Annotated in this window: 97 protein-coding genes and 1 pseudogene (1 of these 98 cut by a window edge); 50 read left to right on the top strand and 48 right to left on the bottom strand. The window is 67.6% G+C overall.

Annotation, left to right across the window (positions count from 1 at the left end; translation table 11 throughout):
* The first annotated feature begins 76 nt into the window (after positions 1-76).
* Positions 77-583, top strand: coding sequence for an N-acetyltransferase family protein (locus ACV229_RS07365; protein WP_448082458.1), 507 nt, complete (start codon positions 77-79; stop codon positions 581-583).
* On the opposite strand, the gene ACV229_RS07360 is transcribed toward ACV229_RS07365, so the two are convergent.
* Complete coding sequence (locus tag ACV229_RS07360; RefSeq protein ID WP_448082457.1) at positions 584-2,584, bottom strand: glycoside hydrolase family 28 protein; 2,001 nt, start codon at positions 2,582-2,584, stop codon at positions 584-586.
* A gap of 420 nt (positions 2,585-3,004) precedes the next feature.
* Between ACV229_RS07360 and ACV229_RS07355 the strand changes: the two genes are divergently transcribed.
* Complete coding sequence (locus tag ACV229_RS07355) at positions 3,005-4,363, top strand: aspartate aminotransferase family protein (protein ID WP_448082456.1); 1,359 nt, start codon at positions 3,005-3,007, stop codon at positions 4,361-4,363.
* A gap of 150 nt (positions 4,364-4,513) precedes the next feature.
* Here ACV229_RS07355 and ACV229_RS07350 read toward each other — a convergent pair whose 3' ends face one another.
* The 4 genes from ACV229_RS07350 to ACV229_RS07335 are packed head-to-tail and all read right to left on the bottom strand — an operon-like array spanning position 4,514 to position 9,239.
* Positions 4,514-5,710, bottom strand: a complete 1,197-nt coding sequence (locus ACV229_RS07350) for a serine hydrolase domain-containing protein (protein ID WP_448082455.1) — start codon at positions 5,708-5,710, stop codon at positions 4,514-4,516.
* 46 nt (positions 5,711-5,756) lie between these two features.
* Positions 5,757-7,163 (bottom strand): dihydropyrimidinase, encoded by a 1,407-nt coding sequence (gene hydA / locus ACV229_RS07345; RefSeq protein WP_448082454.1) that lies wholly within the window; start codon positions 7,161-7,163, stop codon positions 5,757-5,759.
* Positions 7,164-7,173: 10 nt separating this feature from the next.
* On the bottom strand, positions 7,174-7,902 hold the full coding sequence (locus ACV229_RS07340) for a maleate cis-trans isomerase family protein (protein ID WP_448082453.1): 729 nt from the start codon (positions 7,900-7,902) through the stop codon (positions 7,174-7,176).
* A gap of 38 nt (positions 7,903-7,940) precedes the next feature.
* A complete protein-coding gene (locus ACV229_RS07335; protein ID WP_448082452.1) occupies positions 7,941-9,239 on the bottom strand; it encodes an MFS transporter in 1,299 nt (432 codons plus the stop codon).
* Between the two features lie 218 nt (positions 9,240-9,457).
* Between ACV229_RS07335 and ACV229_RS07330 the strand changes: the two genes are divergently transcribed.
* Positions 9,458-10,129, top strand: coding sequence for a GntR family transcriptional regulator (locus ACV229_RS07330; protein ID WP_448082451.1), 672 nt, complete (start codon positions 9,458-9,460; stop codon positions 10,127-10,129).
* Positions 10,130-10,261: 132 nt separating this feature from the next.
* On the opposite strand, the gene ACV229_RS07325 is transcribed toward ACV229_RS07330, so the two are convergent.
* Both ACV229_RS07325 and ACV229_RS07320 read right to left on the bottom strand, forming a co-directional pair.
* Positions 10,262-11,425 carry a M20 aminoacylase family protein gene (locus ACV229_RS07325; protein WP_448082450.1) on the bottom strand — a complete coding sequence of 388 codons (1,164 nt, stop codon included), beginning with the start codon at positions 11,423-11,425 and terminating at the stop codon, positions 10,262-10,264.
* 30 nt (positions 11,426-11,455) lie between these two features.
* On the bottom strand, positions 11,456-12,694 hold the full coding sequence (locus ACV229_RS07320; protein ID WP_448082449.1) for a diaminopropionate ammonia-lyase: 1,239 nt from the start codon (positions 12,692-12,694) through the stop codon (positions 11,456-11,458).
* 182 nt (positions 12,695-12,876) lie between these two features.
* On the opposite strand from ACV229_RS07320, the gene ACV229_RS07315 reads away from it, so the two are divergent.
* Entirely contained in the window at positions 12,877-13,353 is a 477-nt protein-coding gene (locus ACV229_RS07315) for an Lrp/AsnC family transcriptional regulator (RefSeq protein ID WP_448082448.1), read from the top strand.
* Positions 13,354-13,414: 61 nt separating this feature from the next.
* Here the strand turns inward: ACV229_RS07315 and ACV229_RS07310 are convergent, their stop codons facing one another.
* The 4 genes from ACV229_RS07310 to ACV229_RS07295 all read right to left on the bottom strand — a co-directional run bounded on the left by ACV229_RS07310 (position 13,415) and on the right by ACV229_RS07295 (position 18,344).
* The gene (locus tag ACV229_RS07310; RefSeq protein WP_448082691.1) at positions 13,415-15,136 is read right to left on the bottom strand and encodes a tannase/feruloyl esterase family alpha/beta hydrolase; all 1,722 of its coding nucleotides are present in this window, start codon (positions 15,134-15,136) and stop codon (positions 13,415-13,417) included.
* A 23-nt stretch (positions 15,137-15,159) separates the two neighbouring features.
* Positions 15,160-16,305: a porin gene (locus ACV229_RS07305; protein ID WP_448082447.1), complete on the bottom strand. Its 1,146-nt coding sequence runs from the start codon at positions 16,303-16,305 to the stop codon at positions 15,160-15,162.
* A gap of 64 nt (positions 16,306-16,369) precedes the next feature.
* Positions 16,370-17,575 (bottom strand): 3-(3-hydroxy-phenyl)propionate transporter MhpT, encoded by a 1,206-nt coding sequence (gene mhpT, locus ACV229_RS07300; protein ID WP_448082446.1) that lies wholly within the window; start codon positions 17,573-17,575, stop codon positions 16,370-16,372.
* Between the two features lie 274 nt (positions 17,576-17,849).
* Positions 17,850-18,344: a MarR family winged helix-turn-helix transcriptional regulator gene (locus ACV229_RS07295; protein ID WP_448082445.1), complete on the bottom strand. Its 495-nt coding sequence runs from the start codon at positions 18,342-18,344 to the stop codon at positions 17,850-17,852.
* Positions 18,345-18,576: 232 nt separating this feature from the next.
* On the opposite strand from ACV229_RS07295, the gene ACV229_RS07290 reads away from it, so the two are divergent.
* The 3 genes from ACV229_RS07290 (at position 18,577) to ACV229_RS07280 (ending at position 21,596) form a co-directional block, all read left to right on the top strand.
* Positions 18,577-19,347 carry a GntR family transcriptional regulator gene (locus ACV229_RS07290; protein ID WP_448082444.1) on the top strand — a complete coding sequence of 257 codons (771 nt, stop codon included), beginning with the start codon at positions 18,577-18,579 and terminating at the stop codon, positions 19,345-19,347.
* Between the two features lie 97 nt (positions 19,348-19,444).
* A complete protein-coding gene (locus ACV229_RS07285; RefSeq protein ID WP_448082443.1) occupies positions 19,445-20,488 on the top strand; it encodes an aromatic ring-hydroxylating dioxygenase subunit alpha in 1,044 nt (347 codons plus the stop codon).
* A gap of 55 nt (positions 20,489-20,543) precedes the next feature.
* Positions 20,544-21,596 carry a PDR/VanB family oxidoreductase gene (locus tag ACV229_RS07280; protein WP_448082442.1) on the top strand — a complete coding sequence of 351 codons (1,053 nt, stop codon included), beginning with the start codon at positions 20,544-20,546 and terminating at the stop codon, positions 21,594-21,596.
* Positions 21,597-21,763: 167 nt separating this feature from the next.
* On the opposite strand, the gene ACV229_RS07275 is transcribed toward ACV229_RS07280, so the two are convergent.
* From ACV229_RS07275 to ACV229_RS07260, 4 genes are all read right to left on the bottom strand, one after another.
* Positions 21,764-23,557, bottom strand: coding sequence for an acyl-CoA dehydrogenase family protein (locus tag ACV229_RS07275; protein ID WP_448082441.1), 1,794 nt, complete (start codon positions 23,555-23,557; stop codon positions 21,764-21,766).
* 9 nt (positions 23,558-23,566) lie between these two features.
* Entirely contained in the window at positions 23,567-25,480 is a 1,914-nt protein-coding gene (locus tag ACV229_RS07270) for a feruloyl-CoA synthase (RefSeq protein ID WP_448082440.1), read from the bottom strand.
* A 121-nt stretch (positions 25,481-25,601) separates the two neighbouring features.
* On the bottom strand, positions 25,602-27,053 hold the full coding sequence (locus tag ACV229_RS07265; protein ID WP_448082690.1) for an aldehyde dehydrogenase: 1,452 nt from the start codon (positions 27,051-27,053) through the stop codon (positions 25,602-25,604).
* A 54-nt stretch (positions 27,054-27,107) separates the two neighbouring features.
* Positions 27,108-27,935 (bottom strand): p-hydroxycinnamoyl CoA hydratase/lyase, encoded by an 828-nt coding sequence (locus ACV229_RS07260; RefSeq protein WP_448082439.1) that lies wholly within the window; start codon positions 27,933-27,935, stop codon positions 27,108-27,110.
* A 170-nt stretch (positions 27,936-28,105) separates the two neighbouring features.
* Here ACV229_RS07260 and ACV229_RS07255 point away from each other — a divergent pair, with 170 nt between their 5' ends.
* A complete protein-coding gene (locus ACV229_RS07255; protein ID WP_448082438.1) occupies positions 28,106-29,131 on the top strand; it encodes an amidohydrolase family protein in 1,026 nt (341 codons plus the stop codon).
* 58 nt (positions 29,132-29,189) lie between these two features.
* On the opposite strand, the gene gcvA is transcribed toward ACV229_RS07255, so the two are convergent.
* Positions 29,190-30,080, bottom strand: a complete 891-nt coding sequence (gene gcvA / locus ACV229_RS07250) for a transcriptional regulator GcvA (protein WP_448082437.1) — start codon at positions 30,078-30,080, stop codon at positions 29,190-29,192.
* Positions 30,081-30,309: 229 nt separating this feature from the next.
* Between gcvA and ACV229_RS07245 the strand changes: the two genes are divergently transcribed.
* The 7 genes from ACV229_RS07245 to ACV229_RS07215 all read left to right on the top strand — a co-directional run bounded on the left by ACV229_RS07245 (position 30,310) and on the right by ACV229_RS07215 (position 39,103).
* Positions 30,310-31,155 carry a transketolase gene (locus ACV229_RS07245; protein ID WP_448082436.1) on the top strand — a complete coding sequence of 282 codons (846 nt, stop codon included), beginning with the start codon at positions 30,310-30,312 and terminating at the stop codon, positions 31,153-31,155.
* Positions 31,152-32,153 (top strand): transketolase family protein, encoded by a 1,002-nt coding sequence (locus ACV229_RS07240; protein ID WP_448082435.1) that lies wholly within the window; start codon positions 31,152-31,154, stop codon positions 32,151-32,153. Before ACV229_RS07245 ends, ACV229_RS07240 begins: the two co-directional genes overlap by 4 nt.
* A gap of 57 nt (positions 32,154-32,210) precedes the next feature.
* A complete protein-coding gene (locus ACV229_RS07235; RefSeq protein ID WP_448082434.1) occupies positions 32,211-32,975 on the top strand; it encodes an SDR family NAD(P)-dependent oxidoreductase in 765 nt (254 codons plus the stop codon).
* 139 nt (positions 32,976-33,114) lie between these two features.
* Positions 33,115-34,158, top strand: a complete 1,044-nt coding sequence (locus tag ACV229_RS07230) for a TRAP transporter substrate-binding protein (protein ID WP_448082433.1) — start codon at positions 33,115-33,117, stop codon at positions 34,156-34,158.
* A 4-nt stretch (positions 34,159-34,162) separates the two neighbouring features.
* A complete protein-coding gene (locus ACV229_RS07225) occupies positions 34,163-36,022 on the top strand; it encodes a TRAP transporter large permease (protein ID WP_448082432.1) in 1,860 nt (619 codons plus the stop codon).
* Between the two features lie 112 nt (positions 36,023-36,134).
* On the top strand, positions 36,135-38,114 hold the full coding sequence (tkt, locus tag ACV229_RS07220; protein ID WP_448082431.1) for a transketolase: 1,980 nt from the start codon (positions 36,135-36,137) through the stop codon (positions 38,112-38,114).
* A 29-nt stretch (positions 38,115-38,143) separates the two neighbouring features.
* Positions 38,144-39,103: a D-2-hydroxyacid dehydrogenase gene (locus ACV229_RS07215; RefSeq protein ID WP_448082430.1), complete on the top strand. Its 960-nt coding sequence runs from the start codon at positions 38,144-38,146 to the stop codon at positions 39,101-39,103.
* A 141-nt stretch (positions 39,104-39,244) separates the two neighbouring features.
* On the opposite strand, the gene ACV229_RS07210 is transcribed toward ACV229_RS07215, so the two are convergent.
* From ACV229_RS07210 to ACV229_RS07180, 7 genes are all read right to left on the bottom strand, one after another.
* A complete protein-coding gene (locus ACV229_RS07210) occupies positions 39,245-40,171 on the bottom strand; it encodes an SMP-30/gluconolactonase/LRE family protein (protein ID WP_448082429.1) in 927 nt (308 codons plus the stop codon).
* Positions 40,172-40,236: 65 nt separating this feature from the next.
* Positions 40,237-41,256, bottom strand: a complete 1,020-nt coding sequence (araH, locus tag ACV229_RS07205) for an L-arabinose ABC transporter permease AraH (protein WP_448082428.1) — start codon at positions 41,254-41,256, stop codon at positions 40,237-40,239.
* 167 nt (positions 41,257-41,423) lie between these two features.
* Positions 41,424-42,995, bottom strand: coding sequence for an L-arabinose ABC transporter ATP-binding protein AraG (gene araG, locus ACV229_RS07200; RefSeq protein ID WP_448082427.1), 1,572 nt, complete (start codon positions 42,993-42,995; stop codon positions 41,424-41,426).
* 21 nt (positions 42,996-43,016) lie between these two features.
* Entirely contained in the window at positions 43,017-44,021 is a 1,005-nt protein-coding gene (locus ACV229_RS07195; RefSeq protein WP_448082426.1) for an arabinose ABC transporter substrate-binding protein, read from the bottom strand.
* 94 nt (positions 44,022-44,115) lie between these two features.
* Positions 44,116-45,057, bottom strand: coding sequence for a Gfo/Idh/MocA family protein (locus tag ACV229_RS07190; protein WP_448082425.1), 942 nt, complete (start codon positions 45,055-45,057; stop codon positions 44,116-44,118).
* A gap of 100 nt (positions 45,058-45,157) precedes the next feature.
* The gene (locus ACV229_RS07185) at positions 45,158-46,087 is read right to left on the bottom strand and encodes a dihydrodipicolinate synthase family protein (RefSeq protein ID WP_448082424.1); all 930 of its coding nucleotides are present in this window, start codon (positions 46,085-46,087) and stop codon (positions 45,158-45,160) included.
* A 49-nt stretch (positions 46,088-46,136) separates the two neighbouring features.
* Positions 46,137-47,888 (bottom strand): IlvD/Edd family dehydratase, encoded by a 1,752-nt coding sequence (locus ACV229_RS07180; protein ID WP_448082423.1) that lies wholly within the window; start codon positions 47,886-47,888, stop codon positions 46,137-46,139.
* A gap of 116 nt (positions 47,889-48,004) precedes the next feature.
* On the opposite strand from ACV229_RS07180, the gene ACV229_RS07175 reads away from it, so the two are divergent.
* Positions 48,005-48,955 (top strand): LysR substrate-binding domain-containing protein, encoded by a 951-nt coding sequence (locus ACV229_RS07175; protein ID WP_448082422.1) that lies wholly within the window; start codon positions 48,005-48,007, stop codon positions 48,953-48,955.
* Positions 48,956-49,139: 184 nt separating this feature from the next.
* Here the strand turns inward: ACV229_RS07175 and ACV229_RS07170 are convergent, their stop codons facing one another.
* Entirely contained in the window at positions 49,140-50,171 is a 1,032-nt protein-coding gene (locus ACV229_RS07170) for a LacI family DNA-binding transcriptional regulator (protein ID WP_448082421.1), read from the bottom strand.
* A 219-nt stretch (positions 50,172-50,390) separates the two neighbouring features.
* On the opposite strand from ACV229_RS07170, the gene ACV229_RS07165 reads away from it, so the two are divergent.
* From ACV229_RS07165 to ACV229_RS07145, 5 genes are all read left to right on the top strand, one after another.
* Complete coding sequence (locus ACV229_RS07165; protein ID WP_448082420.1) at positions 50,391-51,545, top strand: ABC transporter ATP-binding protein; 1,155 nt, start codon at positions 50,391-50,393, stop codon at positions 51,543-51,545.
* 9 nt (positions 51,546-51,554) lie between these two features.
* Positions 51,555-53,555, top strand: a complete 2,001-nt coding sequence (locus ACV229_RS07160) for a beta-galactosidase (protein WP_448082419.1) — start codon at positions 51,555-51,557, stop codon at positions 53,553-53,555.
* A gap of 312 nt (positions 53,556-53,867) precedes the next feature.
* Complete coding sequence (locus tag ACV229_RS07155; RefSeq protein WP_448082418.1) at positions 53,868-55,127, top strand: ABC transporter substrate-binding protein; 1,260 nt, start codon at positions 53,868-53,870, stop codon at positions 55,125-55,127.
* Positions 55,128-55,478: 351 nt separating this feature from the next.
* Positions 55,479-56,360: a carbohydrate ABC transporter permease gene (locus ACV229_RS07150; protein ID WP_448082689.1), complete on the top strand. Its 882-nt coding sequence runs from the start codon at positions 55,479-55,481 to the stop codon at positions 56,358-56,360.
* A 13-nt stretch (positions 56,361-56,373) separates the two neighbouring features.
* Entirely contained in the window at positions 56,374-57,225 is an 852-nt protein-coding gene (locus tag ACV229_RS07145) for a carbohydrate ABC transporter permease (RefSeq protein ID WP_448082417.1), read from the top strand.
* A gap of 94 nt (positions 57,226-57,319) precedes the next feature.
* On the opposite strand, the gene ACV229_RS07140 is transcribed toward ACV229_RS07145, so the two are convergent.
* Positions 57,320-58,888, bottom strand: coding sequence for a nitronate monooxygenase (locus ACV229_RS07140; RefSeq protein ID WP_448082416.1), 1,569 nt, complete (start codon positions 58,886-58,888; stop codon positions 57,320-57,322).
* A 453-nt stretch (positions 58,889-59,341) separates the two neighbouring features.
* Here ACV229_RS07140 and ACV229_RS07135 point away from each other — a divergent pair, with 453 nt between their 5' ends.
* The 5 genes from ACV229_RS07135 to arsH all read left to right on the top strand — a co-directional run bounded on the left by ACV229_RS07135 (position 59,342) and on the right by arsH (position 62,314).
* Positions 59,342-59,683 (top strand): ArsR/SmtB family transcription factor, encoded by a 342-nt coding sequence (locus ACV229_RS07135; protein WP_448082415.1) that lies wholly within the window; start codon positions 59,342-59,344, stop codon positions 59,681-59,683.
* A gap of 124 nt (positions 59,684-59,807) precedes the next feature.
* A complete protein-coding gene (locus ACV229_RS07130) occupies positions 59,808-60,302 on the top strand; it encodes an arsenate reductase ArsC (protein WP_448082414.1) in 495 nt (164 codons plus the stop codon).
* Between the two features lie 63 nt (positions 60,303-60,365).
* Positions 60,366-61,436 (top strand): ACR3 family arsenite efflux transporter, encoded by a 1,071-nt coding sequence (arsB, locus tag ACV229_RS07125; protein ID WP_448082413.1) that lies wholly within the window; start codon positions 60,366-60,368, stop codon positions 61,434-61,436.
* A 19-nt stretch (positions 61,437-61,455) separates the two neighbouring features.
* Complete coding sequence (locus tag ACV229_RS07120) at positions 61,456-61,599, top strand: hypothetical protein (protein WP_448082412.1); 144 nt, start codon at positions 61,456-61,458, stop codon at positions 61,597-61,599.
* On the top strand, positions 61,592-62,314 hold the full coding sequence (arsH, locus tag ACV229_RS07115; protein ID WP_448082411.1) for an arsenical resistance protein ArsH: 723 nt from the start codon (positions 61,592-61,594) through the stop codon (positions 62,312-62,314). Before ACV229_RS07120 ends, arsH begins: the two co-directional genes overlap by 8 nt.
* Before the next feature lie 159 nt (positions 62,315-62,473).
* On the opposite strand, the gene glcC is transcribed toward arsH, so the two are convergent.
* Complete coding sequence (gene glcC / locus ACV229_RS07110; RefSeq protein WP_448082410.1) at positions 62,474-63,244, bottom strand: transcriptional regulator GlcC; 771 nt, start codon at positions 63,242-63,244, stop codon at positions 62,474-62,476.
* Between the two features lie 217 nt (positions 63,245-63,461).
* Here glcC and glcD point away from each other — a divergent pair, with 217 nt between their 5' ends.
* From glcD to ACV229_RS07070, 8 genes are all read left to right on the top strand, one after another.
* Entirely contained in the window at positions 63,462-64,961 is a 1,500-nt protein-coding gene (gene glcD, locus ACV229_RS07105) for a glycolate oxidase subunit GlcD (protein ID WP_448082409.1), read from the top strand.
* The gene (gene glcE, locus ACV229_RS07100; RefSeq protein ID WP_448082408.1) at positions 64,961-66,049 is read left to right on the top strand and encodes a glycolate oxidase subunit GlcE; all 1,089 of its coding nucleotides are present in this window, start codon (positions 64,961-64,963) and stop codon (positions 66,047-66,049) included. Before glcD ends, glcE begins: the two co-directional genes overlap by 1 nt.
* A gap of 24 nt (positions 66,050-66,073) precedes the next feature.
* Complete coding sequence (glcF, locus tag ACV229_RS07095; protein WP_448082407.1) at positions 66,074-67,303, top strand: glycolate oxidase subunit GlcF; 1,230 nt, start codon at positions 66,074-66,076, stop codon at positions 67,301-67,303.
* A 25-nt stretch (positions 67,304-67,328) separates the two neighbouring features.
* The gene (locus ACV229_RS07090) at positions 67,329-67,733 is read left to right on the top strand and encodes a GlcG/HbpS family heme-binding protein (RefSeq protein ID WP_448082406.1); all 405 of its coding nucleotides are present in this window, start codon (positions 67,329-67,331) and stop codon (positions 67,731-67,733) included.
* Positions 67,734-67,770: 37 nt separating this feature from the next.
* On the top strand, positions 67,771-69,957 hold the full coding sequence (locus tag ACV229_RS07085) for a malate synthase G (protein WP_448082405.1): 2,187 nt from the start codon (positions 67,771-67,773) through the stop codon (positions 69,955-69,957).
* A gap of 668 nt (positions 69,958-70,625) precedes the next feature.
* Positions 70,626-72,182, top strand: coding sequence for a sensor domain-containing diguanylate cyclase (locus ACV229_RS07080; RefSeq protein WP_448082404.1), 1,557 nt, complete (start codon positions 70,626-70,628; stop codon positions 72,180-72,182).
* A gap of 147 nt (positions 72,183-72,329) precedes the next feature.
* Entirely contained in the window at positions 72,330-73,712 is a 1,383-nt protein-coding gene (locus tag ACV229_RS07075; RefSeq protein WP_448082403.1) for a cache domain-containing protein, read from the top strand.
* 40 nt (positions 73,713-73,752) lie between these two features.
* Entirely contained in the window at positions 73,753-74,400 is a 648-nt protein-coding gene (locus ACV229_RS07070; protein ID WP_448082402.1) for a response regulator, read from the top strand.
* A 155-nt stretch (positions 74,401-74,555) separates the two neighbouring features.
* On the opposite strand, the gene ACV229_RS07065 is transcribed toward ACV229_RS07070, so the two are convergent.
* On the bottom strand, positions 74,556-75,152 hold the full coding sequence (locus ACV229_RS07065; protein WP_448082401.1) for an MlaC/ttg2D family ABC transporter substrate-binding protein: 597 nt from the start codon (positions 75,150-75,152) through the stop codon (positions 74,556-74,558).
* A 341-nt stretch (positions 75,153-75,493) separates the two neighbouring features.
* Between ACV229_RS07065 and hpnN the strand changes: the two genes are divergently transcribed.
* Positions 75,494-78,127: a hopanoid transporter HpnN gene (gene hpnN, locus ACV229_RS07060; protein WP_448082400.1), complete on the top strand. Its 2,634-nt coding sequence runs from the start codon at positions 75,494-75,496 to the stop codon at positions 78,125-78,127.
* Positions 78,120-79,070: an MlaA family lipoprotein gene (locus ACV229_RS07055; protein WP_448082399.1), complete on the top strand. Its 951-nt coding sequence runs from the start codon at positions 78,120-78,122 to the stop codon at positions 79,068-79,070. Before hpnN ends, ACV229_RS07055 begins: the two co-directional genes overlap by 8 nt.
* Positions 79,071-79,300: 230 nt before the next feature.
* Here the strand turns inward: ACV229_RS07055 and ACV229_RS07050 are convergent.
* Positions 79,301-79,546: pseudogene (locus ACV229_RS07050) on the bottom strand (cupin domain-containing protein); the annotation flags it as partial.
* Positions 79,547-79,590: 44 nt separating this feature from the next.
* Here ACV229_RS07050 and ACV229_RS07045 point away from each other — a divergent pair.
* On the top strand, positions 79,591-80,988 hold the full coding sequence (locus ACV229_RS07045) for a molybdopterin-dependent oxidoreductase (RefSeq protein WP_448082398.1): 1,398 nt from the start codon (positions 79,591-79,593) through the stop codon (positions 80,986-80,988).
* 144 nt (positions 80,989-81,132) lie between these two features.
* Here the strand turns inward: ACV229_RS07045 and ACV229_RS07040 are convergent, their stop codons facing one another.
* From ACV229_RS07040 to ACV229_RS07020, 5 genes are all read right to left on the bottom strand, one after another.
* Positions 81,133-81,840, bottom strand: coding sequence for a phosphorylase (locus ACV229_RS07040; protein WP_448082397.1), 708 nt, complete (start codon positions 81,838-81,840; stop codon positions 81,133-81,135).
* 3 nt (positions 81,841-81,843) lie between these two features.
* Positions 81,844-83,817: a squalene--hopene cyclase gene (shc, locus tag ACV229_RS07035; protein WP_448082396.1), complete on the bottom strand. Its 1,974-nt coding sequence runs from the start codon at positions 83,815-83,817 to the stop codon at positions 81,844-81,846.
* A gap of 11 nt (positions 83,818-83,828) precedes the next feature.
* A complete protein-coding gene (gene hpnE / locus ACV229_RS07030) occupies positions 83,829-85,082 on the bottom strand; it encodes a hydroxysqualene dehydroxylase HpnE (protein ID WP_448082395.1) in 1,254 nt (417 codons plus the stop codon).
* 4 nt (positions 85,083-85,086) lie between these two features.
* Entirely contained in the window at positions 85,087-85,935 is an 849-nt protein-coding gene (hpnD, locus tag ACV229_RS07025; protein WP_448082394.1) for a presqualene diphosphate synthase HpnD, read from the bottom strand.
* Between the two features lie 296 nt (positions 85,936-86,231).
* Positions 86,232-86,564 carry a hypothetical protein gene (locus ACV229_RS07020; RefSeq protein WP_448082393.1) on the bottom strand — a complete coding sequence of 111 codons (333 nt, stop codon included), beginning with the start codon at positions 86,562-86,564 and terminating at the stop codon, positions 86,232-86,234.
* A 221-nt stretch (positions 86,565-86,785) separates the two neighbouring features.
* Here ACV229_RS07020 and ACV229_RS07015 point away from each other — a divergent pair, with 221 nt between their 5' ends.
* On the top strand, positions 86,786-87,682 hold the full coding sequence (locus tag ACV229_RS07015) for an alpha/beta fold hydrolase (protein WP_448082392.1): 897 nt from the start codon (positions 86,786-86,788) through the stop codon (positions 87,680-87,682).
* A gap of 84 nt (positions 87,683-87,766) precedes the next feature.
* On the opposite strand, the gene ACV229_RS07010 is transcribed toward ACV229_RS07015, so the two are convergent.
* Genes ACV229_RS07010 through ACV229_RS07000 form a run of 3 tightly spaced genes read right to left on the bottom strand, consistent with a single transcriptional unit; the run spans position 87,767 to position 89,755 of the window.
* Entirely contained in the window at positions 87,767-88,729 is a 963-nt protein-coding gene (locus tag ACV229_RS07010) for a GGDEF domain-containing protein (RefSeq protein ID WP_448082391.1), read from the bottom strand.
* The gene (locus tag ACV229_RS07005) at positions 88,726-89,394 is read right to left on the bottom strand and encodes a chemotaxis protein CheC (RefSeq protein ID WP_448082390.1); all 669 of its coding nucleotides are present in this window, start codon (positions 89,392-89,394) and stop codon (positions 88,726-88,728) included. The genes ACV229_RS07010 and ACV229_RS07005 overlap by 4 nt, the downstream gene beginning before the upstream one ends.
* Positions 89,387-89,755, bottom strand: coding sequence for a response regulator (locus ACV229_RS07000; RefSeq protein WP_205791111.1), 369 nt, complete (start codon positions 89,753-89,755; stop codon positions 89,387-89,389). The genes ACV229_RS07005 and ACV229_RS07000 overlap by 8 nt, the downstream gene beginning before the upstream one ends.
* Before the next feature lie 480 nt (positions 89,756-90,235).
* Here ACV229_RS07000 and ACV229_RS06995 point away from each other — a divergent pair, with 480 nt between their 5' ends.
* Positions 90,236-92,488, top strand: coding sequence for a response regulator (locus ACV229_RS06995; protein WP_448082389.1), 2,253 nt, complete (start codon positions 90,236-90,238; stop codon positions 92,486-92,488).
* 60 nt (positions 92,489-92,548) lie between these two features.
* On the opposite strand, the gene ACV229_RS06990 is transcribed toward ACV229_RS06995, so the two are convergent.
* Complete coding sequence (locus ACV229_RS06990; protein ID WP_448082388.1) at positions 92,549-93,103, bottom strand: NADPH-dependent FMN reductase; 555 nt, start codon at positions 93,101-93,103, stop codon at positions 92,549-92,551.
* Between the two features lie 368 nt (positions 93,104-93,471).
* Between ACV229_RS06990 and ACV229_RS06985 the strand changes: the two genes are divergently transcribed.
* Both ACV229_RS06985 and ACV229_RS06980 read left to right on the top strand, forming a co-directional pair.
* Positions 93,472-94,068 (top strand): RNA polymerase factor sigma-70, encoded by a 597-nt coding sequence (locus ACV229_RS06985; RefSeq protein ID WP_448082387.1) that lies wholly within the window; start codon positions 93,472-93,474, stop codon positions 94,066-94,068.
* Entirely contained in the window at positions 94,049-94,252 is a 204-nt protein-coding gene (locus ACV229_RS06980; RefSeq protein ID WP_448082386.1) for a zf-HC2 domain-containing protein, read from the top strand. Before ACV229_RS06985 ends, ACV229_RS06980 begins: the two co-directional genes overlap by 20 nt.
* Before the next feature lie 325 nt (positions 94,253-94,577).
* On the opposite strand, the gene arsC is transcribed toward ACV229_RS06980, so the two are convergent.
* Positions 94,578-94,934 (bottom strand): arsenate reductase (glutaredoxin), encoded by a 357-nt coding sequence (gene arsC / locus ACV229_RS06975; RefSeq protein ID WP_448082688.1) that lies wholly within the window; start codon positions 94,932-94,934, stop codon positions 94,578-94,580.
* 101 nt (positions 94,935-95,035) lie between these two features.
* On the opposite strand from arsC, the gene ACV229_RS06970 reads away from it, so the two are divergent.
* The 3 genes from ACV229_RS06970 to ACV229_RS06960 all read left to right on the top strand — a co-directional run bounded on the left by ACV229_RS06970 (position 95,036) and on the right by ACV229_RS06960 (position 97,897).
* On the top strand, positions 95,036-95,374 hold the full coding sequence (locus ACV229_RS06970) for a hypothetical protein (protein WP_448082385.1): 339 nt from the start codon (positions 95,036-95,038) through the stop codon (positions 95,372-95,374).
* Positions 95,375-96,143: 769 nt separating this feature from the next.
* Positions 96,144-96,806, top strand: coding sequence for a ParA family partition ATPase (gene parA, locus ACV229_RS06965; RefSeq protein ID WP_448082384.1), 663 nt, complete (start codon positions 96,144-96,146; stop codon positions 96,804-96,806).
* A 23-nt stretch (positions 96,807-96,829) separates the two neighbouring features.
* Positions 96,830-97,897 (top strand): ParB/RepB/Spo0J family partition protein, encoded by a 1,068-nt coding sequence (locus ACV229_RS06960; protein ID WP_448082383.1) that lies wholly within the window; start codon positions 96,830-96,832, stop codon positions 97,895-97,897.
* Between the two features lie 58 nt (positions 97,898-97,955).
* On the opposite strand, the gene ACV229_RS06955 is transcribed toward ACV229_RS06960, so the two are convergent.
* Positions 97,956-99,320 carry a RepB family plasmid replication initiator protein gene (locus ACV229_RS06955; protein WP_448082382.1) on the bottom strand — a complete coding sequence of 455 codons (1,365 nt, stop codon included), beginning with the start codon at positions 99,318-99,320 and terminating at the stop codon, positions 97,956-97,958.
* 1,859 nt (positions 99,321-101,179) lie between these two features.
* Between ACV229_RS06955 and ACV229_RS06950 the strand changes: the two genes are divergently transcribed.
* A complete protein-coding gene (locus ACV229_RS06950) occupies positions 101,180-102,370 on the top strand; it encodes a DNA-binding protein (RefSeq protein WP_448082687.1) in 1,191 nt (396 codons plus the stop codon).
* A 126-nt stretch (positions 102,371-102,496) separates the two neighbouring features.
* On the opposite strand, the gene ACV229_RS06945 is transcribed toward ACV229_RS06950, so the two are convergent.
* The 3 genes from ACV229_RS06945 to ACV229_RS06935 all read right to left on the bottom strand — a co-directional run bounded on the left by ACV229_RS06945 (position 102,497) and on the right by ACV229_RS06935 (position 104,877).
* Positions 102,497-103,525: a tyrosine-type recombinase/integrase gene (locus tag ACV229_RS06945; protein ID WP_448082381.1), complete on the bottom strand. Its 1,029-nt coding sequence runs from the start codon at positions 103,523-103,525 to the stop codon at positions 102,497-102,499.
* 267 nt (positions 103,526-103,792) lie between these two features.
* A complete protein-coding gene (locus ACV229_RS06940) occupies positions 103,793-104,170 on the bottom strand; it encodes a DUF2471 family protein (RefSeq protein ID WP_448082380.1) in 378 nt (125 codons plus the stop codon).
* A gap of 95 nt (positions 104,171-104,265) precedes the next feature.
* The gene (locus tag ACV229_RS06935) at positions 104,266-104,877 is read right to left on the bottom strand and encodes a helix-turn-helix domain-containing protein (protein WP_448082379.1); all 612 of its coding nucleotides are present in this window, start codon (positions 104,875-104,877) and stop codon (positions 104,266-104,268) included.
* A 160-nt stretch (positions 104,878-105,037) separates the two neighbouring features.
* Here ACV229_RS06935 and ACV229_RS06930 point away from each other — a divergent pair, with 160 nt between their 5' ends.
* Together ACV229_RS06930 and tdh are read left to right on the top strand one after the other, a co-directional pair.
* The gene (locus ACV229_RS06930; RefSeq protein WP_448082378.1) at positions 105,038-106,237 is read left to right on the top strand and encodes a glycine C-acetyltransferase; all 1,200 of its coding nucleotides are present in this window, start codon (positions 105,038-105,040) and stop codon (positions 106,235-106,237) included.
* A gap of 13 nt (positions 106,238-106,250) precedes the next feature.
* Entirely contained in the window at positions 106,251-107,279 is a 1,029-nt protein-coding gene (gene tdh, locus ACV229_RS06925) for an L-threonine 3-dehydrogenase (protein WP_448079712.1), read from the top strand.
* A 370-nt stretch (positions 107,280-107,649) separates the two neighbouring features.
* Here tdh and ACV229_RS06920 read toward each other — a convergent pair whose 3' ends face one another.
* Both ACV229_RS06920 and ACV229_RS06915 read right to left on the bottom strand, forming a co-directional pair.
* On the bottom strand, positions 107,650-108,066 hold the full coding sequence (locus ACV229_RS06920; RefSeq protein WP_448082377.1) for a hypothetical protein: 417 nt from the start codon (positions 108,064-108,066) through the stop codon (positions 107,650-107,652).
* A complete protein-coding gene (locus ACV229_RS06915; protein WP_448082376.1) occupies positions 108,063-108,698 on the bottom strand; it encodes a GNAT family N-acetyltransferase in 636 nt (211 codons plus the stop codon). Before ACV229_RS06915 ends, ACV229_RS06920 begins: the two co-directional genes overlap by 4 nt.
* A 224-nt stretch (positions 108,699-108,922) precedes the next feature.
* Here ACV229_RS06915 and ACV229_RS06910 point away from each other — a divergent pair, with 224 nt between their 5' ends.
* Positions 108,923-109,537, top strand: a complete 615-nt coding sequence (locus ACV229_RS06910; protein WP_448082375.1) for a TetR/AcrR family transcriptional regulator — start codon at positions 108,923-108,925, stop codon at positions 109,535-109,537.
* Positions 109,538-109,584: 47 nt separating this feature from the next.
* Positions 109,585-110,064: a nuclear transport factor 2 family protein gene (locus ACV229_RS06905; RefSeq protein ID WP_448082374.1), complete on the top strand. Its 480-nt coding sequence runs from the start codon at positions 109,585-109,587 to the stop codon at positions 110,062-110,064.
* 910 nt (positions 110,065-110,974) lie between these two features.
* Here ACV229_RS06905 and ACV229_RS06900 read toward each other — a convergent pair.
* Positions 110,975-112,060, bottom strand: a complete 1,086-nt coding sequence (locus ACV229_RS06900; RefSeq protein ID WP_448082373.1) for a tartrate dehydrogenase — start codon at positions 112,058-112,060, stop codon at positions 110,975-110,977.
* Between the two features lie 124 nt (positions 112,061-112,184).
* Between ACV229_RS06900 and ACV229_RS06895 the strand changes: the two genes are divergently transcribed.
* A complete protein-coding gene (locus ACV229_RS06895) occupies positions 112,185-113,108 on the top strand; it encodes a LysR substrate-binding domain-containing protein (protein WP_448082372.1) in 924 nt (307 codons plus the stop codon).
* A 64-nt stretch (positions 113,109-113,172) separates the two neighbouring features.
* Here ACV229_RS06895 and ACV229_RS06890 read toward each other — a convergent pair whose 3' ends face one another.
* The 3 genes in view from ACV229_RS06890 to ACV229_RS06880 are tightly spaced (at most 60 nt apart) and all read right to left on the bottom strand, a layout consistent with a single transcriptional unit that may run on beyond the window.
* Entirely contained in the window at positions 113,173-113,637 is a 465-nt protein-coding gene (locus ACV229_RS06890) for a signal peptide protein (protein ID WP_448082371.1), read from the bottom strand.
* Between the two features lie 60 nt (positions 113,638-113,697).
* On the bottom strand, positions 113,698-114,915 hold the full coding sequence (locus ACV229_RS06885) for a DUF3734 domain-containing protein (RefSeq protein WP_448082370.1): 1,218 nt from the start codon (positions 114,913-114,915) through the stop codon (positions 113,698-113,700).
* On the bottom strand, positions 114,912-115,343 hold the 3' portion of the coding sequence (locus ACV229_RS06880) for a 3-hydroxybutyrate dehydrogenase (RefSeq protein WP_448082369.1). 354 nt of this gene lie beyond the right edge of the window; the window shows 432 of its 786 coding nt (coding positions 355-786); its start codon lies beyond the right edge, outside the window; its stop codon occupies positions 114,912-114,914. Before ACV229_RS06880 ends, ACV229_RS06885 begins: the two co-directional genes overlap by 4 nt.

Below are 115,343 nucleotides of genomic sequence, written 5' to 3'. Positions count from 1 at the left end.
TTAGCATCGACATGCCGTACCGCGCAGCACGCGCGGCACATTCCGACATCCCGCCAAACCAACGACAAGACACCCGATGATCACGATCCGCCTCCTCGACGCCGCCGACGCGGCGCTGTACCAGCCCCTGCGCCTGCTTGCGGTCGACACGTCGCCGACCTCGTTCCTGCCGACACGCGACGAAGAAGCCAGCCTGCCGATCGAAGAATGGGCCGCACGCCTGCGCCCCACGCACGCACAGGCCGTGTTCGGCGCCTTCGACGGCGACACGCTCGTCGGCATCACCGGCGTGCGTCGCGATGCGCGGACGAAGATCGCGCATAAGGCGACGATCTGGGGTGTGTTCGTCGACCCTGCGTATCGCGGGCGCGGCATCGCGCAGTCGTTGCTCGACAGCGCGACCGCACATGCGGCAGACGTGTGGCAATGCCGCCAGCTGATGCTGTGCGTGAACGAGGTCAACGGCACGGCGGAACGGCTGTATGCGTCGCAAGGGTTCGTCCGGTTCGGGACGGAGCCGCGCTCGTTGTTCGTCGATGGGCGGTTCTACGATGAACACTACATGGTCAAGACGCTGGCGTGATCACCGCCGATCCGCGATCGTCGTGTTGATCGCCTGCCCGGCGACCACGACGTTCGACAACGTCATCCCGCTCACGTTGAACGCATAGATCGGCCCCGGCGACGTCACTGTCGGCGTACCTGACGCCACTGGCGTGCCGAAGTCGCAGTGGCTGATCGTCACGCCCGAGATCGGCTGGACCGCCGGCGTCGGCGGCGTGCCGTTGTAGTCGAACGCGACCGGCCCCTGCGCGACGATCGCCTGGAAGCACGACGCGGTCACGCCGTTCAGCGTCACGTTGCTCGCCTTCAGGTCAGAGATCGTCACGTTCTGCACGACGGGCGGGCGCGTGCGCACCGCGTCGTTCGCCGGCTGATAGTCGCAGTCGAACGTGACGATGCCGCCTTGCGCGGCGGACGGATTGCCGGCCGACGCCGTCACGACGCCGAGCGGCACGCTCGCGTTGATCGGGCTGCCCGCGAGCAGCGCGCTGCCGTAGCCGCCGCCCTTCAGGTTCACGCCGTTCGGCAGCGTCACGCCCTTCACGTGGAAGTCCTTCACGTAGCCGCCGCGGTTCATGTTCGTCTTCACGCGGATCGCGATGTTGAGCGGGTTGGTCTGCCAGTTCGCATTCAGCATCTGCAAGTTCGTCGCGTAGATCTGCTCGACGCCGCCGCCCATCTCGCTGCCGAGCGTGATGCCGCCATGCCCGCTGTTCATCGTGCAGTTGCGGATCAGGTGACGCCTGGCCGGGCCGTACTCGGTGTCGCGGTCCTTGCCCGACTTGATCGCGATGCAGTCGTCGCCGGTGTTGAACGTGCAGTCCTCGCACAGCACGTCGACGCATGCGTCCGGATCGAAGCCGTCGTTGTTCGGGCCGATGCTGTTCGTCGTCACGCCGCGGATCACGACGTTGCGGCACGCGGTCGGATGGTGCTGCCAGAACGGCGTGTTCTGCGTCTGGTAGTTTTCCATCAGCACGTTCGTGCAGCCGATGAATTCGACCATGCACGGCCGCAGGTAGTGGCCGAGACCAAAGATGCGCCTGTCGACCGGCACGCCGGCCTCGGACAGCGCGGGCAGGTAGTTCTGGTCCTGCTGCCAAGGCGTGACGGGTGACGTCAGCAGCGCGTAGAGCGCGTCGGAGATCGCCGGTGCGACGATCCGCAAGTCGACGTTGTTCGGGTTCGGAAATGCCTGGCTCGGCACCGACGCGCTCGCGCCATACGCGCCCGACGATCCCTTGTAGGTCCACCAGCAGACGCTGCTGTCGCCGCTGCCGGAGAACGGCGTCATCGCCTGGCCGTTCAGCACCGACGTCGGGCCCTCGCCGGTCAGCGCGATGTTCACCGCGTTGCGCGCATAGACGGGCGCGCCGTAGTTCAGGCAATCGTTCGCCTGCCAGCGGCTGTAGTACAGGCGGCCGTTCGCGCCGCAGTCGACGGGGCCGTCCTTCGCGTAGTCGGCCGGATTCGGGCTGAAGTAGATCGTGCAGTTCGCGCTCAGGTGGAAGTTCACGTTGCTCTGCAGCACGATCGGCCCCGCGCAATACCAGGTGCCCGCCGGCACGACCACGCGCCCGCCGCCTTCGCGGCGGCACGCGTCGATCGCCGCGAGAAACGCCGGGCGCGAATCGAACGCGCCGGGCGCGGGTGTCAGCGCCGAGCCGGGGCTCACCGGCGATTTCGCGGTGTTCGTGTACGGCGAGGTTTGCGGGACCGTCGCGCAGGCACGCGCGCCGTAGTTCGTCACGCTGAAGTCGCGTCCGCGGAACGCGAGCAGCGACACGTGCGCGAGCGACGCGGCGATGCGCGCCGCCGCGCCATGCTCGCCCCAGATCAGATCGACCGCCGACGCATTCGACATGTTGCCTCCGGCAAAGGCCCGGGTGGCCGCGAGCGGTCCGCCGAGCATGGCGCCGCCGACGAGTGCGCCGGTCCAGCCGATGAATGCGCGGCGCGAAACGCGCTTCGAAGACGGAAAGCGAGCAGACGAAGACGAACGACGGCTGGTTGCGGCCACGGGCACTCCTCCAGTGTATTGGGCGATCGATACGCCGGGTGGCGGATCTTTATTCATATGTCGTCGTACTACATCGTGCAGTCTAGACGCTGTTGACGCCGATCATGAATTTGTCGTTTACCCTGTTTTTTCTGGATTTTCCTGGAACATGTGAGTGCACACTCACACAGTGGCCGTCATTCTTAACATCAGTTGTCGGATGTTTATGCGCAAAAACTTTGACGACAACACAAACCAGGTGCGATTTATCCAAAAGATGGGGACCGACGGCCCCATCGGCAGGAAATCCCGCCGCGATCCGACAATGCGCTGCCGCGATTCGCACCGGCTGACACCACCCGATTCGGTAATTCCTCCCCTGTTCACGCGCAGTCGCTTCGCGCTATCGTTTCCGTCACCTTCACAGCCCAGGAGTCCCATTTGTCTTCCCGCCACGGAGTCGACCTCATCCGCGCCCGCGCGCTGTTCGACCGCGAGCGCCACGCGTTCACCGAAGCGATGCCGAAATCCCGCGCACTGTCCGCGGAAGCGGCCGAGCATCTGCTCTTCGGCGTCCCGTTGCACTGGATGCAGGACTGGTCGACTCCGTTCTCGCTGTACGTGAAGGAAGCGCGCGGCGCGACCTTCACCGACGTCGATGGCCATCGCTACGTCGATTTCTGTCTCGGCGACACAGGCGCGATGTTCGGCCATGCGCCCGAACCCGTCGCCCGCGCGCTCATGGAACAGGCGACACGCGGCTACACGACGATGCTGCCGAGCGAGGATGCGACGTGGGTGTCGCGCGAACTCGCGCGCCGCTTCAAGCTCCCCTACTGGCAATTCGCGCTGAGCGCGAGCGACGCGAACCGCTTCGTGCTGCGCTGGGCGCGCGCCGCCACCGGCCGCAACACGATCGTCGTGTTCAACGGCTGCTATCACGGCACCGTCGACGACGTGTTCGTCGATCTCGTCGACGGTCGCCCCGTGCAGCGCGACAGCCTGCTCGGGCAGGCGTATGACCTGCTCGCGAACACGCGCGTCGTCGAATTCAACGATCTCGCGGCACTCGAAGCGGCGCTGAAGGACGGCGACGTCGCGTGCGTGCTGGCGGAACCCGCGATGACGAACATCGGGATGGTGCTGCCCGATCCGGATTTCTGGCACGAAGCGCGCGCGCTGACGCGCCGCTACGGCACGCTGCTCGTGATCGACGAGACCCACACGATCAGCAGCGGCCCGGGTGGCTATGCGGTCGCGCATGGGCTCGAGCCCGACGTGCTGGTGGTCGGCAAGCCGATCGCCGGCGGCGTGCCGTGCGCGGTCTACGGTTTCAGTGCGGAGTTCGCGGAACGCGCGAAGCAGGCAAAGCTGAACGCGCCGCCCGGACACTCGGGCATCGGCACGACGCTCACCGCGAACATGCTCGCGATGCATGCGATGCGCGCGACGCTCGCCGACGTGATGACCGACGCCGCGTATGCGCACATGTTCGCGCTGGCCGCGCGGCTCGCGTCAGGCCTCGAACAGGCGATCGCGAAACACGGGTTGCCGTGGTGCGTGACGCGCATCGGCGCGCGCACCGAGTTCCAGTTCGCGCCGACGCCACCGCGCAACGGCACGATCGCCGGCCAGCAGCTCGACAGCGAGCTGGAGCATATCGTGCACCTGTACCTGCTGAACCGCGGCGTGCTGATCACGCCGTTCCACAACATGATGCTCGTGTGCCCGGACACGACCGACGCCGACGTCGACCGGCTGGTCGCGCAGTTCGATGCGTGTCTCGGGGAGCTGGCCTGATGTTGATGCAGTAAGGGCCCAACGAGAGCGTCGGGCGGATCGAACGCCGCCGACGCAACGACGAAGCAACGACGAAGCAACGACGAAGCGGCGCCGGGCGAACACGAAAGCCCGCGCCGCTTTGTCACGGCTTTGTCGCCGCCTCGCCGCTCATTTCGGAACGTCCGTCGGGTCGACCTGCGTGCCCGGAACGCCTTCGGTCCGCGCGCTCAACGCCAGTTCGCGCTGCAAGTCCGCGCGTCGTTCGCCGGATGGTTGAACTCGCGCGGCGTTATCGAGCGCCGGAACGATGTAGCCGTTCACCATCCGCCGGAACAGCTTCACGTTCTCCGCGTCGCGCAGGCCGCCGTCGACGGGCAACACGCTCGTCATCACGATCACCGTATTCCGCTTCGGCAGCACCGTGATGAACTGCCCCTTGAAGCCCATCGCGTCGTACTCCGGCTCGTCCTGCACGATGTTGTTCACCCACCAGTAGTACCCGAAGTACGGCGACACGCCAGGCGTCGTCATCTGCTCGATCCACCGTTGAGGCACGACCTGGCGCCCCTGCCAGCGGCCGTGGTCCAGCACGAGCATGCCGATCTTCGCCATGTCGATCGCGCGCAGCCGCAGGCCCCAGCCGGCCGAGACAAGCCCCGCACGGTCCGCGCGCTCCCACGCCGCGCGCTTCATGTCCAGCGGTTCGAACAGATGCGTCTGCGCATACCGCTCGACAGGCTCGCCCGCGGCAGCGCTCAGCATCGCCGACGCGAGGATCGGGTTGACGTCCGTGTACTCGAACACGGTGCCTGGCGCGTCCTTCGGGGTGGCCGACGCGGCCAGCTTCAGGCGGTCCGGCGCCGTGTAATAGATCGGATCGTCCTTCGGCCGGAAGTCGTAATGCAACCCGCTCGACATCGACAGCACGTGCTTCAGCTCGATCCCGCGCTTGTCCGCGAGCTCGGCGCGAAGATCCGGACGCCACGCGGCGAGCGTGGCCGCGACCGGATCGTCGAGATGCGCGGCGCCACGATCGACCAGGATGCCCGCGACGAGCGACGTCACGGCCTTCGTCACCGAGTACAGTTCGTAGGTCGCGTCGCGCGACGCATTCGCGCCGTAACGCTCGAAGATCAGCTTGCCGTCCTTCACGACGAGCAGGCTGTACACGTCGAGCTTCTGCTCGCGGATCCATTCCGACATCCGCACGAGCGGCGCTGAATCGACGCCGGCCGATTCGGGCACGACCGTCGGCAGGTCTTGCGACGCGGCGCCTGCCGCGTGCGCCGCGCCGGCAGAACCGGCGGAACCCGCGACAACGGCAGCCGCCGCCGCGATCCGCCACACAACGTGAGAAACGCTCATCCTTGCTCCTGATGGTCCGGGTGACGCCCCGGCGCGGCGACGCGCATCAATCCAGGCACGGCTTGCCCGCCGGCAGGAATTGCCCGCGCCCCGGTTCGGTCGCGAGCAGCCGCCCGTCCTCGACGAGCAGCTCGCCGCGCGACAGGCAATGCCGCGGCCACCCCGTCACCTCGATCCCCTCATAAGGCGTGTAGTCGACCGCGTGATGCAGCGACGCATTCGCGATCCGCACGCGCTTGTCCGGATCCCAGACGACGATGTCCGCATCGGCGCCGACCGCGATCGTCCCCTTTCGCGGATACAGGCCATACAGCTTCGCGGGCCGCAGCGACGTCAGTTCGACGAACTGATGCAGCGACAGCCGCCCTTCGCGCACGCCGTTGAACAGTAGCGGCAGGCGTGTTTCGAGCCCCGGGATCCCGTTCGGGATGTGATCGAACGTTGCCCGGTGCCCGCCCGGATGCTTGCCGCACGGATCGTCGTAATTGAACGGCGCGTGATCGGACGAGAACACCGAGAACACGCGCTGCTTCAGCGCCTTCCACACGGCCTGCTGGTTCGCCGGATCGCGCGGCGGCGGGCTGCATACGCACTTCGCGCCTTCGTAGTCGCCGTGGCCGAGATCCGCGGCGGTCAGGTACAGGTACTGCGGGCACGTCTCCGCGAGGATCGGCAGCCCGCGCGACTGCCCCCAGCGAATCTGCTCGATCGCCTCCGCGCCCGACACGTGCACGATCAGGATCGGCACGTCGACGAGTTCCGCGAACGCGATCGCGCGATGCGTCGCTTCGCGCTCGACCACCGCCGGCCGCGCGTGCGCATGGAAATGCGGCGCGACGTGGCCGTCCCCGAGCAGCCGCTCGGTCAGCCAGCCGATGCAGTCCGAATTCTCTGCATGCACCATCACGAGCGCGCCGTGCGCGCGCGCGACGCTCAGCACGTCGAGCATCTGGCGATCGTTCAGCTTCAGGTCGTCGTAGGTCATGTAGACCTTGAACGACGTGTAGCCATTCGCGATCAGCCGCGGCAGCTCTTCGGCAAGCACGTGCGGCGTCGGATCGGCGACGATCAGGTGGAACCCGTAGTCGACCACCGCGCGCCCTTCGGCGCGCCGGTGGTAGTCGTCGACGGCCGCCTGCAGCGACTGCCCCTTCGCCTGCGCGGCGAACGGGATCACGGTCGTCGTGCCGCCGCAGATCGCCGAGCGCGTGCCGGACAGGAAGTCGTCGGCCATCCGCAGCCCGTCGGGCATCGGCTGGTCGAGGTGGCAGTGCGCGTCGACGCCGCCCGGCATCACGAGCATCCCGGTCGCGTCGAGCTCGCGCGGCGCGCGCGGCAGCCCATGCCCGAGCACGGCCACGCGCCCCGCGCGGATGCCGATGTCGCACGAGAACCGGTCCGCCGCCGTCACCACGTCCGCGTGACGGATCACGAAATCGAGGTCGTTCGACATGGCGCACGCCTCAGGCCACTTCGCTGAAGAGACGCCCCCAGCCCTTCACCTGCCGCGTGTCGTAGTCGGCAAGCTGCAGCGACTTCCACACGACGGTCGAGATCGTGTCGTAGATCGGAATGCCCGTTTGCTCCTCGAGCGCCGGCACGAGATGCGCGGCGTTCAGGTTCGTGCAGAAGATCGAGATCGCGCGCGGGCCGGCCTTCGCGACTTCGCGCACCATCCCGCCAATCTGGTCGCCCGTGACTTCGGAGAACGAGAAATTGACCTTCAGGTTCAGGTGGCGCTCGGCGATGCAGTTCAGGCCCGAGCGGCGATAGTTGTCGACGATCTTCGTCTGCACGTCGTCGAGATACGGCGTGACGAGGCCGAACTCGTGCGCGCCCGTCTTCTTCAGGATCTCGTTCAGCGCGAGCACCGACGTCGTCGCCGGGATGCCCGTCGCCTCGGTGATCCGGCGGCACAGCCGCTCGTCGGCCTCGAAGCCGAGCCAGCCGGACGACGTGCCGTTCCACGCGATCACGTCGACCTTCGCGTCGGCGAGCAGCTTCGCGGCCTCGATGATCTTGTCGTCGTCGAACTGGCCGAGCGCCTGGTCGGACAGCGAGATCTCGGTGACCGGGAAGCGCGCGAAATGCGCGGACACGCCCGGCAGGCCGGCGACCATCGCGCTCGTCAGCGGTTCGAGCGACGTGTTGGAGGACGGGGTCAGCATGCCGAGAAGGGTGCGCTTTTTCATGGGTAGTCTCACTTACGGTAAAGGGGGGCGTTCAGACGTCAGACGGGAAGCTTGTTTTCGTAGTCGATCGCGCTCGAGCACAGCAGCAGGCCGACGCCGGCGGCCGCGAAGAACATCAGCGCGAGGAAATAGGAGCCGGTGAACTGCACGATCGCGCCGACGATGATCGGCACCGTGATGCCGCCGATGTTGCCGCCGAGGTTCATGAAGCCGCCGAGGAAGCCAATCTTGTCGCGGGTGCCGAGCGACGACGGGATGCACCAGTACAGGCCGCACCAGCGCAGGAAGAACAGCGTCGACGACAGCAGCGCGACGACGACGGCCGCATCCTTCACGTACGCGACCGAGAAGATCGACACGGTGGCGATCACCGCGGCAATGCCGAACAGCGTGCGCATCACGACGTTCGGGCGGCCGCCCGCGGCCTTCCACTTGTCGGCGATCCAGCCGCCGAGCAGTTCGCCGACGAAGCCGCTGAAGAAAATGATGAAGCTAGAGCCGCCCATCGCCTTGATGTCGAAGCCGTGCACCTTGTGCAGGTAGTTCGGCATCCATGTGAGCAGGCCGTAGAACACGCTGTTGAAGCACATCCAGCCGAAGAACATGCACCACACCGAGCGGTACTTGAAGAAATCGCTCGAGCGGCCGGATGCGCCCGGCGGCTCGGCCGCGAGATCGCGTGCATGCGATGCCTCGATGTATTCGGCTTCCTGGTCGTTGACGCCCGGATGCTCGCGCGGCGTGTTGCGGATGTAGGACCACGCGAGCACGCCCGCCAGCACGGTGCCGATGCCGGCCACCGCGAACGCGAGCCGCCACGAGCCGAGCAGCGCGATCAGGCCGGCGATCAGCACCGCGCCCAGCGCGGCGCCGAGCGGCGCGCCGCCGTCGAGCAGCGTCGCGCCGCGGCCGCGTTCGGTCTGCGTCATCCAGATTGCGTTGAGCTTGCCGCCGGCCGGATAGATCGGCGCTTCCGACGCGCCGAGGCCGAGCCGCGTGAGCAACAGGCCGGGCGCGCTCGTGCACAGCGCGGCGAGCGCCTGGAAGAAGCCCCAGAACACGGTCGCCGTCGCGATCACGATGCGCGGCTTGAAGCGGTCGGCCAGCATCCCGCCGGGGATCTGCATCACCGCATAGGTCCAGAAGAACGAACTGAGGATCAGACCCTCCATCGCCGGACCGATGTCGAATTCTTTCGAAATGAACGGCATCGCAACCGACAACGACGCGCGATCGACATAGTTGATCGCGATGAGGCTCAGCATGACGACGAATATCTTCCAGCGGACGGCGGATTTGCCGACCGCCTGGGCGGCAACACCGGAGGTTGAAGACATGGACGGACTCCACTGATGAACGAGGATGGTCAGGACGTCGCGCAACGTTGAGCCAAGTATAGGATTAGAAATTTATAATTACACATGGTGTAAACGCTTGGTTTTATTGAATTTGTATTTTCAAGCCTGCCGTGCAGGGTAAGCCCCAGTATCGTGATAAGCTTGCACCCATCATGAGCCAGCCTCCCCGGAACCCCCTCCTCCTGCGCACTCGCGGCATGGCCGCGGAGATCGCCGCGCGCCTGCGCGTGATGATCGACGAGGGCGAGCTGCCGCCCGGCGCGCGGATCGACGAAAAGGAATTGAGCCTCGCGTTCGACGTGTCGAAGACGCCGCTGCGCGAAGCGCTGAAGGTGCTCGTCGCCGAAGGCGCGGTCACGCACCGCCAGTACATCGGCTATCGCGTTGCGCCGATCGATCTCGACGATCTCGCCGCGACCTTCGAGCTGCTGCACGGCCTCGAGGCGATGGCGGGCGAACTGCTGCAGCAGCGGATCGGCGCGGCGGCGGTCGCGGCGCTGCAGGCGAAGCATCGGCGGATGATCGAATGCCACGAGGCCGGCAAGCGCGTCGAGTATTTCCGGCTGAACCAGCAGATTCATCAGATGATCGTCGATGCCGCCGGCAATCCGGTGCTGTCGGGCATCTATGCGTCGCTGATGTCGAAGGTCCATCGCGCACGCGGCGCGGCGAATACGGACACGCTGCGCTGGGCCGAATCACTCGGCGAGCACGACGCGATCATGCAGGCGCTCGCCGATCCCGCGCATGCGGAGCTGCCGCAGATCCTGCGCGCCCATTCGGAAAACACCGCGCGTGAAGTGCTCGCGATTCTCGAGCGCGCACGCGGGACGAGTGCGCCGGACGAGCGGCAGTCGGCCGAGGTGTGACGCGGATCCGCCGAGCGTTCTGCATTCGGCGCGATCGATGCATTTGACCGGACGTCCAAGCGGCTTCACGCGTCAACGTCGCGCCCGGTGCGACAGGATCGACGCTCTCGCGTACCCTGACGAAGCCCGATGTCAGGCACCCGCCAGCGCAAGCCGCGCAACTTCGGCGAAATACCGCGCGCCAGTCGACAGGATGTCGTCGTTGAAGTCGTAGGTCGCGTTGTGCAGCGGCACGCCGCCCTGGTTCGCCGCTTTCCCGTTGCCGATGAAGATGAAGTTGCCCGGCACCGCCTGCAGAAACGCGCCGAAGTCTTCCGAGATCATCATCGGCTGCACGTTCGCGTCCACGGCGTCGGCCCCGGCGATATTCGTCGCCGCCCGCACCGCGGTGTCAACCCACTCCGGCGAATTCACTGTCGGCGCGAATTCGTGCGTGTACTCGAACGTGCACGCCGCGCCGTGCGTCCGGCAGATCCCTTCGCTCACTTCGCGCATCCGCGTTTCGAGCAGCGCCTGCACGTCGCGCGAATAGCTGCGCGTATCGCCGTTGATCGTCACGGTCGACGGAATCACGTTGCGCAGCCCGTCCGTGATGAACTCGGTGCATGAAATGACCGCCTGCAGACCCGGATCGAGATTGCGCGACACGATCGTCTGCAGCGCGAGCACGACTTGCGACCCGATGACGATCGGATCGACGCCCATGTGCGGCCGCGCCGCATGCGTGCCTCGCCCATTGATCCGGATCACGAAATTGTCCTCGCTCGCCATGATGCCGCCCGCGCGCGTCGCGAACGTGCCCGCGCGCAGCCCCGGCATGTTGTGCGCGCCGAAGATCGCATCGACGGGGAAGCGCTCGAACAACCCGTCGGCCATCATCGCCTTCGCGCCGCGGCCGTGCTCCTCCGCCGGCTGGAAGAGGAAACGCACCGTGCCGTCGAAATCCTTGCGCTCGGCGAGCAGCCGCGCGGCGCCGAGGATCATCGACATGTGCCCGTCGTGGCCGCACGCGTGCATCTTGCCGGGCGTCAGCGACACATGCGCGCGGCCCGGCGCGCGTTCGGCGATGTTCAGCGCGTCCATGTCGGCGCGCAGCCCGATCGCACACGTGCCGCTGCCGGCCGTCAGGTTCGCGACGAGCCCCGTCCCGCCGATCCCGCGATGCACGTCGAGCCCGAGCGTCGTCAGGATGTGCGCGACATAGTCGGACGTCTTCACTTCCTCGAAACCCGTTTCCGGATGCTGGTGCAGATGGTGGCGCCAGGTCTTCAGCTGTTGCTGCAGCGTGCTTTCCATGTCGAATCTCCTTGTCGATCGTGGTCAGGGTCACGCAACCGGCTGCGCGGCGCGGCTCAGCCAATCGGTCCGGCGCGCCGCCACCGCGTCGGCCGGCTCGCCGACGCACGCCGCGTAGACGGACGGCGCAGTCGCGCCTTCCGTGTTGATCACGAGCACCCGCGACGCGGCGTCGAGTCCGGCCATGCGCGCGAGGTCGCGGTCGCGCATCAGCACCGTCAGCCCCGCGAGGCCGGCCGCGCCCGATTCGCCCGCCACCAGCGGCACGTCGGCGTCGCTGCCCGCGGCCAGCCGGCGCATCGCCTGCACCGCGTCGTCGTCATCGATCAGCATGAAATGATCGATGCACGGCTCGAGAAAATCCCACGCGAGCGGCGACGCTTCCCCGCACGCGAGCCCGGCCATCACCGAGTCGACGGAACCGGTCGCCTTCGTCGCTCGCCCGGCGAGCGCGCTCTGGTACAGGCAGTCGGCCTGCCGCGGCTCGACGACGACGAAATGCGGCCGCCGTGCGCCGTGCCGCTCCCACAAGTAGCTCGCGACGCCAGCCGCGAGCCCGCCGACGCCGCCCTGCAGGAACACGTGCGTGAACGCGGGCGTATCGGCCGTGTCCTCCGCCTGGTCGACGAGTTCGGCCGCGATCACGCCGTAGCCCTGCATCACGTCGCGCGGGATCGCCTCGTAGCCGTCGTACGACGTATCGGACACGACATGCCAGCCGTTCGCGGACGCAAGCTGCGCGGCGCACACCACCGATTCGTCGTAATTGCCGGCGATCCGCACGATCTGCGCGCCGTGCGCGGCGATCGCCTGCTCGCGTTCGGCATCGACGTTCGCGTGCAGCACGATCACGCAGCGGCAGCCGATCGCACGCGCCGCCGCGGCCAGCGCCTTGCCGTGATTGCCGTCGGTCGCGCTGATCACGGTCAGTTCCGCGAGCATCGACGCGTAGCGGCCTTCGATCAGCCCCTTCGGATCAATGTCCCGCGTGCCCGACAGCCGCATCACGAGACGCATCAGCGCGACCGGCGCGCCCAGCGCCTTGAAGCTGCCGAGCGGCGAGCGCAACGATTCGTCCTTGACCGCGAGTCGCGCGATGCCGAGTTGCGCGGCGGCCGCGGGCAGGTCCCACAGCGGCGTCGGCGCGGCATTGAGGAGATGCCAGTGCGACAGCCACGCGCCGCTCTCGCGGGCGGCGTCGATGTTCAGGGTGCGCTGCAGCGCGTCGGGGTAACGGGTGCGTGTCGACCGGGGATTGGCGATCAGCATGGCGAGCTTGCTCCGGGAGGAGGACCGCGTCGGCGGTCCGTCGGGTGAGTCGGATCGGGAAAGCGCCGGTTGCGCTCGCCGTCGATGAGAAAAATAATATTGCGCAGGCCGGTCAATGAAATCCCCAAATTGACCCGATCGGTGCAAAAATTTCTCATTCTGGCGAGGCTTCACGCGACATCATGACGACCCCACTCGATGCGTTCGATCGCAAGCTGCTGATGGAAGTCCAGCGGGACGCGCAGACGCCCCAGAACGAACTGGGCGTGCGCGTGAACCTGTCGACCGCCGCGGTGAACCGGCGCCTGCGGCGTCTCGCGGAAGACGGCGTGATCGACCGCTACACGGCGGTCGTCGCGCCGGAGAAGGCGGGCTACCCGCTGACGATCGTCGCGAACGTCGAGGTGGAGAGCGAGCAGATCGACCAGCTCGATGCGATGAAGCGGATCTTCGAACAGTGTCCGCAGGTCCAGCAGTGCTATTACGTGACGGGGGAATGGGATTTCGTGCTGATCCTGACGGTGCGGGACATGGATCAGTACAACGCGCTCACGCGGCAGCTGTTCTTCGCGAACAACAACGTGAAGCGGTTCAAGACGCTGGTGAGCATGAGCCGGGTGAAGGTCGGGCTGGGGGTACCGGTCGACGAAGCCGCATGAACGCGGATACGACGCAACGCGGCCGGCGCGATGCCCCGCGCCGGCCGGTCATGTCGCCCCATCAACTACAACTGAAACTCGCCGCCGAATTCACATCCCCCGAGCCGTTGTAGCGCGCGACCTTGGGATACGGACACAACGGCCGCGTGCGCCCCGCGCCCCACGACGCCGGCACTTCCGCATTCGGCACCGCGTTCGTCGCATCGCGCGCGGTGGCCACGACCGCGTCAGGCGCACGCCCCTGCTCGACCCACGCGACGAGCGGCGTCAGCATGTCGAACTGGTCGGCGGCCGGCCCGCCCGAGCAGTGGTTCATGCCCGGCACCGGATAGAAGCGCGCGAAATCCGACGCATCGCCGCCGTTCGCCTGCGCGAGCCCCGCATACCAGTCGCGCGTGTCGTTGAACGAGAACACGGGGTCGCCTGTGCCGTGATAGACGAGCAGCTTCGCGCCGCGCCCCTTCAGCGCCGACAGGTTCGTTTCGTCGGGCGGCGTCATGAACGACCACGCGGACTCCGTATACACGCCGCTCGTCGCGAAGATCGCCGGCGCGTCGTTGTCCATGTCGAAGCCGAGCGCGAAGCCGGACAGGTTCGCGAGCGTCGCCGCAGTCTTCGGCGGGCTCATGAACGTGAACGCCATCGCGGCCGGATCGAGCGTGATCGAGTTCGACTGCTTCCACGCGGCCCAGCCGCTGCCCGCGATGCCCGGATCGTACGGAAAGCTCGCGTACAGCGCCGTGCCCGCGCTGTTGCGCGCGCCCGCGAACACGTTCTCGAGCGCGGTCTTCTGCGCGCTCGTCAGGCACGAACCGGTGCGCGTGCCGTTCGCGCAGGTCGGGATGTCGGTGTCGATGCTGAAATGCGCCTGGCACGCGGCGACGTCCTGCACCATCCCGTCCGCCGCGCCGTCGAGCGCGTCGCATTTCTCGAGAATCTTCGCGCCGACGAACCGGCGCTCCGCATCCGTGAAGCCGCTGCGAATGTCGGGCAGCCCGTTCGTGCCGGTCGCCGACGCGATCTTCGCGAATTGCTGCGCACTGTACATCTCGCCGATCGCCGCCTTCGGCAAGTGAAAGCCCGGATCGCCCGCGATGATGCCGTCGTAGTCGGCCGCGTTGCGCGCCGCCGTCACCATCGCGTGGCGGCCGCCGTTCGAGCAGCCGTCAAAATAACTGCGGTCCGGCCCCTTCCCGTACGCGAGCCGGATCACCTGCTTGGCCATCGGCGTCAGCGTATCGACGGCCGCGTAGCCGTAATCGCGCCGCGCCTGCGGATCGACGCCGAACAGCGGATTCTGCGCGGCACTGTGTCCGGAATCGGAACTGATCACCGCGAAGCCCATGTTCAGCGCGTTCGTCAGCGGCCCGCCGCCGCCGATCTCGCCGGTTGCCGTCACGACGTTGCCGTCGAGCCCGCCGTTCGCCTGGTAGAAGAAGCGGCCGTTCCACGCTTTCGGCAGGCGCATCTCGAAGCCGATCGCATAGGTCTTGCCGTCGACGGGGCTCACGCGCGGGTTCATGTTTCCGCCGATCACGCAGTGCTCGGCGATCGGCTTGCCGGCCACCGTCAGCGCGCCGGCGGCCGCGGTCGTCACCGACGTGAACGATGTGTTCGGATACGTCAGTTGCGCGGCGAGCGCGGCGCAGGTCTGCGTCATCGTCGCCGGCGTCGCGGCGGACAGGTGCGGCGACGCGGTCGAGATCGAGTCGTCGCCGCCGCAGCCGGCGAGGATCGCGGCGGACAGCGGCGCAATGCAGAGGAATGCAGATTTGTTCACGATGTCTCCGGTGGTCGGTACGTGGGTCAGAACAGGTGCTTGACGCCGACCATCGCGCCGAGCTGCCCCATGCCGGCGCCGGGCGTCGTGCCGGCGCCGCCGCCGCTGACCGCATAGCGCGCATGCTCGCTGTTCCACAAATACGAGGTTTGCGCGTACACCGACGTGCGCTTCGTCAGCAGGTAGGTCGTGCGCAGCGTCGCCATCGTCGCGCGCGTGTCGTGCGCGCTGTTGACGATCCGGTAGCCTTCGCCGTCGACGATGAAAGACGGCGTGAACGTGTACGACGCGCCGACGAAGAACAGATTCGAGCGCGCGCCCGGCGCGGCGGGCGAATCGGTCGTCACGCGCCGCCCGATCCAGCCCGCGCCGATGCGCGCGCCGGCCGCCTGCGCATACGCGCTGACGTGCACGCGCGCATCCTTGTCCGCGCTGCTCGTGAATGCGATCGGCTCGACGCCGTCGAAGAAGTTCGCCGCTGCGCCAGTGCCGCCGCGCTGCTCCTCGTAGGACGTCGCCGCGCCGAAATACGCGCTGTCGTACTTGAGCATCACCGACCAGTCGCGGCACTGGATCGCCTGGCCCGGCACCTGCCCCGCGCACGTGCCCTGCCCCGGCGAGTTGCCGGTGCCGGCGCCGTCGCGGCCGAACGAATAGCCGGCGCCGAACGTGAAGCCCCGGTAGGTGCCGATGTAGGTCACCGCGTTGTCCGCGCGGCCGTTCGGCACGTATGCGTCGAGCGAGCCGAGGCCGTAGATGTCGGGGCCGATGATGTCCGCGCCCTGCAGCGCGAGGTAGGTCATCATGTACTGGCGGCCGAACGCGAGCGTGCCGAAGCCGCTCTTCAGCCCGACGAACGCCTGCCGGCCGAACAGCCGGCCGCCCTGGCCGAGGTCGCCGCCGCGCAGGTTGAAGCCGCTCTCGAGCGTGAAGACCGCCTGGTAGCCGCCGCCGAGATCCTCGGCGCCGCGCAGCCCCCAGCGCGACGGCATCTCGCCCGTCACGCCGGGCATCCGCACGACGTGGTCGCCGGCCGCATTCGCATGCGACACGAATTCGACGCCGGTATCGACGATTCCGTACAGCGTCACGCTCGACTGCGCATGCGCGCTCGATGCCGCGAACGCAATTGCGCACGCGCCGGCCGCCGCCAGGGCTTTGATGTTCTTCATGATGGGTGTCTCCAGACCTGTGTTGATGTCGCGCTCTGCCGGCGCTCGGGGTTGAAAGGGGAATTCAGTCGTCCGCGTGCGGGCGCCGGATCAGCAGCAGCGCCGCCACGGCCGCGACGAGCGTGACCGGGATGCTCGCGCCGATCACGACCGATGCGCTGCGGCCCATCGCGAGCAGCGCAGCGGCCGCGAGCGGCCCGACGACGGAGCCGAGCCGGCCGACGGCGACCGCCGAGCCGACGCCCGTGCCGCGCATCGCGGTCGGGTAATAGATCGCGGCGAGCGCATACAGCACCGACTGGCCGCCGACGACGAACATGCCGGCCGCGAACGCGGCCGCGGACAGCCACACGAGACCCGGCGCGATGGCGAGCGCGCCGAGCGACAGCACGATCCCCGCATACATGCCGCCGACGACGCGCGACGGTCGCATGCGGTCCATCGACATCCCGATGCCGAGCGCGCCGAGACCGCCGCCGATGTTGAAGAAGATCTGCACGATCCCCGCCTGAGCGCGTGCGAGGCCCTTTGCGGCCATCAGCGACGGCAGCCAGTTCAGCAGGAAATACAGCACGATCAGCGTGCAGAAGTAGCTGAGCCACAGCGCGAGCGTCGTGCCCGCGCGCGCATCGCCGAACAGCGTGTGCGCGACGCCCGGGCGCGCGGCGCCCGACGCACTGACGTCGAGGAACGCGCGCGATTCCGGCAACAGCCCGGCCAGCAGCGGCACGAGCAGCAGCGGCCCGGCGCCGCCGACATAGAAGATGTGCCGCCATTCGGTGTCGCCCGCGAGCAGCACGCCGATCAGCGACGCGATCACGCCGCCGAACGGAATGCCGCAGTACATCGCGGCGACCGCGCTGCTGCGCGAGCGCGGCTCGACCGCCTCCGACGACAGCGCGATCAGGTTCGGCAGCGCGCCGCCGAGGCCGATGCCGGTGAGCGCGCGCACGACGACCAGCATCGCGAAGCTCGATACCTGTGCAGTGGCGATCGACAGCAGGCCGAACAGGCAGACCGACGCGATCAGCACGCGCTTGCGGCCGATCCGGTCGGCGAGCCGCCCGCCGAGCAGCGCGCCCGGCAGCAGGCCGAACGTGCCTGCGCTGAACGCAATGCCCATCTGCGATACGGTCAGCCCGAATTCATGGGCCATGCGCGGCGCGGCAACGCCGACCGACTGCAGGTCGAGCCCCTCGAGCAGCGCGATCGCGAAACACAAGCCGAGCGTCGTTGCGACGGCCGGCCTCTCGGCAACATAGGTGTCCATTTCGTCTCCTAACCTGCGCGGCATGCCGACACGCATGCGCGCTGTACTTTTCATGATCGGATCACGCATCGGCTTTGTCAGGTAACCTGATTCAAAGTCCGAAATAAAATCCGCTCGGCACGTCAGCCGCGCGGATCGTCATTCCATCGAAGGACGGGACGATTTAATAACAGGTAACCTGATATTTCAAGTGCGGCGAGCGCCGGTGTTAACCCGCAATGGACACGGGAACCGGCGCAATCGGGTCAGGCAGTGACGGAGGGAAAGGCGCGGGTCAGTCGCGCAGGTTGCGCACGAACAGCTCCAGCGTGCGCTGGACCTGCGCGACGTCGTCGGCCGTCAGGCCGTCGCCGAGCATCCGGCGTTCGAGCGGCCGCAGCACGTGTTCGCATTCGCGCAGGATCGCCGAGCCTTCGTCGGTGAGCCGCAGCAGGATCACGCGGCCGTGATTCGGATCGGCTTCGCGCGTGACGAAGCCGCGGCCCGCCATCGCGACCATCACCTCGTTCGCCGACTGCGGCGTGATGAACGACCGCACCGCGAGCTGCGCATTGGACAGCGCGCCGCGTGCCTCGAGCACCGACAGCGCCGTGTACTGCGCGAGCGTCACGCCGAGCGGCGCGAGCGCATCGCTCATCTGGCGGCGCAGCAGCCGGTCGAGATTGCCGATCAGGTAGGTCAGCCGCTGCTGAGGGCGCGTGCGCGGCTGTTCTTCGGTGGCGCGAGCCGCGCGTTTCGCGCCGGCCGGCTTGACGGGTGTCGAACTCATGAAGGTGTCGGAATGAAGGTCGCGGGCCATCTTACCTCACGCGCGACAGGCTTCGTGACTGCCGGGAAACTGTATACAGCATGGCCCTACCGAGTCCGGCATTGTGCTCGTTTACCCGGCAATTCCTGCAATTCCCCTTGATCGCCGCGCATCCATGTATACAATTTGACTCAGGCAACCTGATACAAACGATCGCGCCGCGCACGCGGTACGACACCTCACCCGACACCTCATGACCCATATCGACGCACCGTCACCCGACACGCACGCCGCCGCGTCTCCGTCGCAGACCGTCCGCGCGCTGCTCGGCCTGCGCGAACTCATCGTCGGCGGCGAGCTGGGCCCCGGCGAGCGGATCTCCGAGCTGTGGGTCGTCGAGCGGCTCGGCGTATCCCGCACGCCGGTTCGCGCGGCGCTGATCCGGCTCCAGGAAGAAGGGCTGATCGAACCGATCCCGACCGGCGGCTTCGCGGTGCGCGCATTTTCCGCGCGCGAGATCGGCGACGCGATCGAACTGCGCGGCACGCTCGAAGGGCTCGCCGCGCGGCTCGCGGCCGAGCGCGGCGTACCGTCGCCGACGCTGCGCGACCTGCATGCCTGCGCCGATGAAATCGACGCGCTGCTCGCGGGCCCGCTGACCGACGACACGTTCTCGCGCTACGTCGATGCGAACGCGCGCTTCCACCGGCTGCTCGCGGGCGCGGCAGGCAGCGACGTCGTCGCGCGGCAGATCGACAAGGTCGCGACGCTGCCGTTCGCGTCCGCCAGCGCGTTCGTGGTCGTGCAGTCGCTCGATCCGCGCGCGCACGAAACGCTCGTCGTCGCCCAGGCGCAGCATCGTGCGGTGCTCGACGCAATCGAGCGCCGCCAGGGCGCGCGTGCGGAAGCGCTGATGCGCGAGCACGCGCAGATCGCCCACGGCAACCTGAAGCGCGTGCTCGACAACCAGCGCGCGATCACGAAGCTCGCCGGCGGCAACCTGATCCGCCGCGACGCCGGCTGACCCGGCGCGCGGCCTGTTCATACGCGGCGCCCGGCACATGCGGCGCCGCCCTTCCGACCCACACACATGGCGTGCGAGCACGCCCTGGAGGAGACGCATGTTCCTGAAAAACGCGTGGTATGTCGCATGCACACCCGACGAATTCGCGGGCAAGCCGCTCGGCCGGCAGATCTGCGGCGAGCGCATGGTGTTCTTTCGCGATGCAGACGGCCAGGTCGCCGCGCTCGAGGATTTCTGCCCGCATCGCGGCGCGCCGCTGTCGCTCGGCACCGTCCGCGACGGCCGGCTCGTCTGCGGGTATCACGGGCTGACGATGGGCGCGAACGGCAAATGCGCGAGCATGCCGTGCCAGCGCGTCGGCGGCATTCCGGCGATCCGCACCTATCCGGCCGTCGAGCGGCACGGCTTCGTGTGGGTATGGCCCGGCGATCCTGAGCGGGCCGACCCGGCGGCGATCCACCGGCTCGACTGGGCCGACGATCCGGGCTGGGCCTACGGCGGCGGCCTGTATCACATCGGCTGCGACTACCGGCTGATGATCGACAACCTGATGGACCTCACGCACGAGACCTACGTGCATGCGTCGAGCATCGGCCAGCCGGAGATCGAGGAGGCGCCGCCCGCGACGAAGGTGAACGGCGACACGGTCACGACCAGCCGCTTCATGGAAGGCATCGTGCCGCCGCCGTTCTGGGCGGCCGCGCTGCGCGGCAACGGCCTCGCCGACGACGTGCGCTGCGACCGCTGGCAGATCTGCCACTTCACGCCGCCGAGCCACGTGATGATCGAGGTCGGCGTCGCGCATGCGGGCAAAGGCGGCTACCACGCGGATCCGCGCGACAAGGTGTCGAGCATCGTCGTCGATTTCATCACGCCGGAGACGGAGACGTCGATCTGGTACTTCTGGGGGATGGCGCGCAGCTTCGCGGTCGACGATGCCGCGCTGACGGAAACCATCCGCACCGGGCAAGGCAGGATCTTCGCCGAGGATCTCGACATGCTCGAAGCGCAGCAGCGCAACCTGCTGACCTGGCCGGACCGGCCGCTCCTCAAGCTCAACATCGACGCGGGCGGCGTGCAGTCGCGGCACGTGCTCGACCGGCTGATCGACCAGGAGCGCGCCGCCGCGCTGTCGTGCTGACCGCGTGCCGCGCCGTCGCGCTGCGGCGGTGCGGTGCGCTCACTCCATCGTCCCCATGAAAGTCACACTTACCTGCAAGCTTCCCGCCGCGACCGACATCTGCGAGTTCGAACTGGTGTCGGCCGACGGCGCCGCGCTGCCGCCGTTCACGGCCGGCGCGCACATCGACGTCCATGTCGGCGGTTTCGTGCGCCAGTACTCGCTGTGCAACAGTCCGTCCGAAGCGGACGTCTACCGGATCGGCGTGCTGCGCGAGCCCGCGTCGCGCGGCGGCTCGCGCGCGATGCACGCGTGCGAGCCCGGCGCAACGCTCGACGTCAGCGCGCCGCGCAATCATTTCCCGCTCGACCCGCGTGCCGCGCACAGCGTGCTGCTGGCCGGCGGCATCGGCATCACGCCGTTGCTCAGCATGACCGCTCATCTGGTCGAGACCGGCCAGTCGTTCGAGCTGCATTACTGCGCGCGCGAGCGGGCGCGCGCCGCCTTTCTCGACCGGCTCGCCACGCCGGCGCTCGGGGCCCGCACGCGGCTCTGGTTCGACGACGATCCGGCCGGCCGGCGCATCGATTTCGCGCAGGTGCTCGCGAACCCGGACCCACGCACGCACCTGTACGTGTGTGGTCCCGGCGGATTCATCGACGCCGCGCTCGCGGCGGCCGCGCAGGCCGGATGGAGCGCGGCGAACGTGCATCGCGAGTATTTCGGTGCGACCGGCGTAGGTGCGGCCGGCGTAGGTGCGGCCGGCGTAGGTGCGACCGGCGTAGGTGCGACCGGCGTAGGCGCGGCCGGCAAAGGTGCTGCCGGCGTAGGTGCGGCAGACCCTGCGTCCAAAGACGGCGACCGCGCGTTCCAGGTGTCGCTCGCGCAGTCGGGACGCGTGGTCGACGTGCCGGCCGGCACGTCGATCGTCGAAGCGCTGCGCAGCAGCGGAATCGACGTGCCCGTGTCGTGCGAACAGGGCGTGTGCGGCACCTGCCTCACGCGGGTGCTGTCCGGCACGCCCGATCATCGCGACGTGTACTTGACCGACGACGAGCGCGCGGCCAACGACCAGATCCTGCCGTGCTGTTCGCGCGCGGTCACGCCGGTGCTGGTGCTCGATATCTGAACGAGAAGCTGCGCGCAGCGTCGCCGCATGAGGCTGGGCGACGCGCGACCGGTCTTCCGACCGTCTCGCGGACACGCAGCTCACTTGTTCCTGATTGGCTCCGGCTCAACGGATTCCGTACAGCCCGGCAGTCGTACAGAAACGGCCCTGGCGGATTGGTCGCGCCGCTAGCACGCAACAGCGTGATGCGATCCGGCCGGCAACGGGGCCCGGCACCCGGCTTCGACAAGCGCGAGCCGATGCGCGAACGCCGCGAGCGGATAGTCGAAGAAATATGCGCCGAGCTCACGCTTGTCCGCATGGAACGGATCGTCGTGCGGCGCGTCGGCGGCGATCCGCAGCGTGCGCGCCCACGAGAACGCGAGCAGCAGCCACCCGAGCAGCGCGAGATAGTCGTCCGCGACGCGATACGGCAACCCGGAATCGTCGGCGCTCGCACGCATCAGGTCCGACGTCACGCGTTCGACGTCCGCGCACAGCGCGCTCACGCGTGCGCCCGCCTGCTTCACCGTTTCGCCGGCACCGCCATCGCAACGCACCGCCTCCGCACGCACGAGATCGAGCAGCGCGCGCAGGCCCTCGCCCCGATCCGCGAGCAGCTTGCGCGTCAGCAGGTCGATCGCCTGGATCTCGTTCGTGCCTTCGTACAGCATCGACACGCGGCTGTCGCGCACCGTCTGCTCGATCCCGTAGTCGTGGATATAGCCGTAGCCGCCGAACACCTGCAGCGCGTTCGACGCGGCCGCAAAGCCGTTCTCGGTGAAGAACGCCTTCGCGACCGGCGTCAGCAGCGACACGAGCCGCGACGCCGCCTGCCGCTCGGCAGCATCCGGATCGTGCGCGGCGACGTCGAGCCAGTACCCGATCCAGAAGCCGATCGCGCGCTCGCCTTCGACGATCGCCTGCGTATCGAGCAGGTTGCGGCGCACCGCCGGATGCAGCGCGATCGGCGCCGCCGCGCCCGGCGCGTGCGCGCCGCCGGTGACGCGACCCTGAACGCGTTCGCGCGCATACGCCGATGCGGCCTGCCACGCGCTTTCCGCGTGCCCGACGCCCTGCATCGCGACCTGCAGCCGCGCCGCGTTCATCATCACGAACACCGACGCGAGCCCGCGATGCGGCTCGCCGACGAGCCAGCCGGCCGCATCCTCGAAGCGCATCGCGCAGGTCGGGCTCGCCTTCAGCCCCATCTTCTTCTCGATACCGTCGCACCACACGCCGTTGCGCACGCGCCCGGCCGGCGCGTCGCACCACTTCGGCACGACGAACAGCGACAGGCCCTTCGTGCCGGGTGGCGCGTCCGGCAGCCGCGCGAGCACGAGATGCACGATGTTGTCGGTGAGGTCGTGCTCGCCGCCCGTGATGAACAGCTTGCTGCCGCTGATCCGGTAGCCGTCGCCGGCCGGATCGGGCACCGCCTGCGTGCGCAGCAGGCCGAGGTCGCTGCCGGCCTGCGGCTCGGTCACGCACATCGTCGTCAGCCATTCGCCGCTCGCGATCTTCGGCAGCACGTCGCGCGCGAGCCGCTCGGCGCCATGCGCGCGCAGGCACGCGACCGCGCCGTGCGTGAGGCCCGGCGACATCAGCCACGCGTGGTTGGCCGCCGCAAGCATCTCCTGCAGCGCGACGTCGAGCAGATGCGGCAGGCCCTGCCCGCCGCAGTCCGGATCGAGCGCGAGCGTCGGCCAGCCGGCGTCGACGTAGTCGCGATACGCATCGCGGAATCCGTCGGGCATCGTCACGCCGCCGTCGTCGAACCGGCAGCCCTGCAGATCGCCGCTCGCATTCAGCGGCGCGAGCCGCCCGACGACGAAGCGCGCGGCTTCGTCAAGCACCTGCTGCGCGGTCGGCGCGTCGAGGTCCGCCCATTCGGGCACACGGCGCCACAACGCCGGCGCGTCGAGCCATTCGTCGATCACGAAACGCATGTCGCGCAGCGGCGCGCGATAGGAGGCACTCATCGTGCCCCCTCAAACGCGACGCGCCGCGTTGGCGAAGATCATGCCGGATTCGGCCACACCCGCCGCATCCGCCGCGTACATCGCATCGACCAGCGCCGCGCGCTGCGCGAGCACCGCGCGCTGGTTGATCGAGCCCTTCTCGGTGATCTCGCCGAGATCGAGCGACGGCGGCTCGTCGAGCACGCGCAGCCGCGTGATGAAGGTCGCGCTGCCGGTCGCATCGCGGTTCAGGCGCGCGAGCAGGTCCGCGAAGAACGCGCGCACGGCCGGCGCGCGCAGCACGGCTCGCGCATCGGCGTCAGGTCCCGCGCCGGCAAGGCGCCGGCAATCGTCGACACGCGGGAAGATCATCGCGCCGACGTCGTCGCGGTTCATCCCCGTGACGACCGCGTCCTGCACGTACGGCGCGCCGTTCGAGATGATCCGCGCGCGCATCGGCCCGACGCTCACGAACGTGCCCGACGACAGCTTGAAATCCTCGGCGATCCGGCCGTCGAACATCAGGCCGACGTCCGGGCGCTGCGGATCGGCGAAGCGCACCGCGTCGCCGCTGCGGTAGTAGCCTTCGTCGTCGAACACGTCGCGCGCGTCCGCGCCGCTCGCGCGCCAGTAGCCGGCCATCACGTTTGGCCCGCGAAAGCGCGCCTCGAGCTTGCCGTCGACCGGCACGAGCTTCGCCTCGCAGCCGGGCGCGGGCAAGCCGATATAGCCGGCGCCCGACATCGGCCCGGTCGTGAACAGGCACGACGGCGCGGCCTCGGTCATCCCGAGGCCCGCCATGATGCGGATGCGTTCGCCGCAGTGCGCGAGCGTCACGCGCTCGAGCCGGTCCCATGCGGCCTGCGACAGCCCCGCGCCCGCGAAGAAATACATCCTCACGCGCGAGAAGAAGGTCGCGCGCAGGCCGGCGTCGGTTTCGAGCGCGGCCGTCAGCTCTTCCCAGCCCTTCGGCACGTTGAAGTACAGCGTCGGCGCGATCTCGCGCAGGTTGCGCAGCGTCTCGTCGAACTTGCCGGGCACCGGCTTGCCGTCGTCGATGTACAGCGTGCCGCCGTTGTAGAGCGCGATGCCGACGTTGTGGCTGCCGCCGAACGTGTGATTCCACGGCAGCCAGTCGACCAGCACCGGCGGCTCGAGGCCGAACTGCGGGAACGTCTCGAGCAGCATCTGCTGGTTGCTGCACAGCATCCGGTGCGTGGTCGGCACCGCCTTCGGCAGGCGTGTCGAACCGGACGTGAACAGGAACTTCGCGATCGTCTCGCCGGTGATCGCGTCGTGGGCCGCATCGACACTGTGCGGCGCCGTGTCGAGCAGCGACGCGAAGCGCGTGACGCCGCGCATCCCGTCCGGCGCGGACACGACCACGCGTTCGACATCGGGCGGCACGGTCGCGTCGAGCGCGGCCTGGAACGCATGGCCGTCGGCCGCGAACACGAGGCCCGGCGTCAGCAGCGACAGCGCATGGCGCAGCTTGCCGAAGTCGCTCGACACGAGCGAATACGCGGGCGACAGCGGCGCATAAGGAATGCCGGCCCACATCGCGCCGAACGCGACCTGCAGGTGTTCGAGATCGTTGCCGGACAGGATCGCGACCGGCCGCTCGGCCGACAGCCCGCGATCGAGCAGTGCCTGGCCGATCGCACGCGCCCGTTCGAGCATCTGCGCATAGGTGATGCCGACCCACGCGCCATCGGCGCCGCGCCGCGCGACCAGCCAGCGGTCCGGGTGTGCGCGCGCGCCGCTCGCGAGGCGGTCGGTCAGCCGGCGCGGATAGTCGCCGAGCGGTGCCGCGGAACGCAGGTACCAGCAGCCGTCGCGCTGCACGATGTGCGGCGGCGTCGCGCCGATCGCGACGCTCCGGTAGCCCGCGGGCGCCGGAGGCTCGGTGGCGACGCCGCGAGGTTGGGTCGGATCCGCATCCAAGGTCTGTCTCCATTCAGTTCCGCCGGACGCACTCGCTCGCGCCCGGCGGGCACTTCGTCATGTGTTGTCGTTATCGTGGCCGAGTTGCCGCGTTGCCGCGTTGTCGCGACCCTGCGCCCGCTCAGATCGGGTAGTGGCGCGGCCCGGTCTGCACCGTGATCCAGCGCAGGTCGGTGAACTCGGCGATCGACGCCTTGCTGCCGAAGCGGCCGTAGCCGCTCGCCTTCACGCCGCCGAACGGCATCTGCGCCTCGTCGTGCACGGTCGGGCCGTTGATGTGGCAGATGCCCGATTCGACGCGTTTCGCGAGGTTCATCGCGCGCGCGATGTCGCGGCTGAACACGGCCGCCGACAACCCGTATTCGCTGTCGTTCGCGGCCGCGAGCGCGTCGTCGTCGCCGTCGACGCGCTGCACGGTCACGACCGGCCCGAACGATTCGTCCGCATAGAGCTTCATCGCGCGCGTGACGCCGTCGACGATCGTCGGCTGCATCACCGCGCCGTCCACCTCGCAGCCGAGCGGCAGCGCAGCGCCATGCGCGCGCGCATCGGCGACGAGCGCCGCGATGCGCTGCGCGGCCGCCGCGCTTTCGAGCGTGCCGAGCACCACGCCGGGCGCAGCCGGGTTGCCGGCCTTCAGCGTGCGCGCCTTCGCGACGAGTTTGTCGACGAACGCGTCCGCGACCTTGCGGTCGACGATCACGCGCTCGGTCGACATGCAGATCTGCCCCTGGTTGAAGAATGCGCCGAATGCGACCGCGTCGACGGCCGCATCGAGATCCGCGTCGTCGAGCACGAGCACCGGCGCCTTGCCGCCGAGTTCGAGCAGCGCAGGCTTCAGGTGCCGCGCCGACAGCTCGGCGACGATCCGGCCGACGCGCGTCGAGCCCGTGAAGTTCACGCGCCGCACCGCGGGGTTCGCGATCAGCCGCTCGACGATCGCGGGCGCGTCCTGCGGCGCATGCGTGATCACGTTGACGACGCCATCGCCAAGCCCGGCTTCGTGCAGCACGCTGCCGATCAGCCGATGCACGCCCGGGCAGCCTTCGGATGCCTTCAGCACGACCGTGTTGCCGCACGCGAGCGGCATTGCAAGCGCGCGGGTCGCGAGGATCACCGGCGCATTCCACGGCGCAATGCCGAGCACGACGCCGCACGGCTGGCGCACGGCCATCGCGAGACTGCCCGGCACGTCGGACGGAATCACCGCGCCGTCGATCTGGGTCGTCATCGCGGCCGCCTCGCGCAGCATGTTCGCGGCGAGCATCACGTTGAAGCCGTACCAGTTCGCCATCGCGCCGGTTTCCGCGCGGCCGGTCTCGATGAATTCGCCGGCGCGTGCATCCATCCGGTCGGCGGCCGCCAGCAGACGCCGGCGGCGCTCGGTCGGCGCGAGCGCCGCCCACGCCGGAAACGCGCGTCCGGCCGCCGCGACCGCGGCATCGGCGTCGGCCGTCGTCGCCGCTGCGGCGCGCGACGCCACCTGCCCCGTCGCCGGATCGATCCGGTCGAACGTCCTGCCGTCCGACGCGCCGCGCGACACGCCGTCGATCAACAAACTCACTTCGCGCACTTCGTGCATTTCGCTGTCTCTCCGCTCAGGTCCGGTTGCGTGCGGTGCGCCGTGTCAGCGCTTGTACGCCTGCAGGCCCGGCTTGATGCTCTTGTCGTCGAGGAACTGCTTGAGCCCCTGCTCGCGGCCGCCTTCGGGATCGCGATGGTTCGCCTGGTCGAGCTTCGCGTACAGGTAGTCCTCGTTCTGCTCCCATGTCAACTCGCGGCAGCGCTTGAAGCCGTGCTTAGCATTGCGGATCACGACCGGGTTCTTGTCGAGCAGCTTCGCGGCGAGCGCGCGCACTTCGTCGCGCAGCTGTGCACGCGGCACGCTCTTGTTGACGAGCCCCATCTGCGCGGCCTGCTGCCCCGTGAACGTGTCGCCGGTCATGATGTAGTACAGCGCCTGGCGGTGGCCGACCGTGTCCGCCATCGCCTTGCTGACGAGATTGCCGGGCGGGATGCCCCAGTTGATCTCCGACAGGCCGAACACGGCTTCGTCGGCCGCGATCGCGAGATCGCACGCGACGAGCGGCGAGAACCCGCCGCCGAAGCACCAGCCGTTGACCATCGCGATCGTCGGCTTCGCATACATGCGCAGCAACTGCCACTGCCAGCGGCTCGCGTCGCGGCGGATCTTCTCCTGCAGGATCTCCGGGCCCGCGTCGATCTCGCGGAAGTATTCCTTCAGGTCCATGCCGGCCGTCCACGCGTCGCCTTCGCCGGTCAGCACGAGCACCTGTGCTTCCGGATCGAGCTCGATCGCTTCCAGCACGTCGATCATCTCCGAATTCAGCGTCGGGCTCATCGCGTTGCGCTTCTCCGGACGGTTCAGCGTGACCCATGCGATCCCGCCCTCGACCGCGACCTTCACGGTGTTCCAGCGACCTTCGTAACTCATCTTCGTTCTCCAATGACAGTGCCGCCCCTCGCGACTCGCTGCCAATTTACTATCAGGTAACCTGATATGTAAAGTAGAATGGAAGCGGCTCGGGAGAAACCCCTAATCGGGTGCGAACGTGCTGCATCGCGCCCCGTCGCGGCGATGAATCACGACATGAGGAGACACGCTTGGATATCCGGAACCTGATTGCGATCGACACGCACGTGCACGCCGAAGTGTCGTGCTGCCAGCCGCCCGACCTGTTCGCCAAGGCATTCGACGACGCGGCCGACAAGTACTTCGGCACGGTGCTGAAGCAGGGCCGCCGGCCGACGATTCCCGAAACGATCGCGTACTACCGCGAGCGCCGGATCGGCTTCGTGATGTTCACTGTGGACTGCGAGGCGAACATCGGCCGGCGCCGCATTCCGAACGAGGAGATCGCGGATTTCGCGCGCGAGAACGGCGACATCATGATCGCGTTCGCGAGCATCGATCCGCACAAGGGCCGCTTCGGCGCGCGCGAGGCGCGCCGGCTGATCGAGGAACACGGCGTGAGGGGCTTCAAGTTCCACCCGACGATGCAGGGGTGCTTTCCGAACGACCGGCTCGCTTATCCGATCTACGAGGTCATCGCCGAGCATGGACTGCCGGCCGTGTTCCACAGCGGCCATTCCGGCATGGGGTCGGGCATGCGCGGCGGCGGCGGGCTGCGTCTCAAGTATTCCGAACCGATTCATCTCGATGACGTTGCCGCGGATTTTCCCGACATGAAGATCGTGATCGCGCATCCGTCGTGGCCATGGCAGGAGCAGGAGCAGGCGCTGTCGATCGCGTTGCACAAGCCGAACGTCTATATCGATCTGTCCGGATGGTCGCCGAAGTATTTCTCGCCGGAGCTCGTCAAGTATGCGAACACGCTGCTCCGGCACAAGGTGCTGTTCGCGTCGGATTTTCCGCTGATCCGTCCGGACCGGTGGCTCGACGATTTCCAGCACGCCGGGTTCCGGCCTGACGTGCATCCGCTGATCCTCAAGGACAACGCGGTCGCATTGCTCGGGCTGTCGGCGGCGCAGATCCGCCACGCGCCGGCGTGCGCGGGGCGCCGGCCTCGCGTTGGGGACGCGTTGGGGACGCGTTGGGAGCGCGTTGGGGACGCGTTGGGAGCGCGTTGGGCGCGTTGGGCGCGTTGGGCGCGTTGGGCGCCCTGGTAGCCCTGGGAGCGCGTCGAGGGCGCATCGGAGCACGTCGCGGGCCGCGTCAGTACCCGCCTCACGCACCAAGTTCCGCAAACAGCCAGTCCTGAAAACTCTTCAGCTTCGGCAATTCGGCGCGCGCTTTCAGCAAGTTCAGCGTGTAGCCGTTGATCCGCAGCCCGTCCATCCCGAGCGGCGCGACGAGCCGCCCCGTCTCCAGCTCGCGCTGCACGAGCAGCAGGCTTTCGAGGCAGACGCCCATGCCGTCCGCCGCCGCGCTGATCGCCATGAACGACCGGTCGAAGCGCGGGCCGCGCGTGATGTCGAGCCTCACCTTGCGATGCTGGCGCATCCAGTCGCGCCAGCCGACGAGACAGCCCTCGCTGTGGATCAGCGCGTGATGCTGCAGATCCGCCGTCGTGCGGATCGGATGCTCGCCTTCCATCAACGCGGGCGAGCACAGCGGCACGATCGTCTCGGCCGGCAGCTCGAGCACCATCGTGCCCGCCGGCTGCAGCTTGCGCGCGCCGTAGCGGATGTCGATATCGACCGCTTCGGTCGTCAGGTCGCAAAAGTCGGCCGACGCGTTCAGCCGCACGTCGATATCCGGGTTCAGCGCGCTGAAGCGCGCGAGCCGCGACATCAGCCATTGCGTCGCGAAGCTCGGGGTCGAATGCACGGTCAGGATGTCGCTTTTCGTCGTGCGGCCGATGTTGCGCGTCGCCGTGTCGATGCGCGTGAACGCCGCCGCGATTTCCTCCGCGTATTGACGCCCCGCGTCGGTCAGGATCACCGCGCGATGCACGCGATGGAACAGCCGCACGTCCAGTTGCTCCTCGAGCAGCTTGATCTGATGGCTGATCGCGGACGGCGTCACGAACAGTTCTTCTGCTGCAAGCGCGAACGACGACAGCCGCGCGGCCGCCTCGAACGCCTGTATGGACTTGAGCGTGACCCGATTGTGCATTGCAAGATCCGGATGAATTCAATTCAACTGTCGGCCCATTTAATTCGTTTGAGCGCGCGAATTCAAGCCGATACGCTGTTTCGTACCTGCCGCACACCTGAAACAAGGGTTTATCCCGATGCGCGGCAGATGACGGCCGACGCGACCGATGCAACCGATGCGACGGCCGGCCAGACCGACCCCATGACGGCCGCGCCGTTCGACGGTGCGCCGCAGCAAGGAGACTCGCTTGAATACGCGCGAAGCCGGGCAAGCCGCCCATCTCGCAGAACGCGCCTACCGCATCCGCCGCAACGCGTTGCGGATGGGCGAGGTGCAGGGGCAGGGCTACATCGGCCAGGCCCTCGATATCGCCGACGTGCTCGCCGTCGCCTACTTCCACGCCATGCGCTACCGGCCCGACGATCCCGAATGGGAAGGACGCGACCGCTTCCTGCTGTCGAACGGCCACTATGCGATCGCGCTGTACGCGGCGCTGTTCGAAGCCGGCGTGCTGCCGCCCGAGGAGCTCGAGACCTACGGCAGCGACGACAGCCGCCTGCCGATGTCCGGGATGGCGAGCTACACGCCCGGCATGGAAATGTCCGGCGGCTCGCTCGGCCAGGGCCTGACCATCGCGGTCGGCCGCTGCCTCGGCCTGAAGCGCAAGGGCTCGGACGCGTTCGTCTACACGCTGTTCTCCGACGGCGAGCTCGACGAGGGCGCGGTGTGGGAGGCGATGCTGTCCGCGAGCCACTGGAAGCTCGACAACCTGATCGCGATCGTCGACGTGAACAACCAGCAGGCCGACGGCCCGTCGACGCAGGTGATGGCGTTCGAGCCGCTCGTCGAGAAGCTCGAAGCGTTCGGCTGGTTCACGCAGCGCATCGACGGCAACGACATCGACGCGGTCGCCGCCGCGTTCGACGCCGCGCGCAGCCATCCGGGCGCGCAGCCGCGGATCATCGTCTGCGACACGAAGATGGGCTGCGGCGTCCCGTTCCTCGAAGCCCGCGAGAAAAACCACTTCATCCGCGTCGACGCGCACGAATGGCAGCTCGCCCTCGACGCGCTGGATGCAGGGAGACAGGCATGAGCACCACGACCGCATCCAAACCGCGCCTGAAGACCTCGGCGATGATCGCGTCGATCGCCGCCGACGGGCAGGCGACCCGCGCAGCACCGTTCGGCCACGCGCTCGTCGAACTCGCGCGCGAGCGCGCCGACGTCGTCGGCATGACGGCCGACCTCGGCAAGTACACGGACCTGCACATCTTCGCGAAGGCGTTCCCCGAGCGCTATTACCAGATGGGCATGGCCGAGCAGCTGCTGATGGGCGCGGCGGCCGGCATCGCGCACGAAGGCGCGCAGCCGTTCGTGACGACCTACGCGGTGTTCGCGACCCGGCGTGCATATGACTTCATGCACCAGGCGATCGCCGAGGACAACCTCGACGTGAAGATCGTCGCCGCGTTGCCCGGCCTCACGACCGGCTACGGGCCGAGCCATCAGGCCACCGAGGATCTCGCGCTGATGCGCGCGATGCCGAACATGACGGTGATCGATCCGTGCGACGCGCTCGACATCGAGCAGATGGTGCCCGCGATCGCCGCGCACCGCGGCCCCGTCTACGCCCGCCTGTTGCGCGGCAACGTGCCGGTCGTGCTCGACGAATACGACTACCGCTTCGAGCTCGGCAAGGCGAAGCTGCTGCGCGACGGCGCGGACGTGCTGATCATCTCGTCCGGCATCCTGACGATGCGCGCGCTCGACACGGCGAAGGCGCTCGCCGCCGACCGCATCGACGTCGGCGTGCTGCACGTGCCGACCATCAAGCCGCTCGACACCGCGACGATCCTGCGCGAAGCGAAGCGCAGCGGACGCCTCGTCGTCGTCGCGCAGAACCACACGGTGATCGGCGGGCTCGGCGAGGCGGTCGCCACCGCGCTGCTCACGGCCGGCGTCACGCCGCAGTTCCGGCAGATCGCACTGCCCGACGCGTTCCTCGACGCCGGCGCGCTGCCGACGCTGCACGACCGCTACGGCATTTCCACGCAGGCGATGTCCGACACGATCAAGGGCTGGCTCGGCTGAGCGCCGGAAGCCCACACACACAATCCATACGATCTACCCTTATCAGGAGAACCCATCATGTCCGAATCGCGTCTTCTCGACGGCAAGGTCGCCGTCATTTCCGGTGCCGCATCCCCGCGCGGGATCGGCATGGCCACCGCGCGCATGTTCGCGAAGCACGGCGCGCGCGTCGCGATCCTCGACCTCGACGCGGCCGCCGCGCGCGACGCAGCCGCGTCGATCGGGCCGGAGCATCGCGGCTATGCGTGCGACGTCACGGACCAGCACGCGTGCAAGCAGGCGGCCGAGCAGATCGTCGCCGATTTCGGCCAGATCGACGTGCTGATCAACAACGCGGGCATCACGCAGCCGGCGCAGCTGCTCGACATCGACCCGCAAAGCTGGGACCGGATCCTCGACGTGAACCTGCGCGGCGTGCTGTACCTGTCGCAGGCGGTCGTGCCGCAGATGAAGAAGCAGCGCTCGGGCGCGATCGCGTGCATGTCGTCGGTGTCCGCGCAGCGCGGCGGCGGCATCCTCGGCGGGCCGCACTACTCGGCTGCGAAAGCCGGCGTGCTGGGCCTCGCGAAGGCGATGGCGCGCGAGTTCGGCCCGGCCGGCATCCGCGTGAACTGCGTGACGCCGGGCCTGATCCAGACCGACATCAACGCCGGCAAGATCCCCGACGACAAGCGCGGCGACATCCTCGCGGGCATTCCGCTCGGCCGTCTCGGCGTGCCGGACGATGTCGCGGGCGCGTTCCTGTTCCTGTCGTCCGACATTTCGTCGTACCTGACGGGCGCGGTGATCGACGTCAACGGCGGGATGCTGATCCACGGCTGACGAGCCGAGCCGCGGCCCCGCGCCGACAGCGCGGGGGCCGCCGCAAGCGCGCCGACATGGCGCGCCGCCCGGCAAACACGCCGCAGAGCGCGTTGCCTCGGACGACACGATAACGACTACCACATTGGAGGAAGACATCATGACGATCGATTCGAAAGCAGCCAAAGGCATCGACCGGCGCACGTTCCTGAAGGCGGGCGCAGCGGCGGCCGCGGCGGTGCCGCTCTGGGGCGTGTCGACGCGTCGCGCGTTCGCGGCCGACTTCAACTACAAGCTCGCGACCGGCCAGGACCCGACGCACCCGGTCAACGTGCGCGCGCAGGAAGCGCTGAACCGCATTCGCGAAGCAACCGGCGGGCGGCTCGACATCAAGCTGTTTCCGCAGAACCAGCTCGGCTCCGACACCGACCTGCTGTCGCAGGTGCGAAGCGGCGGGGTCGAGTTCTTCAACCAGGCGTCGTCGATCCTCGCGACGCTGACGCCCGCTGCCGGCATCGTCAACACCGGTTTCGCGTTCCAGAACTATGACGCGGTGTGGCGCGCGATGGACGGCGATCTCGGCGCGTTCGTGCGCGCGCAGATCGAGAAGTCGGGCATCGTGTCCGTGTCGCGCCCGTGGGACAACGGCTTCCGCCAGATCAGCTCGTCGACGCGCGTGATCCGCAAGCCGGAAGACCTGAAAGGCTTCAAGATCCGCGTGCCGCAGGCGCCGATGCTGACGTCGATGTTCAAGGCATTCGACGCCGGCCCCGCGCCGATCAATTTCAACGAGCTGTATTCCGCGCTGCAGACCGGCGTCGTCGAAGGCCAGGAGAACCCGCTGCCGATCATCGCGACCGCGAAGCTGTACGAGGTGCAGAAGTCGATCAGCCTGACGTCGCACGTGTGGGACGCGTACTGGATTCTCGGCAACCGCCGCGCCTGGGAGCGCCTGCCCGCCGACATGCGCGCGATCGTCACCCGCGAGTTCGAGCGCGCGGCGCTGTTGCAGCGTGCGGACATCGCGCGCCTGAACACGTCCCTGCGCGCCGACCTGACGGCCAAGGGCATCACGGTCGTCGACGTCGATCACGACGCGTTCCGCAACGCGCTGCGCAAGACGAGCTTCTACAGCGACTGGAAGGCCAGGTACGGCGCCGAAGCATGGGCGCTGCTCGAAAAGAACGTAGGCAAGCTGGTGTAAAGCGATGACGACGATCCTGCTCCCGCACCCGGCGCCGCGCCGCATCGCCGGTGCCCTCGACACGCTGCTCGGCCACCTGGTCGAGATCCCCGCCGCGATCCTCGTCGTTGCCGAGATCGTCGTGCTGCTCGCCGGCGTCACGAGCCGCTACCTGCTGCACGCGCCGCTCGTCTGGTCCGACGAGCTCGCGTCGATGCTGTTCCTGTGGCTCGCGATGCTCGGCGCGGTCGTCGCGCTGCGGCGCGGCGAGCACATGCGGATGACCGCGCTCGTCGGCAAGGCGTCGCCGGGCGTGCGCGCGTTCCTCGATGTCGTCGCGATCGCCGCGCCGCTCGCGTTCCTCGTGCTGGTGATCGGGCCGGCCGTCGATTTCGCGCAGGACGAGGCGTTCATCACGTCGCCCGCGCTCGAGATCCCGAACAGCTGGCGCGCGGCCGCGCTGCCGGTCGGCACGACGCTGATGGCGCTCGTCGCGTGCCTGCGGCTGATCCGCAGCGCGAACTGGCACCTGACGCTCGGCGCGATCGCGGCGGTCGCGGCGATCGCCGGCGGCTTCGTCGTCGCCGCGCCGGTGCTGCAGGACCTCGGCAACGTGAACCTGCTGATCTTCTTCGTCGGCCTGGTCGCGGTCGCGGTGCTGTCCGGCGTGCCGATCGCGTTCTCGTTCGGGCTCGCGACGTTCGGCTATCTCGCGCTCACGACCAGCACGCCGCTCGTCGTGGTCGTCGGCCGCATGGACGAAGGGATGTCGCACCTGATCCTGCTGTCGGTGCCGCTGTTCGTGTTCCTCGGCCAGCTGATCGAGATGACCGGCATGGCCGCGGCGATGATCGCGTTCCTCGCGAGCCTGCTCGGCCACGTGCGCGGCGGCCTGTCGTACGTGCTGGTCGGCGCGATGTACCTCGTGTCGGGCATCTCCGGCTCGAAGGCGGCCGACATGGCGGCGGTGGCGCCCGTGCTGTTCCCCGAGATGAAGGCGCGCGGCGCAAAGCCCGGCGACCTCGTCGCGCTGCTCGCGGCAACCGGCGCGCAGACCGAGACGATTCCGCCGAGCCTCGTGCTGATCACGCTCGGCTCGGTCACCGGCGTGTCGATCTCCGCGCTGTTCACGGGCGGCATGCTGCCGGGCATCGTGCTCGCGATCACGCTGTGCGCGGTCGTCTGGTGGCGCTACCGCGGCGACGACCTGTCGAACGTGAAGCGCGCGAGCCGCGCCGAGGTGCTGCGCAAGCTGCTCGTCGCGATTCCCGCGCTCGCGCTGCCGTTCGTGATCCGCGCGGCCGTCGTCGAAGGTGTCGCGACCGCGACCGAAGTGTCGACGATCGGCATCGCGTACTCGGTCGTCGCGGGCCTGCTGATCTACCGGCGCTTCGAATGGCGGCGGCTCAAGCCGATGCTGATCGACACCGCCGCGCTGTCCGGCGCGATCCTGCTGATCATCGGCGCGGCCACCGGCATGGCGTGGGCGCTCACGCAGTCCGGCTTCTCGGGCCAGCTCGCGAGCGCGATGGCCGGCCTGCCTGGCGGCGCCGCGATGTTCATGGCCGCGTCGATCGTCGCGTTCGTCGTGCTCGGCAGCGTGCTCGAAGGCATTCCGGCGATCGTGCTGTTCGGCCCGCTGATGTTCCCGATCGCGCGGCAGATGGGCATCCACGACGTCCACTATGCGATGGTCGTGATCCTGTCGATGGGCGTCGGCCTGTTCGCGCCGCCGTTCGGCGTCGGCTACTACTCGGCCTGCGCGGTCAGCCGCATCAATCCCGACGAAGGGATGAAGCCGATCGTCGGCTACATCGCCGCGCTGATCGTCGGCCTGATCGTGGTCGCCGCGGTGCCGTGGATCTCGATCGGCCTGCTGCATTGATCCCGCGTCCTCGCGCTTCCGACGATCCGCGCGAGGACATCCGCTTCCCTTTCCCCGCAACGCATATCGTGCGCGCCGTCCGCGACCGGACGGCGCCGAGGAGTCCTGCATCATGTCCGTTCCCGCCACCCCGCCGCTCGCCGATGCGATCCGCTTTCTCGCGATCGACGCGATCGTGCGCGCCGGCGAAGGCCACCAGGGCGTGCCGCTCGGCATGGCCGAAATCGCGACCGCGCTGTTCACGCGCCACCTGAAGTTCAATCCGGCCGATCCCGCGTGGCCCGACCGCGACCGCTTCGTGCTGTCGAACGGCCATGGCTCGATGCTGCTGTATGCACTGCTGCACCTGACCGGCTACCAGCGCATCGATCTCGACGCGATCAGGTCGTTCCGCGAGTTCGGCTCGCACTGCGCGGGCCACCCGGAATACGATCCCGCGGCCGGCATCGAGATCACCACGGGGCCGCTCGGCCAGGGGATCGCGAACGCGTTCGGGATGGCGGTAGCCGAGGCGTACCTGAACGCGCGCTTCGGCGACGGCATCGTCGATCACTACACGTACGCGTTCGTCGGCGACGGCTGCCTGCAGGAAGGCGTCGGGCAGGAGATGATTTCGCTCGCCGGCCATCTGCGACTCGGCAAGCTGATCCTGTGCTGGGACGACAACCGCATCACCGACGACGGCAGCACCGCGCTGTCGATTTCCGAGGACGTCGCCGAGCGGTTTCGCGTCGCCGGCTGGCACGTCGTCGACGTCGACGGTCACGACATCGACGCGGTGTCGGCGGCGCTCACGCTCGCGCGCCGCGACCCGCGGCCGTCGATGATCGCGTGCCGCACCGACATTGCGCGCGGGATTGCGCGCCTGCAGGGCCAGCGCGGCGGGCATAGCGGACGGCTCTACGACGCCGACGCCGACGCCGCACGCCGCGACCGCGGCTGGCCGCATGCGCCGTTCGAGATTCCGGACGACGTGCTGTCCGCATGGCGTGCAGCCGGACGGCGCAGCGAAGGCGAGTATCTCGCATGGCGCGCGCGGGTCGCCGCGCTGCCGGCCGCCGAGCGCGCCGAATTCGAGCGCGTGATCGCAGGCGATCTGCCCGACGGCTGGCAGGACGTGCTCGAGCGCTACCGCCGCGACGCGATCGATTCCGGCGAAGCGCAGGCCGGCATCATGATTTCCGCGGAGCTCAACGACCTGCTCGCGCCGGTGCTGCCGGAACGCATGGTCGGCTGCGCCGACCTCGAAGCGCCGACGAGCCACAAGCGCAGCCTGCACGCGTTCACCGCCGCGGACCGCGCGGGCGCGTACGTGCATTGCGGGATCCGCGAGCACCTGATGGGCGCGATGGCGAACGGGATGGCCGCGCACGGCGGCGTGATTCCGCTCAGCGTCACGTATCTCGCGTTCTCGGACTACGAACGGCCGGCGATGCGGATGGCCGCACTGATGGGGCTGCCCGTCAAGTTCGTGTTCAGCCACGATTCGATCGGCGTCGGCCGCAACGGCCCCACGCACCAGCCGGTCGAGATCCTCGCGTCGCTGCGCGCGATGCCGAACATGCGCGTGTTCCGCCCTGCCGATGCGGTCGAGGCCGCCGAATGCTGGGCGCTCGCGTACCGGCATCGCAGCGGGCCGAGCACGCTCGTGTTCGCGCGCCAGACACTGCCGCTCGTGCGCCAGGCGGCCGGCCCCGGCAATGCGTGCGAGCGCGGCGCGTACGTGCTCGCCGAAGCGGAGGTGGGCGCGCGGCGCGTCACGCTGATCGCGACCGGCTCCGAAGTCGCGCTCGCGCTGGCCGCGCGAGCGCGGCTGCAACAGGACGGCATCGGCGCCGCCGTCGTGTCGATGCCGTGCTGCGAGCTGTTCGACGAACAGGACGCCGCGTACCGGCAAAGCGTGCTCGGCACGGGCACGGTGCGCGTCGCGGTGGAAGCCGCCGTGCGCTTCGGCTGGGACCGCTACCTCGGCGACACCGGCGAATTCGTCGGCATGGCCGGCTTCGGCGCATCGGGGCCGGCCGACACGCTGTACGCGCACTTCGGCATCACGCCCGAGCACATCGTCGCCGCTGCGAAGCGGCATCTGTGAACCGCCACGTCATTCATCCAGTCACTGCCATGCATACGATCGTTTTCCTCGACCGCGCGACGCTCGCGCCGCAGATCACCCTGCCGTCGCCGGCATTCGCGCATCGTCTCGTCGAATACCCGGGCACGCGCGCCGAACAGGTGGTCGAACGCCTCGCCGGCGCGACCATCGCCATCACCAACAAGGTCGCGATCACCGCCGACATGCTCGCCGAATTGCCCGACCTGAAACTGATCGCCGTCGCGGCGACCGGCACCGACTGCGTCGACAAGGCCGCGTGCGCGCAGCGCGGCATCGCGGTCGCGAACATCCGCGGCTACGCAATCGACACCGTGCCGGAGCACACGTTCGCGCTGATCCTCGCGCTGCGGCGCAACCTCGTCGCGTATCGCGACGACGTGCTGCGCGGCGTCTGGCAGCAATCGGGACAGTTCTGCTTCTTCGATCATCCGATCCGCGACCTGTCGGGCGCGACGCTCGGCATCGTCGGCGAAGGCGTGCTCGGGCAGCGCGTCGCCGAACTCGCGAAGGCGTTCGGGATGCGGCCGCTGTTCGCCGCGCACAAGAGTGGCGGCACGGCCGGCATGCTCTACACGCCGTGGGAAACCGTGCTCGAAACCAGCGACATCATCACGCTGCATTGCCCGCTCACGCGCGACACGCGCAATCTGATCGCCGCGCCGGAATTCCGTGCGATGAAGCGCAAGCCGCTGATCATCAACACCGCGCGCGGCGGGCTCGTCAACGAGCACGATCTGGTCGAGGCGCTCGACGAAGGGCTGATCAGCGGCGCCGGGTTCGACGTCGCGTCGGCGGAGCCGCCGGCCGCCGACGATCCGATGATGCGCATCGCCGGCCGCCCGAACGTGATCCTGACGCCGCATGTCGCGTGGGCGTCGGACGACGCGCAGCAGGCGCTCGCGGATCAGTTGATCGGGAACATCGAGCGGTTCGTCGCCGGATCGCCGAGGAATCTGGTGCAGGGTTGAAGAAGGCGGCGCGCGGTGCGACGCGTGCCGGCCATCGCGCACGCTGCGCGGGTCCGTTCGCTGGAACGCAAGCGGCACGCGCCCGTGCCGCTTGCTTGGATCCGGAGGCCGCGAAGACGCGATGCCGCATCCGTAGTGCCGTCAACCGCGAGCCGCTCGCCTGAACGAAAAGCGCGCCGTCGGCAATCCCGCGTATCGCGTCTGCGCGACGAACACGCCGCCAGCGTGCGCGTCGTGCGCGAGCGCCGCGTCGTCCAGTCCGACGCGCGCACTCGTCACGTACAGGCGTCCTGCGTCGTCAAGCGCTACGCAACTCGGCTGCGCGGTCGGCACCGCGATCCGATCGGTCTCGACGCCGTCCGGCCCGTAGCGGACGACCCGACCCGCGCCCCATTGCGCATTCCACAGGCCGCCGTCGCGGTCGACCGTCGAGCCATCCGGTTCACCGTCCTTGTCCGTGAGCCGTGCGAACAGCCGCACGTTCGCCACGCCGCCATCCTTGCCATAGTCGCAGACGAGGATCTCGCGCGACGGCGAATCGCAGAAAACCATCCGCGATCCATCCGGCGAGAACGCGATGCTGTTCGCGATCGCAGCCGGCGGCAACGCGAGCCGTTCGAGCGTGAGGTCCGGGTTCAGGCGGTAGAAACCTCCGATCGCACGCGGCGCCGCGCCGCCGCCTTCGTCCTTCATCCCGAACACGAACGCGCCGTGCGGATCGCAGCGGCCGTCGTTGAACCGCGTCGGCAGGTCGGGCTCGACGTCGACGATCCGCGTGAAAGTCTCCGTGCGGAGGTCGAAAAACGCGAGATGCGTCGCGAGACCGACCAGCAGCACATCCGGCTCGTGGGTCAGCGCGAAGCACGCGAGGCGCTCAGGCATCGGCCAGCTCGCCGCGCCCGTGCCGTCCGCGCGCCATCGCCACAGCCGCGCGCCCTCGATGTCAGTCCAGTACAGCGCGCGCGTCGCATCGCACCACGTCGCGCCCTCGCCGAGCGTATTGCGGCAGTCCACGAGCAGCGTCGCCGATGTACCCGCCCCCGATGCCACCTGATTCTCCTGTTGCATGCTGTCTCCGGAATCCCTGTCTGCATTCGTGCGCAGCGGTGCGTCGCGGGTCCCCGGCTCGACCGTCAGACCCGCATCGCGCGGCGCTGATTGCGACGATACTGGTCGAACAGCACGGCAAGCAACAGAATCCCGCCGCGTATCAGATATTGGTAAAACGTCGGCACGTTCATCAGGCTCATTGCGTCCTGCACCGCGCCCATGATCAGCACGCCGACGAGCACGCCGGAGATCGTCGCGACGCCGCCCGTCAGCGACACGCCGCCGAGCACGCAAGCGGAAATTACGCCGAGTTCGAGGCCGACCGACGTCTTCGGGTCGCCGAGGCTCATCCGCGATGCGAGCATCACGCCCGCGAAGCCGGTCACGAGCCCCTGCAGCACGAACACGGTGATCTTGATGCGCATGACCGGCAGCCCCGCGAGCAGCGCCGCTTCGCCGTTGCCGCCGACGGCCAGCACGTTCTTGCCGAACACCGTCTTGCGCAGCAGGAAGCCGAACACGACGAAGCCGACGATGTTGCTCCAGATCGGGTACGAGATGCCGAGGAACGAACCCGAGCCGAGCTCGAAGAAGCGTTCCTCGGAGATCATCACCGCGTCGCCGTTCGACGTGATGAACGCGAGCCCGCGCACGACTTCCATCATCGCGAGCGTGACGATCAGCGAGTTGATCCGCCAGCGCGCGATCAGCACGCCGTTGACGAGCCCGACCGCGCCGCCCGCGAGCACGCCGGCCGCCGTGCCGAGCACGATGCTGTGCGTCGCGGTGATCAGCGTCGATGCGACGACGCCGGAAAACGCGACGATCGACGCGACCGACAGGTCGACCTCGCCGAGCGCGAGCACGAACATCATCGTCACCGCGATCGAGCCGATCAGCGTGACCGACAGCAGCAGGCCCTGGATGTTGCGCGGCGTGAGGAAATCCGGCACGGTCAGCGACAGCGCCGCGAACAGCACGACGAACACCATCACGATGCCGGAGCGGTTGATCAGGCTCCACACGCCGCCGCGCGCGCGTGCCGCCGGCGCGGGCGTGTCGGGGGAAGGGGAAGTGCCTTGAGGTTGCATGGCTTGGCTCATGTCGTTACGTCGTTTCCGTTCCGGTTTGGCTTCGGTCCTTCTGCGGTCCTTCTGCGGTCCTGCTTCGATTGCGCTGCGGCGTGCATTCGGCAGCCCTTCGGCTCCACGCCAGCGCCGCGTCGTACCTGCATCGGCTTCGCGCAGCCGCGCCGCCGCGATTCGCACCGCTACCGCGGCAGCGCGAGCCTGATCAGCGCATCGGGGCTCGCCTGCGCCTTCGTCATGCCGCCCGCGATCCGCCCTTCCTTCATCACGATGATCCGGTCCGACACGCCGATCACCTCGGCGAGATCGCTCGACACGAGGATCACCGTGCGGCCTGCTTCCGCGAGTTCGTAGAACAGGTTGTAGATTTCCGCGCGCGCGCCGACGTCGATGCCGCGCGTCGGCTCGTCCATCAGGAACACGTCGATGCGTTCGGCCAGCCAGCGCGCGAGGATCACCTTCTGCTGGTTGCCGCCTGACAGCGCGCCGATCGGCGTGTCGCCGTCGCGGGTCTTGATCGCGAGCCGCTCGATATAGCGCTGCGCGAGCGCGCGTTCGCGCCGCGGTGCGAGCAGCATGCGCGCGGGGCTGAAATGCCGGCGCGCGCTGAGGTTCAGGTTGTCGGCGACCGACGCGATCGCGACGATGCCTTCCTGCTTGCGGTCTTCCGGGCACAGCGCGATGCCGGCGCGCACCGCGTCGCGCGGGCTCGCGAACGCGACGCGCCGCCCGTTCAGCTCGACGTGGCCCGCGCTCGGGCGCGCCGCGCCGTACAGCAGCTTCATCAGCTCCGAACGCCCCGCGCCGACGAGCCCGAAGAACCCGACGATCTCGCCGCGGCACGCGCTGAACGACACCGGCTCGGACAGCCCGGGCCCGGCCAGCCCTTTCGCCTCGATCAGCACGTCGCCGGCCGCGCGCGGCCGGTAGCCGTACACGTCCGCGATCGGGCGGCCGACCATGCAGCCGATCAGCCGGTCGCGGTCGAGGCCGGCCACCGAGTCGAAGGTCTCGATGCGCCGGCCGTCGCGAAACACCGTCACGCGGTCGCACAGTTCATAGACCTCCTCCATCCGATGCGTGACGTAGATGATCGCGCGGCCGTCCGCACGCAGTGCGCGGATGATCCGGAACAGCTGCGCGGTCTCGCGCGCGGACAGCGAACTGGTCGGCTCGTCGAACGCGATCACGCGCGCGTCGCGCATCAGCGCCTTGCCGATCTCGATCATCTGGCGCTGCCCGATCGACAGGTGCTTGACCGGCGTGTCGGGGTCGATGCGCTCGCCGAGCCGTTCGAGCTCGCGCATCGCGCGTGCAGCCAGCGCGCGCTCGTCGACCACGCCGAGCCGGTTCGGCAGCTGCCCGAGCATCAGGTTTTCCGCGACCGTCAGCTCCGGTACGAGATGCAGCTCCTGGTAGATGATCGCGATGCCGGCCTCCAGCGCCGCGCGGGTCGACGCGAATCGCTGCACGATGCCGTCCAGCGTCAGCGTGCCGGCCTGCGGCTGGTTCACGCCGGACAGCACCTTCAGCAGCGTCGACTTCCCTGCGCCGTTCTCGCCCATCAGCCCGTGCACCTCGCCCGCGCGCACCGACATCGACACCGCGTCGAGCGCGCGCACGCCCGGAAAGCTCACCGTGATGCCGTCGAGCGCCAGCAGCGCACCGCCCGCACCGGCGGCGCTCACGGCGCCGGCTCGCGCGGGCACCGCCGCGGCGCCCGCCTGCCCGTTCGTGATCGTGTCCGTCGTCATCGCCATCCTCGCCGGCCGTCGTCAGATGCCCAGCTCGGCGCGCACGGCCTGCCAGTTGCCGCGCGTCATCAGCTTGCCGCTCGTCTGCGTGTCGTCGGGCGGCGTCTTGCCGTTGCGAATCCAGTCGACGAGGTTCTGCGTGCTGTCCTTGCCGTGGTTCGTCGAGCTGACCGCGATCGTGCCGTAGAAACCGGTCGGCTCCTTCTTCTGGAACTCGGCGAACGCCTCGCCCGCGCCGTTGATGCCGACGCCGATCACGTCGGCGGCCGGGATGTGCAGCTGCTCGGTCGCACGCACCGCGCCGAGCACGGTTTCCTCGTTCAGCGCGAAGATCACCCACTTCTTCACGTTCGGATGCCGCGCGAGCACCGGCGCGGCGGCGCTGAAGCCGCCTTCGTCGTCGGTCGTCTTCTGCGGCGCGTCGAAGATGTTCTCGTTGCGGAAGCCGTTCGCGAGCAGCGCCTGCGTCGCGCCGTCGGTGCGCAGCTTCGCGGTCGGCAGCTCGTAGTTGGTCACGCGCAGCGCGCCGACCTCCTCCGGCTTCCAGCCGCGCTTCTTCATCTCGTCGGCGATCGCCTGGCCGACCTGGTTGCCGATCTTGGTCGCCGACATCCCGAGATGCGGCACGTTCGCGAGCGGCTTGCCGGACGAATCGACGAGCTGGTCGTCGACCGTCACGAACTTCATGTTGTAGCGCTTCGCGCGCGCCGCGATCGCGGGCCCGAGCCGCACGTCCGGCGCGCAGATCACGAAGCCCTGCGCGCCCTGCGAGCCGAGGTTGTCGATCGCGGCGAGCGTCTTCTCGCCGTCGGGCGTGCCGATCTTCACGACCGAGAAGCCTTCCTTCTGGCCGAGCGCCGTGGCCGCTTTCTGCTCGTTGATGAACCAGGCCTGCTCGGGCATCTTCACGAGAAAGCCGATCTTGAGCGGCGCATCGGCGCGGGCGGCACCGTGCATGCCGAGCGGTGCGACGCACAGCGCCGCGAGCGCGGCGCGCAGGGTCAGTCGACGGATCGTGCGGGTCATGTCGTGTCTCCTTGTTTCAGGTCGTTGGCGACCGTGGTGTCGGTATGGGTGTGTCGTGCCCGATGGCGGTGAAGCGTGTTGCGGGACTGTCCGGTCAGCGGCCGAACGCGTCCGTCTCGATGCGGCGGCCGAACAGGAACGCGTCGGCGACGAGCCGCAGCGGCCGCGCATCGACATCGCTGTCGCGCCGGGAAATCAGTTCGTGAAAGCGCGCGTACAGCGCCGGATATTCGCGCTGCGGCGCCAGCGCGACCGGGTCGCCCGCGATCGACAGCTGCGCGCCGCCGTTGCTGATCGCGAGCACGCCGTCCGCGGTGTCGACCGCGATCTCCCACTGCTCGACCGGGCCGTGCCGCCAGTCGAATTCGGCGCGCACCGGCACGCCGCCGGTATCGACGCAGTCGAGCTCGGCCGCGATCGGCGTCTGCGCGTCGCTCGGCACGAACAGGCGCGCGGAAGCCAGCACCAGTTCGCGCGGCAGGATCTGCGTGACGATCGACAGCGCGTTGATGCCCGGATCGAACACGCCGAGGCCGCCGGGCTCCCAGATCCACTGCTGGCCCGGATGCCAGCGCCGCACGTCCTCTTTCCAGCGTACCTGGACCGCGCGGATCGGGCGCGACGCGAGCCACGCGCGCGCCGGCTCGACCGCGCTCGCGTAACGCGAGTGCCAGGTCGCGAACAGCGTGCGGCCGCGCGCGTGCGCGAGCGCCTGCAGCGCGGCCACTTCGCCGAGCGTCGCGCCCGGCGGCTTCTCGAGCATCACGTGCTTACCCGCTTCGAGCGCGGCGCGCGCCTGCGCATAGCGCACCTGAGGCGGCGCGCACAGCGACACCGCGTCAAGATCCGGTTCGGCCGCGAGCAACGCGTCGAGGTTCGGATAGTTCCGCACACCGGCGACTTCCGCGTGGCGGCTCGCGCACGCGGCCAGCGCGAAGCCCGTCTCGGCGGCGATCGCGGGCAGATGCTGGTCACGGGCGATCTTGCCGATGCCGACGACGCCCAGCGTATAAGCGGTGTTCGATGTGGTGTTCATCGTGTGCTCCTCATGGCCGGCAGCGATGCAGTTTTCATCGCGTGCTCTTCATGGCCGGCGGCGACGCGCTTTTCATCATGTGTTCCTCACGGCCGGCAGGTCAGCGCGCCCAGCGCAGCACGAGCGGATCGAGCCGGCGCGCGATCGCGACCAGTTCGGCGCGCGTGTCCGGATGCAGGTCCGGCAACGGGTGCCGCGGCCGCTCGCACGCGATCACGCCGCCCTCGCGCATCAGCGCCTTCGCGGCGAGCAATCCCGCCTGGCGGTTCTCGTGATTGATCAGCGGCAGCCACTGCGCGTAGCGCGCATACGCGTCGTCGATGCGCCCTTCGCGATGCGCGACGAGGATCGGCCGCAGGCCGTCCGGATACGCGCCTCCCGTCATCGCGCCGGTCGCGCCGGCGTTCAGGTCGGCGAGCAGCGTGATCGCCTCCTCGCCGTCCCACGGCCCTTCGACCGCGTCGCCGCCGAGCCGGATCAGCTCGCGCAGCTTGTTCGCCGCGCCCGGCGTCTCGATCTTGAAGTACGCGACCTGCTCGATCTCGCGCGCCATCCGCGCAAGAAACGGCGCGGACAGCACGGTGCCGCTCGCCGGCGCATCCTGGATCATGATCGGGATGTCGAGCGCGTCCGACACGCGTGCATAGAAGGCGAAGATCTGCGGCTCGGGTACGCGGAACGTCGCGCCGTGATACGGCGGCATCAGCATCACCATCGACGCGCCGAGGTCCTGCGCGCGGCGGCTGCGGGCGGCGCAGACGTCCGAGCTGTAGTGCGACGTCGTCACGATTACCGGCACGCGGCCCGCGACGTGCTCGAGAACCGTGCGCGCGAGCGTGTCGCGCTCGTCGTCCGCTAGTGCGAACTGCTCGGAAAAGTTCGCGAGAATGCACAGCCCGTCGGCGCCCGCGTCGATCATGAAATCGACCGCGCGTTTCTGGCTCGCGAGATCGAGCGCGCCGGTCTCGGTGAACGTCGTCGGCACGACGGGGAAGATGCCACGGTAGCGCGGGGAACGGCTGAGTGTCATGGTCGGGTCCTGGTCTGGAATACGCCGGGAGCGGGCCGGCACGTCCGCGTCAATGCGAATGGCTCGGCACCGCCGCGCCGCGCTGGCCGACCAGGAAGTCGAGGTCGCAGCCTTCGTCGGCCTGCAGCACGTGATCGATGTACAGCCGCGTGTAGCCGCCCTTGCCGAGCTGCCCGGCGACACCCGGCGCGGCGGCCGGGTCGACGTCCGACAGCCGGCGTTCCAGCTCGTCGTCGCCGATGTCGAGATGCAGCGTGCCCGCGTCGCAGTCGAGTTCGATCCAGTCGCCGGTGCGCACCGCCGCGAGCGGTCCGCCCGCGGCCGCTTCCGGCGCGACATGCAGCACGACCGTGCCGTACGCGGTGCCGCTCATCCGCGCATCGGAGATCCGCACCATGTCCTTCACGCCCTGCCGCAGCAGCTTCGGCGGCAGGCCCATGTTGCCGACCTCGGCCATCCCCGGATAGCCGCGCGGGCCGCAGTTCTTCAGCACGAGCACCGAACTCGCGTCGACGTCGAGCGCTTCGTCGTTGATCGCGGCCTTGTAGTGGTCGAAGTTCTCGAACACCACCGCGCGGCCGCGATGCTTCAGCAACTCGGGGCTCGCCGCCGACGGCTTCAGCACCGCGCCGCGCGGCGCAAGATTGCCGCGCAGGATGCGGATGCCGCCGTCTGCGATCAGCGGCCGGTCGAGCGGGCGGATCACCTCATCGTCGTGGTTCGGCGCGTTGCGCACGTTGTCCCACAGCGTCCGGCCGTTGACCGTCAGCGCATCGGGGTGCGGCAGCAGCCCGCCCTCGCCGAGCCGGCGCAGCACGGCCGGCAGGCCGCCCGCGTAATAGAACTCCTCCATCAGGAAGCGGCCCGACGGCATCAGGTCGACGATCGTCGGCGTGTCGCGGCCGATGCGCATCCAGTCCTCGAGTTCGAGCGGCACGCCGAGCCGCCCCGCGATCGCCTTCAGGTGAATGACTGCGTTGGTCGAGCCGCCGATCGCCGCGTTCGCGCGGATCGCGTTCTCGAACGCGGCGCGCGTGAGCACCTTCGACAGTGTGAGCCCTTCGAGCGCCATCTCGACGATACGGATGCCCGACATGTGCGCGAGCACGTAGCGCCGCGCATCGACGGCCGGGATCGCCGCGTTGTGCGGCAGCGTGACGCCGAGCGCCTCCGCGAGGCAGGCCATCGTCGACGCGGTGCCCATCGTGTTGCAGGTGCCGGCCGAGCGCGACATGCCGGCTTCCGCCGACAGGAAATGATGCAGCTCGATCTCGCCCGCCTTCAGCGATTCGTGCAGTTGCCACACGGCCGTGCCGGAACCGATGTCCTTGCCGTCGAGCTTGCCGTTCAGCATCGGCCCGCCGGACACGACGATCGCCGGCACGTCGCAGCTCGCCGCGCCCATCAGCAGCGCGGGGGTGGTCTTGTCGCAGCCGGCGAGCAGCACGACCGCGTCGATCGGGTTGCCGCGGATCGCTTCCTCGACGTCCATCGACGCGAGATTGCGCGTCAGCATCGCGGACGGCCGCAGGTTCGATTCGCCGTTCGAGAACACCGGAAACTCGACCGGAAAGCCGCCGGCCTCGTAGATGCCGCGCTTCACGTGCTCCGCGAGCTTGCGGAAATGCGCGTTGCACGGCGTCAGTTCGGACCACGTATTGCAGATGCCGACGATCGGCCGGCCGTCGAACTCGTGATCGGGGATGCCCTGGTTCTTCATCCAGCTCCGGTACATGAAGCCGTTCTTGTCCGTCGTGCCGAACCATTGGGCGGAGCGCAGCTTGGGCTTGGTTGCCGACATCGTCTGTCCTGTGTGAGACGGGGATATCGGCGCAGTCTAGGGAGAATTTTGATAACCTACCAATGACGTTTTCAATGCCTGCGATATCACTTTCCACATCGATATAAACCCGTACGATGCCAGACGCCAGCCCGTGGGAACCCCGCACCCGCCTGAAGACGCGCCAGCTGCTGCTGGTCGTCGCGCTCGCCGACGAAGGCAGCATCCATCGCGCGGCGGCCGTGCTGAACATGACGCAGCCGGCCGCGTCGAAGCTGCTGCGCGAGCTCGAGGACACGATCGGCGCGGTGCTGTTCGAGCGCCTGCCGCGCGGAATGCGGCCGACGCTGTACGGCGACGCGCTGATCCGCCATGCGCGCGCGGCGCTCGGCAGCCTCGACCAGGCCCGCGAGGAGCTCGCCGCGCTGAAGTCCGGGCGCCTCGGGCACGTCGCGGTCGGCGCGATCACGTCGCCGGGCCTGCGGCTCGTGCCGCCGGCGGTCGCCGCCGTGAAGGGCACGCATGCGGGCGTCCACGTGTCCGTCGACATCGACACGAGCAACGTGCTGCTCGAACGCCTCGCGCAGGACAAGCTCGACATCGTGCTCGGCCGGCTCTCCGCGGAACACGACAAGCTGCACCTGCGCTATGAGCCGCTGACCGGCGAGCCGGTCGCCGCGGTCGTGCGGCCCGGCCATCCGCTGCTCGCGCGCGCGCCGCTCGCGCTCGCCGACGTGCAGCGCGCCGCGTGGGTCGTGCCGCCGGCCGGCAGCGTGCTGCGCCATCGCTTCGAGCTGATGTTCCAGCGCGCAAGCCTCGCGCCGCCGGCGAACGTCGTGGAGACGGCCGCGCTGCTGTTCATCACGCGCGTGCTGGAGCAGAGCGACATGATCGCGGTGCTCGCGGACGAGGTCGCGCGCTATTACGCGGGCCACGGCATCGTCGCGCTGCTGCCGCTGGAGATGGATTGCCGGATGGACGATTTCGGCATCATTACGCGCACCGACCGGCTGCATTCGCCGGCCGCGTCGGTGATGGTCGACGCGATCCGCGCAGCCGCACGGGAGGTGTACGGCGCGTCGGTGTGATGTGACGGGCGGGGAGGCGGTCGGCCGGCGATGCGTGCTCTTGCGCGGATTCCTGCCCTGATTTCGGCGCTGATTCCTGCCCTGATTCCTGCCCTGATTTCGGCGCTGACTACGGCGCCGGCCCCGGCCCCGGCTCCAACTCAGCCCCAACCCGCTCCACCCCGCTTCGGCCCCCGCTGCAGCACTACACCTTTCCCGCCGCAGGCACCCGCGCCGTCGTGCCTCGCACGACCAGGCGTGGCGTGGACGTCGTCCGCACCCATGGCACGTCGTCCGCCTGCCCGCCCTCCACCCTCAACGCGTTGAGCAGATCGACCGCCAGATCGGCCGCTTCGTCGATCGGCAGCGCGACCGTTGTCAGCGCGGGCCGCGTCTCGCTCGCAAGGTGGATGTTCGTGATCCCGACGATCGACAGATCCTCGGGCACGCGCCGGCCCCGCTCCGCCGCCGCGTGCATCGCGCCGATCGCGGGCAGGTCGTTGGTCGCGAACAGCGCGGTGAGCGCCGGATGCGCGTCGAGCAGCCGGCCCGCGGCACGCACGCCGCCTTCGATCGTGTCGGGCTCGCACGCGACGCGCGACGCATCGAGCCCCGCGTCGCGCATTGCGTCGACGAAGCCGTCGTAGCGCGCGGCCTGCACGCCGTTCGCCGAGCCGCCGACGATCACGCCGATCTCCCGATGGCCGAGCCCGAGCAGATGACGCGTCGCGATCCGCCCCGCCTCGCGGAAGTCGACCGCGACGCACGGCAGTGCGTCGGGCGGCGCTTCAGGTCGCTCCCACATGCACAGCACGACCGGCACGCCGCGCCGCGTCGCATCGAGCAGATCCGGCAGATGCAGGTTCGCGTTGGTCACGAGGATGCCCTCGGAGATCGTCCCGGCGATCTGGTCGAGATACGCGCGCCCTTCCGACGGATCGTCGTTCGTATTGCAGACGATCAGGAACTGGCCGTTGCGGCGCACCGCGCGCTCGACCGCAAGCGCGAATTCCGGGTAGAACGGGTTCGCGATGCTCGACACCATCAGCGCGACCGTCGGCGCGCGCCCTTCCGCCAGCGCCCGTGCGGCGAGGTGCGGACGGTAGCCGAGCGCGCGCACCGCTTCCAGCACCCGCGCACGCGTCGCTTCGCCGACGCGGCCGCGATTGCGCAGCACGTTCGACACTGTCGCGGCCGTCACGCCGGCACGCCGCGCGACTTCGTTCAGCGTGGTCATGACTTCACTCAGTATTTGGGACGTCGATTCAGTATTTGCTTCGCATCACGAAGTGGCGCACCATCGCCGCACATCCAAGGCCTGTTCGCGCTGACAACGGGCCCTGACCGCCCGGCCAACGGGCGCGATGCAGCCGCGATCGCATTCGCCTATTTTTTTGACTGCGATGCTTAAGCGCTTAATCCAGCGCACGGCGCATTAGAACATGGAGTGGAGACGATGGCGAGCATCTCATTGCGAGGCGTGCAGAAAGCCTACGGCGATCACGCCCCGGTCATTCGCGACGTCGATCTGGAGATCGGCGCGCACGAGTTCTGCGTGTTTCTCGGGCCGTCGGGATGCGGCAAGTCGACGCTGCTGCGGCTGATCGCGGGGCTCGAGGATCCGAGTGCGGGCGAGCTGCTGATCGATGGCCGCCGCGTCGACGACGTGCCGGCCGCCGAGCGCGGCGTCGCGATGGTGTTCCAGAGCTATGCGCTGTTTCCGCACATGACGGTGTACGAGAACATGGCGTTCGGCCTCAAGCTCGCGCGCGTGCCGAAACCCGAGATCGACAGGAAGGTGCGCGACGCCGCGCGCGTGCTGCAGCTCGACGCGCTGCTCGAGCGCAAGCCGAAGGCGCTGTCGGGCGGCCAGCGGCAACGCGTCGCGATCGGCCGCGCGATCGTGCGCGAGCCGGGCGTGTTCCTGTTCGACGAGCCGCTGTCGAATCTCGACGCCGCGCTGCGCGGCCAGACCCGCATCGAGATCGCCCGGCTGCACCGGCAGTTCGAGCGCGCGAGCGTCGTCTACGTGACGCACGACCAGACCGAGGCGATGACGCTCGCCGACAAGATCGTGCTGCTGCACGCGGGCGCGGACACTGCGCGGCACGGCAGCATCGCGCAGGTCGGCGCGCCGCTCGACCTCTACCACCGCCCGGCGAGCCGCTTCGTCGCCGGCTTCATCGGTTCCCCGCGGATGAACTTTCTGCCCGCCGTCGTCACGGCCTGCGGCGCGCGCAGCGCGACCGTCACCGTCGCGCACTCCGGCGAAACGTTCGCCGTGCCGCGCGACGGCTCGGCGCTGCGCGCGGGCGACGCCGTCACGCTCGGCATCCGCCCCGAACACCTGACGCTCGCGAGCGTCGATGCCGTCCACGACGGCGCGACGACGCTCGTGCGCGACGTTGCGCTGCTCGAACGCCTCGGCGAGCAGACCTGCGTGCACGTCGACACGGCCGATGGCGCGCCCTGCATCGCGAAGGTGCCCGGCGACGCGCGGCTGCACGCAGGCGACCGCGTGCGCTTCCATGCACCGGCCGCGGCGTGGCATCTGTTCACCGAAGACGGCCGCGCACTGCCCGCGCCGGCCGACGTTCCCCATTACGCATAAGGATCGCGCATGCGCGTCGGCGTCTGTTACTACCCGGAACACTGGCCGGAATCGATGTGGGCGGACGACGCCCGCCGCATGAAAGCGCTCGGCATCGAGCAGGTGCGGATCGCCGAGTTCGCGTGGAGCCGCATCGAGCCTTCGCCCGGCGAATACGATTGGGGCTGGCTCGACCGCGCAGTCGACGTGCTCGGCGCGGCGGGCCTCGAGATCGTGATGTGCACGCCGACCGCGACGCCGCCGAAATGGCTCGTCGACCGCCATCCCGACATCCTCGCGATCGGCGCCGACGGCCGGCCGCGCGCGTTCGGCTCGCGCCGCCACTACGACTTCTCGTCGCCGGTCTATCACGAAGCGTCGCGCCGCATCTGCGCGGCCGTCGCCGATCGCTACGGCCGCCATCCGGCCGTCCGCTACTGGCAGACCGACAACGAGCTCGGCTGCCACCTGACCGTCGTCAGCTATTCGCCGGCCGCCGTGGCCTCCTTCCGCACGTGGCTCAACGCGCGCTACGGCACGATCGACGCGCTGAACCGCGCATGGGGCACCGTGTTCTGGAGCATGGAGTACCGCCACTTCGACGAGATCGACGCGCCCGTCGGCACCGTGACCGAGGCCCATCCGTCGCATCGCCTCGACTACCGGCGCTTCGCGTCGGACGAGGTCGCGCGCTATCACCGGATGCAGGCCGACGTGATCCGCGCGCACTCGCCGGGCCGGCCCGTCGCGCACAATTTCATGCAGCTCTTTACCGAATTCGATCATTACGAGGTGGCGCGCGACCTCGACGTCGCCACATGGGACAGCTATCCGCTCGGCGCGCTAGAGGAGCAATGGTTCGCGCCCGACGTGAAGGCGCGCTGGCTGCGCACCGGGCATCCGGATTTCGCGTCGTTCAATCACGACCTGTACCGCGGCATGTCCAAGCTGCCGTTCTGGGTGATGGAGCAGCAGCCGGGGCCCGTCAACTGGGCGCAGTGGAACCCCGCGCCGCTGCCCGGCATGGTGCGCCTCTGGAGCTGGGAAGCGTTCGCGCACGGGGCGGGCTGCGTATCGTACTTCCGCTGGCGGCAGGCGCCGTTCGCGCAGGAGCAGATGCATGCGGGCCTCAATACGCCCGACAACCGCCTTGACGCGGGCGGCCGCGAAGCCGAACGGGTCGCGCGGGAGATCGCCGCGCTGCGCGACGCCGGCGCGGACGCGGACCCGGATGGCGCGGTGCGCGCGTCCGTCGCGCTGGTCTTCGACTACGAGGCGAAATGGCTGTTCGAGGTCCAGCCGCAAGGCGCGGACTTCCACTACCCGCGCTTCGCGTTCGAGTACTACTCGGCGCTGCGCTCGCTCGGCTTCGACGTCGACGTGATCCCGGCCGACGCGCCGCTCGACGGCTACCGGCTGATCGTCGTGCCGCCGCTGCCGGTCGTGCCGGACGATTTCGCGGCGCGGCTCGCGGCGTCGGGCGCACACGTCGTACTCGGGCCGCGCACAGGCTCGAAGACTCGCGACCTGCAGATTCCGCCGACGCTGCCGCCGGGCCCGCTCGCGTCGATCCTGCCGGTCCGCGTGTGGCGCGTCGAGTCGCTGCGGCCGAACGTGACCGAGCGGATCGACGGCATGCTGCGCGACAGCGCGGCGTTCGCGGGCGACGCGCGCCACTGGCGCGATCTCGTCGAATTCGCGGACGACGCGCAGATTGCCGTACAGGCACGCTTCGCCGACGGCCATCCGGCCGCCTTCTCGCACGGGCCGCTGCACTACTGGGCTGCGCTGTTCGACGATGCGACGACCGCGCGCCTGTTCGCCGATGTCGCCGACGACGCGGGCCTCGCGCCGGCGCCGCTCGGCGATGGCGTGCGCATCAGCCGCCGTGGCGGCCTGACCTACGTGTTCAATTACGGCGCGACACCGCACACGATCGACTCGGTGCCGCCGTCGGACTTCGTGCTCGGCGCCGCGCAGGTCGAGCCGCAAGGCGTCGCGGCGTATCGCAGCCGCGCGCAGCAGAAGTAGCAGCAGCAGCGGTAGAAGCCGGCGCCGCACGCGGCGCCGGGTACACACAACGACAGCTTTGCATGGGATCGACCGCAAAGCATGGGACCAGAGCAAGCGCTAAAGCTCTGCATGGGACCGTGCCAAGCGCTGAAGCGCCAACACTGGTTGACCGCAAAGCATGGGACCAGAGCAAGCGCTAAAGCACCGACGCTGGTCGACCGCGAAGCATGGGACCAGAGTAGGCGCTAAAGCGCCAACTCTGGTCGACCGCGAAGCATGGGACCAGAGTAGGCGCTAAAGCGCCAACTCTGGTCGACACAGGAGACACGCATGATCCACCGCCCCCTTCGCCTCGCCGCCCGGCTCACGACGGCCGTCGCCATCGCACTCGCTTCGCTCGGCGCCGCCGCGCCGGCCAGCGCGAACACCCTGACGATCAACATCGCGTTCAAGGGCGCGAGCCAGCGCGCCGTCTGGCAATCGACGCTCGACGCGTTCCACAAGGCGCACCCCGACATCGACGTGAAGGCCACGTTCGTCGACGAGGAAGCGTACAAGGTCCAGCTCCCCGCGTGGCTCACGACCGTCTCGCCCGACATCGTGAACTGGCATGCAGGCGAGCGGATGGCGTACTACGCGAAGCGCGGGCTGTTCGAGGACCTGAGCGGCGATTGGGCGAAGAACGGCTGGGGCGCGACGTACGCGTCGACACGCGACGCCTCGTCGTACAACGGCAAGCAGTACGCGGCGCCGACCGTCTACTACTCGTGGGGCCTGTTCTACCGCAAGGACCTGTTCCGCAAGGTCGGCATCGCCGACGAGCCGAAAACCTGGGACCAGTTCCTCGACGCATGCCGCAAGCTGAAGGCGGCCGGCATCACGCCGATCGCAGTCGGCGGCCGCGACGCGTGGACGCTCGCCGGCTGGTTCGACTATCTCGACCTCCGCCTGAACGGCAACGCGTTCCACCAGCAACTGATGGCGGGCGACGTCGCGTATACCGACCCGCGCGTGAAGAAGGTCTACGCCGCATGGAAATCGCTGATCGACGCGGGCTACTTCATCGACAATTCGCTGTCCTACGATCTCGACGCCGCGCAGCCGTTCGTGTTCCAGGGCAAGGCGGCGATGATGCTGATGGGCACCTTCATCGCAGCGGGCTTTCCGCAGAACGTGAAGCCGCAAATCGGCTACTTCCAGTTCCCGGTCATCGATCCCAAGGTGCCGACCGCCGAGGAAGGACCGGTCGAATCGCTGCACATTCCGGCGAAAGCAAAGAACAAGGCCGATGCGCGCGCGTTCCTCACGTTCGTGCAGACACCCGAGATGGGCGCGAAGCTCGCGGAAGGCCTCGGCTCGCTGTCGGCAAATAGCAAATCGCCGGAGCCAGCCGATCCGATCTCGCGCATCGGCTTCCGGATCCTCGCCGACACGAAGGGCGGCGTCGCGCAGTTCTACGACCGCGACATGACGAAGGAAATGGCCGACGAGGGGATGAAGGGGATGCAGCAGTTCGTGGCGGACCCCGCGCAGCTCGACAGCGTGCTCGCGCAGCTCGAACAGACTCGCAAGCGGATCTACAAGAAGTGACCGGAGCGGCGGCCACGCGCCGCCGCTGCCTCAGCCTCAGCCTCAGCCTCAGCCTCAGTCGTAGTCGTAGTCGCAGTCGCAGTCGCAGTCGCAGTCGCAGCCTCAGTCGTAGTCGCAGCCTCAGTCGCAGCCTCAGTCGCAGCCTCAGTCGCAGTCGCAGTCGCAGTCGCAGTCGCAATCGCAATCGCAGTCGCAATCGCAATCGCAATCGCAATCGCAATCGCAGTCGCAATCGCAATCGCAATCGCAATCGCAATCGACGCCGGAATCGTACTGCAGCCGTTCAGGAGCCTAGCCGTGTCCAGCCAGATCACGCCCAGACAGTTCGACGCGCCGCCCGCCGGCCCCGCGATGCCACGGCGCGGCGCGGCCGCTGCGTCGCTCGCCGCGCGGCGGCAGCGGCGCGCCGCGTGGCTCTTTCTCACCCCCGCGTGCGCGATGGTCGCCGTCTACGTGATCTGGCCGATCCTGTCGACGTTGTGGCTGAGCCTCTGCAACTGGGATGGCATGACCGAGCGGACCTTCGTCGGCGTCGCGAACTACGTCGAACTGCTGCACGCGCCGACGTTCTACACGGCACTGAAGAACAACGTGATCTGGCTCGCGCTCTTCATGCTCGCGCCACCCTTCGGTCTCGCGCTCGCGCTGTACCTGAACCAGTCGGTCGGCGGCATCCGGCTCGTCAAATCGCTGTTCTTCGCGCCGTTCGTGCTGTCCGGCGTCGTCGTCGGGCTGATCTTCTCGTGGTTCTACGATCCGACCTTCGGCCTCCTCGCGCTGCTTGCCGGGCACGGCATCCCGGTGCTCGGCGACGCGCGCTATGCGACGTTCGGCATCGTGTTCGCCGCGCTCTGGCCGCAAACCGCGTACTGCATGATCCTCTACCTGACGGGCCTGACGACGCTCGATCCGGAACAGATCGAGGCCGCGCGGATGGAAGGCGCGCACGGCTTCGCGCTGCTGCGGCACGTGGTGCTGCCGCAGTTGCGGCCGACCACCTTCATGGCGATCGTCGTCACGGTGATCGGCGCGTTGCGCAGCTTCGACCTGATCTCGGTGATGACGGGCGGCGGCCCGTTCGAAAGTTCGACCGTGCTCGCGTATTACATGTACGACCAGGCGATCAAGTACTACCGGCTCGGCTATTCGGCGGCGATCGCGGCCGTGCTGTTCGCGATCATGCTCGTGTACATCGTGTTCCAGTTGCGCCGCATGCTGCGTAACGAACGTTGACCGGAGAGGCCTCATGTTTCCGACACCCGTCGCCCAATGGAAGCCCGTTTCGCGCCGCCTCTACAAGCTGTCGCTGCCGGTCGCGCTGGTCATCTGGCTGCTGCCGATGATCGCGGTGTTCGTCACGTCGGTGCGCTCGACCGAGGAGCTCGTCGAAGGCCATTACTGGGGCTGGCCGCAGCGCTTCTCGATGATCGAGAACTATCGCGACGCGTTGACGACGTCGCCGATGCTGCATTACTTCTGGAACAGCGTGCAGATCACCGTGCCGTCGGTGCTCGGCTCGATCGCGCTCGCGGCAATGGCGGGCTTCGCGCTCGCGACCTACCGGTTCCGCGGCAACGCCGCGCTGTTCGGCACGTTCGTCGCCGGCAACTTCGTACCGGTGCAGGTGCTGATGATCCCGGTGCGCGACCTGTCGCTCAGGCTCGGCGTGTTCAATACCGTCGAAGCGCTGATCCTGTTCCACGTCGCGTTCCAGACCGGCTTCTGCACGCTGTTCCTGCGCAATTTCATCAAGCAGCTTCCGTTCGAGCTGATCGAGGCGGCGCGCATCGAGGGCGCGGGCGAATGGACCGTGTTCTGGCGGATCGTGCTGCCGCTGATCCGGCCCGCGCTCGCGGCGCTCGCGATCCTCGTGTTCACGTTCGTGTGGAACGACTACTTCTGGGCGCTGTGCCTCACGCAGGGCGACGAAGCCGCACCGATCACCGCGGGCGTCGCCGCGCTCAAGGGGCAGTGGACGACGTCGTGGAACCTCGTGTCGGCCGGCTCGATCCTCGCCGCGCTGCCATCGGTCGCGATGTTCTTCGCGATGCAGAAACATTTCGTCGCGGGGCTCACGTTCGGCGCGACGAAAGGCTGAGCGGGCGGCGCCCGCACCAACGGTTCCAGTCCTCATCGAGAGGTTGCCCGCTTGCGCGGGCTTTTTTTCGTCGACTCGTGCGTGAGCGGCCCCGCTACGCGCCGCCGGGCTTCTCGCCGGGTCCGGCCGCGCGTAGCCGCGCATCGACGTGCCCGATGTTCTTCTCATGCGACACGAGCATCAGCGTCAGCGCGTGATGGATGTCGGGCTGGTCGAGCGTCGGCAGCAGCGCCTGCAGCTTGCGCACGACCCAGCGCTGGCCGCGATTCAGGAACGCCATCCGTTCGGCCAGATCGTCGATCGCCATCGCCTTTTCGTAGAACGCGCCGGTGGCGCGCGTCGGTGTCGCGTTCAGCGACCGGATTGCATCGACGAGCACCGCGCACCAGTGCGCCTCGTCGTGGCGGATGTCCGCCATCAGCTTGCGGAGTTCCGGGTCGTGAATCTCGGCGACCGTCTCCGATGCGACGCGCGCGCCGGCACGTTCCGCTTCCAGCAGTTCGTCGAGCACGGCCAGCAGCGCGGCGCGGTGTTCGTCCGCCGGTTCGTGCACCGGTCCATCCGCCGATTCATCCGCCGGTCCTTGCGCCGGTCCTTGCGCCGGTCGGTGCCCCCCGGCCGCACCCGTTTGCCGGCTCTGCGCATCGTTCTCCAGAATCGCCGCTGCGTCGGCGACGATGCGGCGCAATACGTCGCCCGCGCTCGCGATTTCGCCGATCCGGCCGGCCCCCGTCCCCGCATACAGCGCCATCGCCTCGAAATCGCCGGTCATCGACCGCAGCGGCGAATCCGTGCTGAACAGATAGATCGGGCGGCCTTCCTCGTCGCCGATCACGATCCGCGCGGCGCCGAACGGATCGCCGCGCTCGCCGCGCGTCACGCTCGACGGCAGCACGCGCACCTTCGCGCCGCGCGGCCAGTTGATGTGGAAGATGTCGGTCAGCAGCGTGTCGCCATCGCGCGCGTCGACGATGCGCTGCTTGTGGTACGCATGCGCGAACGATTCGTGAGTCGCGAGGAACGCGGTGCCCATCACCGCGCCCTGCGCGCCAAGCGCCATCGCGGCCGCGACGCCGGCGCCGTCGACGATCCCGCCCGCCGCGAGCACCGGCACGCGCGTCGCGCCGATCACGTCGGGCAGCAACGCGGACAGCGGCCGGTCGCCGTGCACGTGGCCGCCGGCTTCGACGCCCTGGACGATCAGCGCCTGCGCGCCGGCTGCCTCCGCCGCGCGCGCGTCGTCGAGCGAGCCGACCTGGTGGACGACCCGCACGCCCGCGTCGCGCAGCCGCCTCACGACGGCCGGCACGACGTCCCAGAACAGCGCGACGACGGGCACGCCGAGTTCGATGCAGGTGTCGAGCTGCGCGTCGAGCAGATCGGGCGGGGTCGATGCGGGAATCAGGTTGACGCCGAACGGACGGCCGGTCGCTGCGCGCACCCGCTGCACTTCACGCCGGATCAGCGCGGTCGGCTCGCGAACCATGCCGAGAAAGCCGAACCCGCCGGCCACGGTCACGGCGCTCACGAGCTCCGCGCGGGCGACGCCGCCCATGCCCGCCAGCATGATCGGCCAGGTGCAGCCGAGCAGATCGCAGACGGGGCGGTGCAGGGTTCGGACGGCGCGGGCATCGGGCCCGTCGCCACTCGTCGGAATCGACATGCGGCGTCCTCCTTTCAGGATCGGCGGCGCGTCAGGCGGGCCGGCAAAAACGCGCGCACCGCGACGGGTGGGCGGGCGGGACACGCACACGACGCGCGCCGGGAATGACGGGCCAGACATCTAAATAGATCACATTGTGACATATCGTGCTGACGGAGGCCGTCGTGAAAGTGGTGTGGTTGATGTACATCAGACCGGGCAGGAACCCCATTCAGCCATCCGCCGCGATCCCTGTGTTCGCACCCACGCCGCCATGCAGTCCGGACAACGACAACGCTGCGTCACACGATAGAACAATCAGGTTTCACTTTGCCGAACCCCGATCGATTCGCTGAATTTCTCGCCGCAAACGGGGCAAAACGGGGCGGCCGCCGGCGGCAAAGCGATCGGCTCGTCGTCCGCCCACGATTCAGGCGTCTTTGCATTCTTCGACATTTCGACTATTATCGAAACATGGAAACGAACACTGTCGTACGCGCGCTTGGCGCGCTGGCTCAGGAATCCCGGCTGGCCATATTCCGGCTTCTCGTCGAAGCGGGCCCCAGCGGTCTGCCTGCGGGGCAAATCGCGGAGCACCTCGGCATTCCACCATCGTCGCTGTCCTTTCACATGAAAGAACTGACTTACGCGAACCTCGTCACGGTCGAGCAGCGTGGGCGCTACATGATCTATTCCGCCAACTATGCAGCCATGAACGATCTGCTGGGCTACTTGACCGAAAACTGCTGCGGCGGTAATCCGTGCACGCCCGTCGGCGGCGGCAGTTGCAAGCCCTCGGCGGAAACGGCGTCGTGACACGCCTGCCCGTCCGTCTCCCCGTCGAAGTACCGGGCGCCGGCATCCGGCTTCATTCGGCACCGTTCTCGCACCGGAAATCCGCGCGCGTCATCGGGCAACCATAAAACCAGATCCATCGCACATGACCACGAATGTACTGATCCTCTGCACCCACAACTCGGCACGCAGCGTGCTGTCGGAAGGGATGCTCAATCATTGGGCCGCGAAGCTCGGCAAGGACGTGCGCGCGTACAGCGCCGGCAGCGCGCCGAGCGGCCGGCTCAATCCGTTCGCGCTGGAAGCGCTGACGGGCGCAGGCATCGACGTCAGCGGCTACCGCAGCAAGAGCTGGGACGAGTTCGTCGGCGACGGCGCGCCTGAAATGCGCATCGTCATCACGGTGTGCGACAGCGCGGCGTCGGAGACGTGCCCGTACTGGCCGGGCAGCCCGGTCAAAGTGCACTGGGGCTACGCCGATCCGTCGAACGCGTTGGGCGGCGACGATGGCAAGCGACTCGCGTTCGAGTTCACGCGGCAGGCGATCGGCTATCGCATGCTGCAGTTGCTGGCGCTGCCCCTCGATCGCATGAGCAATGCCGAACTCCAGGCGGCGTTGACCGACATTTCGCAAAACTGATCATTCGCATGCCGGCCTGCCGAATCCGGGTGCCGCCTGCATCTTCGAGACTGAACCTGTCCAATGAACACGTCCGATGTCGCCCCACCGGGAAAGGCCGTCGCAAAGCCTGCCATCAACTTCTTCGAACGCTACCTGACCGTCTGGGTGGCGCTATGCATCGTCGCCGGCATTGCGCTCGGCCAGGCACTGCCCGGCCTGTTCCAGCAGATCGGCCGGATGGAATACGCGCAGGTCAACTTGCCCGTCGGGCTGCTGATCTGGGTGATGATCATCCCGATGCTCGTCAAGGTCGACTTCGGCGCATTGCATGAAGTCCGTCAGCACGTCAAAGGCATCGGCGTCACGCTCGTCGTGAACTGGCTCGTCAAGCCGTTCTCGATGGCGTTTCTCGGCTGGCTGTTCATCAAGCACCTGTTCGCGCCGATGCTGCCCGCGGCGCAGCTCGACAGCTACATCGCCGGCCTGATCCTGCTGGCCGCCGCACCGTGCACGGCGATGGTGTTCGTCTGGAGCCGGCTGACGGGCGGCGATCCGCTGTTCACGCTGTCGCAGGTCGCGTTGAACGACAGCATCATGGTGATTGCGTTCGCGCCACTCGTCGGCCTGTTGCTGGGTATTTCCGCGATCACGGTGCCGTGGGCGACGCTGCTCACATCGGTCGTGCTCTACATCGTCATTCCGGTGATCCTCGCGCAGATCTGGCGCAAGCTGCTGCTGTCGAAAGGACAGGCGGCATTCGATGCCGCGATGGCGAAGATCGGCCCGTGGTCCATCACCGCGCTGCTGGCGACGCTGGTGCTGCTGTTTGCGTTCCAGGGCGAAGCGATCCTGAAGCAACCGCTGGTGATCGCGCTGCTCGCGGTGCCGATCCTGATCCAGGTGTTCTTCAACTCGGCGCTCGCGTACTGGCTCAACCGCGCGGTCGGCGAGAAGCACAACGTCGCCTGCCCGTCGGCACTCATCGGCGCATCCAACTTCTTCGAGCTGGCGGTCGCGGCCGCGATCAGCCTGTTCGGCTTCAATTCCGGCGCGGCACTGGCAACCGTCGTCGGCGTGCTGATCGAGGTGCCGGTGATGCTGCTCGTGGTGCGCATCGTCAACCAGTCCAAAGGCTGGTACGAGCGGGCTTGAGAAACGACAAGGACAAACCATGACCGACATCACGTTCCATCACGCCCCGGATTGCCGGACGGCGCGCCACGCGCGGGCGACATTCCGCGACTCGGACATCGAAGCGAACGCCGTGCGCGATCCCGACATGCCGCAGGATGACGCGGAGGACAAGCATGCCTGACCGCCTGACCGACCTGCCGCAACTCGACGCCACGCTGTTTCGCGTGCCGGACGCCAGCCAGTTGCGGGCAGCGTCGCCGTCGACCCATCCGCCCCGGTTCCTGCTCCTTTACGGGTCGCTGCGCGAGCGTTCGTTCAGCCGCCTGCTGATCGAGGAAGCGGCGCGGCTTCTCACGGCCATGGGTGCCGAGGTGCGCGTATTCAATCCGAGTGGCTTGCCGCTGCCCGACGATGCGCCGGAAAGCCACCCGAAGGTCGTCGAACTGCGCGAACTCGTGCAATGGTCGGAAGGGATGGTGTGGTGCTCGCCGGAGCGGCACGGCGCGATGACCGGGATCATGAAGTCGCAGATCGACTGGATTCCGCTTTCGGTCGGCGCAGTGCGCCCGACTCAGGGCAAAACGCTCGCCGTCATGCAGGTCAGCGGCGGCTCGCAGTCGTTCAACGCCGTGAACCAGATGCGCGTGCTCGGGCGCTGGATGCGCATGCTGACCATCCCGAACCAGTCGTCGGTCGCGAAGGCGTTCATGGAATTCGACGAAGCCGGCCGGATGAAGCCGTCCGCGTATTTCGATCGCGTCGTGGACGTGATGGAGGAGCTGGTCAAGTTCACGTTGCTGACGCGAGACATCGGCCCCTATCTGGTCGATCGGTATAGCGAACGAAAGGAAAGCGCCGACGCACTGTCGAAGCGCGTGAATCAGACCGATATCTGAAGCACCGGAGATCTGCCGCCGCGATGGCGACCAAGCGCCTGAGCGAGGGCGACGCCTTGCGGCTCGCCTTCGACGAGGGCACGGCTGAATCGCGTCACGACCAGGCTGGTGCGCGGCCCGATCGTCGATTACGTCACTAGCCGACGCGCTACCCGCCTCTCACGTCCACCCTTCGAGCCTGAGCGTCGAGCGCACGAGCCGCTGCTCCTCCTCTTCGATCTCCCGCAAATACTCGACGCACTGGCGGATATGTTCGCTCGCCGCCTTGCGCGCCTGCTCGGGCAAGCGCCCGGTCACCGCGTTGAAGAGCCGCGCATGCTGGCGGTCGATCTGCTTCTTCAGCGGCTCGCGGTGATACAGGTTGTTCACCGACGCGAACACGGAGCTGAGCAGCAGGTCGGTCAGCGACTGCAGCGTGTTGACGAGCACCGGATTGTGCGACGCCTCGCAGATCGCCAGATGAAACGCGTGATCGAGCTTCGCGCGCGCGGCCGGATCGAGATCCTGCGCGTCGGCCGCAACCATCTCGTCATAGCGGCGCGTGATCAGGATGAAATCGGCCGGCGTGCCGCGCAGCGCCGCGAGCCGCGCGGCCTCCGCCTCGAGCATCCCGCGCACCTCGAACAGGTCGTACAGCGTGCGCGGCTGCGAACCGAGCAGATGCATCATCGGCGTGATTTCCCGCTGCGGGGTCAGGCTCGCGACGAACGAACCCTTGCCGTGCGTCGTGTCGATGATGCCGCGCGCCGCAAGCAGCTTCATCCCTTCGCGCACCGCCGTTCTCGACACGCCGAGCTTCTCGGTCAGCCGCCGTTCGGACGGCAACGCCTGCCCCGCCTTCAGCACGCCGTCGACGATCAGCTTCTCGATCCGCTCGGCGACGACGTCCGCCACGCGCCGCGCGCGGCCTTCCCGATCCTGCGTTTCCATGCTGGTATGACCACTTTCCGAAGATGCCGCTGATTCTGCCACAAACCCTTGTTCCAGCTTGGTTTTGACGACCATAAAAGCGCCGTCGCAAAACCGCTCGCAAAAAACTGGTATGACCACGCATCCGAGGTCTGGACACACGTGCCGCGCCCGCCAAGAATCCGTCCTTCCGACGGACCGCGCCGAACGCGGCCGTCAGCATGGCGGAGACATCCCGATGAGTTTCATCTACGACGAACGGATCGACGGCGCGTTGCTGTCGGTCGACCGGCCCACGCTCGTCGCCGCATTGCGCGCGGCGGCGCCGGGCCTCGACGTGCTGCACGAGCGCGAAGCGCTGAAGCCGTTCGAATGCGACGGCCTCGCCGCCTACCGCACGGTGCCGCTCGCGGTCGTGTTGCCCGCGACGGTCGACGAAGTGCGCGCGGTGCTGCGCGTCGCGGCCGCGCTTGGCGTGCCGGTGGTCGCGCGCGGCGCGGGCACGGGGCTGTCGGGCGGCGCGATGCCGCTCGAGAAGGGCATCCTGCTCGTGATGGCGAAATTCAACCGGATCCTGTCGATCGATCCGGATGCCGGCATCGCGCGCGTGCAGCCCGGCGTGCGCAACCTCGCGATCTCGCAGGCCGCGGCGCCCCATGGCCTCTACTACGCGCCGGACCCGTCGTCGCAGATCGCGTGCTCGATCGGCGGCAACGTCGCGGAAAACGCGGGCGGCGTGCACTGCCTGAAATACGGCCTCACGGTGCACAACATCCTGAAGGTCGACATCCTGACGATCGACGGCGAGTTGCTGACGCTCGGCGCCGATGCGCCCGATTGCGCCGGCTTCGACCTGCTCGCGCTGTTCACGGGTTCGGAAGGCATGCTTGGCATCGTCGTCGAAGTGACGGTGAAGCTGCTGCCGAAGCCGCCGAGCGTGAAGGTGCTGATGGCGAGCTTCGACGACGTCGGCCGGGCCGGCGGCGCGGTCGCGCAGATCATCGGCGCGGGCGTGATTCCGGGCGGGCTCGAGATGATGGACAACCTCGCGATCCGCGCGGCCGAGGATTTCATCCACGCGGGCTACCCGGTCGACGCGCAGGCGATCCTGCTGTGCGAACTCGACGGCGCGGCAACCGACGTCGAAGAGGACGCCGAACGCGTGGCCGCGCTGCTGCGCGACGCGGGCGCATCGGAGATCCGCGTCGCGCGCGACGAGGCCGAGCGCCAGCGCTTCTGGGCCGGCCGCAAGAACGCGTTCCCGGCGGTCGGCCGCATCTCGCCCGACTACTACTGCATGGACGGCACGATTCCGCGCCGCGAGCTGCCACGCGTGCTCGAAGGCATCGCGGCGCTGTCGGCCGAATACGGGCTGCCGGTCGCGAACGTGTTCCACGCGGGCGACGGCAACATGCATCCGCTGATCCTGTTCGACGCGAACCGGCCCGGCGAGCTCGACCGCGCGGAGGCGCTCGGCGGCCGGATCCTCGAGCTGTGCGTCGCGGTCGGCGGCAGCATCACCGGCGAGCACGGCGTCGGCCGCGAGAAGATCAACCAGATGTGCGTGCAGTTCAACGCCGACGAGATCACGTTCTTCCACGCGGTGAAGGCCGCGTTCGATCCGCAGGGGCTGCTGAACCCCGGCAAGAACATTCCGACGCTGCACCGCTGTGCCGAATTCGGCGCGATGCACGTCCACCACGGCCAGCTGCCGTTTCCCGAACTGGAGCGTTTCTGATGCGTCGCGAACTCGAAGTATCGACGGACGACAGCGCGACATTGCTCGCCCAGGTCGAGGCCGCGCTCGGCGACCGGCAGCCGCTGCGCATCCGCGGCGGCGACACGAAGGCGCATCTCGGCCGCCCGGTCGACGCGCGCGAGATCCGTACGCTCGACGTGCGCACGCATCGCGGCATCGTCAGCTACGACCCGACCGAACTGGTCGTCACCGTACGCGCGGGCACGCCCCTCGCCGAGCTGAACGCCGCGCTCGACGCGGCCGGCCAGATGCTGCCGTGCGAGCCGCCGACGTTCGGCGGCACGGCGACCGTCGGCGGGATGTTCGCGGCGGCGCTGTCCGGCCCGCGCCGCCCGTGGGCCGGCGCGGTGCGCGACTTCGTGCTCGGCTGCCGCGTGATCACCGGCCACGCGAAGCACCTGCGCTTCGGCGGCGAGGTGATGAAGAACGTCGCGGGCTACGACGTGTCGCGGCTGCTGGCGGGCAACTTCGGCTGCCTCGGCGTCGTGACCGAGGTGTCGCTGAAGGTGCTGCCGAAGCCGCGCGCGACGCGCAACCTCGCGCTCGCACTCGATGCGGCCGACGCGCTCGCGCGCGTCGCCGCATGGCGGCGCGCGGGGCTGCCGCTCGCGGGCGCGTGCCATGCGGACGGCGTGCTGCGCGTGCGGCTCGAAGGCGGTTCCGGCTCGGTGAATGCGGCGCGCGCGACGATCGGCGGAGACGAAATGGACGGTGCGTTCTGGACGCAGCTGCGCGAATGCGCGCTGCCGTTCTTCGACGATCCGCGCCCGCTGTGGCGCCTGTCGGTGCCGGCCGCCGCGCCGCTCGACCCGGGCGCCCCGCTCCCGGGCGCGACGCTGCTCGACTGGGGTGGTGCGCAGCGCTGGCTGAAGAGCGACGCCGAACCGGCCGGCCTGCAGCGCATCGCCGCGCAATGGGGCGGCCACGCGACGTGCTTCACGCCGGACGTGACGTCAACGCCGTTCCAGCCGCTGCCGCCCGCGCTGCTGCGCGTGCACCGCGCGCTGAAGGCGCAGCTCGACCCGCACGCGATCTTCAATCCCGGGCGCCTGTACGCCGATTTCTGAGTCGACTTCTGACCTAAACAGCCGATGCAAACCAATCTCAGCGAAGCAAGCAAGGCCCTCGCGCGGGCCGACGAGGCGGAAGCGATCCTGCGCTCGTGCGTGCATTGCGGTTTCTGCAATGCGACCTGCCCGACCTACCAGGTGCTCGGCAACGAACTCGACGGCCCGCGCGGCCGCATCTACCTGATCAAGCAGATGCTCGAAGGCGAGCCCGTCGGCGACACGACGCTGCAGCACCTCGACCGCTGCCTCACCTGCCGCAACTGCGAGACGACCTGCCCGTCGGGCGTGCGCTACCACACGCTGCTCGACATCGGCCGCGCGCAAGCCGAGAAGCATGCGAAGCGCCCCGCGCGCGAGCGCCTGCTGCGCGCGGGCCTGCGACACGTCGTGCCGCGCCCGGCGACCTTCGCCGCGCTGCTGAAGGCGGCACGCGCGCTGCGCCCGCTGATGCCCGGCACGCTGCAGGGCAAGATTCCGGCCGCGGTGCCCGCGGCCGCGCCGCGTCCGCCCGCGCGTCACGCGCGGCGCGTGCTGATGCTCGAAGGCTGCGTGCAGCCGTCGCTGTCGCCGAATACCAATGCGGCGGCCGCGCGCGTGCTCGACCGGCTCGGCATCAGCGTGACGCCGGCGCCGCAGGCCGGCTGCTGCGGCGCGACCGAATACCACCTGAACGCGCACGACGCGGGCCTTGCCCGCGCACGGCGCAACATCGACGCGTGGTGGCCCGCGATCGACGCCGGCGCCGAGGCGATCGTGCTGACGGCAAGCGGCTGCGGCGCGTTCGTGAAGGAATACGGCGACCTGCTGCGCACGGACCCCGCCTATGCGGACAAGGCGCGCCGCGTCAGCGTGCTCGCGCGCGACCTCGCCGAAGTGATCGCGGCCGAGCCGCTCGATGCGCTCAATGTGCTCGAAGCGCCGGACGCGCGGCGCGTCGCGTTCCACTGCCCGTGCACGCTGCAGCATGCGCAGCGGCTCGGCGGCGCCGTCGAACGCATTCTCACGCGGCTCGGCTTCGATCTGACGAATGTCGCCGACGCGCACCTGTGCTGCGGCTCGGCCGGCACCTATTCGCTGACGCAGCCCGAGCTCGCGACGACGCTGCGCGACAACAAGCTCGACGCGCTCGAAGCGGCGCGGCCGGACCTGATTGTCACCGCGAACATCGGCTGCCAGACTCATCTGAATGGCGCGGGCCGCACGCCCGTGCGTCACTGGATCGAGCTCGTCGACACGCCCCACGTCACCTGACCCTACTGATTCCGGAGAACCCGCCATGCAGACCAAACCCGCACTCGACCGCGCCGACGCAGAGCGCATGCTCGCCGCCGCCCGCGCGGAAGCCGAACGCCACGGCTGGGCCGTGACGATCGTCGTCGTCGACGACGGCGGCCACCCGCTTGCGCTCTCACGCCTCGACGGCGCATCGCCCGCAAGCGCGTACATCGCGCAGGAAAAGGCCCGCGCCGCCGCGCTCGGCCGGCGCGAAACGAAAGCGTATGAGGATATGATCAACGGTGGCCGCACCGCCTTCCTGAGCGTGCCGGTTTCGGGCCTGCTCGAAGGCGGCGTGCCGGTGATCGCCGGCGGCCAGATTGCGGGCGCGATCGGCGTGTCTGGCGTAAAGTCGGAGCAGGACGCGCAGATCGCCCGCGCCGGCATACAAAGCGTCGCGGCCTGATCCGCGCGCGCCCCATCTTTCCCCGGGAGGATTCACGATGATCGACCAAGACGGACTGCAAGTCGCGCCAGCGCTGAGCCAGTTCATCGAAAACGAAGCGCTGCCGGGCACCGGCATCGACAAGGCCGCGTTCTGGCGCGGCTTCTCGGCCCTGGTGCACGACCTCGCGCCGCGCAACCGCGAACTGCTCGCGGAACGCGACCGCCTGCAACAGGAACTCGACGCGTGGCACCGCGCGCACCCCGGCCCGGTGCGCGACCTTGCCGCCTACCGCGCCAACTACCGCGCGTTCCTCGAACAGATCGGCTATCTGGCGCCCGCGCCCGCGACCGTTGCAGCCGCCACCGCGAACGTCGACAGCGAGATCGCCGAGCAGGCCGGCCCGCAGCTCGTCGTGCCGCTGTCGAATGCGCGCTACGCGCTGAACGCCGCGAACGCACGCTGGGGCAGCCTGTACGACGCGCTGTACGGCACCGACGCGCTGCCCGAAGACAACGGCGCCGAACGCACGGCGACCTACAACCCGACGCGCGGCCAGCACGTGATCGACTATGCGCGCGGCGTGCTCGACAACGCGGCGCCGCTCGCGCGCGGCTCGCACCGCGACGCGCTGCGCTACCGCGTACAGGACGGCCAGCTTGCCGTCGACACGAACGCGGGCGTCACCGCGCTCGCGCAGCCCGCGCAGTTCGCCGGCTACCAGGGCGCGGCCGACGCGCCGTCCGCGATCCTGCTGAAGCACAACGGCCTGCACATCGAGATCCAGATCGACGCGTCGACGCCGATCGGCCGCGCCGATCTCGCGAACGTGAAGGACGTCGTGCTCGAAGCGGCGGTCAGCACGATCATCGACTGCGAGGATTCGGTCGCGGCGGTCGACGCCGACGACAAGGTGCAGCTCTACCGCAACTGGCTGGGCCTGATGCAGGGCACGCTCGTCGAAGAAATGTCGAAGGGCGGCAAGACCTTCACGCGCCGCCTGAATGCCGACCGCGACTACACGACGCCCGCCGGCGGCACGCTGACGCTGCACGGCCGCTCGCTGCTGTTCATCCGCAACGTCGGCCACCTGATGACGAACGGCGCGGTGCTCGACCGCGACGGCAACGAGGTGCCGGAAGGCATCCTCGACGGCGTCGTCACGACGCTGTGCGCGCTTCACGACCTGAAGTCGAAGCGCAACTCGCGCACGGGCTCGATCTACATCGTGAAGCCGAAGATGCACGGCCCGGCCGAAGTCGCGTTCTCCGACACGCTGTTCGCGCGCGTCGAGGATCTGTACGGACTGCCGCGCAACACGCTGAAGATGGGCATCATGGACGAGGAGCGCCGCACCAGCGTGAACCTGTCCGCGTGCATCGCGGCGACCGCAGCGCGCGTCGCGTTCATCAACACGGGCTTCCTCGACCGCACCGGCGACGAGATGCATTCGTCGATGGAAGCGGGCCCGATGATCCGCAAGGGCGACATGAAGACGTCCGAGTGGATCACCGCGTACGAGCGCAACAACGTGCTCGCCGGCCTCGCCGCGGGCCTGCGCGGCCGCGCGCAGATCGGCAAGGGCATGTGGGCGATGCCCGACCTGATGCACGCGATGCTCGAGCAGAAGATCGCGCATCCGCGCGCCGGCGCGAACACCGCGTGGGTGCCGTCGCCGACCGCGGCGACGCTGCATGCGCTGCACTATCACCTCGTCGACGTGCAGGCCGTCCAGCAGGAACTCGAGAAGATCGCGTACGCGAGCGAGCGCGACGCGCTGCTCGAACGGCTGCTGACGATCCCGGTCGTCGAGCGCGCCGAATGGAGCGAGGAGGAGATCCTGCGCGAGGTCGAGAACAATGCGCAGGGGATCCTCGGCTACGTCGTGCGCTGGGTCGAACAGGGCGTCGGCTGCTCGAAGGTGCCCGACGTCAACAACGTCGGCCTGATGGAAGACCGCGCGACGCTGCGCATCTCGAGCCAGCACATCGCGAACTGGCTGCGCCACGGCGTGGTCACCGAGGACTTCGTGCTCGGCGTGTTCAAGCGGATGGCGCGCGTCGTCGACCAGCAGAACGCCGGCGACGCGAACTATCGGCCGATGGCGCCCGACTTCGATTCGTCGTACGCATTCAAGGCCGCGTGTGCGCTGACGCTGCAGGGCACCGCGCAGCCGAGCGGCTATACCGAGCCACTGCTGCACCAGTTCCGGCTCGCGTTCAAGGCCCGCCAGCGCGCCGGCTGACCGGCACCGGCGCAGGCGGGTTCGCCCCCGCCTGTGTCCGTGTCGGTCCGTGCGCGTCTGAGTCGATACGGGCGGCCATAATGGCCGCCCTTTTTATATCCGCCAGGTATGACGATTGCTGTCGATTGCGCCCGGTTGATCCCGATTGATCCCGATAATCAGTGCGTGCCGAAAGATACGGGTTCGCATCCGGTTTATCCCTGACTCGCCACGGCGAACGACTGTTCGATTCAATCGACCGACGCGTCGGAATATCGTCGACGTATCCCCGAAAACGCTTACAGGGCAAGGCTCGATTCGATATTCGCGTTCGTTGGAATCAAACGTAATTTGATTCGCCGTAACGATTCTCAACATTTATCGCTTCCGCAAGTGCGCGCGTTATACTGCGTCCGATGCGCGCGCGCGAATCGAATCGCGTCCGGAATCGTGTCCGATGCCAGCGGTGATTACGCGATTTTCATCTGTGCGCGCTGCCGATTATCAGCGGATATTTCTCCGTCACTGGAGGGGACAACCAACAGGATGACTTCGGCGCCCGCCGCGGGCCTGCCCGTCATCCGGCATGAACGGCCGTACCGGATCGCCGCCAATATCGTCATACGAACAATCGCATCGACCCGCTGCGCCCTTCGCGTGGTGCGGCGATGCCCACCGATCTTTGGACCATGGCAGAAACCGACTACGCAGCGTCCAGCGAGCCCGGCCTGACGAGCCGCGCTGCCGCTCACCTGCGCCGGCTGTTCGCTCCCCACCTGATCTTCTATTCAGCACTGCTGATCGCGCTTGTCCTGCTGATGCTGTGCGGGATCCTGCTCTACCAGGGCCGTATCGACGCGCGCGAGCGCGCTCGCACGACGCTGCAGAACCTCGCACTGATGGCCGCGTGGGACATCGAGCGCAACATCGAGATCTATTCGCTGTCGCTGCAGGCCGTCGTCGAGGGCGAAAACCAGCCCGACGTGGCCAAGCTGCCGATGCGGCTGCGCCGCCAGGTGCTGTTCGACCGCGCGACGACCGCGCGCTATCTCGGCGGCATCTACGTGATGGACGAGAACGGCAACATCACGGTCGACGGTGCGACCGACGTGCCGCGCAAGGGCAATTTCAGCACCCGGAAGTACTTCACCGTGCATCGCGACCGTCCGGACGTCGGCCTGTACATCAGCGATCCTTACTTCTCCAAGCTGCGCGACGGCTCGCCGAGCGTCGCGCTCAGCCGCCGCATCTCGCGGCCCGACGGCTCGTTCGGCGGCGTCGCCGTGATGTCGATCCGGCTCGAATATTTCCATGACCTGTTCGGGCGCCTTGCGCTCGGCGAGCGCGGCTCGATGTCGCTGATCGAGACGAACGGGCTGATGCTGATGCGCCAGCCGTACGATCCGGCGATCATCGGCCGGGACATCAGCAAGGCGAGCACGTTCAAGCGCTTCATGGCCGCCAGCGAAGGCAGCTTCTCCGACACCGCGTCGATCGACGGCGTGCGGCGCCTGTACGTGTTCCGGCACCTCGATCACCTGCCGCTCATCATCATGGTCGCCGAGGCCGAATCGAACATCTACGCGGCCTGGTACGACCGCGCGATCCCGGTCGGCTCGGCGATGGCACTCCTCACGCTCGGCTTCCTCGCGCTGTCGATGCTGCTCGACGTGCAGCTGCGCAAGCGCCACCGCGCGGAAACCGAACTGCAGGCGCTCGCGCGCACCGACGGCCTCACGGGCCTCGACAACCGCCGCATGCTCGACGACACGCTCGAGCGCGAATGGCGCCGCGCCGCGCGCTCGCAGCATGCGCTGTCGCTGCTGTTCGTCGACGTCGACCACTTCAAGCGCTACAACGACACGCAAGGGCACCAGGCGGGCGACGATGCGCTCGCGGCGGTCGGACGCTGTCTCGCCGGGTGCCTGCGCCGCCCGGCCGATTACGCGGCGCGCTACGGCGGCGAGGAGTTCGTCGTGATCCTGCCGGACGTCGGCCCGGACGGCGCGCTGGCGATCGCCGAGACGATCCGCACGAGCATCCACGAGCTCGGGATCAAGCACGCCGCGAGCGAATTCGGCCGGCTGACCGCCAGCATCGGCGTGACGACCTGCTTCCCCGAATGGGACGGCGGCGTCCAGGCCGCGCTGAAAGTTGCCGACGAAGCGCTGTACCGCGCGAAGGCGAACGGCAGGAACAAGGTGGTCGTGCAGGCCGACACGCGTTTCGCGCGCCGGCTCGCCTGACGGCGCGCACGACGGGCGCGCCGCCCCCACCGCCGCGCGCCCGCAAAATCGCCGACAATACCGGCTCGCAGCGCGGCCGCGCTGCGCATGCGGCACCGGTCGCCGGCGTCCTGGCCCGGATCTGCCGCTTGGCCGGTCCCTACCGTCATGAAACTCAAGGCAAAGATCTTCCTTCTGGCCATCGTGCCGTTTCTCCTCGCGATCGCCGGCATCGGCATCGGAGTGCGCCAGCAGGCGACGGCGCTCGCGCGCACGCAGCACGCGACGATCGAGGCCGCGTACCTGTCGAGCAAGGAAGTCGAGCTCAAGCATTACGTCGAACTCGCGACGAGCGCGATCATGCCGCTTTACGAAGCGAGCGGCCGCAACGGGCGCGACGACGCGCTGCTGCACACGCAGGCGCTCGCGGTGCTGCAGAAAATGGATTTCGGCCCCGACGGCTACTTCTTCGTCTACGACCTGCACGGCAACGCGCTGATGCATCCGCGCGAGCCCGAGCGGGTCGGCCACAACTTCTGGTCGATGCGCGACGCGCAAGGCGGCCTGACGATCCAGCAGCTGATCGCCGCCGCGTCGCACGGTGGCGGCTACGTGCGCTACATCTGGCAGCGCCCGTCGACGGGGCGCCCGGCGCCGAAGCTCGGCTATGTCGTCGCACTCGAGCGCTGGGGCTGGATGATCGGCACCGGCATCTATCTCGACGACGTCGACAACGCATTGCAGCGCGTCGACGCGCGCGCGTCGGCGAACATCGAGCGCACGATGAGCTGGCTCACCGCGATCGCGCTGGCGGGCGCGGCGGCGATCGCCGTTTGCGCGCTGGTGCTGAACGTCAGCGAATCGCGCAGCGCGGATGCGAAGCTCAAGCAGCTCGCGCAGCGCGTCGTCGAATCGCAGGAACAGGAACGCGCGCGGCTGTCGCGCGAGCTGCACGATGGGATCAGCCAGATGATGGTGTCCGCGAAGCTGATGCTCGAATCGGCGCTCGCGCGCTTCGAGCGCGGCGCGACGCGCGTGCCGGCGGCCGAGCAGGCGCTCGCGTCCGGCGTCGTGCGGCTCGGCGACACGCTGCGTGAAGTGCGGCGCATCTCGCACGCGCTGCGTCCGTCGATGCTCGACGATCTCGGCCTCGCGGCCGCGCTCGACCAGCTCGTGCGCGAACTCGGCACGGAGAGCGGCATCGACATCGGCTACACGCAGGTCGCGCACAGCGGCACGCAGCCGCTGCCCGCCGCCGTCAACACCGCGCTGTTCCGGATCGCGCAGGAAGCGCTCAGCAACATCGTGCATCACGCACATGCGTCACGCGCCGCCGTCACGCTCGACCTCGGCGCGCATGCAGTCACGCTGACCATCGCCGACAACGGCTGCGGCTTCGACGCCGAACGCTCGCAGGCCGACGCACGCCGCGGCATCGGCCTGCGCAACATGCGCGAACGCCTCGACGCGCTCGGCGGCACGCTGTCGATCACATCGCAGGTCGGCCACACCGTGGTGGCCGCACGCGTGCCGCTGACATCGCCGGCGTGAGCGCGCGCCGCCCTCGAATCATCCAGGAGACCCTTCGCCCATGAGCGCCCCTGACAACACCTTCCAGCCCGTCGCCCGCCTGCTGCTCGTCGACGACCACCCGCTCGTGCGCGACGGGCTGCGGATGCGGCTCGAAGCCGCGGACCTGTCGGTCGTCGGCGAAGCCGGCAATGCCGACGAGGCGCTCGCGCTCGCCGAGACGCTCGAGCCCGATCTCGCGCTGATGGACGTCGGCATGAACGGGATGAACGGCATCGCGCTCGCGGGCATCTTCCACGAACGCCATCCCGGGATCCGCGTGCTGATGCTGTCGATGCACGACAACGTCGAATACGTGACACAGGCCGTGCGCGCGGGCGCGAGCGGCTACCTGCTGAAGGATTCGCCGGCGAGCGAGATCGTCCGCGCGATCGGCGCGGTGCTCGCGGGCCACACGTTCTTCAGCGAAGGCCTCGCCGCGCGGATGATCCACGCGCACGCGACGGCGTCGCCGCTCGATCGCCTGACGCCGCGCGAACGCGACATCCTCGACACGCTCGCGCAAGGCCTGTCGAGCAAGCAGATCGCGCAGCAGACGGGGCTGTCGGTGCGCACGGTCGAAACGCACCGGCTCAACCTGAAGCGCAAGCTCGACATCGACGGGCAGGCCGAGCTGATCAAGTTCGCGGTCGAGCATCGGCGGAGGTGAGGGGGAGAGCTGGCATGAATCGGGCCGCGCGATGGAAGAAGCGGCGCAGCGTGAATTGCCGCTCGGCGCATCGAACCTTCGCCACGAAGCCCCAAAACGAAGAAGGGCGCGAATCTCGCGCCCTTCGTGCCCTTCATCCCGCGTCAATGCGCGGCTCAGTTCGTCCGCGCGTTGTGCTTCTGCAGGAACGCGATCAGCCCGTCGATGCCACCCGACGCGAGCTGGGTCTTGAACTGGCCCTGGTAGACCTGGATCAGCCACGCGCCCGACATGTCGATGTCGTAGATCTTCCAGTCGTTGCCGACCTTGCCGAGCCGGTAGCCGACCGACTGGCTGTCGCCCGGTGTCGTCACCGTCGACTGCACGAGCGCATCCGTGCCCGACGCGCTGCCCGCCTTGAACGAGAACTTCGCGTCCTGGCTGCCGAGCTGCGCGAGCGATGCGGCATAGGTGCGCGTCATCAGCAGCTTGAACTGCTTGTACAGCTCCTGCTGCTGTTGCGGGCTCGCCTGCTTCCACGCGTCGCCGACGGCGATGCGGGTCGTGCGCTCGAAATTCGTCGCCGGCAGGAAGCGCTGCTCGACGACCTGCGTGACCTTGGCCATGTCGCCGGCACGCGCGGCAGGATCCGCCTTCATCGCAGTGACGGTGCCCTCGACCGCATTGCGGACGATATCGACCGGCGCGCTTTGCGCGAACGCGGAAATCGACACGGTGGCGGCAGCGAGGAAAGCAAACAGATGACGTTTCATACGGATATCGCACTCGGTAGGGAAAGACGGCCGGCGCGGCACGCCGCCCGGTCGACGGAAGTATAGCGGGCCTGACGCCCGGCTGCCGTGCGGTGACCGACTGTTACCTTTGGCGCGCGATTGTCACAGCCCGCGCCTGCGGCGACGCCAATTCATGTAAGCACACACTTATATCAACGTCCGCCGCCCTGCGAGGCCCGCCGCGCCGGCCTGAGGGCCAGATTCCCCCTCTGCCTGACAAATCTCCTTCCGGCCCCGGAACACCGCAACGTAACGACCGCCGCCACGTTGCGCCGGTATACTTGGCTACTTTGCCTTTTCCAGCCCCACCCCACCGCCACATGGTGACTTCCTTCATCATTCGACTCGTTGCATGGTCGGTGCGACGCCCGATCGCGGTCGTCGTGCTGTCGCTGATCATTGCCGCCCTGAGTGCCGTCTATGTTGCCGGTCATTTCAAGATCAACACGGACATCAGCAAGCTCGTCGACGCCGAACCGCAATGGGCCGCGCTCGGCCAGGCGACCGACAGCGCATTCCCGCAACGTAACGGCACGATCCTCGCGGTCGTCGAGGCGCCCGCGCCCGAATTCGCGACAGCCGCCGCCCATGCGCTGACGGGCGCACTGCAGAAGCAGGCCGACGCCGGCCGCATCGGCCAGGTCGCCGAGCCGGGCGGCGGCCCGTTCTTCGAACACAACGGGCTGCTGTTCCTGTCGCCGCAGGAAGTCGCTGATACGACGTCGCAGCTCGCGAGTGCGCGCCCGCTCGTCAACGAGCTCGCGAAGAATCCGAGCCTGACCGGGCTCGCGACCACGCTGTCGACGACGCTCGGCCAGCCGCTGCTGACCGGCCAGGTGAAGCTGCCGGGGATGGCCAAGCTGCTGGCGCGCAGCGCCGCGACCGTCGACGACGTGCTCGCCGGCAAGCCGGCCGCGTTCTCGTGGCGCGCGCTCGTCGACAGCGACGCGGCGCGTCAGCCCGCGCGCGCGTTCGTGACGGTGCAGCCTGTCGTCAACTACGGCGCGCTGAAGGCCGGCGCGGAAACGAGCGAGACGATCCGCGACACCGCGCGCGCGCTCGATCTCGAGAAGCGCTACGGCGCGGTCGTGCGCCTGACCGGCGAGCAGCCGCTCGCCGATGACGAATTCGCATCGGTCGAGGACGGCGCGGCGGTCAACGGCGCGCTGACGCTGCTCGTCGTGCTCGGCATCCTGTGGCTCGCGCTGCGCTCGAAGCGGATGATCTGCTCGACGCTCGTCACGCTGTTCGTCGGCCTCGTGGTGACCGCGGCGCTCGGCCTGATGATGGTCGGCTCGCTGAACATGATCTCGGTCGCGTTCATGGTGCTGTTCGTCGGGCTCGGCGTCGACTTCTCGATCCAGTACGGCGTGAAGTACCGCGAGGAGCGCTTTCGCGATCCGCGCATCGATCACGCGCTGATCGGCGCCGCACACTCGATGGGCATGCCGCTCACGCTCGCGACCGCGGCGGTTGCAGCGAGCTTCTTCTCGTTCATCCCGACCGCGTATCGCGGCGTGTCCGAGCTAGGGCTGATCGCCGGCGTCGGCATGTTCGTCGCGCTGCTGAGCACACTCACGCTGCTGCCGGCGCTGCTGAGGCTGTTCGCGCCGCCGGGCGAATCGAAGACGCCTGGCTTCCCGGCCCTCGCGCCGGTCGACGATTTTCTCGACAGGCACCGCAAGCCGATCCTGATCGGCACGCTCGCGGTCGTGATCGGCGCGCTGCCGCTGCTCGCGTTCCTGCGCTTCGACTTCAACCCGCTGCACCTGAAGGATCCGCACAGCGAATCGATGGCGACGCTGCTCGCGCTGAAGGATTCGCCCGAGGCATCGGTCAACGACGTCACGCTGCTCGCGCCATCGCTCGCCGAGGCCGACGCGGCCGCGAAGCGCCTCGACGCGCTGCCGGAAGTCGGCCGTACGACGACGCTGTCGACGTTCATCCCGGCCGACCAGCCGGCAAAGCGCGCGTCGATCGCCGCCGCCGCGAGCGAGCTGCTGCCCGCGCTGACCCAGCCCGCCGCGCCGCCCGTGGCCGACGCGCAGCGCGTCGCCGCGCTCAAGCGGGTGTCCGACCTGCTGAGCTACGCGGCCGAGGATCACCCGGGCCCGGGCGCCGCCGCCGCGCAGCATCTGTCCGCATCGCTCGCGAAGCTCGCGGCCGCCGATGCTGCAACCCGCGACCGCGCGGAGCGCGCGTTCTCCGACACGCTGCGCATCGCGCTCAACCAGCTCGCGACGCTGCTGCAGCCGCAGGACATCACGCGCGACACGCTGCCGGCGCCGCTAATGCGCGACTGGGTCGCGCCGGACGGCCACGCGCTCGTGCAGATCTCGCCGAAGGTGCCGAAGGGCGTCGATCCGAACGACGACACGATGCTGCGCCGCTTCGCGACGGCCGTGAAGGCCGCCGAGCCGGGCGCGATCGGCGGGCCGATCTCGATCCTGCATTCGGCCGACACGATCATCGATGCGTTCCTGCATGCGGCGCTGTGGTCGATCGTGTCGATCACGATCCTGCTGTGGATCACGCTGCGCCGTTTCGGCGACGTGCTGCGCACGCTGGTGCCGCTGCTCGTGTCGGGCGTCGTCACGCTCGAGCTCTGCGTGTTGATCGGCATGCCGCTCAACTTCGCGAACATCATCGCGCTGCCGCTGATGCTCGGGGTCGGCGTCGCGTTCAAGGTGTATTTCGTGATGGCGTGGCGCGCGGGGCAAACGGGCCTGCTGCATTCGAGCCTCACGCATGCCGTGCTGTTCAGCGCCGCGACGACGGCAACCGCATTCGGCAGCCTGTGGCTGTCGCATCACCCGGGTACGTCCAGCATGGGCAAGCTGCTCGCGCTGGCGCTGACGTGCACGGTGATCGGGGCCGTGGTGTTCCAGCCGGTACTCATGGGCAAACCGCGCGTGAAGCGCGCGACGAACCAATTGCAGGAAATCAATGAATAAGGTGCGAATCATTGCGGCGACCGTCGCCGCGGGCGCGATGCTGAGCGGCTGTGCGACCGGCCCCGACCGCAATCCGGCCGACCCGCTCGAGCCGATGAACCGTGCGGTCTACAAGTTCAACGACACCGTCGACACGCACATCGCGGTGCCGATCGCGAAGGGCTACCAGAAGGTCACGCCGACGCCGGTGCGCACGGCGATCAGCAACTTCTTCTCGAACCTCGGCGACATCGGCAACATCGCGAACAACCTGCTGCAGCTGCGCATCACCGATGCGACGGAAGACCTGATGCGGGTCGCGATGAACTCGCTGTTCGGCGTCGGCGGCCTGATCGACATCGCGACACCTGCCGGCCTGCCGAAGCATCACCAGGATTTCGGGCTCACGCTCGCGCGCTGGGGCATGCCGTCCGGCCCGTATCTCGTGCTGCCGGTGTTCGGGCCGAGCACGTTCCGCGACGGCGTCGGCCGCGCGGTCGACGTGCGCTTCAACCTGCTCAACTACATCGAGCCGGCCGCGCGCAACCCGATGTACATCGCGCAGTTCATCAGCGCGCGGTCGGACCTGCTCGGTGCGACCGACCTGCTGAAGCAGGCCGCGCTCGATCCGTACTCGTTCGTGCGCGACGCTTACCTGCAGCAGCGCAAGTCGCTGACCTACAAGAGCGAGGCCGCGCCGGGCGCGCTGCCGAACTACAACGAGCCGGGCGACTCGGGCGGCAATTCGGGTGGCCAGCCGGGCGGTGAAGCGGCGCCGGGCGGCAAGCCCGCGAACACGCCGGCGGCGCCCGGGCTGCCGAGCTATGAGGATCCGGGCGAGTCGGGCGGGGCGGCCAACGCACCGGCCACGCCCGGGCTGCCGCAATACGCCGATCCGGGTGCGGACAACGCGATGCCGGCGAGCACGCCTGCCGCGCCTGCAAGCAATCCCGCAACGCCGTAACGCCGTAACGCCGTAACGCGGCAATAGCCGGAAGGCGACCACCAGCGCTGCTCTTTGCAGCGCTTTTTTTTGGTTCATCGCCGGAAACCGGGGAGCCTTGGAGAGCGATTGCGAAACCTGACGCCTGACCTTATGGAAGTCAGGAGGAAGAGTCGCTCGACCAACAGTCGGTTGACCATAGCGTCCCGGAAAACCATGCGGGAACTGACCGCAGAAACCGGTAACCGCACTTAGGGATGCGGATGAATCGGATCGACCCAATAGACATCTTCCGGCGGCTCGGCGGGCTCGATGTCCAGGTTGACGACTATCGGTTCCTGACCGCTACGGACCACAACGCAACTGAGCACCTCAGTCTTACTCGCGTTGATCTCTTGATGAGGTACGAACGGGGGTACATCAATGAAATCGCCGGGCCCTGCCTCTGCGGCGAACTTGAGGTGTTCACCCCATCGCATGCGTGCTTTGCCGAAAACTTATTCGGAGTAAGCTAATCGGACCGACGTCCAAGGAGGCGGCCATGGCACTGTTCGTGGTGCGGCATCAGCACGCTGCCGAGCGCTGCCCAGCCCGGGACCCCTATATGGGGGCCATGCTGTTGAATCATCTGAGCCGTCCAAACGTCAGACTGCACGGTGTGGAAATTCGGGGCGAGGCGGTCGCGCAGCGTGAACACACGTTGTACCTCATCGTGGAAGCGGAAGATGAGGACCACCTTCACGAATTCATGAAGCCGTTCCAGATGGTCGGCAGCGTGGACATCTATCCCGCCTCGACGTGCGCGCGGGTGGTCGCCTGCGGCGGCTGCAGCGCACCGATGCCCCTGAGCGAGTTCATGCCGGCGATGGATCCCGACGAAGCCTGCCAGAATGCGATTGACGCCGGCCTGATCGTCCATCGCGCCCATCCGCTCAATTGCGAGACGTCGATATCCGCGCTGATCGGCGGCGTGATCATGCCGAACGCGCATTTTTATGTCCGCAATCACTTCCAGATCCCCGTCCTCGACCCGGCCGCCTTCCGGCTCACCGTTGGCGGCCTCGTTGAACGAGCGCTGAGCCTCAGCTTGCGCGACCTACAGAACATGCCGTCGCAGACGCATATCGTTACCCTCGAGTGCGCCGGTAACGGTCGCACGAAATTCCATCCCGCCATCGAGGGCGAGAAATGGGACGTAGGTGCCGTCAGCACTGCAGAGTGGACCGGTGTGCCGCTGGCGGAAGTTCTGGACCGGGCTGGCGTTCGCACGGGTGCGACGGAGGTGGTGTTCCGAGGCGCGGACGGCGGAACGGTGGAGGACCGCCCGGAAAGGATCCGCTTCGAGCGCAGTCTTCGGCTCGATCATGCTCGCGATCCCGACTTGCTGTTGGCCTACGCGATGAACGGCGAGCGGCTGCCGATACAGCACGGCTACCCCGTACGCCTGGTCGTTCCTGGCTGGTATGCGGTGGCGTCGGTCAAATGGCTTGCCGAAATCGAACTCGTCGACCAAGCGTTCGCCGGGTATTACCAGGCCGACAAGTATTGGTATGAATGGGAGCGCGAGAACCAGATCGTCCGCGAACCGGTCACGCTGCAACGGGTGCGAGCCTTGATCACCGAGCCGGCGTCGGAGCAGGAGGTCCGGCGCGGTGAACTGGCCGTTCGCGGCGTGGCCTGGTCCGGCGCCGCTCCGATTGCGCGCGTGGAAATTAGCGTGGGCGGCGGAAACTGGCAGGACGCGCATCTTGTCGGCGCGCGCTCGCACTACAGCTGGCAGTGGTGGGAGCTGATCACCTCGGCCCATGAGCCGGGCGTCGTCACGCTGCGTGCGCGGGCCACCGATCTTGCCGGCCGCACTCAACCCGAGCGCGCCGATTGGAACCGGCTAGGTTACGGCAACAACGCCATTCATGAAGTGCCGGTTCGGGTAGTGTGAATGGTCGGCGCGATTTTCCGCGCTACTGCCCGACGCGGCCCGCCGTAGCCGATGCGCTGCAGCCGTCACGCGTCGAGGCGCGCGCCGCCGTCACGGCGGACACCGTTCATTCGAAGGGAGGGGGAAGAAAGCGGAAACGCCCGCTCAGACGATCCGCAGCGCGCCCGCGCGCCCGAATGCATGCCGCGCCTGGATCAGCGTCGTGCGCGCCGCGCGCGCATCGCCTGCGACCTGCAGCAGCGGGCCGAGTTGGGAAGGTTGCTTGATGAGTTCGCGCAGGATCGGCAGGATCGCCGTGCTGCCGTCGTCGCGCAGCCCGGCCGTCGCCGCGCGCGGCAGCGTGCGCCACGCGGGATCGACGATCGCGCGGCACACCGCGAACGGCACGCCGCGCGCCGCCGCGAACGCGGCCGCGATGTGCGACTCCATGTCGACGGCCTGCGCGCCCTTCGCGCGATACAGCGAAGCCTTGTCTTCTTCGCTCACGACCGGCGCGCCGACGGCCGCCATCACGCCGCGCTTCACGCGCGGCCAGACCGGCGTGTCGTGCAGCGCGGCGACGAGCCGCGCGCTCCACGCGACGTCGGTCTGCACGCGCCCGAACGGCCCGTCGATCGCGTCGGCGATCACGAGCGCGCCCGGCGCCAGATCGGGCGCGAGCCCGCCCGCGGTGCCGAAGCTGACGATGCCGGCGCAGCCGCGCGCGGTCGCTTCCGTCAGCGCGCGCTCGAGACGGTCGGCACGCGCGGCGAATACGGCCTCGACGCCGTCGCCGCGCGCGATGCGCGCCTCGAACGCCATCCCCGTCACCGCGATGACGGGCAGCATGCCGTTGTGCGTCGACGCCGCCACGCGTTACATCCCCACCGTCACGCGCGTCGCGTTGTCGCGCTTCAGGTTGCGGTAGCGCGCAATCGCCCACAGCGGGAAGAACTTGCGATAGCCGTGGTAGCGCAGGTAGAACACGCGCGGGAAGCCGGTCGCGGTGAAGCGCGTCTCGTCCCACAGGCCTTGTTCGTTCTGCTCGGCGATCAGGTACGCGACACCGCGCGCGACCGCCGGGTTGTTCACCTCGCCGGCCGCCATCAGGCCGAGCAGCGCCCACGCCGTCTGCGACGACGTGCTCGGCGCCTGCTCGTAGCCGCGATAGTTGAGCTTGTAGCTGTCGCCGTCCTCGCCCCAGCCGCCGTCCTTGTTCTGGATCGACAGCAGCCACTGCGCGCCGCGCTTCACGCGCGGATCCTCGGGGCCGAGGCCGGCCGCGTTCAGCGAGACCAGCGCCGTCCACGTGCCGTACACGTAGTTCATCCCCCAGCGGCCGTACCAGCTGCCGTCCGGCTCCTGCTCCTTCAGCATGTAGTCGAGCGAGCGACGCGCGGCGTCGCTGTTCGCGGCCGTCTCGCCGAGCTGCGACAGCATCGACAGGCAGCGGCCCGACACGTCCGCCGTCGGCGGATCGAGCAGCGCGCCGTGATCGGAGAACGGGATGTTGTTCAGGTAGTATTGCGTGTTTTCCGGCTCGAACGCACCCCAGCCGCCGTCGCTGCTCTGCATGCCGACGACCCATTCGCGCGCGCGCGAGATCGACTCGCGATACGCGTCCGAATTCCTGAGCTTCTCGACGCGGTCCATCGCCATCACGACCACGGCCGTATCGTCGACGTCCGGGTAATGCGGGTTCGCGTACTGGAACGCCCAGCCGCCCGGCCGCACGTTCGGACGGCGCGAGATCCAGTCGCCGCGCACGTCGAGGATCTGCAGCGGACGCAGCCATTCGAGGCCGCGCACCACGGCTTCCTCGGCGCGCGGATCTTCCGTCTCGAGCAGCGCGTGCGCGGCGAGCGACGTATCCCACACCGGCGACAGGCACGGCTGGCAATACGCTTCGTCATCCTTCACGACGAGCAGCTTCTCGAGCGACTTGCGCGCGATCGCGCGGTTCGGATGATCTTCAGGATAGCCGAGCACGTCGTACATCATCACCGCGTTGGCCATCGCCGGATAGATCGCGCCGAGGCCGTCCTCGCCGTTCAGGCGCTCGTCGACGAATGCGACGGCCTGCCGGATCGCGCGTTCGCGCGTGTAGCTCGGGAACAGCCCGTCGACCGCGCGCAGCGCGTGGTCGACCACACGGAAGAACGCGAACCAGCCCGCGCTCTGGTGCCCCTGGCGCGGCAGCAGCCCCGCGTTGACGGGCGGATCGATGAACAGCTCGTCGATGCGCACGCCGCGCGGGTTCTTCGCGATCGGCCGCTTCGCGTTCAGCACGAGCAGCGGCACGATCACGGTGCGCGCCCAGTACGACACCTTCGACAGGTGGAACGGGAACCACTGCGGCAGCAGCATGATCTCGACCGGCATCATCGGCACCGCGCGCCACGGAATCGCGCCGTACAGCGCGAGCTGGATGCGCGTGAACACGTTCGACATCTCGGCGCCGCCCATTGCATGGATCGCCTTGCGCGCACGCTGCATGTGCTCGGCGTTCTCGTCGTCGCCGATCACCTTCAGCGCGAAGTACGCCTTCACGCTCGCGCTGATGTTCGGCGCGCCGTCGGTGAACAGCGTCCAGCCGCCGTCCGGCTGCTGGACGCGGCGCAGATAGCGGGCGATCTTCTGTTCGAGCTCGAGATTCGGCGTCTCGCCGAGGTAGTGGACGAGCAGGATGTATTCGGCGGGAATCGTCGAATCCGCTTCGAGTTCGTAAACCCAGTGTCCGTCCGCGTTCTGTGCGGCCAGCAACGCGTCGGTCGCACGGGCGACAGCGTCGTCGAGGCCGGCCGGCACGGTGGCGGCGGTCAGGGTCGGCATATCGGTGAGATCGTTCATCGGTCCCTCTCTTATTGTGTCTGGAGCACGTCCGCGGCCTTCTGGCCGGAGCGGATCGCGCCCTCGATCGTTGCGGGCAAACCGGTGGCAATCCAGTCGCCCGCAAGCACGAGATTGGTCCAGCGCGTACGCGCGGCCGGACGTTTCATTTCCTGCGACGGCACCGCCGCAAAACCCGCACGCGGCTCGACGACGAGCTGCCACGGGGGCAGGATGTCCGCGGGGGCGCCCGTCACGCGCGCGACGTCCTGCCAGATCGTCTGCGCGAGCGTCTCGCGCGGCTGGTCGAGCCAGCGGCCTGCATCGCGGATCGTCGCCGCGAGCAGGCCGCCGCCTGCCCGCACCGCGTCGACGGCGCCGTTCACGATCGTCGTGCCGACGGGGCAGCCCGGCGGCGGTTCTGCCGCGAAATACGCAGTGACGACCGCGCTGTACGTATCCGGCGCGGTCAGGTCGGGCACGAGCGGCTGCGCGGCATCGGGTGGCACCGCCAGCACGACCGCGTCACCCGGCGCGAGATCGACGCGCTCGCCGTCGATCACCAGCGCGTCGACGGCATTGCCGTGCGCGCCGAATTCGAACGCGTCGAGACGCGAGCGCAGCCGGATCGTCGCGCCGCCATGCTGGAGCATCCGCAGCGCGGGATCGACGAACGCGCTGCCGAGCCCGTGACGCGCGACGAGCGGGCGGCACGCCGGCCCGCCCGCGGCGAACGCGCCGCACACCGCCGCACGCGCGAGTTCGGCCGTCGCATGGCGCGGCTCGACATTCAGCGCGCCGAGGAAAAACGACCGCAGCCAACGATCCCACAGCACGCCGTCGCACCGCATCGTCTGTGCGAGTGAGCGGCCCGTGCGCGCGAACGCAAGCGGCGCGAGCGACAGGTAATCGAGCGGCGTCGTGCCGGGCGCCCGCGACGCGGCGTCGAACAGCCACGACGGCCAGCCGCTGCTGCCGAAGCGCAGCGTCCAGCGCTGCTGCGACGACACGTCGACGACCGGAAATTCAGGCAACGACGGCCCGGCCAGCTGGTCGGCCGCGCCGATCGCGCGCAGGTAGCGCTGCGTCGCCGGCTGCCCTGCAAACACCTGATGCAGCCCGCTGTCGATCGTCGCGTTCAGCGTGCCGTCGAACCACGAGCGGCAACGCCCGCCCGCCTGCGCATGCGCGTCGTGCAGCACGATGCGGCGCCCGCGGCGTTGCAGCTCGACGGCGGCCGACAGGCCCGCGAGTCCTGCCCCGACCACATGGACGGTTCTCGGCATCGGCTCAGAACAGCGCGTAACGCGCGGCGATCATCAGCATGCGCGCCTTCGGCTTGCGGATCGGCGCGCGCGGCGCGTCGAAGCCGCGGGCGACCGCGGCTTCCAGAATGCATCGGTACGCGCCCGACATGATGCGCGGCGCCTTGACCTGCGCACGCGCGCAGGTGTCCATCACGGCGTCCGCCTGCCGGAAGTGCTCGAGCGCGCGCGCGACCAGCGTCGCGCACACGCGCGGCAGCGCCGGCTCGCGTGCGATCGTCGCCGGATCGGTGATCGCGATGCCTTCGCGCGCGAGCAGCTCGCGCGGCAGGTAGCAGCGGTTGATCGTCGCGTCCTCGTCGATGTCGCGCAGGATGTTGGTCAGCTGCAGCGCGCGGCCGAGATGGTGCGACAGCTTGATCCCTTCCGCCTCCGGCATCCCGAAAATCCTCACCGACAGACGACCGGCCGCGCTCGCGACGCGATCGCAATAGAGGTCGAGCGTCGGCTCGTCGGGCGCGCAGATGTCTTCGGCGGCGTCCATCGCCATCCCGTCGATCATCGCGTGGAAATCGTCGCGCTGCAGGTCGAACGTGCGGATCTCGCGCGTGAGCGCAGCGAGATGGCGCGGCGGCTGGCCGGCGAAGCACGCGTCGATGTCCGCGCGCCAGCGCGCGAGACCGGCGGCGCGCTCGGCGCGCGGCAGGTCGCTGTCGGCGATGTCGTCGACCGCGCGGCAGAACGCATACACCTGGAACATCGCGTCGCGTTGCGCAGCCGGCAGGATGCGCATCGCGAGATAAAAAGAACTGCCCGATGTGACGGCAGCGGCGTCGGTTTCTTGTTCGTCCACGACGAGATTGGAAACGGCCAAGACGAGCTCCACGGAGACGCCCACGCGGGGCGATTGAAGAAGCCATGCCCGGCTGGGATGGTAAAGGCGTCAAGTACGTGCGAGATGTGCGAACGTTCGACGCAGACAGGCACAAATTACCGGCCGGAAGCCGGAATTGGGCGAAAGTATAGCAATCTTTGAAGGTCGATGGCGGGATGCCTGCCGCGCCGCGCGGCGGCGCCCGGGGCCGCTCGAAGCCCGCTCGGCGGGCGGATGGGGGTGGCCGGCGAGGGGCGGCCAACCACGTGCGGCCGGCTGCACCCGGCCGCCCGCGCCTAGCCGTAAACAACGTCGCGCTGCAGGTCGAGCGCGATCAGCCCCATTTCACGCGTCAGCAGCAGCATCGCGCGCCGCTCGAGCCGCGAGCCCATGAAGCTCGTCACGCGGCCGTCCGGGTCCGCGGTGAACTGGAACACGGGACCGCCCGTGCCGAACCACGCGCCGGGCACGTCGGCGGACTCCTGCCAGTCGATCTGCTCGAACACCCGCGTGATGCCGTCGCGCACCGCGGCGCTTGCGCCGATCGGCGGCGCGACGTCGCCCAGGTCGTCGAGGGAATAGGGGCCGGACTTTTCCGGTTTCCGGAAGAAAAGATAGTCGACGTTCATGGAGCGCAATCGGGCTAAAGCATCAAATTAACGCGATCCGATGCGAATTTAAATCAGATCAGAACGAAATGTGGCCTGCGCGACACATTGAGGGTCATATTGCCGCGCGCCGCCGCGCCATGCGCATTCGATTGTCCGCGTGCGTTCGCCGGCCGCCGCTTGAGCCCGCACGGGTTCGTCTAAGATGACGCTTTGTCCGAAAAACACATTCACCGAAACCGATGGAGACGCACGTGACAGCCGCCTCGCCCGCATCCCCGCAGTCCGCCCACCCCGTTTTCGTGCTCGTGCATGGTGCCTGGCAAGGCGCGTGGTGCTACGCGCACGTCGAGGCAGCGCTCGCCGCGCGCGGCCACCTGTCGATCGCACGCGACCTGCCCGCACACGGAATCCTCGCGCGCTTTCCCGCGTCGTACTTCAAGCGTCCGCTCGACAAGGAGGCGTTCGCCACCGAGCCGTCGCCGGTTGCGAACACGACGCTCGACGACTATGCGACGCAGGTGATGCAGGCCGTCGACGACGCGTATGCGCTCGGCCACGGCAAGGTCGTCCTGGTCGGCCACAGCATGGGCGGCATCGCGATCACCGCGGCCGCCGAACGGATGCCCGAGAAGATCGCGAAGATCGTCTATCTCGCCGCGTTCATGCCCGCGTCGGGCGTGCCGGGCCTCGACTACGTGCGCGCGCCGGAGAACCAGGGCGAGATGCTCGGCCAGCTGATGCTCGCGAGCCCGCGCGCCGCCGGTGCGCTGCGCATGGATCCGCGCAGCGACGACGCCGCGTATCGCACGACGGCCAAGCGCGCGCTGTTCGACGACGTGTCGCAGGCGGAATACGAGGCGATCGCGAACCTGATGAGCTGCGACGTGCCGGCCGCGCCGTTCGCCACCGCGATCCCGACGACCGCCGCGCGCTGGGGCGCGATCGACCGGCACTACATCAAGTGTCTGCAGGACCGCGTGATCCTGCCCGCGCTGCAGCAGCGCTTCATCGACGATGCCGACGCCTTCACGCCGGACAACCCGACGCACGTGCACCAGCTCGACAGCAGCCACTCGCCGTTCGTGTCGCAGCCGGCGGTGCTGGCCGGCGTGCTGGCGGATATCGCGAAAGCGTGAACGCGCGCGGCCGCGCATCCGTGCGGCCGCCTGCCGCATGCGACGTCCTCGCCCCCCGCACGCCGTTGACGCGTGCCGCCGCGCCTATGCGTAGGCGACCGAACGATCGCGGCCGAGCCGCTTCGCGCGATAGAGCGCGGCATCGGCCTCGTTGACGAGAATCTCGCAGGTCTGCGCGTCCGGCTGCGCGCACGCGGCGCCGACGCTCGCCGTCACCGGCACGCAGATGCCCTCGGCGTCGACCGGCGCGCGGCCGATCGCGCAGCGCACTTTCTCCGCGACCTGCATCGCCTCGTCGAGATCGGTGCACGGCAGCAGCAACGCGAATTCCTCGCCGCCGAAGCGGCCAAACGTGTCCTGCGCGCGCACGATCGACGCGACGCGCTGCGCCATCTCGCGCAGCACCGCGTCACCGACCGCGTGGCCGAACCGATCGTTGATCGTCTTGAAGTGGTCGAGGTCGAACAGCAGCACCGACAGCTTCCCGCCGTAGCGCTGCCAGCGCGCGAATTCGTCGTTCAGCCGCGCCTCGAAATAACGGCGGTTCGCGATGCCGGTCAGGCCGTCGCGGTTCGCGTGCTCGCGCAGCTTCGCGACCGCCTCCTCGCGCTCGCGCTGCATCACGCTGACGTGCGTGACATCGGAGATCGTCACGCACACGGCCTCGACTTCACGCCCGCGCGTGAGCGGCATGAACGTACAGTCCTGCTGCATGAAGTCGACGCCGCCCGTGATCGGCCGGTCGTGCTCGAAACGGAACAGGTACGGACGCTGCTCCCACGAGCTGAATGCGAAGCTGCCGAGCTGGAACACGCTGTCGAGCTTGCGCGCGAGCCATGCGCGCGGCAGATCCGGAAAGCAGTCGAACAGGTTGCGGCCGATCACGTCGGCCGCGGCGATGCCGCTGTGGTCCTGCATGAAGCGATTCCACATCAGCACGTTCATCGCGCGATCGAGCACGAACAGGCCGAAGCCGACCCGCTCGATCACGAGGTCGCTCAGCGAGGCGGGGGAAACGGCGGAAATGGGGGAAGTGGCGGCAGTCATAGCGCGGACAGCAACGCGTCGAGCGCGTCGCCCATCAGCCGAATCGAATCTTCGGCCATCAGCATCACGAAATGTGCGCGGAACCCGTCGCCCTCGAGCCCGAAGTTCACTTCGAGCAGCAGCGCGACGCTCCACGCGAGCACGGTCGGCTGGAACACTTCGTCGAACGACATGTTCGCGCCCAGCAGGCCCGGCGGAAAGAACACCGGCGTGCGGCCGAGCTCGTCGAGGATCGACGCGACGCACGCGCCCATCAGCACGTTCGCGACGTCAAACACGAGCTCGTCGTGGCGCGCGATCTCGCCGCGCGCGGCGGCCGCGCCGCGGGCGTCCGCCGCATGCGCGTCCCACGCGCCGTCGCCGAACGTGCGGTCGACGAGCGACACGAGCCGCCCGACGGCCGCGCTGCGGCACAGCACGAGCGCTTCGCCCTTGATGTCGGACCGGAATCCCTGGCGCACGGCGGTCACGTTCTCGTGAATGCCCGTCATCTCGCGCAGCGCGCTGCCCGCATCGGCCGCGTGCACGACGCGCACGCGCGGCACCGACAGCTCGATGAAGCGTCCGAGCAGCAACGCGAGCCGCGCAGCGGCGCGGCCCATCGCGAGATTGGCGATTTCCTGCAACGCGTCGCGTTGCTCCGCCGTGAACACCGAGTCAGGCATACAACCCATACTCCTTGAGAATGGGCAGCAACGCCTCCGACGTCACGGGCTTCGCGACGAATGCGATCGCACCCAGCTCGCGCACGCGCTCGCGCGCCTGCGGCTGGATATCGGCGGATACCACGATCACGAACGTGTTCAGATCCTCGTGGCGCAACGTTTCCAGCACCTGATAGCCGCTCATGTCGGGCATCGTCAGGTCGAGAAACATCACGGAAGCCTTGCCGTCACGATAGAGCGCCAGTGCCTCTCGGCCGTTCGCGGCATATGCGACGTCGACGTCCCAGTCTCCCGGTAAGGCCTTCGTCAACAACTTGCGGGCGAGCAGTGAATCGTCGGCAATCACAATCGGCAAGGGCATGGCGGGCAGAGCGGTATGCGGAATGGTCTCTCTCGCGTTAACGACCGCGCTGCGCGCTTCTTGAGGCCTCGCGCGAACCGGCGCAGGCATCCTGCCGGACGGACGGCGGGCGCCGCCGCGCATTCGCATGCGTCGCGGGCCGCGCGCAGCCGTCGGCGGGCGCGTATCTGTCAGGGAAAGCAAGGCGCGATTCTCTGAGTAAAACCGAGGCGGTGCAACTCGCCATATTCACCGTTTCGAACAGAATCGATCCGATCCGGCGGCATTCCGAAAACAGGTGCGACCATTTTCAAGATAAGCACGCAAAATTTTTCTTTGTGTACGTTTGCGCTTCCGGATTCGTCGCGTTTTCAATCTGACAATTGCATCCTGTAGGAACCGTCAGGGTTGCGCGGGCCGCGCGCGGCGAGGGGGCCGGCGCAACTCGTTTATGATGGCAGGCACCTGCGCTTCACCCTTTCACGTCCGATTTTCCCGCCCATGACGTCCGACCGGCCCGCCGATTCCCGCGACCACGCTCCCGCCGACGATTGGCAGGACGACGCGACCTACGCGTCCGGCGCGCCCGAACACGATTTCGCGGTGCGCCGCGTGACGCTGATCGTGCTGCTGATCGCCGCGATCGTGCTGCCGTGCCTCTACGTGACGGTCATGGCATACAACGACCTGAAGGCGCGCGAGGCCGCCGCGAGCGACGTGACGATGCGCACCGTGCGCGTCGCCGAGGAGCACGCGCTCAAGGTGTTCGACCTGAGCGAAACGCTCGATGCGCGAATCGTCGATCTCGTCCAGGACATGGACGATGCGACGGTGCGCAGGCACGAATCCGACATCCACGAAGCGCTCAATACGATCGGCGGCGGCTATCCGCAGGTCGCGGCCGTGTCGATCTTCGGCGCGAGCGGGATGCTGCTCGCGAACAGCCTCTACTACCCGGCGCCGTATGCGTCGATCGCGAACCGCGACGACTTCGTCGGCATCCGCGACGGCAAGGTCATCGAACACATCTCGCGGCTGATGATGGGGCCGCTGAAGCTCGAGAACATCCCCGTGTTCAATACGGGCGTCGCGCGACGCTACAGCGACGGATCGTTCGCCGGCATGGTGTCGATCGCGCTGAAGTCGTCGTATTTCAACGCGTTCTACCGCGACCTGCTCGGCGGCTCGAACACGCCGATGACGATGGCGCTCACCCGGACCGACGGCGCCGTGATCGCGTCATATCCGCCGCTGCCGGCCGCCGCGCTGTCCAACGAGGTGATGCTGCCGGACGGCGAGCGGACCGATCCTCGCGCGGGCGTCGTGCGCGTGCGCCACGACGCGGGCAGCGAGATCATCGCGTACCGGCAGGTCGGCAGCTATCCGGTGTACGTATCGTGCGCGTACCGGACCGCGGCCATCTGGAAGGAATGGTACGAGCACCTGAGCGTGCTGTTCGTGTCGATGTTCGTGCCGTCGTTCGCGCTGTGGTGCGTGATCTGGCTGTCGCTCAAGCGGCTCAAGGCGGAAGAGGAAGCGTGGGACCGCTGGCAGGCCGAAGCGTCGATGCGGCGCTCGATCGAATCCGCCTACCGGCAGTCGCGCAAGATGCAGGCCCTCGGCAACCTCGTCGGCAGCGTCGCGCACGACTTCAACAACCTGCTGATGATCATCTCGAGCAACGTGCAGATCGTGCGGCGTCGCGGCGTCCAGCATCTCGACACCGAGCTCGGCGCGATCGAGCGGGCGCTGAAGAACGGGCAGTCGCTGACGCGCCAGCTGCTCGGCGTCGCGCGCAAGCAGCCGCTGCACAACGAGACGATCGACGTCGGTTACTGGATCGGCACCTGCCGCGAACTGCTGAAGACGTCGCTCGGCTCGAAGTCGTCGCTGATCGTCGCGATCGAGCCCGGCGTGTGGCCGATCCGCGTGGACGTGGCCGAACTCGAGCTCGCGGTCATCAACCTCGCCGTCAACGCGCGCGACGCGATGCCGGCCGGCGGCCGCTTCACCGTCGGCGCGCGCAACGTGACGTTCCGCCGCGAGGACGGATTTCCGCTGACCGGCGATTTCGTGCAGATCTCGCTCGACGACACGGGCTCCGGGATGGCGCCCGACGTGCTCGCGCGCGCATTCGAGCCGCTGTTTACGACGAAGACGCAAGGGATGGGCACGGGGCTCGGGCTGCCGCAGGTGTTCGCGTTCTGCGAGCGCTCGGGCGGCCTCGCGACGATCGACAGCGCGGTGGGCGCGGGCACGTCGGTGCGCCTCTATCTGCCGCGCGCGAGCGCGCAGGACCTGGCCGCGCGGCCGGTGCTTGCCGCCGCACATGCGCACGACGCGAGCCCGCCGGCAGGCCTGCACGTGCTGCTCGTCGAGGACAACAGCGAAGTCGCCGCCGGCACGGAGGCGCTGCTCACGCTGCTCGGACACCGCGTAACCTACGCGGCGTCCGCCGACGACGCACTGCAGCTGGTCGAAAACGCGTCGCCGCACGAGCGCTTCGACCTCGTGATCTCCGACATCCACATGCCGGGCCGCCTCAACGGCATCGATCTCGCGGAAGCGATCGGACGGCGTCCGGAAAAACTGCCCGTCATCCTCGTGACGGGCTATGCGGAGGAGCTCGACCGCACGCGCGCCGTCAATGTGCGCGTGCTGTCGAAGCCGTTCGACATCGCGCTGCTCGACGAGATCCTGCTCGGCATTCGCGATGCGCGCGATGCGCACGACGCAAGGCACGCGGGAATCTAGCGGTCGTGCTTGCGGTAGTGCTTGCGGTAGTGCGACAGGCGCCGAACCGGCGCCGCGTGCTCAGGCCGCGTTGTGGGTACGCACCCACGCCGCGTAGCGGTCGACGAAGCCCTGCAGGAACGTGCGCGTCTTTTCGTTGAGGATGTGGCCTTGAGCGTCGACGCGCGTGTCGTCGTGCTTGATGAACATCTCGGGCTGGCCGAGCGTCGCGACGTCGAGATACGCGAGCACGTTGCGCAGATGCTGCTGCGCGAGCGCGGTGCCCGTCGCGCCCGGCGACGTGCCGAGCACCGCGCCGGGCTTGCGCGCCCACGAGTTGGCGCCCCACGGACGCGAGCCCCAGTCGATCGCATTCTTCAGCACGCCCGGCATCGAGCGGTTGTATTCCGGCGTGACGAACAGCAGGCCGTCGGCCGCTTCGATCGCCTGCTTGAACCGCCGCGCGACTTCCGGAAAGTCCGCGTCGTAATCCTGGCTGTACAGCGGCAGCTCGCCGATCTCGACGAACTCGAACGCAAGATCGGCAGGCGCGAGCGAGACCACGGCCTTGGCGAGCGCCCGGTTCAACGATTCGCGACGCAGGCTGCCGACGATGACCGCAATACGATGTGCCATGATTTTCTCCTTCCGGTGGGTGGGGAATCGAATCGATTGCTTCTGGATAGGCGGCAAAGGTCTGTTTATAGGCAGGCCAGTCCGCGAGCCGCCCCACGGGGCCATCCGGCCGACTTTCCACAAGGTTTTCCACAGAAACTGTGGATAACTTTTGCAGAACGTGCCGCCGTTACATCTGACGTGTCGCACAGCGCTGCGTTCATCACAGCACCGGCCTGTGGGCAAGCATAGCGCAGCCCGGTCGTGATGTTCGTGAAAATCGCGACGGAACATGCGTTGCGGGTCCGCGCGTCGGCCAGTAAGCTGCTCGCACCGCGCCGCGAGCAGCCTGTGACACGCGCGCGGCTTCCTTCGAGAGAGTGCCATCGATGCCGTCCGCGTACGACAATCCCGCCTATCTTGCGCAACTGCGGCGCGACCTGTTGCGTTTTGCGCGCCTCCAGCTCCGCGATACGGATGCGGCCGAGGACGCCGTGCAGGAAGCGCTGACCGCCGCGTGGACACGCGAAAGCGACTTCGCGGGCCTGTCCGCGCACAAGACATGGGTGTTCGGCATCCTGCGCAACAAGCTCGTCGACGTGCTGCGCGCGCGGCAGCGCGTCGTGAGCCTGTCCGCGCTCGACGCCGAACTCGACGGCGAATCGGTGCTCGACCGCGAACTCTTCAAGGACAACGGTCACTGGACCGCGCATGCGAAACCGCGGCCATGGCCGCAGCCGGAAACGCTGCTGCAGCAACAGCAGTTCTGGATGCTGTTCGAGGCGTGCCTGAACCATCTTCCGGAACAGATCGGCCGCGTGTTCATGATGCGCGAGTTCCTCGATTTCGAGATCGACGACATCTGCACCGAACTGACATTGACGACGAACCATTGCAGCGTGCTGCTGTACCGGGCGCGTACGCGCCTGCGCACCTGCCTGAGCGAGAAGGGGCTGACGACCGAAGATGCTACCGGGGAAATGTAAGGACGTGACGCGCCTGCTGTCCGATGCGCTCGACCGGCACCTGACGGTCCACGAGCGCGTGCAGGTGCGCGTGCATTTGCCGGCCTGCAGCGGCTGCCGGCAGTATCGCCTGCAGATCGCGCTGCTGCGTACGGCTGCGAGGACTGCGGCCGGCCATGAAGGTGACGGTGGCGGAGAGGTGTGACGGCTTTGCGCCTGGCGCTCCGGGTTGCCACGGCGGGTCGGCGGTCAATGCGAATCCGTACCGAACGGCGGGCTTCGAGTCGCTGCGCAGCCGCGCACGCAATCGCGCATCCACATGCGACGGCCCACGTCACGATTTGACTTGCATCCGGGGAGGCGCGGCGGAAGCCGGCGTCGACGGCCATTTGCGTTTGCACTTGCCGCGCGATATCGCGCTAACCGGGAAGGACGCCGATGCGATCGATTGCGATGCGCATCAGCGCACATTGTCCATCCGGCGCATGTGCACCGGATATTCACAATAAGAAAAATTCCGGAAATTAGAATTATTCGAACAATCCACGTACCGATTCCGGCGGTCGCCCGATAGCGGCTTTGCCGTTGTACACGACGATGGGCCGCTGCAGCAGGATCGGGTGCGCGGCGATCGCCTCGTACGCTTGCGCGTCGGTCAGATCCGCACGCGCCAGATCAAGTTCCTTGTATGGCTCTTCGTTATCACGGAGCATGTCGCGCACCGGACGCCCGAGCTGTCGATGCAGCGTTTCCAGCTCTTGAACAGTCGGCGGCGTCTTCAGATACTCGACGACCGTGACGGGCGCGCCGCTCGGGTTCAGCGACTCGACAAGCGCCAGCGTCTCGCGCGACTTCGAGCATCGGGGGTTGTGGTAGATCGTGATCATCATTCGGACCTGGATTGTGGAGCCCCGTATTGTAGCCAGTCCGGCCAAGCGCCCGAATCGATGTCACGGTTTGAAGTCCGTCGTGCCGGACAAGCTACGCGTTGCGCGATCAACGCATGGACGGGTTCGGCGACGGGTTCGGCGACGGGTTCGGCGGCGGGTTCGGCGGCGGGTTCGGCGGCGGGTTCGGCGGCGGGTTCGGCGGCGGGTTCGGCGACGGGTTCGGCGACGGGTTCGGCGACGGGTTCGGCGACGGGTTCGGCGGCGGGTTCGGCGGCGGGTTCGGCGGCGGGTTCGGCGGCGGGTTCGGCGGCGGGTTCGGCGGCGGGTTCGGCGGCGGGTTCGGCGGCGGGTTCGGCGGCGGGTGCTCCGGCGGGTGCTCCGGCGGGTGCGCGGCATCGATTCGTTGGGCAATGGTGCGGATCGGTTTATGCGCATAAACCAGTGAGTGGGTGTTGATGCCCGGTCGCCGTCGACTGTCCGCGGCAGCGTGCGACGTCCACTGTCTCGACCCGGGGGAGGGCATATCGGCCGTCGACGCGTGCGGCATCGTCACCGGTCTTGAGTGTGAGCGGTTGCGATGCGGCGGTGGGCCGTCGAATCGCGCCGAGTCCCGGTTTATGCGCATAAACCCGGCGAAAGCGCAGCCCGATCTCGCTCGTCACGTGCCGTAGCCGATTCGCCGTCGCGTCCGGTCGTCTTTCACCGTGCTCTCCGCAACACATGCCAGCATCCGATCGCGGTCGCCGAATGGGTTTATGCGCATAAACTCGGCACAAGCGCAGCCCGATATTCCACGTCACGGGCCGATTCGACGTCGCCCCCTGTCGTCTTTCACCTGGCTTGCCGCAGCACATTCCTGCCTCCGAGCGCAGTCGCCGAATGGGTTTATGCGCATAAACCGCTGCATTCGGATGCTCGACGTCGCGCCTTGCACTGCATCGCTCGCGCTCATCGCAAGACAAGGTCGACGCGTCAGCGAATCAGCCTGGCGCGTCACGTGATTGCGTGACATGTGCCGATCAAAGCTCGCAACAGCACCCCGCGTGGTGACCCGGCTCGTCGCTCATCGTCCTCCGCCTCTGCCGCACCGGTTTATGCGCATAAACAACCCGGCCGTATGGCCAACGCGTAGTCGATGAACAACAATTTCATTGAATTATGAATATCGTCCTGTAGAATTCCAACGACCAAAAACAGGAGTGAAAATTGGCCGCGGAAATCATTGCAGTCACTCAACAAAAAGGCGGCGTCGGCAAGAGCACGATCGCCATGCACCTCGGCGCGGCATTCCATGAAAAGGGGAAGCGCGTTCTCGTCGTAGACGCCGACGGTCAAAACACACTGATTCACTGGTCGAGCGCATCGGGCGACAGTGACAACGGCATCCCTTTCCCGGTGGTCAATCTTGCGGAAGCCGGCGGCCAGATCCACCGCGAGATCAAGAAGTTCATCAACGACTACGACATCATCGTCGTCGACTGCCCGCCGTCGATCACCGAGAAAGTATCCGGCGTCGTTCTGCTGGCGGCATCGATTGCCGTCATCCCGACTTCGTCGTCGCCTGCCGATTACTGGTCGAGCGTCGGGCTGGTCAAGCTGATCCAGCAGGCACAAGTGATGAACGAAGACCTGCGCGCGGTATTCCTGCTGAACAAGACCGAAGAGAAGCGCATGCTGACCCGCGAACTGAAGCGGGCGCTAGAAGAACTCGGCTTCCCGTTGCTCAAGACGCAGATCCCGACGCGGGAAGCGTACAAGCAGGCAATGGCGCTCGGTCAGACCGTCCTGCAGATGAACGATCGCGGCGCGAAGCTCGCTGCCACGGAAATTCGCGCATGCGCCGACGAGATCGTCGCGATGTTGCCCTGACTTTATGCGCATAAAGGAGTCGCATGAAACCCTCCCAATTCGCCAAAGGATTCCAAGCGCGGCCGGATACGACGACGAGCGAAAAGCGCACGGCCCTCGATCGGCTCAACGCGATCGACGGTCTCGTCAAGCCGGAAACGTCCGCTCCCGCCACCGCGAAAGCCGCCAAGAAGGACACGGCACCGCCCCCCGCCGCCATCGCTGACATCGTCGTCGACGCGTCGACCGACGAGACGGCGCAGTATCGCGCGTGGCGTCTCGAGAACCGTTACGCGCCCGGGCAAGTGATCGAGCTGTCGCTGAAGGCGATCAAGCACAGCCCGTTCAACCCGCGGCACTTCTATCTGAAATCGTCGATCGCCGAACTCGCGGTGAACCTTGCGAAGCAAGGTCAACAGCAGGCGATTCACGTGATTCCCGACTACGACAATCCGGGCACGTATTTCGTCAGCGACGGCGGCCGCCGCGTGCGCGCGCTGAAAGAAGCGAACAAGGAAACGGTCAAGGCGATCGTAATCGATCTGCCGATCGGCCTCGAGAGCTACAAGCTCGGGTACGACCTGAACGTCCAGCGCGATTCGCAGACCGTGTTCGACAACGCTGTCGTCTGGCGGCGTTTCCTCGACGACAAGCATTTCCAGAGCCAGAAGGAATTGGCCGAGCATCTCGGCCTCGACGAGTCGACGGTCGCCGTCGCGCTGTCGATCGGCAAGCTGCCGGAAGCGATCATGCAGGAAATGGTCGCTCGCCCTGACCGCTTCGGCTCGAACATGGCGTATCAGGTCGGCCGCTATCATGGCGCGCGCGGCACGGATGCGACGCTGCGCCTGATCAACAAGATCGTGTCCGACGACCTGAGCACGCGCCAGGTATCCGACATCGTGAAGGGTCGCGCGGCCGCGCAGGAAACGCCGAAGCCGGCCAGCCGCCAGCGTTACGCGCAACGCCTCGAGATCAAGCTCGGTGGCGTATCGGTCGGCGATCTGAAGTCGTATGGAGAAGACCGCATCGAATTGCGCCTGCGCGGACTGTCGAAGGACAAGCGCGACGCGATCCTCGAGCAGCTCGAGCGGATGCTGTTGTCGGAGTGATCGGGAAGACGCGGCGGAGTCCGGCAATGCCGGCACCGCCGCGGGCAGGACGGGCGGCTCAGGCCGCCCGCGATTGATTCAGCGTAAAGGACAGCAGATCGCCGTCGGTCGGCTCGCCCCAGGTCTTCTGGGCCAACCAGTCGAAGAAGGCCGTCTCGGCCAGCTTGGAATCGAGGCCGCGCTTGCGCCAGTCTTCGCGCATGTGCGAGCCCAGCGTCGGCAGCGCCTCCGACTCGAACGACTCGCGCGCCACTTCACGTTCCGCCTCGCCCTGCTCGTCGTACAGCGCCTTCGCTTCCTTGCGGCGGTATGCAGTGTATTCGCTCAGCAGACGCGCCTTCAGATCGTCCGGCTGGGCCGCTGCGGCCTTGCCCGGCGTCCCACCGGCCGGCAGGGCCTCGACGGCCTCTACAGGCGGCGCATAGCCCTTCTTCAGCGCATCCTTGAACAGCGCCGCGGCACTGCGCACCGGCGGCAGCGTCGTGCTGCGCATCCGCTGCTCGGTCATCTGCAGCGCGGCACGGATCCGGTTTTCCTCGCTATCCGCGTACAGCGTCTGCGCTTCCTTCAGCGGAATGCCGATCTTCACCATCCGGTCGACCAGCGTGCTGTCGAACACGTTCGGATGTTCGTCGAGCGCGAGCATCGGCTGCTTGCGTTCGGTGACACGGAACTGGATCTCGGCGACCCGCCGCCCTTCGCGATGCTCGATCAGCTCGACGAAGATGTTGGTGACCGCGTTGACCTCCGCGATCGCCGGACGCAGATAGTCCCGCTTGAAGTACTTGTATTCGCGTTTCGCCTCGTCGCCGGCCTCGGTGTCCGGCGTGCCCGACAGGATCGGCCGCCACCATTCCCACGGCTCGCGCATCGTCAGGTGGCTCGGGTTCGTCAGGTAGCGCACGCAGATCTCGTACAGCGCGAGACCGGCGCTGCTGCGCAACTGGCTCTGGAACTGCAGGCTCAGGCGCGCATACTGGACCGGATCGAGCAGCTTCTTCTTGATCTTCGGCGCGAACGAGAATTCGACCCACACGCGGCGCGTTGCCGGGTCTTCGAGAATTTCCGCGTCCGCGATCAGCGTCGAGATCCCCCACTTTCGGCCAGGCTTCTGGCTCGACGTGCCCGTGCTCCACTCGACCTGCACCGACACCATCCGACGCAGGTGTTCCTTCACGAGCGCGGTGTCGTTCGAATCGAATGCAGAGTTGGCGACGATATCCGACAACAGCGCGCGATAGGTATCGCCCGAATCGTCGGCCTGCTGCGCCACGGCCAGCAGGACATTGAACAGCTTGCGAGTCAGGAGGGTGATCTTGCCGCTTTTCGGCTGAATTGCGATCGCCTCGACGGCCTTACGCAATTCGGCTGAACTGGCACTCACCACATCCACATCGGTTTTTTTGGCGCGCTTCGTGGCCATGCGTCGGGTCGGAGGAGAAGTTTCCCGGAAGGATAGCGCCTGTGGTGAAGCGCGTCCAGAACGGCATGCTCACCATAGCGGGTGAAGCGCGCTCACGAAACAGCGCTCACCCCAACGGGCTCCCGTAAATGCTCACCGGACCAGAATCACTGTGCTCCGGACTCACCTTTACCCGTCGCGGCAGGCACCGATTCACAGTTTTTCGCCTGTGCGGAACACATGCCCGACGCGCTCCCGTATCGGCTCACCTTTCACGTTGTCGCGAATTTACGACTTGATTTCCGTGAACTTCGCACAGTATCCACATTGCACCTAACCGATCTCCGTGAACGCGCGCGCAACCGCCTGTATGCATGTACAGGCGCGGCATCGCGGGCGACCGGCGAGGCTGCCTTGCATCCGCGAAAGGCGCGGATGCCGGCGCTTTGAGCAGGCCGATCCGGCCTGGCAGGCGTCCGCTTCGGCACATCTCCACCCATGCCTCAGCAGCCCGGGCGCGCATTGTACAGCGCGCAATCGCCGCGGGCTCCCGAAAAACCTCACCTCTTGAATTCACAGGCCGAACACTCGATTGCCGCGGGATGTCCGGCACAGGCGGGATCGACCCGCTGTGCCTCCCGTATTTCCTCACCTTATCGACAAATGACGCTGTGAAAACCCACTGCAGCAAGGCTCCCGAAAAGCCTCACCGTAACCTCCGCGGTTTCAAAAATCCCAATGTCCTCCGATACTTATGCGCAAATCGCGCATGCGCAGGCCAGCACAGCGATCTCCCGAATAGCCTCACCTTTCCCGGGTATCGATTCGTCCGACAACAGCGTGTCGGCTCCCGAAAAACTTCACCTTTGCCGAAAAAACGCTTGCCAAAATGGCCTCACCATGTAGCTCTGGCGCGGTTTTCAGCGGAAGTAATCGCCCACTGCCCCCGAAAAGTCTCACCTTTGACCATTTTTCGAGCAAATACCGTTCCCGAAAAACCTCACCTGTGAGGTATGCGTCCCGACTGTGGACAGGGTCCCGAAAACCTTCACCTTACGGGGATCTGGCCAGGAAAACCCCGATTTCACTCCCGAAAACCCTCACCTTTACCGCTTCACAGGCCCTGGAGTGGCCTTTTGCTGTGCAAAATGGCGTTCGTTTCCCGGAAATCCTCACACCAAATCCGCGCCGAGTCCCGTGAAACCTCACCTTTCGCCAAAATTGCCTAAAAGAAGGGCAGAATCGGTGGCAGAAACCGGTCCTGAAAAGCCTCACCTATGTCTGCACAGGCAGAAAACTGTGCATGCAGCCACAGCAGGCGTTTCGAGGCTGTGCGGCCCCGGAAACACTCACCTGTGGAAAATTCCATGTTTTGCTGTGCTCCTGAATCCGCTCACGATCTTTCCTGCAACGGCTCACGCAGCTCCCCGAACCCCATCACGTCGGCTCCCGCAGAAGATCACCTTGATTCCCGTAAAGCTTCACCTTGTCGGCCGGAAACCCTTGTCATATAAGGCTGTGCCGTGGCGTTAACGTTTTTAACTAAGGGTTCAAAGGTGTTTACTTCTAATACTCTCAACACGTCCCCTGACGAGTTTTCCACAGACACCCCTAACCCCGACACCCAGCGGCCTGCTCACAGCCGATTCTGTGAAACAACCCCGTTTTTTTTTCGTTTGCCAGAAAATGCTGACAATACAAACGGTTAGGGCAGATTCTTCGTTTTGTTTCACGGAATCTGCTGCTGTGATCGACCACAGGCGTTCACAGCGTCGCTTCCTGTGACTGTTGACGCAAATTTGCAACGCCCAGCGAAAAGAAGTATTGAAAAACACGTATTTCGTTATGATTTCAACGTTCAAATCGCCACGAGTTATGCCATGACCCTCGACGAGATGCGCCAGGTCATCCGGGAAGAGCTGGAATCGCTGCGCGCTGCTGGCGCGCGACGCCAGGAGTTGTCGCTGCATGCGTGCAAGCGCTTGTTCTTCGATCTCGGGATCCGGCCGTCCGCCGCCAATGTTCGCGATCTCACCCAGACCGGCAGCGCCAGCGACATTCCGAAGGACATCGATCACTTCTGGGAGCGGATCCGTTCCGCGTCGAAGGTTCGACTCGAAGGTGCGGCGATTCCGAAAGCCGTCGAGGAAAAAGCCGGCGCGCTGCTCAGTGCACTGTATGAAGAAGCGCTGAAAGCCGCACGAGACAGTCTCGACGCGGATCGCGAGCAGGTCCGCGCGAATGTCACGCAGGCCGAACAGCAATTGCGCGACGCGATCGTTCGGCAGGAAACCCTTGAGGCTGCCCTCGCACGCAGCGAAACCCGCAACGAGCAGCTGCAAGTGCGCGTCACCGAACTCGAGGTGCAGCTTGCGTCACAGGCAACGCACGGTTCGGCAAACGAAGCGACGCTGCTCACCACAGTCAGTCGACTGGAAAAGGAAATGGTCGCGGCCACGGGCCGCGTCGATGTCGAGCAGACCCAGAACGCCGCGTTGCGTGACCGCATCGATGTGCTGCAAGCCGAACTGCAGCAGCGCACCGAGCATTACGCGCAGCAGATCAAGGATGCGGTGGCTGAAGCCGAGCGTCGCGTGAAGCCGATGCTGGTCGAGCTGGATTCGTTGCGCAGCATGGCGTCGACTTACCAGTCCGGATTGCGCGATGTGCAACGCAAGGAATTCGATTTCCTGCAGCAGCTGAGCGCCGCCAAAGCCCGCGCGGACCGCCTCGACGAGCAGTTGCGCAGCCAGAGTGAAGAATTGGAGACGGCGACGCGCGAGAGAAATGCGCTGCGCGCGAATCGCGAGATGAATCCGGAGATCGCCGCGCTGATCCGGCGCCTCGCCGAGACCGGCAAGCTCGATACCGACGCGTTTTCCGTCATCGGCACCGCGCTGGACCACGACACGCCGGTGCCGAACCAGTGCCCGCATTGCGACGGCGAACCCGAACTGTCACATGACGACGAGGGTTTCGAAGTGTCGTGTCCGGAGTGCGAGCACACGTCGGGCTCGTGGCCGTCGCGCTTCGAAGCGGCCACGCGGTTTGCCACGACAGAGCGGCGTTGACCCCAGCCGTCGGCACAGGTGAGACGCTACGGGAAACAAAAGGTGAGGTTTTTCGGGAGCATCGTGACGGTGAGGCCCCGCCTCGCAAGGCTGCTCACGTCTCGTCGGGCGTGAGCAGCACGCATGTCATTCGTGAGATTCGCGATCGGACGTCGCCTCACCCTTATCCTCGCGTTCGATCTGGGCGTCACGCCAGTTTTTCCACGCGCGATGCAGGCGGTTCGACGAAATCGGCTGCATGAAGCCCAGCCACTTGCCGACCCGCTCGGGCGGCACGTCGTGCTCGAACAGTTCCGCCGCATATGTGTTGCGCAGCGTCTGCGGGCTTGCGCGCGCGGTGCGCGACGACGCGATGTCGGCCGCTTCGACGATTGCATCGACCGCGCGCAACATCGTTGCCTTGTGCATCGGACGTCCGGCGTGTGACGCCGGAAACACGAGCTCGCCCGGAATCTCCTGACGCTTGCGTTCCGCGAGCCACGCGTCGAACAGCGCAATCGCGAACGACGCCAGATGCGTTTCCCGTGCGAAATCGGGATGCGTCGACGGAATCTGCAGCGTCGTGCCGCTCGTATTGATGCAACTAAGCGTAAGTACGCGCGCTTCGCCGGTCTTCACGCCGGCACCGAGAAATGCGGCAATGAGCGCCCGGTCGCGGCGCTCTTTCCATATTGCGGCGCCGGACACGACGATCGGCGAAAACAGATAGGTGAGCAATTTCGCGCGTTCGGATGGCGCGAGAAAGCCGGTCGGCTCGTTGTCGCGCGCCTTGCGCCAGATCGCTTCGCCATCCTGAGCGATGAAGCGCGCCGGGTTGGTCGACGCGAATTCGCTGCGCCGAATGTGGTCGAGAACACGCTCGATCAGCCGCAAATAGCGCATGCGCTGCGTTTTCCTGATCGGCAATTCGCCGACGAAATTCGCGATCGATGCGGTGTCGACCGTCGAGAGATCCTTCTGATGCGTGCGCAGCCAGGTGAGAAAGGCACCCCATTGCGCGCGATAGACGTCGGCCGACGACCGACGATAATCCTGCATCGCAAGCCATGCATCGAAGGCGGTTTCGGGCGACGCGATCCAGTCTGATGTGCCGCGATCGAACAGATCCTTTTCCGAGCCGGGCGAGCGAGCTTCCGCAGATAAAGGAAGGGACATGTCATTTTTTCCGTTAGTTGCGTATATGCTAGTTCTTTCTGCAACGTCGTGCCAGTGCGAGACCGGACGACCTGACGCGAGACGCAGACTTCGTCTCGCTCGACACGAGTCGGCGCTGGATCGGGCGAGACGATGACGGGCCCTCGTTCGTGTTCGCTTCCGTGCTGCCGTGATCGGCCAGCCATTCTGCCGCGAAACGGCCAAGTGCGGCCGGGTGCTGGCCAGCGTGCCGCGGGCGTCGCGTGACGGACGCTCGCGGGGCTGCGATCAATCGCCCCAGGCCTTGGCGACGCGGGCGGTCCGCGCCGCGGGTTGCGCATCGCGCCGGCGTGCCTCGGCCTCGTACGCGTTGAGTGCGAACGAGAAAACGGCGGGCAGCGCGTTCGACTGCCCGAAATCGATCAAATCGTCCGTTTCGGGAAACGTCATGTCCGACGGCCGTTCGAACAGTTGACGCATGCCGGCGTCATGCCGGCTGGCAAAGCCGAGGTCCGCCAGCGCCTCGGCTTCGATCGCGTGCAGCAGACGCCACGTCAACGGCACCTGATGGCGGATGTAGCGTTCGGCAATATGGCGAACGATCTTCTCCAGGTCGTGCGCAGCAGCCTTGAAGCTGAGAGCGGCCAAATCTTGTTCTTCGGTCATCGCAGGCTCCGGTCCCATGCAAAGCGGAATGTCCGTATACTGTACAAACATACAGTGTTTTCCGCAACCGGCCGAACGGATGACTCGACGGCGCGTCAGCGATGAATCACGATCAACAACGCTCTCGCTTCGGACTTGCCGGGATTGCGGATCGCGTGCGGCGCGTCGGCCGGGTAGCGTGCGGTGTCGCCGGCTTTCAGGCGACGGGCGGCCTCCGCGGCCTCGATTTCCATCGCGCCCTGCAGCACGGTGAGGTGCTCGCGCGTGCCCGGCTCATGCGCGTTCGACACGAGCGCGCCGCCGCCTGGCAGCGTCAGCTCGTACCACTCGAACTTGCCGGCGAGGTCGATCGGGCCCCACACGCGCAACTGGTACCGGCCGTCGTGGCCGGCCAGCGTCGGGATGTCGTGCGGGCCGTCGACACGAATCGTCTCTGGCGTCTTCGGCTGCGAGAACAGCTCGTCGAGCGTGATGCCGAGCGCATTCGTCAGGCGCCACGCGACTGCGATCGTCGGGTTCGCCTTGTCCCGCTCGATCTCGGAGAGCATCGATTTCGACACGCCTGCCGCGCGCGACAGGTCGTCGAGCGTCAGCTTGCGCTCGTTGCGCAGGCGCTGGATCTGTTCGCCGACGCGCGGCGGCGTCGCGCTGGCCGGCGGCTGAGCGGCGCTCGCGGACGCGCGCCGCGAGCCGGAGGAACTTGCCATTTGGATTCCGTTCGCTTAGAGTTGTTCGGTATTTCGAATTTTAGTTCGGAATAACGGAAAAGAGCGGTCAACCGAACGACCGACTATAACAGTAGCAGGCCGCTGCGGCGCCGCCACGAGCGGCGCGCGGCGGGTTGCGATTCCTGTCAGGAGCTTTGCGATGCGTGATGCCTTTTTCGCCCAGGTGCGCGGCACGCTCGACCAGATCCGCGCGGACGGTTTCTACAAGACCGAGCGCGAGATCGCGAGCCCGCAAGCGGCGGCCGTGCGGCTCGCCGGCGGTACCGGCGTGCTGAATTTCTGCGCGAACAACTATCTTGGTCTGGCGAGCGACCCGCGCCTGATCGCGGCGGCCAAGGCCGGCCTCGACCAGGACGGGTTCGGCATGGCATCGGTGCGCTTCATCTGCGGCACGCAAACCGTGCACAAGCAGCTGGAAAGCGCGATTGCCGCGTTCCTTGGCACCGAGGACAGCATTCTCTATTCGAGCTGCTTCGACGCGAACGGCGGGCTGTTCGAGACGCTGCTCGACGAGAACGACGCGGTGATCAGCGACGAACTGAACCACGCGAGCATCATCGACGGCATCCGTCTGTGCAAGGCGAAGCGCTATCGCTACAAGAACAACGATCTCGCCGATCTCGAAGCGAAGCTGAAGGAAGCCGACGCGGCGGGCGTACGCCACAAGCTGATCGCAACCGACGGCGTGTTCTCGATGGACGGCATCATCGCCGACCTGAAAGGCATCTGCGACCTAGCGGACCGCTACGGCGCGCTCGTGATGGTCGACGATTCGCATGCAGTAGGCTTCATCGGCGCGCACGGCCGCGGCACGCCGGAACATTGCGGCGTCGACGGGCGCGTCGACATCATCACCGGCACGCTCGGCAAGGCGCTCGGCGGCGCATCGGGCGGCTACGTCGCGGCGCGCCGCGAGGTTATCGACCTGCTGCGCCAGCGCTCGCGTCCGTACCTGTTCTCGAACACGCTCACGCCGAGCATTGCCGCGGCGTCGCTCGAAGTGCTCAAGCTGCTCGGCAGCGACGAGGGCGCGAAGCTGCGCGAGCGCGTGCGCGAGAACGGCGTGCGCTTCCGCGAGCAGATGACCGAAGCGGGCTTCACGCTCGTGCCCGGTGCGCACCCGATCATTCCGGTGATGCTCGGCGACGCGCAGCTCGCGACGAACATGGCCGACGCGCTGCTCGGCGAAGGCGTCTACGTGATCGGCTTCTCGTTCCCGGTCGTGCCGCGCGGGCGCGCGCGGATCCGCACGCAGATGAGTGCCGCGCACACCCCCGAGCAGATCGACCAGGCCGTCGCGGCGTTCGTGCGCGTCGGCAAGTCGCTCGGCATCGTCTGACGGAGGGGCAACCATGAAAGCACTGGCAAAGCTCGAGCGCGGCCCCGGCCTGTCGATGACCCGCGTGAAGCGTCCCGAAGTCGGGCACAACGACGTGCTGATCAAGATCCGCCGGACGGCGATCTGCGGCACCGACATCCATATCTGGAAGTGGGACGACTGGGCGCAGAAGACGATTCCCGTGCCGATGCACGTCGGTCACGAATACGTCGGCGAGATCGTCGAGATGGGACAGGAGGTGCGCGGTTTCGCGATCGGCGACCGCGTATCGGGCGAAGGTCACATCACCTGCGGCTTCTGCCGGAACTGCCGCGCGGGCCGCCGGCATCTGTGCCGCAACACGATCGGCGTCGGCGTCAATCGCGAAGGCGCGTTCGCCGAATACCTGGCGATTCCCGCGTTCAATGCATTCAAGATTCCGCCGGAGATTTCCGACGATCTCGCGTCGATCTTCGATCCGTTCGGCAATGCGACGCATACGGCGCTGTCCTTCAACCTCGTCGGCGAAGACGTGCTGATCACCGGGGCCGGTCCGATCGGCATCATGGCCGTTGCGATCGCGAAGCATGTCGGCGCGCGCAACGTCGTCATCACGGACATCAACGACTACCGGCTCGAGCTCGCGCGCAAGATGGGCGCGACGCGTGCGGTCAACGTCGCGCGCGAGTCGTTGCGCGACGTGATGACCGACTTGCACATGACGGAAGGGTTCGACGTCGGGCTCGAGATGTCCGGCGTGCCGAGCGCTTTCACGAGCATGCTCGAGGCGATGAATCACGGCGGCAAGGTTGCGCTGCTCGGCATTCCGCCCGCGCAGACGGCAATCGACTGGAACCAGGTGATCTTCAAGGGACTGGAGATCAAGGGGATCTACGGCCGCGAGATGTTCGAGACCTGGTACAAGATGGTCGCGATGCTGCAGAGCGGCCTCGACCTGTCGCCGATCATTACGCACCGCTTCGCGGTCGACGACTACGAGCAGGGCTTCGCGGCGATGCTGTCGGGCGAAAGCGGCAAGGTGATTCTCGACTGGACGGTCTGAGCGTCATGCACGGCGGCACGTCGCGATCGCGGGTTGCTGCGTGCCGTTCGCCGGATACCGGGCGCCAACGTCCGGTCCAGCATGGGACGCGCCCGGCTTCACTGTCGGGCGCGTGTGCTGGAAGCACAAAGTCTGTCGACAACGTCGGTGATGTCCGGCTTGCGTTCCATCTCACCCACCATCTCGGCAAGCCCATCAGCACGAAAGGTGAGGAGATTCGGGAGCCCGTTTCGGGAGCCTGATTCCGACTCGCGAAGGCGGTCCGCTTCACGCGTCGCGATGTCGATCGGTGAGGATCGCGCATGCCCGACGATCACGATTCGCTTCCGGCGATGCGTTGCCGATCGACCACCCGGCGCCGCCCCATCCCCTACTTCATCCGCTCCTCGGCAAGCCACCGCGGATCGAGCTGAAGATTCAACACGACGAGCCAGCGTCTCGGACATTGCGCCGCGATGCTGACCGCGTCGCCATTCGCACCGGGAAGCGTGACGAAACCATGCTCCGACGCGTGTCGGTAGGCGCGCAACGCATCCGCCTGCAGCCAGTAGCTGACGAGCGCGCACGAAACGAAGCGAAACAGCAGCAGCGTCGCGGCGTCGGGCGCGAAGCCGGCCGCGGCGAGCAGGTGCTGGAATGCGATCGTCAGCAGGTGCGCGACTGCGATCGTAATGACCGTCAGCTTGACGAGGCCGCGCAGACGCAGCGCCGTGCGAAGACGCGCCTGCCTCTGCGCGAGCCGCGCGCGTTCGTCGTGACCGCCATGTTCCGATACATCGTGCTTCATGATGAGGCGGTGCACCGCAACGGCTGAAACGACAGCGTATCGTGCGCACGACCCCGATCGCTGAAGGGCCCGACGGGCTTGCACAGAATCGCGCTGTCGTAGTTGTGACCCGCGAACCGCATCACGTCGATCAGCTGAAACCCTTTACGTACGTAGAAATCGACGAGCCGGATGGCCGCATGCGGCGCGTCGAGCGCGAGATGCGTCGCGCTGCGCGCGGCCGCCCGCTGTTCTGCGAACGCGAGCAGCGCACGGCCGATGCCGCGATCCTGCCAGACCGGATCGACAGCCAGTTGGCCAAGCGTCGCCACGCGCCGGCTGCGATACGGATCGCACGGGGAATCGGGATCGTGCGTGCGCATCGTCAGCGTCGCGACCATGTGATCGTTGCCGAGCGCGACGAAGCACTCGCTGGTGAGCGCGTGCTCGCGCGTCGTGGCGGCAGGCTGGTCGACGCCCGGGCAGTTGAAACCCAGCGCGCCGAGCGGCGCGAACGCGCGGTGCAGCAGCGCCGTCAACGCATCGTACGAATCGCTGCGCGGATCGAAACGCCGCACGACGACGCGGCCGTCGAGCCGCTTCGCGTAGGCTGCATAAGCACGTGTACGGCGCGTGGGTACGGATCGCTGCATGATGTCCTTTCGTGCAACAAGCTGTCCGCAGTGTAGAGACCGCCGGGTATCGGCTTCAAGAAAAAATGTCGTAAAGATGACGTGCGGGATACGGCGCGCAGAAACCGAACGCGCATGTGACGGCGATCACCACACATCGCATTCAACCGCGCAATCCCTTGCACCGGCGTGGTCTTTCCCGCGGGTTCCTTGACGACGGAGAACGATCGTTCTACCGTATACCCATGAACACACATGACGACATTTCCGCCGAGCCGGGCGTGCGCGACCGGCTGCTCGATGCGGCCGAAGCGCTGATCTATTCGGGCGGGATACACGCGACAGGCGTCGATGCGATCGTGAAACGGTCGGGCGCCGCGCGCAAAAGCTTTTATTCGCACTTCGAATCGAAAGAAGCATTGGTGGTGGCTGCGCTCGAGCGGCGCGACGCGCGCTGGATGAATTGGTTCGTCGATGCGACGCTGGCGTGCGGCAAGACGCCGCGCGCGCAACTGCTCGGGATGTTCGACGTGTTGCGCGACTGGTTCCGGCAGCCCGACTTTCACGGGTGCGCATTCCTGAACGCGTCCGGCGAGATCGCCGACCCCGACGATCCGGTGCGCGTGGTCGCACGCGCGCACAAGGCGCGATTGCTGGCGTTCGTGCGCGAACGGCTCGACGCACTGGCCGGCGACGCCGGAATCGACCGGCGCGCGCTGGCGCGCGTCGCGCGTCAGTGGCTGGTCCTGATCGATGGCGCGATCGGCGTGGCGCTCGTGAGCGGCGACGCGACCGCCGCGCGCGATGCACGTGCCACCGCCGAACTGTTGCTCGACACCGTGTCGCGGTCGTCGACGTAGTGAAGCGGCCGCGATAGTCGCGGCCGAACCCTGAACTGGAGAATGCGATGTCCGAATCAGCCGAAGTCCGCCCGCCCGTTCCGCCGTTTACGCTCGACACGGCGCGCCAGAAAGTCCGCGCCGCCGAGGATGCGTGGAACACGCGCGATCCGCAGCGCGTGTCGCTCGCCTACACGCCGCAGAGCCGCTGGCGCAACCGCGCGGAGTTCGTCACCGGCCGGGACGAGATTGTCGGGCTGCTGCAGCGGAAATGGACGCGCGAGCTCGACTACCGGTTGATCAAGGAACTGTGGGCGTTCGGCGGCAACCGCATCGCGGTGCGCTTTGCGTACGAATGGCACGACGATGCCGGCAACTGGTTTCGCTCATACGGCAACGAGAACTGGGAATTCGACGAAAACGGCCTGATGGCGCATCGCCACGCGAGCATCAACGACCTGCCGATCCGCGAGACGGACCGGCTCTATCACTGGCCGCTCGGCCGTCGTCCGGACGATCATCCGGGGCTGTCCGATCTCGGTCTGTAAGCGCGGATCCGGCGGGCGCGACGGAATTGCGAGTGCCCGTCGCGCTTCGTGCAGGAAACCGAACGGAAAACTTCACCTCGGTCGAATGGTGAGGAAATACGGGGGCGCGTTTTCGAAGGGTGAGCTTTTGCGGGAGGCGTGAATCGTGCGGTTGAAGTGACCATTCGGAAGCGTCATGCGCACGCTGTGTGATCGAACCGATCGGCAATTTGGTTGCGCAACGGTTCGCCTGCATGCTGCTGTGACTTCACGTTGCAGGCTCGGGCAGTGTCGCGGGCGAGCCTGCCCTTTCCGCCAAACTCTCCATCTCCTGTGCGTTGGGTGCGTCGAGTGCGTCACTGCGGATCGCTGGTCGCCTGACGAATCGACTGAGCGTTGTCTGGGTGCGAAGCGGTGTGTGGCGCTTCTCACCCATCGAATTCGAAGCGCTATCAGCAGCCGATCGTGCCGAATCGCACTCAGGTGCGCAGGCGCAACTCGTCTTCTTCACCGATTGCATTCAAGGCGGAAGCACCGACGTGATCGCACGGAATGTGCGTGGGTGCGCAATCGTGAGCCGTGTGCTTCACCGATCGAACTCGAGCAGGCGCCTCGTCACGACTTTGACGACGCGCTTCGCGGTGCGCGGTCGCATGTCATGCATCTCACCGACAGGATCCGGAACAAAGGCGACGACGGAGCACACCGGATTGCATGTCAGTGCGTGGCGGCTTGTCGCGCTTCTCACCGGTGGTCATCGCCGGCGCGCTGCCGCACCGGCCACGCGCCTCGCGGTGCGCATCGACGCGTCGTGCTTCTCACCCGAAGCCAACACCGTGCGTCATTGCCCACGCGGTGCGAATCGCCCCACAGACCGCCTCACCTCACGGGCGACGAAACGCATCCGCGTCCCCTCGCCCGCGACCAATCCTCACCCCGCGATCCGCTTCGCGAGCGCCTCGCCCACTTCGACCGTGCCGGCGCTGCCGCCGAGATCGCGTGTCCGCGGCCCCGTGCGCAGCACGTCCTCGATCGCGGCGACGATCACATCGTGCGCTTCACGCTCGCGGCCCGCCCCATTGCCGAGGAAGTCGAGCATCATCGCCGCCGACCAGACCATTGCGATCGGGTTCGCGACGAACTGCCCCGCGATGTCCGGCGCGGAGCCGTGCACGGGCTCGAACAGCGACGGAAACGTGCGGTCGGGGTTGAGGTTCGCGGACGGTGCGATGCCGATCGTGCCCGTGCACGCGGGGCCGAGGTCGGACAGGATGTCGCCGAACAGGTTCGACGCGACGACGACGTCGAAGCGGTCCGGCTGCAGCACGAAGCGCGCGCACAGGATGTCGATGTGCTGCTTGTCCCAGACGATCTCCGGATAGTGTTCGGCCATCTCGGCCGCGCGCGCATCCCACCACGGCATGCTGATCGCGATGCCGTTGCTCTTCGTCGCGACGGTCAGGCGCTTCGCGCGCCGCTGCGCGAGCTCGAACGCGAACTTCAGCACGCGCTCGGTGCCGTGCCGCGTGAAGATCGACTGCTGCATCACCACTTCGCGGTCGGTGCCTTCGAACATCGTGCCGCCGACCGACGAGTATTCGCCCTCGGTGTTCTCGCGCACGATCATGAAGTCGATGTCGCCCGCGCGGCGGCCGGCGAGCGGCGACGGCACGCCGTCGAACAGGCGCGCGGGCCGCAGGTTGATGTACTGGTCGAACTCGCGGCGGAATTTCAGCAGCGATCCCCACAGCGAAATGTGATCCGGCACCGTGGCGGGCCAGCCGACCGCGCCGAACAGGATCGCGTCCATGCCGGCGAGCTGCGCCTTCCAGTCGTCCGGCATCATCTGGCCGTGCTGCGCGTAGTAGTCGCAGCTCGCCCACTCGATGTGCGTGAAGTCGAAGCGGATGCCGAAGCGGGCCGTCACGGCGTCGAGCGCGCGCAGGCCTTCGGGCATCACTTCGCGGCCGATGCCGTCACCGGGGATGACGGCGATTTTGTAAGTCCTGTCGCTCATGCGAGTGCTCCTCCAAGTCTGATCGGGCCGCTGCGCATCGAGTGCGCGGCGGCGGTTGAAGCCATTTTATTTATTTCCAAACAGATTAAAATCGCCGAAAAGGTTAATCGACTTTCCACGAATCGTGAACAAATCGCCGAACCTGGACGACCTGCGCGTGTTCAGCCTCGTCGTCCGCCTGACAAGCTTCAGCGCGGCGGCCGAGCAGCTTGCCGTGTCGCCCGCATACGTGAGCAAGCGCATCGCGCTGCTCGAGGCGCAACTCGGCACGCGGCTGCTGCATCGCTCGACGCGCCGCGTCACGGTGACGGAAGCCGGCGAACGCGTGCTCGCGCGCGCCGAGAAGATTCTCGACGACGTCGACCATCTCGTCGAGGACGTTTCGACCGCGCGCACGGTGCCGCGCGGCACGCTGCGCATCTCGAGCAGCTTCGGCTTCGGCCGGCACGTCGTCGCGCCCGCGCTGCTCGACTTCACCGCGCGCTATCCGCAGCTGAATGTCCGGCTCGATCTGTTCGACCGGCTCGTCGATGTCGCGGGTGAAGGGTTCGACCTCGACATCCGGATCGGCGACGAGATCGCCGATCACCTGATCGCGCGCCGGCTCGCGGCGAACTACCGGGTGCTGTGCGCATCGCCCGACTATCTCGCGCGGCGCGGCATGCCACGCTCGCTTGCGGAGCTGTCGTCGCACGAATGCCTCGCGATCAAGGAGCGTGACCATCCGCTCGGCGTGTGGCGCCTGAACGTGCGCGGCGAAACAGCGACGGTGAAGGTCGGCGGCGGGCTGTCGACGAATCATGGCGAAGTCGCCGTGCAATGGGCGCTCGCGGGGCGCGGGATCGTGCTGCGGTCGATCTGGGAAGCGGGGCCGCTGATCGCGAGCGGCGCGCTGTGCCGCGTGCTGCCGGAGGCGACGCAGCCCGCGAGCGTGTGGGCCGTCTATCCGGAACGTGTTGCGACGTCCGCGAAAGTGCGCGTATGCGTCGATTTTCTGGCGGAGGCGTTCATCGGTCTGAACGACACCGCGAACGACGATCGCGCGTAACGCGTGTCAAAGGTGAGCTTTTACGGGACAGCGGTGCGCAGGCGAATCCTGCACACCGACGGCGTCACAGCCGGTTGTCTTTCGCGAGCATCAGCACGCGCGCCCAGCGTTGCGCGTCGCGCTTGTCCGTCATCGGCAGCTTCCATTCGCCGCGTGCGGCGTCGCGGATCCGCACCACGAGATGCCAGCGGCCGCCGATCGGCGCGGCCTGGCAGCCGTCGAGCTGCGACAGCGTATAGCGGCCGTCCGCGCCGTCGTGCGACAGCCACAGCAAGCCTTGCGTCGCGGACACCCGCAACTCGCCCCACGCGCGATGCACGACGTGGGTCCAGCCTTGTTCCCTCGTATTCGGCGCGATGTCGCGGCGGCGCCGGATCCACCGCGCGGCCAGTGCGATCGCGAGCGTGGCAGCGAGTACCGCGGCGGCCACCGCGACCGGCTGGCCGAACTGCGCGGCGATCACGTGATAGGTATGAATCGCGCCCCACACGAGGGCGATGAGCGCGAACAGGGCAATGAAAATCGGCATGTCGGAATCAGAAAAGGAACGGACCGGCGCAGGCACCGCGCCGGTCCGCGTTGCACGACGTCACCGCTTGCGGTGGATGTCGTGCGTCACGAAGCCCGAGTCGTTCGCGGGCAACGCGAGGCCGTCCTTGACGGCAAGGGTCTTGCGGATGTCGTCGAGACCTGCGGACCAATGGTCCCGCATCGTCGACAGACCGAACTGATAGTCCTTGTAGTGATGCTCGTACGCCTTCTGCTGGTAGATCAGGTGCTGGATGTTGTACTTCTTGCCGCACGACATCGTTTCCGCCTCGATGCACCACGGATCGTTCTTGCGCATCTCTTCCGGCACCTGCTCGAGCACCTGGCGCAGCACGTTGCGGTAGCGCTGTTCGCGCTGCAGCGTGTCGGTGACGAAACGCGTGCGGCTCGAATACTGGACATCCTTCGTGCGTTCGGCGACATCGGCCATCGTGCGCGGCAGCGGCCCGCGCGCGCTCCACAGGTCGACCTGGAACGCGAGCGTGTCGCGGCGCGGACGCGCGCGCAGCACTTCCATCAGCGGCGTGTTCGACACGACGCCGCCGTCCCAGTAGTACTCGCCATCGATCTCGACGGGTGGGAACGCGGGCGGCAGCGCGCCGGATGCCATGAAGTGCTCGGGGCGCAGCGTCGTCTTCGCGTTGTCGAAGTACACGAAGTTGCCGGTGCCGACGTTGACCGCGCCGACCGACACGCGGGTCTCGCCCGAGTTGATGCGGTCGAAGTCGCACAGCTTCAGCAGCGTCGCGCGCAACGCGGACGTGTCGTACCAGCTGATCTTGTCCGGATGGTCGGACACGCCGGGCAGCGGCGGCGGGAAGCGCGGCACGAAGAAGCCCTGCTGGCCCTGCATCATCGCGCTGGCGGCCTGCGACGCGGTGAAGAACGTGCGGACCTGGTCGATGCTGTTGAACAGTGCGAGCTCGAACGCGGCCGGCATCGCGGGAAAGAATGCCGGCTGGCAGATCGTTTCCCAGAACTGGCGCAGCCGCTCGACGCGATGCTCGGGCGCGTTGCCCGCGATCAGCGCGGTGTTGAGCGCGCCAATCGAGATGCCCGCGATCCAGTCGAGCGGAATGCCGACCTCGTGCAAGCCTTCGAACACGCCGGCCTGGTACGCGCCGAGCGCGCCGCCGCCCTGCAGCACGAGTGCGATCGTCTCGTAGGGCAGCGTGCGCGCGGATGCCGGCGCCCCCGCTTCGTGATGCAGGTCCGCCGCATCGACGGCCTGCTTTTCGGTGAGGGCGTGCGGCTTCATTGCATGAACCAGCCGTGGCTGACGACGAACGATTGACCCGTGAGCGCGGCGCTCGGGAACGCCGACAGGAACAGCACCGTCTGCGCGACGTCCTGCACCGTCGTGAACACGCCGTCGACCGTGTTGCCGAGCATCACCTTCTTCACCACTTCCTCTTCGCTGATCCCAAGCTCCTTCGCCTGCTCCGGAATCTGCTTGTCGACGAGCGGCGTGCGCACGAAGCCCGGGCACACGACGTGCGAGCGCACGTTGTGCTTCGCGCCTTCCTTCGCCAGCACGCGCGCGAGACCGAGCAGCCCGTGCTTGGCGGTCACGTACGCCGACTTCAGCGGCGACGCTTCGTGCGAGTGCACCGAGCCCATGTAGATCACGACGCCGCCGCGATCGTCCTTGTACATGTGCTTGAGCGTAGCCTTCGTCGTCAGGAA

The sequence above is a fragment of the Burkholderia sp. MR1-5-21 genome, assembly GCF_053427715.1.
This window is presented reverse-complemented; position numbering and strand designations above follow the sequence as displayed.

Bases quoted from the DNA above. Each gene is read 5' to 3' on its own strand.
- ACV229_RS07365 (WP_448082458.1), top strand. From the start codon at position 77: ATGATCACGATCCGCCTCCTCGACGCCGCCGACGCGGCGCTGTACCAG.
- ACV229_RS07350 (WP_448082455.1), bottom strand. From the start codon at position 5,710: ATGAGCGTTTCTCACGTTGTGTGGCGGATCGCGGCGGCGGCTGCCGTT.
- hydA (WP_448082454.1), bottom strand. From the start codon at position 7,163: ATGTCGAACGACCTCGATTTCGTGATCCGTCACGCGGACGTGGTGACG.
- ACV229_RS07340 (WP_448082453.1), bottom strand. From the start codon at position 7,902: ATGAAAAAGCGCACCCTTCTCGGCATGCTGACCCCGTCCTCCAACACG.
- ACV229_RS07335 (WP_448082452.1), bottom strand. From the start codon at position 9,239: ATGTCTTCAACCTCCGGTGTTGCCGCCCAGGCGGTCGGCAAATCCGCC.
- ACV229_RS07330 (WP_448082451.1), top strand. From the start codon at position 9,458: ATGGCCGCGGAGATCGCCGCGCGCCTGCGCGTGATGATCGACGAGGGC.
- ACV229_RS07325 (WP_448082450.1), bottom strand. From the start codon at position 11,425: ATGGAAAGCACGCTGCAGCAACAGCTGAAGACCTGGCGCCACCATCTG.
- ACV229_RS07320 (WP_448082449.1), bottom strand. From the start codon at position 12,694: ATGCTGATCGCCAATCCCCGGTCGACACGCACCCGTTACCCCGACGCG.
- ACV229_RS07315 (WP_448082448.1), top strand. From the start codon at position 12,877: ATGACGACCCCACTCGATGCGTTCGATCGCAAGCTGCTGATGGAAGTC.
- ACV229_RS07305 (WP_448082447.1), bottom strand. From the start codon at position 16,305: ATGAAGAACATCAAAGCCCTGGCGGCGGCCGGCGCGTGCGCAATTGCG.
- mhpT (WP_448082446.1), bottom strand. From the start codon at position 17,575: ATGGACACCTATGTTGCCGAGAGGCCGGCCGTCGCAACGACGCTCGGC.
- ACV229_RS07295 (WP_448082445.1), bottom strand. From the start codon at position 18,344: ATGAGTTCGACACCCGTCAAGCCGGCCGGCGCGAAACGCGCGGCTCGC.
- ACV229_RS07290 (WP_448082444.1), top strand. From the start codon at position 18,577: ATGACCCATATCGACGCACCGTCACCCGACACGCACGCCGCCGCGTCT.
- ACV229_RS07285 (WP_448082443.1), top strand. From the start codon at position 19,445: ATGTTCCTGAAAAACGCGTGGTATGTCGCATGCACACCCGACGAATTC.
- ACV229_RS07280 (WP_448082442.1), top strand. From the start codon at position 20,544: ATGAAAGTCACACTTACCTGCAAGCTTCCCGCCGCGACCGACATCTGC.
- ACV229_RS07275 (WP_448082441.1), bottom strand. From the start codon at position 23,557: ATGAGTGCCTCCTATCGCGCGCCGCTGCGCGACATGCGTTTCGTGATC.
- ACV229_RS07260 (WP_448082439.1), bottom strand. From the start codon at position 27,935: ATGAGTTACGAAGGTCGCTGGAACACCGTGAAGGTCGCGGTCGAGGGC.
- gcvA (WP_448082437.1), bottom strand. From the start codon at position 30,080: ATGCACAATCGGGTCACGCTCAAGTCCATACAGGCGTTCGAGGCGGCC.
- ACV229_RS07240 (WP_448082435.1), top strand. From the start codon at position 31,152: ATGAGCACCACGACCGCATCCAAACCGCGCCTGAAGACCTCGGCGATG.
- ACV229_RS07235 (WP_448082434.1), top strand. From the start codon at position 32,211: ATGTCCGAATCGCGTCTTCTCGACGGCAAGGTCGCCGTCATTTCCGGT.
- ACV229_RS07230 (WP_448082433.1), top strand. From the start codon at position 33,115: ATGACGATCGATTCGAAAGCAGCCAAAGGCATCGACCGGCGCACGTTC.
- ACV229_RS07225 (WP_448082432.1), top strand. From the start codon at position 34,163: ATGACGACGATCCTGCTCCCGCACCCGGCGCCGCGCCGCATCGCCGGT.
- tkt (WP_448082431.1), top strand. From the start codon at position 36,135: ATGTCCGTTCCCGCCACCCCGCCGCTCGCCGATGCGATCCGCTTTCTC.
- ACV229_RS07215 (WP_448082430.1), top strand. From the start codon at position 38,144: ATGCATACGATCGTTTTCCTCGACCGCGCGACGCTCGCGCCGCAGATC.
- ACV229_RS07210 (WP_448082429.1), bottom strand. From the start codon at position 40,171: ATGCAACAGGAGAATCAGGTGGCATCGGGGGCGGGTACATCGGCGACG.
- araH (WP_448082428.1), bottom strand. From the start codon at position 41,256: ATGAGCCAAGCCATGCAACCTCAAGGCACTTCCCCTTCCCCCGACACG.
- araG (WP_448082427.1), bottom strand. From the start codon at position 42,995: ATGACGACGGACACGATCACGAACGGGCAGGCGGGCGCCGCGGCGGTG.
- ACV229_RS07195 (WP_448082426.1), bottom strand. From the start codon at position 44,021: ATGACCCGCACGATCCGTCGACTGACCCTGCGCGCCGCGCTCGCGGCG.
- ACV229_RS07190 (WP_448082425.1), bottom strand. From the start codon at position 45,057: ATGAACACCACATCGAACACCGCTTATACGCTGGGCGTCGTCGGCATC.
- ACV229_RS07185 (WP_448082424.1), bottom strand. From the start codon at position 46,087: ATGACACTCAGCCGTTCCCCGCGCTACCGTGGCATCTTCCCCGTCGTG.
- ACV229_RS07180 (WP_448082423.1), bottom strand. From the start codon at position 47,888: ATGTCGGCAACCAAGCCCAAGCTGCGCTCCGCCCAATGGTTCGGCACG.
- ACV229_RS07175 (WP_448082422.1), top strand. From the start codon at position 48,005: ATGCCAGACGCCAGCCCGTGGGAACCCCGCACCCGCCTGAAGACGCGC.
- ACV229_RS07170 (WP_448082421.1), bottom strand. From the start codon at position 50,171: ATGACCACGCTGAACGAAGTCGCGCGGCGTGCCGGCGTGACGGCCGCG.
- ACV229_RS07165 (WP_448082420.1), top strand. From the start codon at position 50,391: ATGGCGAGCATCTCATTGCGAGGCGTGCAGAAAGCCTACGGCGATCAC.
- ACV229_RS07160 (WP_448082419.1), top strand. From the start codon at position 51,555: ATGCGCGTCGGCGTCTGTTACTACCCGGAACACTGGCCGGAATCGATG.
- ACV229_RS07155 (WP_448082418.1), top strand. From the start codon at position 53,868: ATGATCCACCGCCCCCTTCGCCTCGCCGCCCGGCTCACGACGGCCGTC.
- ACV229_RS07150 (WP_448082689.1), top strand. From the start codon at position 55,479: ATGCCACGGCGCGGCGCGGCCGCTGCGTCGCTCGCCGCGCGGCGGCAG.
- ACV229_RS07145 (WP_448082417.1), top strand. From the start codon at position 56,374: ATGTTTCCGACACCCGTCGCCCAATGGAAGCCCGTTTCGCGCCGCCTC.
- ACV229_RS07140 (WP_448082416.1), bottom strand. From the start codon at position 58,888: ATGTCGATTCCGACGAGTGGCGACGGGCCCGATGCCCGCGCCGTCCGA.
- ACV229_RS07135 (WP_448082415.1), top strand. From the start codon at position 59,342: ATGGAAACGAACACTGTCGTACGCGCGCTTGGCGCGCTGGCTCAGGAA.
- ACV229_RS07130 (WP_448082414.1), top strand. From the start codon at position 59,808: ATGACCACGAATGTACTGATCCTCTGCACCCACAACTCGGCACGCAGC.
- arsB (WP_448082413.1), top strand. From the start codon at position 60,366: ATGAACACGTCCGATGTCGCCCCACCGGGAAAGGCCGTCGCAAAGCCT.
- ACV229_RS07120 (WP_448082412.1), top strand. From the start codon at position 61,456: ATGACCGACATCACGTTCCATCACGCCCCGGATTGCCGGACGGCGCGC.
- arsH (WP_448082411.1), top strand. From the start codon at position 61,592: ATGCCTGACCGCCTGACCGACCTGCCGCAACTCGACGCCACGCTGTTT.
- glcC (WP_448082410.1), bottom strand. From the start codon at position 63,244: ATGGAAACGCAGGATCGGGAAGGCCGCGCGCGGCGCGTGGCGGACGTC.
- glcD (WP_448082409.1), top strand. From the start codon at position 63,462: ATGAGTTTCATCTACGACGAACGGATCGACGGCGCGTTGCTGTCGGTC.
- glcE (WP_448082408.1), top strand. From the start codon at position 64,961: ATGCGTCGCGAACTCGAAGTATCGACGGACGACAGCGCGACATTGCTC.
- glcF (WP_448082407.1), top strand. From the start codon at position 66,074: ATGCAAACCAATCTCAGCGAAGCAAGCAAGGCCCTCGCGCGGGCCGAC.
- ACV229_RS07090 (WP_448082406.1), top strand. From the start codon at position 67,329: ATGCAGACCAAACCCGCACTCGACCGCGCCGACGCAGAGCGCATGCTC.
- ACV229_RS07085 (WP_448082405.1), top strand. From the start codon at position 67,771: ATGATCGACCAAGACGGACTGCAAGTCGCGCCAGCGCTGAGCCAGTTC.
- ACV229_RS07080 (WP_448082404.1), top strand. From the start codon at position 70,626: ATGGCAGAAACCGACTACGCAGCGTCCAGCGAGCCCGGCCTGACGAGC.
- ACV229_RS07075 (WP_448082403.1), top strand. From the start codon at position 72,330: ATGAAACTCAAGGCAAAGATCTTCCTTCTGGCCATCGTGCCGTTTCTC.
- ACV229_RS07070 (WP_448082402.1), top strand. From the start codon at position 73,753: ATGAGCGCCCCTGACAACACCTTCCAGCCCGTCGCCCGCCTGCTGCTC.
- ACV229_RS07065 (WP_448082401.1), bottom strand. From the start codon at position 75,152: ATGAAACGTCATCTGTTTGCTTTCCTCGCTGCCGCCACCGTGTCGATT.
- hpnN (WP_448082400.1), top strand. From the start codon at position 75,494: ATGGTGACTTCCTTCATCATTCGACTCGTTGCATGGTCGGTGCGACGC.
- ACV229_RS07055 (WP_448082399.1), top strand. From the start codon at position 78,120: ATGAATAAGGTGCGAATCATTGCGGCGACCGTCGCCGCGGGCGCGATG.
- ACV229_RS07045 (WP_448082398.1), top strand. From the start codon at position 79,591: ATGGCACTGTTCGTGGTGCGGCATCAGCACGCTGCCGAGCGCTGCCCA.
- shc (WP_448082396.1), bottom strand. From the start codon at position 83,817: ATGAACGATCTCACCGATATGCCGACCCTGACCGCCGCCACCGTGCCG.
- hpnE (WP_448082395.1), bottom strand. From the start codon at position 85,082: ATGCCGAGAACCGTCCATGTGGTCGGGGCAGGACTCGCGGGCCTGTCG.
- ACV229_RS07020 (WP_448082393.1), bottom strand. From the start codon at position 86,564: ATGAACGTCGACTATCTTTTCTTCCGGAAACCGGAAAAGTCCGGCCCC.
- ACV229_RS07015 (WP_448082392.1), top strand. From the start codon at position 86,786: ATGGAGACGCACGTGACAGCCGCCTCGCCCGCATCCCCGCAGTCCGCC.
- ACV229_RS07010 (WP_448082391.1), bottom strand. From the start codon at position 88,729: ATGACTGCCGCCACTTCCCCCATTTCCGCCGTTTCCCCCGCCTCGCTG.
- ACV229_RS07005 (WP_448082390.1), bottom strand. From the start codon at position 89,394: ATGCCTGACTCGGTGTTCACGGCGGAGCAACGCGACGCGTTGCAGGAA.
- ACV229_RS07000 (WP_205791111.1), bottom strand. From the start codon at position 89,755: ATGCCCTTGCCGATTGTGATTGCCGACGATTCACTGCTCGCCCGCAAG.
- ACV229_RS06995 (WP_448082389.1), top strand. From the start codon at position 90,236: ATGACGTCCGACCGGCCCGCCGATTCCCGCGACCACGCTCCCGCCGAC.
- ACV229_RS06990 (WP_448082388.1), bottom strand. From the start codon at position 93,103: ATGGCACATCGTATTGCGGTCATCGTCGGCAGCCTGCGTCGCGAATCG.
- ACV229_RS06985 (WP_448082387.1), top strand. From the start codon at position 93,472: ATGCCGTCCGCGTACGACAATCCCGCCTATCTTGCGCAACTGCGGCGC.
- ACV229_RS06980 (WP_448082386.1), top strand. From the start codon at position 94,049: ATGCTACCGGGGAAATGTAAGGACGTGACGCGCCTGCTGTCCGATGCG.
- arsC (WP_448082688.1), bottom strand. From the start codon at position 94,934: ATGATCACGATCTACCACAACCCCCGATGCTCGAAGTCGCGCGAGACG.
- ACV229_RS06960 (WP_448082383.1), top strand. From the start codon at position 96,830: ATGAAACCCTCCCAATTCGCCAAAGGATTCCAAGCGCGGCCGGATACG.
- ACV229_RS06955 (WP_448082382.1), bottom strand. From the start codon at position 99,320: ATGGCCACGAAGCGCGCCAAAAAAACCGATGTGGATGTGGTGAGTGCC.
- ACV229_RS06950 (WP_448082687.1), top strand. From the start codon at position 101,180: ATGACCCTCGACGAGATGCGCCAGGTCATCCGGGAAGAGCTGGAATCG.
- ACV229_RS06945 (WP_448082381.1), bottom strand. From the start codon at position 103,525: ATGTCCCTTCCTTTATCTGCGGAAGCTCGCTCGCCCGGCTCGGAAAAG.
- ACV229_RS06940 (WP_448082380.1), bottom strand. From the start codon at position 104,170: ATGACCGAAGAACAAGATTTGGCCGCTCTCAGCTTCAAGGCTGCTGCG.
- ACV229_RS06935 (WP_448082379.1), bottom strand. From the start codon at position 104,877: ATGGCAAGTTCCTCCGGCTCGCGGCGCGCGTCCGCGAGCGCCGCTCAG.
- ACV229_RS06930 (WP_448082378.1), top strand. From the start codon at position 105,038: ATGCGTGATGCCTTTTTCGCCCAGGTGCGCGGCACGCTCGACCAGATC.
- tdh (WP_448079712.1), top strand. From the start codon at position 106,251: ATGAAAGCACTGGCAAAGCTCGAGCGCGGCCCCGGCCTGTCGATGACC.
- ACV229_RS06920 (WP_448082377.1), bottom strand. From the start codon at position 108,066: ATGAAGCACGATGTATCGGAACATGGCGGTCACGACGAACGCGCGCGG.
- ACV229_RS06915 (WP_448082376.1), bottom strand. From the start codon at position 108,698: ATGCAGCGATCCGTACCCACGCGCCGTACACGTGCTTATGCAGCCTAC.
- ACV229_RS06910 (WP_448082375.1), top strand. From the start codon at position 108,923: ATGAACACACATGACGACATTTCCGCCGAGCCGGGCGTGCGCGACCGG.
- ACV229_RS06905 (WP_448082374.1), top strand. From the start codon at position 109,585: ATGTCCGAATCAGCCGAAGTCCGCCCGCCCGTTCCGCCGTTTACGCTC.
- ACV229_RS06900 (WP_448082373.1), bottom strand. From the start codon at position 112,060: ATGAGCGACAGGACTTACAAAATCGCCGTCATCCCCGGTGACGGCATC.
- ACV229_RS06890 (WP_448082371.1), bottom strand. From the start codon at position 113,637: ATGCCGATTTTCATTGCCCTGTTCGCGCTCATCGCCCTCGTGTGGGGC.
- ACV229_RS06885 (WP_448082370.1), bottom strand. From the start codon at position 114,915: ATGAAGCCGCACGCCCTCACCGAAAAGCAGGCCGTCGATGCGGCGGAC.